The organism is Flavobacterium sp. 140616W15 (assembly GCF_003668995.1).
In the GTDB taxonomy this organism is placed as follows: domain Bacteria; phylum Bacteroidota; class Bacteroidia; order Flavobacteriales; family Flavobacteriaceae; genus Flavobacterium.
The window spans coordinates 2,883,568-2,998,910 of sequence record NZ_CP033068.1 but is presented as its reverse complement, the minus strand read 5'-3'; the positions used below and the strand labels follow the sequence as shown (position 1 = coordinate 2,998,910).

At 32.6% G+C, this 115,343-nt stretch carries 97 protein-coding genes, 5 tRNA genes, 3 rRNA genes and 3 pseudogenes (1 of these 108 running past the window's edge); 57 read left to right on the top strand and 51 right to left on the bottom strand.

Annotated features, from left to right (window positions below; all coding sequences use genetic code 11):
- A pseudogene (locus EAG11_RS12850) lies at positions 1-582 on the bottom strand (polysaccharide deacetylase family protein); it reaches 278 nt to the left of the window's first position.
- Positions 583-806: 224 nt separating this feature from the next.
- Between EAG11_RS12850 and tgt the strand changes: the two are divergent.
- From tgt to dnaB, 5 genes are all read left to right on the top strand, one after another.
- A complete protein-coding gene (gene tgt / locus EAG11_RS12845) occupies positions 807-1,937 on the top strand; it encodes a tRNA guanosine(34) transglycosylase Tgt (protein WP_039116475.1) in 1,131 nt (376 codons plus the stop codon).
- 82 nt (positions 1,938-2,019) lie between these two features.
- Complete coding sequence (locus EAG11_RS12840) at positions 2,020-3,108, top strand: LptF/LptG family permease (RefSeq protein ID WP_129541098.1); 1,089 nt, start codon at positions 2,020-2,022, stop codon at positions 3,106-3,108.
- Positions 3,095-3,982 carry a DMT family transporter gene (locus EAG11_RS12835; RefSeq protein ID WP_129539530.1) on the top strand — a complete coding sequence of 296 codons (888 nt, stop codon included), beginning with the start codon at positions 3,095-3,097 and terminating at the stop codon, positions 3,980-3,982. Before EAG11_RS12840 ends, EAG11_RS12835 begins: the two co-directional genes overlap by 14 nt.
- A 116-nt stretch (positions 3,983-4,098) precedes the next feature.
- On the top strand, positions 4,099-5,052 hold the full coding sequence (locus EAG11_RS12830) for an acetyl-CoA carboxylase carboxyltransferase subunit alpha (RefSeq protein ID WP_129539529.1): 954 nt from the start codon (positions 4,099-4,101) through the stop codon (positions 5,050-5,052).
- Positions 5,053-5,192: 140 nt separating this feature from the next.
- Positions 5,193-6,743, top strand: coding sequence for a replicative DNA helicase (gene dnaB / locus EAG11_RS12825; protein ID WP_129539528.1), 1,551 nt, complete (start codon positions 5,193-5,195; stop codon positions 6,741-6,743).
- Between the two features lie 87 nt (positions 6,744-6,830).
- On the opposite strand, the gene EAG11_RS12820 is transcribed toward dnaB, so the two are convergent.
- The 5 genes from EAG11_RS12820 to EAG11_RS12800 all read right to left on the bottom strand — a co-directional run bounded on the left by EAG11_RS12820 (position 6,831) and on the right by EAG11_RS12800 (position 12,597).
- On the bottom strand, positions 6,831-7,349 hold the full coding sequence (locus EAG11_RS12820; protein WP_129539527.1) for a hypothetical protein: 519 nt from the start codon (positions 7,347-7,349) through the stop codon (positions 6,831-6,833).
- 111 nt (positions 7,350-7,460) lie between these two features.
- Complete coding sequence (locus EAG11_RS12815) at positions 7,461-9,860, bottom strand: T9SS type A sorting domain-containing protein (protein ID WP_129539526.1); 2,400 nt, start codon at positions 9,858-9,860, stop codon at positions 7,461-7,463.
- Between the two features lie 34 nt (positions 9,861-9,894).
- Positions 9,895-10,824, bottom strand: a complete 930-nt coding sequence (locus EAG11_RS12810) for a methionyl-tRNA formyltransferase (protein ID WP_242499154.1) — start codon at positions 10,822-10,824, stop codon at positions 9,895-9,897.
- 2 nt (positions 10,825-10,826) lie between these two features.
- Entirely contained in the window at positions 10,827-11,978 is a 1,152-nt protein-coding gene (locus EAG11_RS12805; RefSeq protein ID WP_129539525.1) for an ABC transporter substrate-binding protein, read from the bottom strand.
- A 61-nt stretch (positions 11,979-12,039) separates the two neighbouring features.
- Positions 12,040-12,597 (bottom strand): phage tail protein, encoded by a 558-nt coding sequence (locus tag EAG11_RS12800; protein WP_129539524.1) that lies wholly within the window; start codon positions 12,595-12,597, stop codon positions 12,040-12,042.
- 386 nt (positions 12,598-12,983) lie between these two features.
- On the opposite strand from EAG11_RS12800, the gene EAG11_RS12795 reads away from it, so the two are divergent.
- The 4 genes from EAG11_RS12795 (at position 12,984) to EAG11_RS12775 (ending at position 17,404) form a co-directional block, all read left to right on the top strand.
- Positions 12,984-13,322 (top strand): hypothetical protein, encoded by a 339-nt coding sequence (locus tag EAG11_RS12795; protein WP_129539523.1) that lies wholly within the window; start codon positions 12,984-12,986, stop codon positions 13,320-13,322.
- A gap of 950 nt (positions 13,323-14,272) precedes the next feature.
- The gene (locus tag EAG11_RS12785; RefSeq protein ID WP_129539521.1) at positions 14,273-15,064 is read left to right on the top strand and encodes a sensor histidine kinase; all 792 of its coding nucleotides are present in this window, start codon (positions 14,273-14,275) and stop codon (positions 15,062-15,064) included.
- Positions 15,065-15,186: 122 nt separating this feature from the next.
- Complete coding sequence (locus tag EAG11_RS12780) at positions 15,187-15,852, top strand: response regulator transcription factor (protein ID WP_129539520.1); 666 nt, start codon at positions 15,187-15,189, stop codon at positions 15,850-15,852.
- A 292-nt stretch (positions 15,853-16,144) separates the two neighbouring features.
- The gene (locus EAG11_RS12775) at positions 16,145-17,404 is read left to right on the top strand and encodes an asparagine synthetase B (RefSeq protein ID WP_129539519.1); all 1,260 of its coding nucleotides are present in this window, start codon (positions 16,145-16,147) and stop codon (positions 17,402-17,404) included.
- On the opposite strand, the gene EAG11_RS12770 is transcribed toward EAG11_RS12775, so the two are convergent.
- The 5 genes from EAG11_RS12770 to EAG11_RS21770 all read right to left on the bottom strand — a co-directional run bounded on the left by EAG11_RS12770 (position 17,401) and on the right by EAG11_RS21770 (position 21,454).
- Positions 17,401-18,204: an endonuclease/exonuclease/phosphatase family protein gene (locus EAG11_RS12770; protein WP_129539518.1), complete on the bottom strand. Its 804-nt coding sequence runs from the start codon at positions 18,202-18,204 to the stop codon at positions 17,401-17,403. The genes EAG11_RS12775 and EAG11_RS12770 overlap by 4 nt on opposite strands.
- 286 nt (positions 18,205-18,490) lie before the next feature.
- A complete protein-coding gene (locus EAG11_RS12765; RefSeq protein ID WP_129539517.1) occupies positions 18,491-18,739 on the bottom strand; it encodes a hypothetical protein in 249 nt (82 codons plus the stop codon).
- A gap of 95 nt (positions 18,740-18,834) precedes the next feature.
- Positions 18,835-19,503 (bottom strand): response regulator transcription factor, encoded by a 669-nt coding sequence (locus EAG11_RS12760; RefSeq protein WP_129539516.1) that lies wholly within the window; start codon positions 19,501-19,503, stop codon positions 18,835-18,837.
- A 9-nt stretch (positions 19,504-19,512) separates the two neighbouring features.
- Positions 19,513-21,183 (bottom strand): tetratricopeptide repeat-containing sensor histidine kinase, encoded by a 1,671-nt coding sequence (locus tag EAG11_RS12755; RefSeq protein WP_164998706.1) that lies wholly within the window; start codon positions 21,181-21,183, stop codon positions 19,513-19,515.
- Between the two features lie 94 nt (positions 21,184-21,277).
- Complete coding sequence (locus tag EAG11_RS21770) at positions 21,278-21,454, bottom strand: hypothetical protein (RefSeq protein WP_164998705.1); 177 nt, start codon at positions 21,452-21,454, stop codon at positions 21,278-21,280.
- Between the two features lie 352 nt (positions 21,455-21,806).
- Here EAG11_RS21770 and EAG11_RS12750 point away from each other — a divergent pair, with 352 nt between their 5' ends.
- From EAG11_RS12750 to EAG11_RS22350, 4 genes are all read left to right on the top strand, one after another.
- Positions 21,807-22,712 carry a hypothetical protein gene (locus EAG11_RS12750; RefSeq protein WP_129539514.1) on the top strand — a complete coding sequence of 302 codons (906 nt, stop codon included), beginning with the start codon at positions 21,807-21,809 and terminating at the stop codon, positions 22,710-22,712.
- A 465-nt stretch (positions 22,713-23,177) separates the two neighbouring features.
- Positions 23,178-24,713, top strand: coding sequence for a sulfatase-like hydrolase/transferase (locus EAG11_RS12745; RefSeq protein WP_129539513.1), 1,536 nt, complete (start codon positions 23,178-23,180; stop codon positions 24,711-24,713).
- A gap of 62 nt (positions 24,714-24,775) precedes the next feature.
- Positions 24,776-25,258, top strand: coding sequence for a hypothetical protein (locus EAG11_RS22355; protein ID WP_242499153.1), 483 nt, complete (start codon positions 24,776-24,778; stop codon positions 25,256-25,258).
- Positions 25,225-25,809: a hypothetical protein gene (locus EAG11_RS22350; protein WP_242499152.1), complete on the top strand. Its 585-nt coding sequence runs from the start codon at positions 25,225-25,227 to the stop codon at positions 25,807-25,809. Before EAG11_RS22355 ends, EAG11_RS22350 begins: the two co-directional genes overlap by 34 nt.
- A gap of 106 nt (positions 25,810-25,915) precedes the next feature.
- Here the strand turns inward: EAG11_RS22350 and rplT are convergent, their stop codons facing one another.
- The 4 genes from rplT to thrS all read right to left on the bottom strand — a co-directional run bounded on the left by rplT (position 25,916) and on the right by thrS (position 29,179).
- The gene (rplT, locus tag EAG11_RS12735; RefSeq protein WP_035633036.1) at positions 25,916-26,260 is read right to left on the bottom strand and encodes a 50S ribosomal protein L20; all 345 of its coding nucleotides are present in this window, start codon (positions 26,258-26,260) and stop codon (positions 25,916-25,918) included.
- Positions 26,261-26,360: 100 nt separating this feature from the next.
- Positions 26,361-26,558 carry a 50S ribosomal protein L35 gene (gene rpmI, locus EAG11_RS12730; RefSeq protein ID WP_007810722.1) on the bottom strand — a complete coding sequence of 66 codons (198 nt, stop codon included), beginning with the start codon at positions 26,556-26,558 and terminating at the stop codon, positions 26,361-26,363.
- 103 nt (positions 26,559-26,661) lie between these two features.
- Positions 26,662-27,156 (bottom strand): translation initiation factor IF-3, encoded by a 495-nt coding sequence (infC, locus tag EAG11_RS12725; RefSeq protein ID WP_229991322.1) that lies wholly within the window; start codon positions 27,154-27,156, stop codon positions 26,662-26,664.
- 76 nt (positions 27,157-27,232) lie between these two features.
- Complete coding sequence (gene thrS / locus EAG11_RS12720; protein WP_129539511.1) at positions 27,233-29,179, bottom strand: threonine--tRNA ligase; 1,947 nt, start codon at positions 29,177-29,179, stop codon at positions 27,233-27,235.
- A 1,026-nt stretch (positions 29,180-30,205) separates the two neighbouring features.
- On the opposite strand from thrS, the gene EAG11_RS12715 reads away from it, so the two are divergent.
- The 5 genes from EAG11_RS12715 to rrf all read left to right on the top strand — a co-directional run bounded on the left by EAG11_RS12715 (position 30,206) and on the right by rrf (position 35,364).
- A 16S ribosomal RNA gene (locus EAG11_RS12715) occupies positions 30,206-31,719 on the top strand.
- A 123-nt stretch (positions 31,720-31,842) separates the two neighbouring features.
- Positions 31,843-31,916: transfer RNA gene (locus tag EAG11_RS12710), tRNA-Ile, on the top strand.
- A gap of 87 nt (positions 31,917-32,003) precedes the next feature.
- Positions 32,004-32,077, top strand: a tRNA-Ala gene (locus tag EAG11_RS12705).
- Positions 32,078-32,210: 133 nt separating this feature from the next.
- A 23S ribosomal RNA gene (locus EAG11_RS12700) occupies positions 32,211-35,095 on the top strand.
- 159 nt (positions 35,096-35,254) lie between these two features.
- Positions 35,255-35,364, top strand: a 5S ribosomal RNA gene (gene rrf / locus EAG11_RS12695).
- The 16S, 23S and 5S rRNA genes sit together here with 2 tRNA genes alongside, the layout of an rRNA operon.
- A gap of 242 nt (positions 35,365-35,606) precedes the next feature.
- Here the strand turns inward: rrf and EAG11_RS12690 are convergent.
- Together EAG11_RS12690 and EAG11_RS12685 are read right to left on the bottom strand one after the other, a co-directional pair.
- Positions 35,607-36,311 carry a LytTR family DNA-binding domain-containing protein gene (locus tag EAG11_RS12690; RefSeq protein ID WP_129539510.1) on the bottom strand — a complete coding sequence of 235 codons (705 nt, stop codon included), beginning with the start codon at positions 36,309-36,311 and terminating at the stop codon, positions 35,607-35,609.
- 3 nt (positions 36,312-36,314) lie between these two features.
- A complete protein-coding gene (locus tag EAG11_RS12685; protein WP_129539509.1) occupies positions 36,315-37,355 on the bottom strand; it encodes a sensor histidine kinase in 1,041 nt (346 codons plus the stop codon).
- A gap of 170 nt (positions 37,356-37,525) precedes the next feature.
- Here EAG11_RS12685 and EAG11_RS22860 point away from each other — a divergent pair.
- Positions 37,526-38,373, top strand: a pseudogene (locus tag EAG11_RS22860) (DUF5694 domain-containing protein).
- Positions 38,374-38,637: 264 nt separating this feature from the next.
- On the opposite strand, the gene sucC reads toward EAG11_RS22860, so the two are convergent.
- On the bottom strand, positions 38,638-39,831 hold the full coding sequence (gene sucC, locus EAG11_RS12675; protein ID WP_129539508.1) for an ADP-forming succinate--CoA ligase subunit beta: 1,194 nt from the start codon (positions 39,829-39,831) through the stop codon (positions 38,638-38,640).
- A 415-nt stretch (positions 39,832-40,246) separates the two neighbouring features.
- Here sucC and gltB point away from each other — a divergent pair, with 415 nt between their 5' ends.
- The 12 genes from gltB (at position 40,247) to EAG11_RS12615 (ending at position 54,205) form a co-directional block, all read left to right on the top strand.
- A complete protein-coding gene (gene gltB, locus EAG11_RS12670; protein WP_129539507.1) occupies positions 40,247-44,764 on the top strand; it encodes a glutamate synthase large subunit in 4,518 nt (1,505 codons plus the stop codon).
- Between the two features lie 83 nt (positions 44,765-44,847).
- Positions 44,848-46,302 (top strand): glutamate synthase subunit beta, encoded by a 1,455-nt coding sequence (locus tag EAG11_RS12665; RefSeq protein WP_129539506.1) that lies wholly within the window; start codon positions 44,848-44,850, stop codon positions 46,300-46,302.
- A gap of 283 nt (positions 46,303-46,585) precedes the next feature.
- Positions 46,586-47,809 carry a diaminopimelate decarboxylase gene (gene lysA, locus EAG11_RS12660; RefSeq protein ID WP_129539505.1) on the top strand — a complete coding sequence of 408 codons (1,224 nt, stop codon included), beginning with the start codon at positions 46,586-46,588 and terminating at the stop codon, positions 47,807-47,809.
- A 357-nt stretch (positions 47,810-48,166) separates the two neighbouring features.
- Complete coding sequence (locus EAG11_RS12655; RefSeq protein WP_129539504.1) at positions 48,167-48,760, top strand: hypothetical protein; 594 nt, start codon at positions 48,167-48,169, stop codon at positions 48,758-48,760.
- Positions 48,761-48,773: 13 nt separating this feature from the next.
- A complete protein-coding gene (locus EAG11_RS12650; protein WP_129539503.1) occupies positions 48,774-49,301 on the top strand; it encodes a hypothetical protein in 528 nt (175 codons plus the stop codon).
- Positions 49,302-49,475: 174 nt separating this feature from the next.
- Complete coding sequence (locus tag EAG11_RS12645) at positions 49,476-49,862, top strand: lipocalin family protein (RefSeq protein ID WP_129539502.1); 387 nt, start codon at positions 49,476-49,478, stop codon at positions 49,860-49,862.
- 288 nt (positions 49,863-50,150) lie between these two features.
- Positions 50,151-50,624 (top strand): hypothetical protein, encoded by a 474-nt coding sequence (locus EAG11_RS12640; protein ID WP_129539501.1) that lies wholly within the window; start codon positions 50,151-50,153, stop codon positions 50,622-50,624.
- A 245-nt stretch (positions 50,625-50,869) separates the two neighbouring features.
- Complete coding sequence (locus EAG11_RS12635) at positions 50,870-51,184, top strand: GIY-YIG nuclease family protein (protein ID WP_129539500.1); 315 nt, start codon at positions 50,870-50,872, stop codon at positions 51,182-51,184.
- A gap of 151 nt (positions 51,185-51,335) precedes the next feature.
- The gene (locus EAG11_RS12630) at positions 51,336-51,740 is read left to right on the top strand and encodes a helix-turn-helix domain-containing protein (protein ID WP_129539499.1); all 405 of its coding nucleotides are present in this window, start codon (positions 51,336-51,338) and stop codon (positions 51,738-51,740) included.
- Positions 51,741-51,980: 240 nt separating this feature from the next.
- Positions 51,981-52,349, top strand: coding sequence for a hypothetical protein (locus EAG11_RS12625; protein WP_129539498.1), 369 nt, complete (start codon positions 51,981-51,983; stop codon positions 52,347-52,349).
- Between the two features lie 133 nt (positions 52,350-52,482).
- On the top strand, positions 52,483-52,851 hold the full coding sequence (locus EAG11_RS12620; RefSeq protein WP_129539497.1) for a hypothetical protein: 369 nt from the start codon (positions 52,483-52,485) through the stop codon (positions 52,849-52,851).
- 166 nt (positions 52,852-53,017) lie between these two features.
- Entirely contained in the window at positions 53,018-54,205 is a 1,188-nt protein-coding gene (locus EAG11_RS12615; RefSeq protein WP_129539496.1) for a hypothetical protein, read from the top strand.
- 324 nt (positions 54,206-54,529) lie between these two features.
- On the opposite strand, the gene pafA is transcribed toward EAG11_RS12615, so the two are convergent.
- From pafA to EAG11_RS12600, 3 genes are all read right to left on the bottom strand, one after another.
- Positions 54,530-56,149, bottom strand: a complete 1,620-nt coding sequence (gene pafA / locus EAG11_RS12610; protein ID WP_129539495.1) for an alkaline phosphatase PafA — start codon at positions 56,147-56,149, stop codon at positions 54,530-54,532.
- A gap of 124 nt (positions 56,150-56,273) precedes the next feature.
- Positions 56,274-56,741, bottom strand: a complete 468-nt coding sequence (locus EAG11_RS12605; protein ID WP_129539494.1) for a DUF1456 family protein — start codon at positions 56,739-56,741, stop codon at positions 56,274-56,276.
- A gap of 70 nt (positions 56,742-56,811) precedes the next feature.
- Positions 56,812-57,822 (bottom strand): dipeptide epimerase, encoded by a 1,011-nt coding sequence (locus EAG11_RS12600; RefSeq protein WP_129539493.1) that lies wholly within the window; start codon positions 57,820-57,822, stop codon positions 56,812-56,814.
- A 58-nt stretch (positions 57,823-57,880) separates the two neighbouring features.
- Here EAG11_RS12600 and EAG11_RS12595 point away from each other — a divergent pair, with 58 nt between their 5' ends.
- Positions 57,881-58,282: an excinuclease ABC subunit B gene (locus tag EAG11_RS12595; RefSeq protein ID WP_129539492.1), complete on the top strand. Its 402-nt coding sequence runs from the start codon at positions 57,881-57,883 to the stop codon at positions 58,280-58,282.
- Here EAG11_RS12595 and uvrB read toward each other — a convergent pair.
- From uvrB to trmD, 14 genes and pseudogenes are all read right to left on the bottom strand, one after another.
- Positions 58,279-60,270 carry an excinuclease ABC subunit UvrB gene (gene uvrB / locus EAG11_RS12590; RefSeq protein ID WP_129539491.1) on the bottom strand — a complete coding sequence of 664 codons (1,992 nt, stop codon included), beginning with the start codon at positions 60,268-60,270 and terminating at the stop codon, positions 58,279-58,281. The two genes, EAG11_RS12595 and uvrB, sit on opposite strands and share 4 nt — an antisense overlap.
- A 227-nt stretch (positions 60,271-60,497) precedes the next feature.
- Positions 60,498-62,667: pseudogene (locus EAG11_RS12585) on the bottom strand (peptidase domain-containing ABC transporter).
- A 42-nt stretch (positions 62,668-62,709) separates the two neighbouring features.
- On the bottom strand, positions 62,710-63,999 hold the full coding sequence (locus tag EAG11_RS12580) for a radical SAM/SPASM domain-containing protein (RefSeq protein WP_129539490.1): 1,290 nt from the start codon (positions 63,997-63,999) through the stop codon (positions 62,710-62,712).
- A 58-nt stretch (positions 64,000-64,057) separates the two neighbouring features.
- The gene (locus EAG11_RS21765; RefSeq protein ID WP_164998704.1) at positions 64,058-64,228 is read right to left on the bottom strand and encodes a hypothetical protein; all 171 of its coding nucleotides are present in this window, start codon (positions 64,226-64,228) and stop codon (positions 64,058-64,060) included.
- Between the two features lie 141 nt (positions 64,229-64,369).
- Entirely contained in the window at positions 64,370-66,754 is a 2,385-nt protein-coding gene (locus EAG11_RS12575; RefSeq protein ID WP_129539489.1) for an outer membrane beta-barrel family protein, read from the bottom strand.
- Positions 66,755-67,118: 364 nt separating this feature from the next.
- Complete coding sequence (gene rlmF, locus EAG11_RS12570; RefSeq protein ID WP_129539488.1) at positions 67,119-68,078, bottom strand: 23S rRNA (adenine(1618)-N(6))-methyltransferase RlmF; 960 nt, start codon at positions 68,076-68,078, stop codon at positions 67,119-67,121.
- A gap of 167 nt (positions 68,079-68,245) precedes the next feature.
- On the bottom strand, positions 68,246-68,908 hold the full coding sequence (locus EAG11_RS12565; protein ID WP_129539487.1) for a thiamine diphosphokinase: 663 nt from the start codon (positions 68,906-68,908) through the stop codon (positions 68,246-68,248).
- Positions 68,909-69,193: 285 nt separating this feature from the next.
- On the bottom strand, positions 69,194-69,652 hold the full coding sequence (locus EAG11_RS12560) for a RidA family protein (RefSeq protein ID WP_129539486.1): 459 nt from the start codon (positions 69,650-69,652) through the stop codon (positions 69,194-69,196).
- Between the two features lie 144 nt (positions 69,653-69,796).
- Positions 69,797-70,279, bottom strand: a complete 483-nt coding sequence (locus tag EAG11_RS12555; RefSeq protein ID WP_129539485.1) for a GyrI-like domain-containing protein — start codon at positions 70,277-70,279, stop codon at positions 69,797-69,799.
- A gap of 8 nt (positions 70,280-70,287) precedes the next feature.
- Positions 70,288-71,109: a DUF4249 domain-containing protein gene (locus tag EAG11_RS12550; protein WP_129539484.1), complete on the bottom strand. Its 822-nt coding sequence runs from the start codon at positions 71,107-71,109 to the stop codon at positions 70,288-70,290.
- Positions 71,110-71,146: 37 nt separating this feature from the next.
- Complete coding sequence (locus tag EAG11_RS12545; protein ID WP_129539483.1) at positions 71,147-73,528, bottom strand: TonB-dependent receptor; 2,382 nt, start codon at positions 73,526-73,528, stop codon at positions 71,147-71,149.
- A 141-nt stretch (positions 73,529-73,669) separates the two neighbouring features.
- Positions 73,670-75,892, bottom strand: coding sequence for an NADP-dependent isocitrate dehydrogenase (locus tag EAG11_RS12540; RefSeq protein WP_129539482.1), 2,223 nt, complete (start codon positions 75,890-75,892; stop codon positions 73,670-73,672).
- A gap of 280 nt (positions 75,893-76,172) precedes the next feature.
- A complete protein-coding gene (rplS, locus tag EAG11_RS12535; RefSeq protein ID WP_129539481.1) occupies positions 76,173-76,523 on the bottom strand; it encodes a 50S ribosomal protein L19 in 351 nt (116 codons plus the stop codon).
- Between the two features lie 276 nt (positions 76,524-76,799).
- The gene (gene trmD / locus EAG11_RS12530) at positions 76,800-77,480 is read right to left on the bottom strand and encodes a tRNA (guanosine(37)-N1)-methyltransferase TrmD (protein WP_129539480.1); all 681 of its coding nucleotides are present in this window, start codon (positions 77,478-77,480) and stop codon (positions 76,800-76,802) included.
- Between the two features lie 381 nt (positions 77,481-77,861).
- Between trmD and EAG11_RS12525 the strand changes: the two genes are divergently transcribed.
- The 14 genes from EAG11_RS12525 to EAG11_RS12460 all read left to right on the top strand — a co-directional run bounded on the left by EAG11_RS12525 (position 77,862) and on the right by EAG11_RS12460 (position 88,066).
- The gene (locus EAG11_RS12525) at positions 77,862-78,167 is read left to right on the top strand and encodes a hypothetical protein (RefSeq protein WP_129539479.1); all 306 of its coding nucleotides are present in this window, start codon (positions 77,862-77,864) and stop codon (positions 78,165-78,167) included.
- 134 nt (positions 78,168-78,301) lie between these two features.
- Positions 78,302-78,856 (top strand): SMI1/KNR4 family protein, encoded by a 555-nt coding sequence (locus tag EAG11_RS12520; RefSeq protein ID WP_207209598.1) that lies wholly within the window; start codon positions 78,302-78,304, stop codon positions 78,854-78,856.
- The gene (locus tag EAG11_RS12515) at positions 78,840-79,568 is read left to right on the top strand and encodes a hypothetical protein (RefSeq protein WP_129539478.1); all 729 of its coding nucleotides are present in this window, start codon (positions 78,840-78,842) and stop codon (positions 79,566-79,568) included. The genes EAG11_RS12520 and EAG11_RS12515 overlap by 17 nt, the downstream gene beginning before the upstream one ends.
- Positions 79,569-79,607: 39 nt before the next feature.
- Complete coding sequence (locus tag EAG11_RS12510; protein ID WP_129539477.1) at positions 79,608-80,474, top strand: archaemetzincin; 867 nt, start codon at positions 79,608-79,610, stop codon at positions 80,472-80,474.
- Positions 80,475-80,628: 154 nt separating this feature from the next.
- Positions 80,629-81,483, top strand: coding sequence for a class D beta-lactamase (gene blaOXA / locus EAG11_RS12505; protein WP_129539476.1), 855 nt, complete (start codon positions 80,629-80,631; stop codon positions 81,481-81,483).
- 136 nt (positions 81,484-81,619) lie between these two features.
- The gene (locus tag EAG11_RS12500; protein ID WP_129539475.1) at positions 81,620-82,300 is read left to right on the top strand and encodes a TIGR02117 family protein; all 681 of its coding nucleotides are present in this window, start codon (positions 81,620-81,622) and stop codon (positions 82,298-82,300) included.
- An 82-nt stretch (positions 82,301-82,382) separates the two neighbouring features.
- Entirely contained in the window at positions 82,383-82,775 is a 393-nt protein-coding gene (gene yiaA / locus EAG11_RS12495; RefSeq protein ID WP_129539474.1) for an inner membrane protein YiaA, read from the top strand.
- Positions 82,776-82,890: 115 nt separating this feature from the next.
- A complete protein-coding gene (locus tag EAG11_RS12490) occupies positions 82,891-83,589 on the top strand; it encodes an aspartate/glutamate racemase family protein (protein ID WP_129539473.1) in 699 nt (232 codons plus the stop codon).
- An 11-nt stretch (positions 83,590-83,600) separates the two neighbouring features.
- A complete protein-coding gene (locus EAG11_RS12485; RefSeq protein ID WP_129539472.1) occupies positions 83,601-84,146 on the top strand; it encodes an NADPH-dependent FMN reductase in 546 nt (181 codons plus the stop codon).
- A gap of 13 nt (positions 84,147-84,159) precedes the next feature.
- Positions 84,160-84,510 (top strand): cupin domain-containing protein, encoded by a 351-nt coding sequence (locus EAG11_RS12480; protein WP_129539471.1) that lies wholly within the window; start codon positions 84,160-84,162, stop codon positions 84,508-84,510.
- Positions 84,511-84,540: 30 nt separating this feature from the next.
- Positions 84,541-85,413 carry a sugar phosphate isomerase/epimerase gene (locus EAG11_RS12475; protein ID WP_129539470.1) on the top strand — a complete coding sequence of 291 codons (873 nt, stop codon included), beginning with the start codon at positions 84,541-84,543 and terminating at the stop codon, positions 85,411-85,413.
- A 131-nt stretch (positions 85,414-85,544) separates the two neighbouring features.
- Positions 85,545-86,675 (top strand): MFS transporter, encoded by a 1,131-nt coding sequence (locus EAG11_RS12470; protein ID WP_230728198.1) that lies wholly within the window; start codon positions 85,545-85,547, stop codon positions 86,673-86,675.
- 61 nt (positions 86,676-86,736) lie between these two features.
- Positions 86,737-87,669: a peptidylprolyl isomerase gene (locus EAG11_RS12465; RefSeq protein WP_129539468.1), complete on the top strand. Its 933-nt coding sequence runs from the start codon at positions 86,737-86,739 to the stop codon at positions 87,667-87,669.
- Between the two features lie 94 nt (positions 87,670-87,763).
- Positions 87,764-88,066, top strand: a complete 303-nt coding sequence (locus EAG11_RS12460; protein ID WP_129539467.1) for a cytochrome c — start codon at positions 87,764-87,766, stop codon at positions 88,064-88,066.
- A 110-nt stretch (positions 88,067-88,176) separates the two neighbouring features.
- Here EAG11_RS12460 and EAG11_RS12455 read toward each other — a convergent pair whose 3' ends face one another.
- The 3 genes from EAG11_RS12455 to EAG11_RS12445 all read right to left on the bottom strand — a co-directional run bounded on the left by EAG11_RS12455 (position 88,177) and on the right by EAG11_RS12445 (position 90,546).
- The gene (locus tag EAG11_RS12455) at positions 88,177-88,575 is read right to left on the bottom strand and encodes a GreA/GreB family elongation factor (protein ID WP_129539466.1); all 399 of its coding nucleotides are present in this window, start codon (positions 88,573-88,575) and stop codon (positions 88,177-88,179) included.
- A 395-nt stretch (positions 88,576-88,970) separates the two neighbouring features.
- A complete protein-coding gene (locus EAG11_RS12450) occupies positions 88,971-89,525 on the bottom strand; it encodes a thioredoxin family protein (RefSeq protein ID WP_129539465.1) in 555 nt (184 codons plus the stop codon).
- Positions 89,526-89,652: 127 nt separating this feature from the next.
- Positions 89,653-90,546, bottom strand: a complete 894-nt coding sequence (locus tag EAG11_RS12445) for an alpha/beta fold hydrolase (RefSeq protein ID WP_129539464.1) — start codon at positions 90,544-90,546, stop codon at positions 89,653-89,655.
- 137 nt (positions 90,547-90,683) lie between these two features.
- Here EAG11_RS12445 and EAG11_RS12440 point away from each other — a divergent pair, with 137 nt between their 5' ends.
- Positions 90,684-91,019, top strand: a complete 336-nt coding sequence (locus EAG11_RS12440; protein WP_129539463.1) for a tRNA-binding protein — start codon at positions 90,684-90,686, stop codon at positions 91,017-91,019.
- 93 nt (positions 91,020-91,112) lie between these two features.
- Here EAG11_RS12440 and EAG11_RS12435 read toward each other — a convergent pair whose 3' ends face one another.
- From EAG11_RS12435 to EAG11_RS12425, 3 genes are all read right to left on the bottom strand, one after another.
- Complete coding sequence (locus tag EAG11_RS12435; RefSeq protein WP_129539462.1) at positions 91,113-91,664, bottom strand: alpha/beta hydrolase; 552 nt, start codon at positions 91,662-91,664, stop codon at positions 91,113-91,115.
- A gap of 87 nt (positions 91,665-91,751) precedes the next feature.
- On the bottom strand, positions 91,752-92,129 hold the full coding sequence (locus tag EAG11_RS12430; protein WP_129539461.1) for a PUR family DNA/RNA-binding protein: 378 nt from the start codon (positions 92,127-92,129) through the stop codon (positions 91,752-91,754).
- Between the two features lie 69 nt (positions 92,130-92,198).
- Positions 92,199-93,977: an ABC transporter ATP-binding protein gene (locus tag EAG11_RS12425; protein ID WP_129539460.1), complete on the bottom strand. Its 1,779-nt coding sequence runs from the start codon at positions 93,975-93,977 to the stop codon at positions 92,199-92,201.
- A gap of 203 nt (positions 93,978-94,180) precedes the next feature.
- Between EAG11_RS12425 and EAG11_RS12420 the strand changes: the two genes are divergently transcribed.
- The 4 genes from EAG11_RS12420 (at position 94,181) to EAG11_RS12405 (ending at position 98,563) form a co-directional block, all read left to right on the top strand.
- The gene (locus tag EAG11_RS12420; protein ID WP_129539459.1) at positions 94,181-95,287 is read left to right on the top strand and encodes a Glu/Leu/Phe/Val dehydrogenase; all 1,107 of its coding nucleotides are present in this window, start codon (positions 94,181-94,183) and stop codon (positions 95,285-95,287) included.
- Between the two features lie 228 nt (positions 95,288-95,515).
- Entirely contained in the window at positions 95,516-96,427 is a 912-nt protein-coding gene (gene nusB / locus EAG11_RS12415) for a transcription antitermination factor NusB (RefSeq protein WP_129539458.1), read from the top strand.
- Positions 96,428-96,457: 30 nt separating this feature from the next.
- The gene (gene yajC / locus EAG11_RS12410) at positions 96,458-96,730 is read left to right on the top strand and encodes a preprotein translocase subunit YajC (protein ID WP_129539457.1); all 273 of its coding nucleotides are present in this window, start codon (positions 96,458-96,460) and stop codon (positions 96,728-96,730) included.
- A 747-nt stretch (positions 96,731-97,477) separates the two neighbouring features.
- Complete coding sequence (locus tag EAG11_RS12405; protein ID WP_129539456.1) at positions 97,478-98,563, top strand: outer membrane beta-barrel protein; 1,086 nt, start codon at positions 97,478-97,480, stop codon at positions 98,561-98,563.
- Between the two features lie 162 nt (positions 98,564-98,725).
- Here EAG11_RS12405 and EAG11_RS12400 read toward each other — a convergent pair whose 3' ends face one another.
- From EAG11_RS12400 to EAG11_RS12380, 5 genes are all read right to left on the bottom strand, one after another.
- The gene (locus EAG11_RS12400; RefSeq protein ID WP_129539455.1) at positions 98,726-99,625 is read right to left on the bottom strand and encodes an N-acetylmuramoyl-L-alanine amidase; all 900 of its coding nucleotides are present in this window, start codon (positions 99,623-99,625) and stop codon (positions 98,726-98,728) included.
- A 33-nt stretch (positions 99,626-99,658) separates the two neighbouring features.
- Entirely contained in the window at positions 99,659-100,183 is a 525-nt protein-coding gene (locus EAG11_RS12395; RefSeq protein ID WP_129539454.1) for a hypothetical protein, read from the bottom strand.
- Between the two features lie 46 nt (positions 100,184-100,229).
- Positions 100,230-101,543, bottom strand: coding sequence for a 30S ribosomal protein S12 methylthiotransferase RimO (rimO, locus tag EAG11_RS12390; RefSeq protein WP_129539453.1), 1,314 nt, complete (start codon positions 101,541-101,543; stop codon positions 100,230-100,232).
- A 239-nt stretch (positions 101,544-101,782) separates the two neighbouring features.
- Positions 101,783-103,363 carry an OmpP1/FadL family transporter gene (locus EAG11_RS12385; RefSeq protein WP_129539452.1) on the bottom strand — a complete coding sequence of 527 codons (1,581 nt, stop codon included), beginning with the start codon at positions 103,361-103,363 and terminating at the stop codon, positions 101,783-101,785.
- A 39-nt stretch (positions 103,364-103,402) separates the two neighbouring features.
- Positions 103,403-104,461 carry a hypothetical protein gene (locus EAG11_RS12380; protein ID WP_129539451.1) on the bottom strand — a complete coding sequence of 353 codons (1,059 nt, stop codon included), beginning with the start codon at positions 104,459-104,461 and terminating at the stop codon, positions 103,403-103,405.
- A 101-nt stretch (positions 104,462-104,562) separates the two neighbouring features.
- Between EAG11_RS12380 and proS the strand changes: the two genes are divergently transcribed.
- The 5 genes from proS to rpsT all read left to right on the top strand — a co-directional run bounded on the left by proS (position 104,563) and on the right by rpsT (position 106,828).
- Positions 104,563-106,041 carry a proline--tRNA ligase gene (gene proS, locus EAG11_RS12375; protein WP_129539450.1) on the top strand — a complete coding sequence of 493 codons (1,479 nt, stop codon included), beginning with the start codon at positions 104,563-104,565 and terminating at the stop codon, positions 106,039-106,041.
- A 76-nt stretch (positions 106,042-106,117) separates the two neighbouring features.
- Positions 106,118-106,189, top strand: a tRNA-Glu gene (locus EAG11_RS12370).
- Positions 106,190-106,237: 48 nt separating this feature from the next.
- Positions 106,238-106,309, top strand: a tRNA-Glu gene (locus tag EAG11_RS12365).
- A 42-nt stretch (positions 106,310-106,351) separates the two neighbouring features.
- Positions 106,352-106,423: transfer RNA gene (locus EAG11_RS12360), tRNA-Glu, on the top strand.
- Between the two features lie 153 nt (positions 106,424-106,576).
- Entirely contained in the window at positions 106,577-106,828 is a 252-nt protein-coding gene (gene rpsT / locus EAG11_RS12355; protein ID WP_035622425.1) for a 30S ribosomal protein S20, read from the top strand.
- A 108-nt stretch (positions 106,829-106,936) separates the two neighbouring features.
- On the opposite strand, the gene EAG11_RS12350 is transcribed toward rpsT, so the two are convergent.
- Positions 106,937-107,308, bottom strand: coding sequence for a response regulator (locus tag EAG11_RS12350; RefSeq protein WP_164998703.1), 372 nt, complete (start codon positions 107,306-107,308; stop codon positions 106,937-106,939).
- Positions 107,309-107,353: 45 nt separating this feature from the next.
- Positions 107,354-109,069, bottom strand: a complete 1,716-nt coding sequence (locus EAG11_RS12345; protein ID WP_129539449.1) for a PAS domain-containing protein — start codon at positions 109,067-109,069, stop codon at positions 107,354-107,356.
- Between the two features lie 172 nt (positions 109,070-109,241).
- On the opposite strand from EAG11_RS12345, the gene typA reads away from it, so the two are divergent.
- A complete protein-coding gene (typA, locus tag EAG11_RS12340) occupies positions 109,242-111,038 on the top strand; it encodes a translational GTPase TypA (RefSeq protein WP_129539448.1) in 1,797 nt (598 codons plus the stop codon).
- A 133-nt stretch (positions 111,039-111,171) separates the two neighbouring features.
- Here typA and EAG11_RS12335 read toward each other — a convergent pair whose 3' ends face one another.
- Genes EAG11_RS12335 through EAG11_RS12325 form a run of 3 tightly spaced genes read right to left on the bottom strand, consistent with a single transcriptional unit; the run spans position 111,172 to position 115,293 of the window.
- Positions 111,172-113,511, bottom strand: coding sequence for a T9SS type B sorting domain-containing protein (locus EAG11_RS12335; protein WP_129539447.1), 2,340 nt, complete (start codon positions 113,509-113,511; stop codon positions 111,172-111,174).
- A 30-nt stretch (positions 113,512-113,541) separates the two neighbouring features.
- Positions 113,542-114,378 carry an ABC transporter permease gene (locus EAG11_RS12330; RefSeq protein WP_129539446.1) on the bottom strand — a complete coding sequence of 279 codons (837 nt, stop codon included), beginning with the start codon at positions 114,376-114,378 and terminating at the stop codon, positions 113,542-113,544.
- 3 nt (positions 114,379-114,381) lie between these two features.
- Positions 114,382-115,293 carry an ABC transporter ATP-binding protein gene (locus EAG11_RS12325; RefSeq protein WP_129539445.1) on the bottom strand — a complete coding sequence of 304 codons (912 nt, stop codon included), beginning with the start codon at positions 115,291-115,293 and terminating at the stop codon, positions 114,382-114,384.
- Between the last annotated feature and the right edge of the window lie 50 nt (positions 115,294-115,343).

Genomic DNA, 115,343 nt, shown 5'->3' with positions numbered 1-115,343 from the left:
TATCTGCTAAAATAGTATGCTCATAGTTGTATTTTTTATTAGATAGGCTTATCGATTCTACAAATTGTTTGTTGATGAAAACAGGTAAATTGTACTCTTTTCCTAACTCTTTATATATTTCCAAAAACTCTGGTGATACGCCTATACTGCACATATGTGAATCAAGATGCGTAGGTTGTAGCCCGAATTGCAATGCTCTTTCGATTTGAGCACGAAGTTCTTTTTTACTTCTTCTGGTTTTGCATTATTGATTAAGTCAAGCCTAGTTTTGTAGAAGTAACCATTTTGGTCTATCAATGTTGGTATTTCATTAACGGGTAATATTGGTCCAAATTTATAATTTTCCCATTCGCAGGTAAGTGTTAAATGGATTCCGTTATCAAATTGTGGATTGTCTTTTGCGAAGTTTGCCATTTCATAAAACCACGGACAAGGTACCATGATACTATAGGAGTTTATCATTCCGTTTTGTAGTGCTTGTATTGTTGCTCTATTTTCTGAATGGGATAATCCAGCATCATCAGCATGTATGATTAATAGTTTACTGTTTTCTGGATATCCTAGTTTTTGTGATAAATTCATTCGGGTTAATCTTTGATTGTTTGTATTCAAATTTAGTAGATTTTTTTTGCATGAGGGATAATAGCGGCATCCTTTTGTGTAAGGAAATGAAACAAAAGATATAGCGAATAGCCCGACCCGAAGGGACATGTCTAAATTAATTCATAAAACATCTTTAATTTTTTGATTTATCTAATTATCTAATTTTCAAATTAGCCTATCTTTGCCGACTGAAAAACGTGTATATGAAGTTTGATTTATTACAAAAAGATCTGCAATCGAAAGCGAGAGCGGGAAGTATTACTACTGATCATGGAGTTATTGAAACTCCTATTTTTATGCCTGTTGGTACTGTAGCATCTGTTAAAGGTGTACACCAAAGAGAATTGAAAAATGATATAAATCCTGATATTATTCTAGGAAATACATACCATTTGTATTTGCGTCCACAGACTGAGATTCTTGAAAAAGCAGGTGGATTGCATAAATTTATGAATTGGGATAGGAATATTTTGACTGATTCTGGTGGATATCAAGTGTATTCATTGTCTGCTAACAGAAAAATTAAGGAGGAAGGTGTAAAGTTTAAATCGCATATTGATGGTTCTTACCATTTCTTTACTCCTGAGAATGTAATGGAAATTCAGCGTACTATTGGTGCTGATATTATTATGGCTTTTGATGAATGTACCCCATATCCTTGTGATTATCGTTATGCGCAGCGTTCGATGCATATGACTCACCGTTGGTTGGATCGTTGTATTAATCATTTAGACAAAGTGCCTTTTAAATACGGATATGAGCAAACATTCTTTCCTATTGTTCAAGGTAGTACTTATAAAGATTTACGCCGCCAGTCGGCAGAATATATAGCAAATGCAGGTCAGCAAGGTAATGCTATCGGTGGATTGTCGGTAGGAGAACCAGCTGAAGAGATGTATGCTATGACTGAAATTGTTTGTGAAATTTTACCAGAAGATAAACCTCGTTATTTAATGGGGGTTGGTACACCAATTAATATCCTGGAAAATATTGCTTTGGGTGTTGATATGTTTGATTGTGTAATGCCTACTCGTAATGCAAGAAACGGAATGTTGTTTACTGCAAATGGGTCAATTAATATCAAGAATAAAAAATGGGAAGCTGATTTCTCTCCAATTGATGAGATGGGAATCACATTTGTTGATACTGAATACACAAAAGCGTATCTGCGTCATTTGTTTGCTGCTAATGAGTATTTGGGGAAACAAATCGCTACGATTCATAATCTTGGTTTTTATATGTGGTTGGTTCGTGAGGCTAGAAAACATATCTTAGCAGGAGATTTTATGCCATGGAAAGAAATGATGGTTAAGAATATGAGTCAAAGACTATAATAAAGTTTAAAGTTTTTTTTGTTTCAAGTTTCATGTTTACGAAAGTTAACACGAAACTTGAAATATGAAACATAAAGGATATATGCTGACAATAATAGACAAATACATCTTAAAGAGATATTTAGCAACTTTTACAGTGATGTTGTTGCTTTTTATCCCAATTGGGATTGTAATTGATGTTTCGGAGAAGATTAATAAAATGCTAGAGAACAAAATTCCTTTTTTGGATATTGTTGTTTACTATTATAATTTTACTATTTATTTTGCTAATTCTCTGTTTCCGATATTTTTATTTTTATCGGTAATTTGGTTTACATCAAAATTGGCTAATAATACTGAGGTTATTGCAATACTTAGCTCAGGGATCTCTTTTTCGCGTTTCATGCGACCTTATATAATTGGTGCTTCGATTGTTTCGGTATTTGTTTTACTAATGGGATTTTATATTGTTCCAGCGGCAAGTGAAGGCTTTAATAATTTTAGGTACACATACCTTAAAGGTGGTGGGAAAGAAGCTATGCATGGTAACAATACAAATGTGTACCGACAAATAAATGATAACGAATTTATTTATGTAAATAGCTTTAATGATGTTTCCAAAACGGCTTTTAATTTTACATTAGAAAAATTTAAAGGAGAAAAGTTAGTTTCTAAAATTACTGCAAGCCGTATTCAGTGGAATCCTAAAGATAGCACATATACGATGTATGATTATACTAAAAGAACTTTGGGAGAATTAGATGATAAAATTGAGAAAGCACCAGAAAAGAAAGCCGTGTTTACTTTTGATTTAGAAGATTTGACTCCTGTGGTTTATATTGCTGAAACTTTGAGTATCGGTAAATTATATGATTTTATAGAAAAAGAGAAAAAAAGAGGTTCTGGAGATATCAATGTTTATTTGGTTGTTTTGTATAAAAAAATAAGTGTTCCAGTTTCAGCTTTTATTTTAACAATTATTGCAGTTGCTGTTTCGTCTATGAAACGCCGTGGAGGAATGGGAACAAATTTAGCTATCGGAATTGCGCTTGCTTTTGCTTTTGTGTTTTTTGATAAAATTTTCGGTACACTAGCGGAAAAATCAACTTTTTCACCATTATTCGCTGTTTGGTTTCCAAATATAGCTTTTGGAATTCTGGCGGTTTATTTATTACGAAATGCAAAACGATAAATTAAAAAGTTACTTAAGTCTTCATTTTATTGTTTTTATTTGGGGATTTACCGCTATTTTAGGAGCATTAATTACTATTAATGCAGAAGCTTTGGTTTGGTATCGAATGCTTTTGGCAGGGATTTTTTTAGGGACATTTATTGTTTTTAAAAGAGAATCATTTCGGGTTCCTGTAAAAGCCTTTTTTAAACTAATTTTTGTCGGGTTACTGATTGCTTTACATTGGATATTTTTTTTCAAAGCAATTCATGTTTCTAATGTTTCGATAACACTTTCTATATTTTCATTGGGTGCTTTTTTTGCTTCTTTATTGGAACCAATTTTTTTTGGAAGAAAAGTGTTATGGTATGAAGTTTTCTTTGGACTAATTATTATTGCTGGTTTAGCATTAATAATGCAAGTTGAAATTCAGTACTTAAACGGAATGTATTATGCTTTAGCTTCTATAATTTTAGGTGTCTTATTTACATTAATGAATGGGAAATTAATAGCAGATCATGAGCCATCGGTTATTACATTTTATGAATTTGGAGCGGGTGTTTTTTTTATATCTATTTACTTTTTATTTCAAGGTAAATTTACTGCTGATTTCTTTGAACTATCATTGAATAACTGGCTATTGATACTGCTTTTGGCTTCGGTATGTACTGCTTATGCATTTACTGCTTCAGTAAAAGTAATGAGAAAACTCACTCCTTATACTGTGATGCTTACAACTAATTTAGAGCCAGTTTACGGAATTATTTTGGCCTATTTTATTTTGGGCGGAAAAGAGAAAATGAGTACCGAATTTTATATTGGTGCAATTATAATTGTGATAACAGTTATATTAAATGGTGTTTTTAAACACTATAAAAAAGATGACAAAGTGTAATGTTTTAACTTTTTCACTCTTTATTTTTTTATACTTTAATACTAAATAAACGCGACAAACAATATAATATTTTTATATTTGCGGTTCGATTTAAAAACAAAAATTCAAAAAATCCTATGGAATATTTAGATTTTGAACTTCCAATCAAAGAATTAGAAGAGCAGTTAGAAAAGTGTGTTATCATTGGAAAAGAATCAGATGTTGATGTAACGCCAACGTGCAAACAAATTAATAAGAAATTAGAAGAAACTAAAAGAAGTATATATAAAAATTTAACAGCTTGGCAACGCGTGCAATTGTCAAGACATCCAAACAGACCATATACCTTAGATTATATTAAGGCAATGTGTGGTGATACTTTCTTAGAACTTCATGGAGACAGAGGTTTTAAAGACGATAAAGCTATGGTTGGTGGTTTAGGTAAGATAGACGGACAGTCATTTATGATTGTTGGTCAGCAAAAAGGATACAATACGAAAACACGTCAATACCGAAATTTTGGTATGGCTAATCCAGAAGGATATCGTAAAGCATTACGATTAATGAAAATGGCAGAGAAATTTGGTATTCCTGTTTTAACTTTAGTAGATACCCCGGGTGCATATCCTGGACTTGAAGCCGAAGAAAGAGGACAGGGAGAAGCTATTGCTAGAAATATATTTGAAATGGTTCGTTTAAAGGTGCCAATTATCACTATTATTGTTGGTGAAGGTGCTTCGGGAGGAGCCTTAGGAATAGGAGTGGGAGATAAAGTATATATGCTTGAGAACACTTGGTATTCAGTAATTTCTCCAGAATCTTGTTCTTCTATCTTATGGAAAAGTTGGGAGTATAAAGAGAAAGCTGCAGAAGCATTAAAATTGACTTCTTCAGATATGAAAAAGCAAAAACTAGTTGATGATGTTATTCCTGAACCATTAGGTGGGGCTCATTATGATAGAGAAACGACATTTGCAACAGTTATACAATATATCACTAAAGGATATAATGAATTGAAAGACTTATCAACAACTGATTTAATTGCCCAAAGAATGGATAAATACAGTAAAATGGGCGAATTCAAAGAATAAATTCTTACAAATTTATAAAAAATCCGAAGCCTTATCGTTTCGGATTTTTTTTTGGTTTTAAACAATATACACTAACTTATAAACAATTATTCGTAACAACTAGATGGATTTTCTCTTCTAAATTTTGTTACATTCGCTATATGGAAAACTTCAAAAATATAAACCCAATTAAGGTCGATAAAACCGCAATTATTAATTTAGAAAAAGGGAAACTTCCCCCACAAGTACTGGAATTAGAAGAGGCTGTACTTGGAGCAATGATGATTGATAAAAAAGGTGTTGATGATGTAATTGATATTTTGCAGGCAGACGCTTTTTATAAGGATGCGCATAAATATATTTTTGAAGCAATAGTACAGCTTTTTACAGAAACACAACCAATCGATTTATTGACTGTTTCGGCACAACTTAAGAAAAATGGGAAGTTAGATTTAGCAGGAGGTGATTTTTACTTAATTCAGCTTACTCAAAAAGTTGCATCTTCTGCGCACATCGAATTTCACTCTCGTATTATACTTCAGAAATTTATTCAGCGTAGTTTGATTCGTATTTCTTCGGAAATTATTGAAGCGTCTTATGACGAAACGACAGACGTTTTTAATTTGCTTGATCAAGCCGAATCAAAATTATATGAAGTAACACAAGGAAATATTAAACGTAGTTCTGAAACTGCACAGAGTTTGGTACTACAGGCAAAAAAGAAAATTGAAGAAATTTCTAAACAAGAAGGATTAAGTGGTGTTGAAACTGGTTTTACTAATCTGGATAAACTGACTTCTGGATGGCAACCAAGTGATTTAATTATTATCGCAGCAAGACCAGCGATGGGAAAAACTGCATTTATTCTTTCGATGGCCAGAAATATTGCAATCGATTTTGGACATCCAGTGGCATTGTTTTCTTTAGAGATGGCTTCTGTTCAATTAATTACCAGATTAATTTCTTCAGAAACAGGATTGTCATCAGAAAAATTACGTACTGGTAAACTAGAGCCTCATGAATGGACAATGTTGAGTACTAAAGTAAAGAACTTAGAGAAAGCTCCGCTATTTATTGATGATACACCATCACTTTCGATTTTCGATTTAAGAGCGAAATGTCGTCGTTTGGCATCTCAACACGGGATTAAAATTATCATTATTGACTATTTGCAGTTAATGACTGCTGGAGGGAATAATAAAGGAGGAGGAAATCGTGAGCAGGAAATCTCGACTATTTCTCGAAACTTAAAAGCTTTGGCAAAAGAACTTAACGTTCCTGTAATTGCACTTTCTCAGTTATCGCGTGCTGTTGAGACGCGTGGATCAAGTAAACGTCCGTTGTTATCCGATCTTCGTGAATCTGGAGCAATTGAGCAGGATGCTGATATTGTTTCGTTTTTATACCGACCGGAATATTATAAAATTGAGGAATGGGATGATGATGAAGCTTCGCCAACAACTGGTCAGGCAGAAATTATGATTGCTAAACACCGTAATGGGGGTATTGAGAATGTTCGTTTGAAATTTATTGGACACCTTGGAAAATTTGATAACTTGGATGATTTTTCAGGCAATTATGATGATTTACCTTCTAAGATGAATGTTGATGACAATAATCCGTTTGTTACTAAAAATCTTCCTTCTGCAAATGAAGCTTTTGGAAGTAATTTTAACGACGACGACGATGATGACAGTGATGTGCCATTTTAATCTATACAATGCTAAAGATGTTCGCATAAAAAAGGAGAAACTATCAATTGATAGTTTCTCCTTTTTTATGCGAATTAATACTATTATTTAAGATGCTTTTACCAAGTAAAAATTGAATGTTGATATAATAGTGCTTTCTTGTTCTTTATTAACAGGTCGATACTCAGGTTTATAACTAGGATTATATTGCCACTGGTCGCTATGGATGTTGCAGCCTTTTTTGGTTATATAAAGATTTCCATTATAGGCTTTGTATCCTGGCGCATTAATCTCAAAATGTAGTTTTTCTGATGTTTTTCCTGAATTCGTGAAACCTGTATAAATTGAATATTCTCCATTTAAAGCATTTAGTGAATTATTCTTTGAATAAAAACGATTTCTTTTTGTACTGATTTTTATATCAGTATTTATGGGAAGATTTGTTTTGGCATCTAAGACTAAACCTTTAATTATTATATTTTTACCTGTTGCAAGTGCTGGTATCAAATTTATGTTAGTAACATTTTTTTGTGCTGTTGAAGTTGTTGCTAAAATTGAATCTGTTGATAAAATTAAAATACCAGAAGTTAACAGACTTGTTTTCTTTACAAATAATCTTCTTTCCATATGGTTTGTTTTTTGGATAGTATAAATAAAATTGGGTCACGATGACATTTACCCTCTTGTATAAGTGGATAATTAATTAAAAGGGGATATTAAAATATCCCCTTTTATAGTTTATTTTTTTAGTATTAGTTTATAAGTAGCTTGTTTATTACCTTTCATTTCACGAATGAAGTATATACCATCACTTAAATTCTCAACATTAATTGTGTTGACAGTATCAGCAGTAACTTTAACTGTTTTAAGAATTTGCCCTGATTGATTGATTATACTTAAATCTGTATCGTGATCAGATTTTACGTTTACAATGCCTTGACTCGGATTAGGGTAAATCATGAATTTAGATTTTTCTTCAAAATCTGTAGTTGCTAATGAAGTTACATTAACACATGGAGCAATAACGGTACAACCGTTTAGTGTTATAGCTACTCCATATGATCCATTGGCTGTTGGTGTAAATGATTGACCAATTTCTCCAGCAATATCCGTATTAGGACAAGTGAACCATTGGTAAGTTGCACCAGGTTGGTCGGCAGTTAATATATTACCAGCACGGCTAATACTTAAAATACTTGCTACAGGTTCAATAATTTCAAATACTTGCTGTTTACTACAGGTGTTAGCATCAGTCACAGTTACTGTATAGATACCAGCAGTAAGTCCAGATGCAGTTGCTGCGGTTCCGCCTGAAGGAGACCAAGAATAAGTGTATGTACCCGTACCACCTGTAGCACCTACAGTTGCCGATCCATTAGAACCACCATTACAGCTTACATTACTTTGTCCTGTTACAGATGTTATAATCTCAGTTGCTGGAAGAATAGTTACAACTTGTTGTTTAGAACAGGTATTTCCATCCGTTACAGTCACGGTATATGTGCCAGCAGTAAGTCCAGAAGCAGTTGCAGCGGTTCCGCCCGAAGGAGACCAAGAATAAGTGTATGTACCTGTACCACCTGTAGCTCCTACAGTTGCCGATCCATTAGAACCACCATTACAGCTTACATTACTTTGTCCTGTTACAGATGTGATAATCTCAGTTGCAGGAAGAATATTGAAAATTTGTTGCTTAGAACAGGCATTTCCATCCGTTACAGTCACGGTATATGTACCAGCAGATAGTCCAGATGCAGATGCAGTTGTTATTAAGTTCGAATGAGACCAAGAATAAGTATATGTACCAAGGCCAGTACCCCCATTAACTACTGCAGTAGCAGTTCCATTAGATCCACCATTGCAAGACACGTTTGTTTGTGATGGTGAAATTAGAATTGGTGTTGCTGTTTCTATGATATTAAAAAGTTGTTGTTTTGTACAATTACTAGCATCAGTAACTGTTACTGTATATGTTCCAGCACTTAAGTTTGTAGCTATACTGCCAGTACCACCAGATGGAGACCATGAGTATGTATAAGGACCATCACCTCCGCTAGGAATTACAGATGCACTACCAGTGCTACCTGCACAAAGGATATTATCTTGTGAGCTAGCAAGGGTTATGTTAGAAACTGAAAGTGTTCCAGGATTTGAGTTTGTAAAACAAGTAGCAATTCCATTAATTGCAACTGCTCTATATTTATAGGTGTTCATTGTTGTAGTTGCACCAGTTATAGTCAATGTATTTGTTGTAACTCCTGAATATGGAGCAACATTTAAAAGATCAGTATAGGTTCCAGTACCTGTTAAATCTACTTGCCATTTGTAAGCTGTTGCGCCAGTTGCAGCAACTGCAAATGTTGTATTGCTTCCTGGACATAAAGTTCTATCAGGAGGGTTGGCAGTAATAACTGGAGCTGTACATGCAGGAGTTTCAAATAAACGAAAGTTATCTACTGCAAATTCTTGTGTAAGTGATCCATTTGCATAAGCATTCAATCTAATTAGTAAAGTAGTTCCAGTACCAGGAATGTTTGCAGAAAACTCACTGAATGCATAGCTTAAAGCAGCTCCATCTCCTATTAAATCTCCATTAGTGTCAAGTTTTAGCGATGGGCTGTCATCAGCCGCACTAGCATAAAAAGCTAATACTTTGGTCCATGGTCCAGCATCAATTTTATACTCTACAATAACATAATCTTGTTGAATACCACTATCAGAGCCTTGCCAGGTATTTTGATCATTTGCAGCAAAAAGACCTTTAAAAGATAATCCACTTTTTCCAGTGATGTTAATGTTTAGCCAAGAAACTTGTTGGTTAGGAGATATATCATTGTTTGTACAGGTTGAGCCTCTATCAAGATCTTCTCCTGCCCATATTTTACTACCTTGGAAACCAGTATAGGTGGTGTTAGGAAGAGGGACACTATTAAGAGCAATTCCTGCTGGTGTAGTTCTAAAAAAATAAGAAGTTGCTGGTGGTCCTCCACAAGAAAATTCCACAGATGGAGTTCTTGTACCGGAACTTGGAGCTCCAGTATCTTCAAAAGTATCGGACCAAAATTGCGTTTGGGCATTACCTCTTGTTGAAAAGAGGCAAAGTAATGTCGCAAAAATAATAGTAAAGTTCTTTTTCATATTCGCATAGTTTTAAATTAATAGTTTAATTATATTAGTTAGATATGGGGTTTGCCACTAATGGCTTTAATAAGGCATATTGATTAGCCGTCATTATACCTTCGTCTGTACTAAGTATTTCGATTGCAATTTGTTTGTTATCTTCACAAGCTACATTTATCGTATTGTTTATAGAAATGATTGTTCCAGGTTTCTCCTGATGTGGTTCATCTAATAGGGTTGCTACTATTATTTTAACCTGTTCATCCATTAAAGTAGCATCAGCTCCAGAATTCCAAGGATTACATGCATTTATTAATGCAATGATTTCAGTAGCATACATTCGCTTCCAATTAATGTAAGTATCCGTTAGTTCAGGTTTTTCATAATAGTAAGCCAATGACTCATCTTGTGGATGATTAGGAATGTTACTAGCAAATTGTAGCATATTTGCCATATTCAATGCTACTTGTGCCATACGGGCACTTAATCTCACCGTTAATTTTCCGTAAGTGTCATTCTCTTGTGTTCTTACAGGATCATTAAAAATAATATTTCCTTGATCAAATTTTTCATTCATATAATGCGCACAAATGGCAGTCTCCTTTTCTTGATTTTTAAGTACTTCAAAAATTGGCATTACGCCGCGGTATTGTGGTAACGGTGCTGGGTGGAAATTGATGAATTTATCATTTCCATAGGACAGAACAGATTCAGGAAGAAGAAATGGGAATGAGATACAAAAGATGTAATCGGGTTTAATAGTATCAATCCAACTTCTCATTTCTTCCATGCTTTTTTTAGAAGGGAATGATTTGAACCCGAAGTTATTGTCTTCTGATTCTCTCTCTAAAGCATCTATTATTGTGTTATTGCTTTTCCCGATACCAATAGCGCATATGAATCTCTCATATGCTAATAATTGCAACGTGTTAAAGGCGAACTTTCCGCCACATAATACCATTATTCTTTTTTGTGCTTCCATAATTAAATACAGACATAGCTATTGTACCAAGCCGATGTGCTTTGATCTAAATCTTGGTTGGTTAGTTTTTTATAATATTTATTTACTTCTGTTACTTCACCTTCCAATTGTAATTCACATTTTCCTTCTGTGTTTGAGACAATGGTTGCTTTATATAAAGGAGAAATAGAGGTGTTGGTTTTTGTATCAAAATAAATTTTCCCTCTTGGACTTACGAATGTTAGCGCTTGTAGATCTTGGCTAATATTTGGGATACTATTTTTATATTCAAGAGTTAGTTCTATTGCTTTTATAGCTATAGTTGCACTTTCCCAACTTAACAAAGAGAATAGATTAGGTGTTTTTCCTAATTCTGTCATTGCATCAATGAAAATTTTATTTTCTGCAGATTCAATTTTTTTAGACCAAGCAGCAATACCTTTTGCTTTATTTCCTGGATATATAGCATTACTTAGCATTGTTTCTTCTAATCCAAATGGAGTTAGATAGATTGGCAGATTTTGATCTTCAAATGTGTTTTTTATTTGTTCAAAATACCATTGTACATAATCGCCACTAAAAATGCTTAACAAGGCACTTTCAGGAAAATTATTTAAATGTTCTTTTAACGGTTCCATCGTAAAGTCTTCTGTTTTATAGCCAGTAGCATGATTAAAAGATATTGTACCCCCATTGTCTTGAAATGCTTTTGAAATACTATAAGTATGTAAATACCCACCATCATAATAACCTGTTACCATGCCAGCACTTTTGTATCCGTCTTTTGTTGCCTCTTTAGCTACAAGCGAAGCAGCTAATGAATTATGAAGCGAATGATAAAAAATATTTGGGCAGGTTGGCCACTCATGAGGCATATTAGCGCCTGCATCTAAAACAATCAATATTCTATTTGTCGCTAGAAAAAGTGGACGAAGTAATTGAGCAGTACGATGACCGATGTATGCAATTACAACAGTTGCATTTTCTTCAAGCAAAAGCTTTTCGGCACTGCGATAACATTGTTGTTTATCAGCACCGAAACCTATATTTTCTGTAACTATTTTGATATCACTCCGTCCCAATTGTTTTAGACTAGAACGGAGACCTTCATATAAATCAAAACCAATTGTTTGATAGTATGTAGAACGTGATAATAAAATCCCTACTACTTCCATATATTTTATGTAAGAAATGAAGAAGAAATTGAACTAAATATCTTCTTTATTTTATTTATAATTAATTTCTACTTGGAAATATTCCCTCTGTAGCAATGGAATAGTTGATTGTTAAATAAGGATTTTGTACACTAATCGGTATACCTGTACCTGATGGGTCAGTATTACCTGTAATTGCTGTTCCTCCAGTAAAAACGTTATTAGTAGCTCCATTTCCTGAATAAGTAGATGCTTTGGTAGTGGCTGGAAAGTTCCCTTCTGCTGCAGATTCATCTGCATTTGCAGTAGAAGCTTTTATCTTTACCGCAACATTGGTTAGGGTGTGAACGTGTGCAGGCATATTTGATGTCAATATAGAAACAGAAGTTACTCCTCCAGTTTGTCCCATCTGATAACTAGCTCCTAAAGCACTTTGTCCTTGACCTACTGGCATGCGACCTTGCAGATTAGGAAGTTGAAATGTTGTTTGGCCATTTCCTCCATAATAAGTCCCTATAAGAGAGAATAATGCGGTGTTTTGTGCAATACCTAGTGTTTGACCTTGACAGGTCGCGTAACCTCTAGGCGCAAAGTTGAATGCTAAAATCTTAATTTCTCCGATAAATGGTTCTGTAGACATAGTTTTTTAGTTTAATTAGTAAAATTCAAAATTAGATTATAATGAAAATATGGATACACGTATTTATACGTGTTTTTTATAATAAACTGTAACTTGTTATTTATCAATAATGTATATGGAGTGCTTTAGAAAGTATACACTAAAATTAGAATTTTAATAGCTATCATTTTGTTAAATAAAAGTTAAAATAAAAAATATTTTTAACTTTTATTTTGGTTATCTTTTTAGGGATATATTTTTTGTTAAAAGAATAAAAAAACAGTAGTTTAGCGAAAATATTAACAAACCTAAGTTGAATTTTAATTAATTAATAAAATCTAAATTATGTCAGAAAACAAAACATTAAGAGAAAAAGACACAGAAATTTCTTTAGAAACGGCCGAAAAATGGACAAAAAATGGAAAGATCCAAAAAATGGAATAGAGGCTAAGAATAAAGTACGTGCCTTTTTAATACCAAAAATAAATTTAGAAATGGTTTTAGCACAAGGTATTGATGCCGCGAGAGCTTACATTGGAATAAATGATGAGGGAGTACAAACATTAATGCTTGTTGGAACTAGACTAAACAAAGATACTCTTATTTACGAAGACATGTTGCCTAAACCTGGAGATAGTAAACCTGGAAATAGTAAAGATGGAAATGAAACAGCTATACCACCAGCTATATATGATTTTAGCCAGCCATGTCCTCCTCAAGGTGATCCATCTAGTCCATTAAATTAGAAGTGATTTATGTATTCATTTCTTGTTAATTTGGGGTATTTCCTTTTACTGATTAATTTTATTGTATTTGCATTTGGTCTTTCTAAGAAACAAAAATCCTATGTGATATTTACAGTCTATCTTTTTTTAATTGTATGTATTCAGATCATTACTCTTGTATTAAGGAAGTTAGGGTTGAATAATCTGTTTTTATCACATTTTTATTTTATAGGGCAGTTTATTATGCTCGGCCTTTTTTATTTTAATTTAATAACAGATAAATTTCAGAAAAAAGTAATCAAGATTACAGTCATTTTAGCACTACTAAGTTTGGCTATTCAATATAGTATTAGACCCGATTTGTTTTTTAAGTTCAATTTATATGAAATATTCATTACTTCATTTTTATTATTAATTTTTGCTACATTTCATTTTTACAATATGTTGAATGGTAAAAAGATGTTTTATTATATCAACATAGGTATTATATTGTATTTATTCGGAAGTACTATTTTATTTTTAGTAGGTAATTTATCGGTAACGTTAAGCTCAAAATATTACAAAGTACCTTCACGGATAAATTATATTTTATATGTAATTTTTCAGTTATTTATTTTAGTTGAATGGAAGAGGAGTTTTTATAAAAAGGATGAGGCTAATTTTCTGAATTAGTTTTAATTGATTCAGAAATGATAACTTGTTTGTTTATGAGTATTAAGACGTTTTTCAAATAAAAGGGAAGTGCTATACAAAAAAAATGTAGCGAAGGAGATACTTCAAATTATATAAAAGATTGATATATTAAAAGTATAGCATTATAAGCTATGAATAAGCTTACAAATAGGAAGTCTTTGTCAAAGTGTATATTTTGTCAAAGATTTTTTTATTTTGAGAGTTTCAATTACCAGATTAAATGCGATACATTTATTCGTAAATTTGCATAAAACTAATAAGAGAAAAACTCAAAATATATGAATTCAAGCCCAATTCCAGAAAGTGAGATTGTAGCTATAATTATTTTTGGATGTTTATCATTCATATTAATGGGAATTGTTTTAGTATTGTTTTTTTATTTTTCAAGAAAGAAAATTATAAAAGAACAATTAGAAAAAAAAGATTTAGAAATCCAATACCAAAAAGATCAGGTTCAAGCTGTTATTATTACACAAGAAGAAGAACGAAAGCGAATCGCACAAGATTTGCATGATGATATTAGTTCCAAACTTAATGTGGTTTCATTAAATAGTTACCTATTACGTACTTCAAATTTAAGCGAAAAAGAAGTAATGGAGATTACTGATAATATTATAGACTTAACTGCTAAGGCACTTGATAATTCTAGAAAAATTGCTCACGGTTTATTTCCTCCAGTTTTAGAAAAATTTGGACTACATGCAGGAATAGAAGAATTATGTTTAGAGTTTGAAAGTAGTAAAGCCGTTAAGGTAGACTATAAAAACAAAATTCAATTCGATGAAAAATACAAAGACAAGCATTTGCATGTTTTTAGAATTTTACAAGAACTGATGAATAATTCTTTACGACATGGTAAGGCAACTCAAATTTCGATTTCTTTTGATGATAAAAATGGTATAAATACAGGATTATATTCTGATAATGGAATTGGTTTTGATAGTAATAATGCAGATAATTTTAAAGGACTTGGTATGAAAAATATAGAAAGTAGAATTTCTTTTTTGAATGGAACTATATCTGTAAATTCATCTGTAAATAACGGTGTTTCAGTAATTTTTACGTTTTAGAATCGATTTTTTATTGTTTAAGTATGCATTTTTTGTATTTTCGCAGGATAAATGCTTTTTCTATGTGTTTTTGACATCTAATTTGTTAAGAATGTGAAAGTTAATTAGTTACATTTGATAAAATGAAAGCCCCGATAAAAATAATTTTAGTTGATGATGAAGTTTTATTTCGTAAAGGAATTATCTTTTTATTGGAACGAGAAGACAATTTTAAAGTTGTTTTTGAAGCGTCAAATGGGAGTGAACTAATATCTTATCTTGATAAAACAACTAGTCAACCTGATATTATTATTATCGATTTAAAAATGCCAGTTTTAAATGGAGTAGAAGCAACCAAAATTATTCATAAAAACTACCCAGATATTAAAATTATTGCTCTAACGAGTTATGATACTAAATCGTTTGTTGCAAATATGTTGCAAGTTGGAGCAGTTTCTTATTTAATAAAGAATACAACACCAAAAGATTTGATATATACAATTAATCAAGTAAGCACAAAGGGATATTATTATAATGAAAATGTTCTTAAAATTATTCAAAGTATTGCCAAAGAGGGTAAAAATACTAGATGTAATTTGGATACCAATTTTCTTTCAGCCCGTGAAATAGAAGTCTTACGTTTGATTTGTTTGCAAAAAAGTACTGCTGAAATAGCAGAAGAACTTTTTATTAGCCCCAGAACTGTAGAAGGGCATCGTAATAATTTATTACTAAAAACAGAGTCTAGAAATACTGCAGGATTAGTTGTTTATGCAATTCAAAACCAAATTGCAGTTCTTGCGAATTGATACTCTTAATTAATTTCACTACTTGCAAGAAATTGAATAGATAAAAAGTAATATAGTATAATTGTTAGTACTAGTAAACAGATGCCTATTTTCCGAAATAAATTTGTATGTTTAGATTTGTTATTTGTTTCATTAAGTTTCATTGCTTGAGTTTTCATATTTAATTATTAGTTGGTTATGTAGAATAACAAATTTAACTAGACTTATTCATGAATTTACGCGTGTTTTTACGTGTTTTTTTGATAATGAAATAAACAATCTTTTAAAATAGTTTCAAATAAAAAAATATAAAATGAAATATTATTTTGCTTACGTTTTCTTCTTTTTATTATCATTTAGTGGCAAGGCTTCGTTTATTTTACTTCCCATGGATGAAACTACACAGCAAAATCATCTAAAGGCATATGGAATTACTTATTGGTGTTTGAGTAAGAATTATAAAGCCAGTTGGTTACTTAATTATAGAGGAGGTTCTTTTTTATTACCAGATGCAGAAGAGATTCGTAAAGAATGTAAAATCCGAGGGGTTAGTTTTGAAATACTTTCTGATAGTGAAGAGAATTCTATTTTAAATGAAATTTCAAGTCCATCTCAAAATATGGAAACTGTTATTCTTGAAAAAGCTCCCAAAATAGCAGTTTATACACCAAAGGGGAAACAACCTTGGGACGATGCAGTAACTTTAGTATTAACATATGCAGAGATTCCATTTACTCCGATTTATGATGAAGAAGTTTTAAGTGATCAGTTATTATTATATGATTGGTTGCATTTGCATCATGAAGATTTTACAGGTCAATATGGTAAATTTTATGCCGCTTATAAAAACACACCATGGTATATTGAGCAAAAGAAAGATACAGAAGCATTGGCAACTAAATTAGGTTATGATAAAGTATCAAAAGAAAAAGGAGCAGTAGCAAAAAAAATTAGAGATTTTGTTATTGGTGGTGGGTTTATGTTTGCAATGTGTTCAGCAACTGATAGTTTTGATATAGCTTTGGCAGCAGATGGAGTTGATATTTGTGAAGCAATGTTTGATGGCGATGCAAGTGAGCCAAACTACCAATCGAAGCTTAATTATGCTAATTCATTTGCTTTTAGAGATTTTACCTTAGAACGTAAACCTGAAGTATATGAGTTTTCAGATATAGATATGACTCCAAAAAGGCGTATTTCAATGGAAAAGGACTATTTTACTTTAATGGAATTTTCAGCAAAATGGGATCCAATTCCGAGTATGTTATGTCAAAATCATACGCAATTAGTAAAAGGATTTATGGGGCAAACGACTTCGTTTGATGCCAATTTTGTTAAATCGAATGCTTTGGTAATGGGAACATGTGAAATTAACGGAGAAGTAAGATATCTTCATGGTGAAAAAGGAAAAGGGATGTTTACTTTTTTTGGAGGTCATGATCCTGAAGATTATCAACATAAAGTAGGTGACCCACCAACAGTTTTAGATTTACATCCAAATTCGCCTGGCTACCGATTAATACTCAATAATGTTCTGTTTCCAGCAGCTAAGAAGAAAAAACTTAAAACTTAATTTAAAGAAAACTCCATCCATATCGGAATGTGATCAGATATCCTTCTTGCTTCTTTCAAAGAATTAAAGTCTTTGTAGAAATGAATTATTCCTTTGTCTATTATTTTAATTTTTGAAGAATGATAAAAAATATTATCATACTCAGAGGCTAAACATTGGTTATTAATACATTTTTGTTTCAAAGAAGTTTTTTGGTTTTCTAAAGTTGGCAAATATCCCATTTTTTTCAATGGATTAAAAACGGTATGTGATTGCGGACAATTAAAATCTCCAACAAAAATTAAGTTTTGATTAGAATATTGCTGAGGTAAAAATTTGAAATATTTAATTTCTGTTTCAGGTTGTTTACTTTTTGTAATTGCATGGAAACTTACAATTGTGAAGTTTTTACCATTCTTTTCAAAAGTAGCAAAGTAAGGCTCTCGATCTATTTGTTTTTCATATTGCTTTTCGAGCCATGGTTTTCCAATTAGTTTCGCCTTGTTAGTTTTCCAGATAAAAGCATACCGTTCTGTTTTGTATGCACTACTACTTGTTGGATTACTTATAGAATAGTCCCATTTAGCTCCTTTGCGATTGAGTTGGTCTACAAGCCTTGCTACAGCTTGAGCACCTCCATAACCAGCTACAACCTCTTGAATTGCAATAATATCATGATTTTTTATAGTGTTGGCTATAAAGTCAATATCTTGTTCTGTTTTTGATTTTCCAAAGTTTTCAATGTTCCACGAGAGTATCTTTGTTTGGGAGTATAGGAGTGTAGTTAATAAAAAAAATAGAACAGTAAATTGGATTTTCATTTATAAGTATTAATTTTCAAATATAAATATTATCCTAGAGTTATTGGGCTTTTCAAGTTGCAAAGTGTCAAGTTATCTTGTTGTATTTGTTTTAAATTAACTTTTGCGCTTTGGTTTTTGCAGAAGCTAAACCACGACAAGACATTTTTTTTGACACCCCGAAATCTACAATATATGCGTTGATTTCTACTAAATTTATTATTTCTTATTTCTTATTGTTGTAGATTAATCTGCGACAAGATTGTATTCGTTTCCGTTTTCATCCGTAGCTTTTCATCTCCCATGATTAATCCATTCTGCTTTTATATTTTTCTTTAACAGCAAGTATTATTAATACTATTTGGAATATTATAATTGCTGGAATGAATAAGAATTTCCAGTCTATATTAATATATCCTGATATACTTCCTAGTACCGTTATCCCATAAGAAAGAAGGAAGCAGAGAAGTATTGTTTTTAGAACAATTATATTTTTAGGAGAGATAATCTTTGCTAAGTACTTTTTTGAAAATAGTATAAAATTATTATTCTTCATTCGATAATGATTTGGGTGTCTCAAAAATATAATTATATAATTGGACATCCTTACGGAAATCCGTAAAGCATAAAAAAGATATTATTATACAAGGCTTATACCAGACCCAAATCTTTGGCAATTGCAACAAGATGAGTGGGATTATTAGCTTTGAAGTAAATTTTAAGTTTATTGAGACGCTTTTCTATTGTGCTTTTACTATTTGGAGTAATTCCCATTTCTTTAAATTTGCCTTCCATGTTTTCTTGAGATATGCCTATTGAAAGATATTTAATAAGTTGAATGTCATAATTGTCTATCTCATTTGCAGTTTTGTCTCTAAGAATGTAGTTTAGCTCTTGAGAAAGATATTTTTCGTCAGTATTGAAGGCATTTTGTATTGCTTTTTTTAATTCAGGAATACTATTACGACCTTTCATTACAAAACCATTGATGTTGTATTGGTTAAACAATGACCTTATACGGTACGTTTTATCTTCAATAGAAAATGCAATTATTTTGATTTCAGGAAATGATTCTTTAACAGTAGCAATAAGTTCTTCACCAGATTTTAAAACATTTTCTCGATAATCAGGTTTAAAGGACAAATCAGTAATTAATAATTGATAAGGATTGTTATCGAAGTGTGCTTTTTTCATTTTAAGAAAGGCATCATCACAATATTTAGCATATTCTATTTCGGGAACATTTAGTTCACGAAGTACTTGTACAACTGCAATATCGTTAAAATCTATATCTTCTGCTATTAAAACTTTTTTAAACATATACTTAAATTATTTTGGAAATGAAATTTTTACTTTTAATCCTTTATTAGGTTCCGATTCAAAAGTAAGAGTTCCCTTTATGTTTTGAATACGGTTTTCCGCATTTTTAAGACCATTTCTTAAATTCATTTTTTCGCTGAAACCAATTCCATTATCAGAGTATTGTATCTTAATATGTTTGTCATTCTCCTCAAAACCAATAACAACAAAGGTACATCGGCTGTGTTTTTTCATGTTAACTAGTAATTCTTGTAGGACACGATATATAGCAATTTTCTTTTCAGCTTGAATTTTTGACCAGTTAATATTGTTACTATTGTTTATAATAACGTTTGTTTCATTACCATTGTAACTAGACAATATTTCCTTCAATTCATTCTCGAAATTTTCTCCAGTATCAATAGTACTATTTTGTCTTGAAATGTTTCTGGTGCCAGAGTATATTGTGTCTAAATTTGAAAGAAGAATTTCTTTATTTTCAAAGGTAGATAGGTCTTTGGTCTCTGCCAACACAATAGTATGATATACATCATTGGCAAGTTCATCATGGAGCTTTTTAGAAATTCTAATTTCAGATTCATATATTGCAGCAGTTTTTTCTCGTCTTCCTTTTGTCGTTAAATAATAATAAAGAAAAAAAACAGATCCTAAAACGAGTCCAATTATAATGTATAAGGTTAAATTTCTATTTTTAACCTTTTCCAACTGTAATGCATTCTCTGCTTTTTGGTTTTTTAGTTTTAGATTTTCTTCACGATCCAGTTTAGAATCGTATTTAATTTTTGCAAATTGATTTTTAGCTTTTTGCCTTGATTTATTTATACTGTCATTTACTTTTAAGTAGAGTAACGTGTTATTTTTTAATTCTCTGCCTGTAGAGTTCTTGATTATTAGTTTTAGTGAGGTCAAACGATCATCTACATTGTTAGTTTCAGTAGCTTTTTGGTAGGCAATATTTGCGTATTTATTTGCAAGTTTATTATTTAAATTAGAATATAATTCTGCAAGATGCATGTAACTAGTAGTTAATCCGAAGTCATCATTTATTTTTTCTCTTATTTTTATCGATTTGTTGATATATTCTATAGCTTTTGGATTGCCATTTTTATAATAAGAATAGCCTAAATTGTCAAGTATTCGAGCTTGATTCTCTGGGTCATTTATAATACTTTTTTTTTGACTTAGGGCGTAAAGAATTTCTTCAGCTTGTTTGTGCTCGTCTTTGCCTTGGTAAACTACAGCGATATTATTTTTTAATATATCCTTTTGCAAATCTATTTCTGCAAATGTTATTGCTTTGTTATAATTATAAATTGCGTCATCATATTCATCTAATCTTTCATAGTTTATCCCTAAATTGTTATAGACGGCACATTTATAATAAGGATTAGTAGTTTTTGTAAAAAAAGGGATTGCTTCTGTTACACTTGTTTCACTGCCAAAATAGTCACCTTGTATTTGCTGAATAGAAGCCATTTTTAATAATGAGTAAATTTTTTTCTCATTTTCATTAGTATTACATACCTGTTTAGATTTATTGTAATAATAGAATGCACTATCATATGTTTGATTTTCAGTATGTTTGTCTGCTAAGGATAAAAAAGTACTATATAAAGAGTTTTTTTTTGGAGTCACATTTAGATTAGATTCTTTTTTGCAAGAAGCAATTATTAGAATCATCGTTAAAATAAAAATCGGGAAATGGACTTTTTGAAGTTTCATTTCCCGAAAATATGAAAATTATTTACAATATTCTAGTTGAATTGTAATTGAATTATTTTGGTGGTGGGATTGGGGTTTGACCATTAGCTCCTCCGCCTGTTTCGCCCATAGAAGCATTGGTTACTACTGATTTATTATTTTTTATTGTGTCCTCAACATCATCATTAGTGCAAGATACGAAAGCCAAATTGGATGCTATAAAAAACGCTAGTATAAAAATTCTTTTCATCTTCTTAAGTTTAAAATTTAGACATAGACCAGCCTGTTCGATTTCAAATTGAAATTTTGGCTGATTTACAAACCACACTCTGTGGATTGTTTTTTTAGATTTTTTCTTGGGAAGTGAAGTGTGTAGAAGCAGTATGATTTTATTTATACTTCCCGGATAAACTCGGTCTTACGGATTCACGCACTTTTTAAAAGAAGTAGTTTTGTACATTTGCCTTAACCTGCAGATTAAGCCGGTAACTAATTCTGAGGCAAAGAAATATCAGTTTTAGTGGGGTGTTGAGATAGAATTCCAGTAATGCTGATAATTCTATTGATTGCTTTAAAATGTTTAATAATTCCGATTAATACTTATGTGTAGAATTACTTTTGAAGAATATAAAAGTGCTATAAAATCAAAATACCAATCTTATAAATTAGAAGACCCAACGGGTATTTTGTTAAATCCATCTCCAGCACAATTACGTAATTTATGCTTAATGCTTTTTGATAATTCATTATCTATAAATGATGAAAATTCACTAAGGGTATTTTTGAATGTGAAAGAAGGAGAGGACTTAAGAAGAGCTATTGCAAAATTTGAAATTGCAAAATTTAGACCTATTATCTCCTTTTTAATTGGAGATAAAGATTCAGATAATACTGCAAGAATTGAGTTGGCAGCAATTTTAGTTGATTTTGAAAAGAGGCCATATAATAAATTTTTAAAAGAAGAAGCGATTGTTAAGAAGCCCAAAAACATTTTGGAAGTTCCTGTACAATCTGCAATAAAAGAAGAAACTGTTGTAGATCTTACAACAGAGATTCAGCAAAAAGCATTTGTTGGTAATTCAACAAATTATACCGTTAGGGGAAAACCCAAGCCTAGGATTGTTTATTTAGTTTCGGCTTTTAGTTTGATTATTTTTATGGCTGGTTTAGTAGTGTGGAATCTTTATAATGTACGGGATTGTATGGTTTGGAATGAAGATCATTATGAGGCTGTGTCTTGTGATGAGGTACCAAATTCAATGTCACTATTAGAACCGATAGTACTTAAAAAGGAGGACGGGATAATTTTAAACTTCAAAAAAATTAAAGTTTGTGATACAACAAGTTTTTTCAAAATGGGAAAACCTTGTGTTTGGTATGGTAAGTGTTTTGATGGGAACTATGAATATTTTACAGCTCCAGGATTGCATCCCGAAACAGAAAAAACATTAAAGCCTATTACGCAGTATATTATTGATAGGCACATTTTAAAAAAAAAGGAGAATTAGTTTCTTACATATAATTCTTACATTGATTTAGTTAGTGAAACTAATTCAGAGATTGTTTTTTGTCTGTATAAATAAAACATCTTTTATAGTAAATGTGCTTTGTTTTTATTTGTTTGTAAAACAGGTGTTTATACTCTTTGAGGTGTAGTTTTATTAGTGTTACTTTATTTTAATTATTTCAGCTATATTGATTTATGGACTAATTTGGAACTAGTTTTATTTTAGTTATTGATTAGATTCATCAGTAGGTCTAGTTTTTAGATAGACAGGATTAGATTGTAACATAGAATGCCTTAGTGATAGTTTAGTCTCAGAGGAATACCACACATAATAACTATATCTTCTTAAAATTTTATAAGTTCCAAAAACAACTATTTTTTAGATTCTCCAAATTTATTAATAGTATGTGTTTTTGCAGACACATAGATAATTGCATTTTTTATTTAATAATTTAAACAAGAAGCAATGGACTTAAAAGAAAAACTTAACCAAAAAATTGGCAAACAGCCTGACATTATTCTTATCATCACTGATGAACAAAGAGCTACACAACATTTTCCACCAGGATGGGAGGAGAATAATCTTCCAACTCTAACTTTTCTTAAAGAAAACGGATTTAGTTTTGATAGAGCATTTTGTAATACATGTATGTGCTCTCCAAGTCGAGCAACACTATTTACAGGGACTTATCCTGCAAAACATGGAGTAAGTCAGACGTTAACCGAAGGAGGGCTTTTATCACCGCAAGAACCAACATTAGATAATACTTTGCCAAATATCATGAATGTACTTTGGGCAGATGGATACGATGTACAATACAGGGGTAAATGGCATATGAGTAAAGGAGTAGCACCTAATGGTACAAAGACGAATTACGAGAATTTAACAGCCGCAGATATTTCATTATTTGGTGCAATGGGCTGGATTGCTCCAGATGCAGGTGAAGATGTTAATCCTCTTAATTTTGGTGGGGGATATGCTAATCATGATGCCAGATATACAGCTGAGGCAATACAGTATTTGAAAGAAGTAAAGATAAAAAGAGCTGCTGGGAATTATAAACCATACTGTTTGGTCCTTTCATTAGTTAATCCTCATGATGTTTTGGCATATCCTAAATCAGCAGCTACTTCAGGATATCATCCAGATAGTTGGTCAGGTAGAGAGATTGAGCTTCCTGCTACAGTAAATGAAAATTTACTTGAAAACAAAAAGCCAATGGCACAAGAGCAAATTTTAATTAATATGGCTCTAAGTTTGGGAGCTGTAGCTACATCTGAAGAAAAACTGAATTATATCAATTTTTATGGAAATCTGTTAAGTCATGTCGATAAAGAAATTGGATATCTTATAGAAGAATTATACAAAGAAGATGAAAATGGAAAGAAATTAGCAGACTCAACAATTGTTACCCTGACATCAGATCATGGAGAGATGGGGCTTGCTCATGGAGGATTACGTCAGAAAACGTTTGTTGCATATGAAGAAGCATTACGTGTCCCACTAGTAATTTCAAATCCTATTTTGTTTAAAAATCATAATATTAGGCAATCGATGGCATTAGCTACATTGGCAGATATTATGCCTACTTTTATTGATATTGCTAATGTGTCAAATCCGCCTATAGGACTTGCAGGAACCAGTTTGTTGCCAATTATGGATACTGGTACAGCTGTTCAGCACAGTATTTTGTTTACTTACGATGATATTAAAGCTGGTTCAAATAGCAATTGGGCGGTTGTAAAAGCCGCTAATCGCATTCGCTGTATAAGAACAGAAAAATGGAAATTCGATTATTACTTTGATGCATCAAGTGCTTATTTCAAACAATACGAGCTATATGATTTAGTAAATGATCCACTAGAAATTAATAATCTAGCTTATGATCCTGGGTATAGTGAAATAAGAATGGAGTTAGAAGAGCAATTACATCAGCTAGAGGTAGACAAACTCTGGGTAAATACTCCGACAGATGTCTTTAACACAGTAAAATTCAACTAAAGATTATTGATGATATAGTAATGTAAAAGGGTAAACTAATTAATAATCTAAAAAAAAACATTATGGAACAAAATCTAAATCTAGAAGTTAGTGCAGTAAGTTATATGGATTTTAATAATCCAGATGGACAAACAACAATACAAGGAATAAGAGGAGTTTCTAACTCAGAAAATGTATATATCACGGCTAGTTTACTCGGAGAAAATAATATCGTTCAAGGATTAATTTACGAAGGAAAGTTAATTGGAAATGGTAACAATGGAAAATGGCATGTCGTTAATTTTCCAAGTACAGCATCAGAGATAGTCACTAATACTTCATGTTATGGACCCAATAACGGACCAGACAGATCTATACAAATTGTAGGGGCATATAAAATAACAACAGCTACAGGGGATTACCAAGTGGGAATCTTGGATTTTATTATGAAGGACCTTTGGATGGATCAGGAACTTGGATTAGAATTTCGCCAAACAATGGAAATACTAACAATGTCTTTGTCCACAGTATTATGGGGGGAATTGCAGTTGGAAATTATGATGTAGAGAATGATAAAAACGGGTATGCATTTCTATGCGATATAACAACTAAAGAATATACAGAATTTAAGTTGCCAGATTCAATAACTAATACTCTTTATGGGATTTGGTATAATGGCGAAGATAGTTATACATTGGCAGGTGGTTATTCAAGCCATAAATTAGGAAAGCTTAGTCAAGCATTTCTTGTAGATTATAATGGTAAAACTAAAAAGATAAGTAATTTAAAAACATTTAGTTATAAAAACGAAACAGTTTTGTCAATAATCACTCATTTTGAAGGAATTACAGATTCTAAAGACAACGGTTATAATATGCCTGCTGATTGGATAACTTTAAATGGTGAGGGTAATGGAGCATCTTTCGTTTCAGTTAGTCGAAATTCAGATGGATCATTTGGAGAAGCAAATTGGATAGATATTGAGTTTCCAGGTTCAAGTGTTACAAGTGCCAACACAGTATATAAAAATAATGTATTAGGGATATATGTAGTCAAGGAAGACACAGATACAAAAGAAATATCTTCTTTTGTGGCAAAAGTAGTCACAGATAAATAGCAAGATCAGAAGGAACCTTTTTATCCATGTATTAAAAAACAAAAAACCCAATCGAAAGATTGGGTTTTTATATAAGTAAGTAATATAAATTGAGTTTATAAAACGTTTATTTTACTTTATTAAGTACTGCTTTGAAAGCTTCAGGGTGATTCATTGCTAAATCTGCAAGAACTTTACGGTTCAATTCGATTCCGTTAGCTTTTACTTTCCCCATGAATTGTGAATAAGACATTCCTTCCAATCTAGCTCCAGCGTTGATACGTTGAATCCATAATGCACGGAAATTTCTTTTATTCACTTTTCTATCACGGTAAGCGTAGCACATTGCTTTCTCTACCGCATTTTTAGCAACTGTCCAAACGTTTTTACGTCTACCAAAGAAACCTTTGGCTTGCTTCATTATCTTTTTTCTTCTTGCTCTTTTAGCAACTGAATTTACTGATCTTGGCATAATTTTTATGTGTTTTTGTAGCTGGCGTCCCGAATTTAATCAAGGGAACTTATCGGCCATACTCCAAGGTTATTTTTAAATGTTTTAACCTAAAGAATTATTAGATAATTCTTAATTGTTGTTTGATGCTTTTCATATCTGTTGAGTGAACTAACGCTGAATGTGTCAAAGCTAATTTACGTTTTTTAGATTTTTTAGTCAAGATGTGACTTTTAAAAGCATGCTTTCTTTTAATCTTTCCAGAACCAGTAACTTTAAAACGTTTCTTGGCGCTAGATTTTGTTTTCATTTTAGGCATTTTTCCTAGTGTTTTAATTTATTCTTACTTACTTATCTTGTTTTCAAGTTTAAGGTTTCAAGTTTCAAGTTGTAAAACTGAATACTGAAACTGTAAACTGAATTTACTTTTTCTTCTTCGGAGCAATGAACATAATCATTCTCTTTCCTTCCAGAACTGGCATAGCTTCTACTTTACCATATTCTTCAAGATCTGTAGCTAGTCTCAATAATAAAATCTGACCTTGATCTTTGTAGATGATAGAACGTCCTTTAAAGAATACAAATGCTTTTAATTTAGCACCTTCTTTAAGAAATTTTTCAGCGTTCTTTCTCTTAAACTCATAATCATGCTCATCAGTCTGAGGACCAAAGCGAATTTCTTTCACTACAACTTGAGTCGATTTTGCTTTCAGGACTTTATCACGTTTCTTTTGTTCGTAAACAAATTTCTTGTAATCCATGATCTTACAAACCGGTGGCTCTGCATTTGGCGAAATTTCAACTAGATCCAATTCAAATTGATCAGCTAGTCGTAGAGCTTCGGCTATTTTATAAACGCCTGGCTCAATGTTTTCGCCTACAAGGCGTACTTCAGGAACACGAATAAGATTGTTTATTCTGTGTGCATCTTTTTTTTCTACGCGAGGTTGGTAACCTCTGTTGCTTCTTATTGCTATGACTTTATAATTTAAGTTAAACTGTAAATACTTTTAATGTCTTTTTTATTTCTTCGTCCACAATTGCGACAAATTCTTCAATTGTAACTGTAATGTTTCCTTTTCCTTCTTGACCATGACGGCGAATAGAAATAGTACCGTTTTTCTCTTCTTCCTCACCTACAATCAGCATAAACGGTAATTTTTGCATTTCTGCATCTCTAATTTTCTTACCTATGGTCTCACTTCTGTTGTCAATTAGGGCGCGAATTTCGTGATTTTCTAGCAAATCTAAAACTTTTTTAGCATATATTTCATATTTCTCGCTCAAAGACAAGATTATAGCCTGTTCTGGCATTAACCAGAGTGGGAAATTTCCTGCAGTGTGTTCTAGTAAAATTGCGATAAAGCGTTCCATCGAACCAAATGGAGCACGGTGAATCATTACAGGTCTATGTAATTCATTGTCAGCTCCTTTATAAGTAAGTTCAAAACGCTCAGGTAAGTTATAGTCAACTTGGATAGTTCCTAATTGCCATTGTCTTCCCAAGGCATCTTTCACCATGAAATCAAGTTTTGGACCGTAAAAAGCGGCTTCACCATATTCAACCACAGTATTTAAGCCTTTGTCAGCTGCTGCATTGATAATAGCATTTTCTGCTTTTTCCCAGTTTTCATCACTACCGATATATTTGTCTCTGTTTTCTTTATCACGCAAAGAAATTTGAGCAGTAAAGTTTTCAAAACCTAAAGAACCAAATACGTAAAGTACTAAGTCGATTACTTTTTTGAATTCCTCGTCTAATTGTTCAGGAGTACAAAAAATATGAGCATCATCTTGAGTAAAGCCACGTACACGAGTTAAACCATGTAATTCCCCACTTTGTTCATATCTATAAACAGTACCAAATTCAGCATAACGCTTAGGTAGATCTTTGTATGACCAAGGTCTCACATTGTAAATTTCACAGTGATGAGGGCAGTTCATAGGTTTCAATAAAAATTCTTCTCCTTCAGCAGGAGTATGAATTGGTTGAAAGCTATCAGCACCATATTTAGCATAGTGACCAGAAGTTACGTATAACTCTTTTTGACCAATATGAGGAGTAACCACTTGTTCGTAACCAGCTTTCTTCTGAGCTTTCTTCAAGAACTGTTCTAATCTATCACGTAAAGCAGCACCTTTAGGTAGCCATAAAGGTAAACCTTGTCCAACTTTTTGAGAGAAAGCAAATAACTCAAGTTCCTTCCCAAGCTTACGGTGATCACGACGTTTTGCCTCTTCAAGAAGTTCTAAATATTCAGTTAAGTCTTTTTGTTTAGGGAAAGAAGTTCCGTAAACACGAGTTAATTGTTTGTTTTTTTCATCACCTCTCCAGTAAGCACCAGCAACACTCATTACTTTCATCGCTTTGATGATTCCAGTATTAGGAATATGGCCACCACGACATAAGTCAGTAAAAGTAGCATGATCGCAGAAAGTGATGGTTCCGTCTTCAAGGTTAGAGATTAATTCAGTTTTGTATTCATTGTCCTTGTATAGTTCTAAAGCTTCAGCTTTGCTTACAGGGCGCATTTTGAATTCATGTTTACCTCTTGAAATTTCAAGAACGCGGTCTTCAATCTTTTTGAAATCAGCATCAGTTATTTTTTGGTCACCAAAATCAACATCGTAATAAAAACCATTTGAGATAGCAGGTCCTAGAGTTAGTTTAATTCCAGGAAAAAGCTCCTCAAGAGCTTGAGCCATTACGTGTGAAGTCGAATGCCAAAAGGCTTTTTTACCTTCAGTGTCATTCCATGTATATAAAATAAGACTACCATCGGTCGTCAGTGGAGTTTCGGTTTCAATAGTTGTACCATTAAAAGAAGCCGAAATCACGTTTCGGGCAAATCCTTCACTAATGCTTTTCGCAACCTCCATAGGAGTTACGCCAGAAGCATACTCTCTAACTGACCCATCGGGTAAAGTAATCTTAATCATTGTTTATAATTTTATGAATGCAAATATAGTGGATTACAAAAATACATACAATATATATGTAGAAGTTTATACTATATATAAGAGTAAAATTTATTAGGAGCTCAATCCCACTATACATTTCAATCTTTTATGCCGAACCCCGTCATAAAAGGATTTCCATTTCTATTGGGGCTAGGGTAGTAGGTTTTATATTATATAAGGGTGTCTAGAGAAGTAAGAGTTGAATAGTATATATATATAGGAAGGATTGTTGTTTCTTATTGTATATAAGGAATAGAATTTACTTTGGTTGTTGTTTTAAGGTATTGAGATGAGGTTTAGTTAAGAAAGCGTATCAAAAAAGAGTTCTTCTTAATAAGAATCACGTAATAATTGCACTAAGAACTTAGAGGTTTTTATCAAAAACGCATTCTGATTGCGATAATACTCACAAAACCCCAAAACAGCCAAGCAGTAAGGTATGAGTTATCAATGCGTTAAGAAATAAACGCAAAATAAACGCAAAATAAGCGCAAAAATGCGATCGAAAAGTATTGTTTATCTATAAAAAGGTGGTAGTTTTGCACCCGCAACAAACAAGACGTTCACTGACACACTGGTAAGCAAAACAATCGGATTTGGAAGCGAAAGTTTCTAAAAAAAAGATTAAAAAAAGCTTGTGAGTTTGGAAAACGAAAGTTACATTTGCACCCCGCAAACGAAGTTCATCGAACACTTCTTTAGATAAGAGTTAAGTGAGATAAAACAACGGAAGTTCCTTGAAATACTGCTAAGAAAAACGAAGAAAACGAGAAATAAAATTTCTTAAAAAAAACTTCAAAAAAATCTTGCCAGTTAAAAAGGAGTTCATTACTTTTGCACCCGCTTTGAGAAACAAGCGATACAAAATAAGTAGACAAGTTCTTAGACATATTGAATTGACAGCCGTTTCGAAAGAGATTTCGAAACAAAGAATAAAGAGTAATAGAATCGCAAGATTTGAATATAACCGATAGAATCTTAGTCGCAATATAATATAAAAAATATACGATGAAGAGTTTGATCCTGGCTCAGGATGAACGCTAGCGGCAGGCTTAACACATGCAAGTCGAGGGGTATGCTTCTTCGGAAGTAGAGACCGGCGCACGGGTGCGTAACGCGTATGCAATCTACCTTTTACAGAGGGATAGCCCAGAGAAATTTGGATTAATACCTCATAGTATTATAGAATGGCATCATTTTATAATTAAAGTCACAACGGTAAAAGATGAGCATGCGTCCCATTAGCTAGTTGGTAAGGTAACGGCTTACCAAGGCTACGATGGGTAGGGGTCCTGAGAGGGAGATCCCCCACACTGGTACTGAGACACGGACCAGACTCCTACGGGAGGCAGCAGTGAGGAATATTGGACAATGGGCGCAAGCCTGATCCAGCCATGCCGCGTGCAGGATGACGGTCCTATGGATTGTAAACTGCTTTTATACAGGAAGAAACCCTGGTTCGTGAACCAGCTTGACGGTACTGTAAGAATAAGGATCGGCTAACTCCGTGCCAGCAGCCGCGGTAATACGGAGGATCCAAGCGTTATCCGGAATCATTGGGTTTAAAGGGTCCGTAGGCGGTTTAATAAGTCAGTGGTGAAAGCCCATCGCTCAACGGTGGAACGGCCATTGATACTGTTAAACTTGAATTATTAGGAAGTAACTAGAATATGTAGTGTAGCGGTGAAATGCTTAGAGATTACATGGAATACCAATTGCGAAGGCAGGTTACTACTAATTGATTGACGCTGATGGACGAAAGCGTGGGTAGCGAACAGGATTAGATACCCTGGTAGTCCACGCCGTAAACGATGGATACTAGCTGTTGGGAGCAATCTCAGTGGCTAAGCGAAAGTGATAAGTATCCCACCTGGGGAGTACGTTCGCAAGAATGAAACTCAAAGGAATTGACGGGGGCCCGCACAAGCGGTGGAGCATGTGGTTTAATTCGATGATACGCGAGGAACCTTACCAAGGCTTAAATGTAGTTTGACCGATTTGGAAACAGATTTTTCGCAAGACAAATTACAAGGTGCTGCATGGTTGTCGTCAGCTCGTGCCGTGAGGTGTCAGGTTAAGTCCTATAACGAGCGCAACCCCTGTTGTTAGTTGCCAGCGAGTCATGTCGGGAACTCTAACAAGACTGCCAGTGCAAACTGTGAGGAAGGTGGGGATGACGTCAAATCATCACGGCCCTTACGCCTTGGGCTACACACGTGCTACAATGGCCGGTACAGAGAGCAGCCACTGGGCGACCAGGAGCGAATCTATAAAACCGGTCACAGTTCGGATCGGAGTCTGCAACTCGACTCCGTGAAGCTGGAATCGCTAGTAATCGGATATCAGCCATGATCCGGTGAATACGTTCCCGGGCCTTGTACACACCGCCCGTCAAGCCATGGAAGCTGGGGGTGCCTGAAGTCGGTGACCGCAAGGAGCTGCCTAGGGTAAAACTGGTAACTAGGGCTAAGTCGTAACAAGGTAGCCGTACCGGAAGGTGCGGCTGGAACACCTCCTTTCTAGAGCCCTATATGTTAGCAGTAATGCACGTTAGGGAAAGAAGACGAAAGAATTTAAAGGTTCATCTCTAAAGATTATATTACTCTGCTGTTAGTTCAAATAATAAATTTAAGTAAAAACAGAGTCTCGTAGCTCAGCTGGTTAGAGTACTACACTGATAATGTAGGGGTCGGCAGTTCGAGTCTGCCCGGGACTACTATTTAAACTTAAATAAAAGGAAATTTTAGAAGTTGAGCATTTATGAGCGAATTCATAACTCATAATTCATCATCATTTTAAAAATGGGGGATTAGCTCAGCTGGCTAGAGCGCCTGCCTTGCACGCAGGAGGTCAACGGTTCGACTCCGTTATTCTCCACAGATCAATCCCTTAGTTGGGAGCGATAAAAGTTCATTGACATATTGAGATAAGAAAATAATAAAAGTAGAAAGCGTTTTTATTAGCGATAATAAAAACAAAAAAAAACGGTCATATTAATTTATGATTGGTACAATAAGCAAAATAAGGGCGTATGGGGGATGCCTTGGCTCTCAGAGGCGATGAAAGGCGTGATAAGCTGCGAAAAGTTACGGGGATCGGCACACACGAATTGATCCGTAAATACCTGAATGGGGCAACCCACTATGTTGAAGACATAGTACACCGATAGGTGGGCAAACCCGCTGAACTGAAACATCTAAGTAGGCGGAGGAGAAGAAAACAAAAGTGATTCCGTAAGTAGTGGCGAGCGAACGCGGATTAGCCCAAACCAATGTTGTTACGGCAATGTTGGGGTTGTAGGACCACGATATTTGTTGCACAAAGAATTAGAATCTACTGGAAAGTAGAACCACAGAGGGTGATAGTCCCGTATAGGTAATGAGTGTAAATGATAGTGGTATCCTGAGTAGGGCGGGGCACGTGAAACCCTGTCTGAATTTGGCGGGACCATCCGCTAAGGCTAAATACTCCTGAGAGACCGATAGTGAACCAGTACCGTGAGGGAAAGGTGAAAAGAACCGTGAATAACGGAGTGAAATAGATCCTGAAACCATACGCTTACAAGCGGTCGGAGCCCTTTCGTGGGGTGACGGCGTGCCTTTTGCATAATGAGCCTACGAGTTAACGTTGCTGGCAAGGATAAGTGGTTAAGCCACGGATCCGTAGCGAAAGCGAGTCTGAATAGGGCGCTTTAGTCAGTAGTGTTAGACGCGAAACCGTGTGATCTACCCATGGGCAGGTTGAAGCTGTGGTAACACACAGTGGAGGACCGAACCGGTTGACGTTGAAAAGTCTTCGGATGACCTGTGGGTAGGGGTGAAAGGCCAATCAAACTCGGAAATAGCTCGTACTCCCCGAAATGCATTTAGGTGCAGCGTTGTGCATAAAGTTATATAGAGGTAGAGCTACTGATTGGATGCGGGGGCTTCACCGCCTACCAATTCCTGACAAACTCCGAATGCTATATAATGTTTCACAACAGTGAGGGCTTGGGTGCTAAGGTCCAAGTCCGAGAGGGAAAGAACCCAGACCATCAGCTAAGGTCCCCAAATATATGTTAAGTTGAAAGAACGAGGTTTGTCTGCCCAGACAGCTAGGATGTTGGCTTGGAAGCAGCCATTCATTTAAAGAGTGCGTAACAGCTCACTAGTCGAGCGGACGAGCATGGATAATAATCGGGCATAAACATATTACCGAAGCTATGGATTTACAATTAATTGTAAGTGGTAGGGGAGCATTCTAACAGGGTTGAAGGTGTGTCGTAAGGCATGCTGGACTGGTTAGAAAAGAAAATGTAGGCATAAGTAACGATAATGCGGGCGAGAAACCCGCACACCGAAAAACTAAGGTTTCCACAGCTATGCTAATCAGCTGTGGGTTAGTCTGGTCCTAAGGCGAACCCGAAAGGGACAGTCGATGGCTAACGGGTTAATATTCCCGTACTACTAATTACTGTGATGGGGTGACGGAGTGATGAAAGCGCCGCGAACTGACGGAATAGTTCGTTGAAGTACCTACCTATAAGATCTGCAGGCAAATCCACAGATTTTGGGGAAATACGATAGTACTCGGAGACTTCGGTTGAAGAGATAGTGCGCCTAAGGGCTTCCAAGAAAAACCTCTAAACTTCAGGTAATTAGTACCAGTACCGTAAACCGACACAGGTAGTTGAGGAGAGAATCCTAAGGTGCTCGAGAGATTCATGGCTAAGGAATTAGGCAAAATAGACCTGTAACTTCGGGAGAAAGGTCGCCAGCAGCAATGCTGGCCGCAGTGAAGAGGTCCAGGCGACTGTTTATCAAAAACACAGGGCTCTGCAAAATCGTAAGATGAAGTATAGGGCCTGACACCTGCCCGGTGCTGGAAGGTTAAGAGGAGATGTTATCTTCGGAGAAGCATTGAATTGAAGCCCCAGTAAACGGCGGCCGTAACTATAACGGTCCTAAGGTAGCGAAATTCCTTGTCGGGTAAGTTCCGACCTGCACGAATGGTGTAACGATCTGGACACTGTCTCAGCCATGAGCTCGGTGAAATTGTAGTAGCGGTGAAGATGCCGCTTACCCGCAGTGGGACGAAAAGACCCTGTGCACCTTTACTATAGCTTAGTATTGACCTTGGATAAATGATGTGTAGGATAGGTTGGAGACTGTGAAGTGGCGTCGCTAGGCGTTGTGGAGTCATTGTTGAAATACAACCCTTTGTTTATCTGAGGCCTAACCCCGTTATTGCGGGGGACATTGCTTGGTGGGTAGTTTGACTGGGGTGGTCGCCTCCAAAAGAGTAACGGAGGCTTCTAAAGGTTCCCTCAGTACGCTTGGTAACCGTGCGTAGAGTGCAATGGCATAAGGGAGCTTGACTGAGAGACATACAGGTCGATCAGGTACGAAAGTAGAGCATAGTGATCCGGTGGTTCCGCATGGAAGGGCCATCGCTCAAAGGATAAAAGGTACGCCGGGGATAACAGGCTGATCTCCCCCAAGAGCTCATATCGACGGGGGGGTTTGGCACCTCGATGTCGGCTCGTCACATCCTGGGGCTGGAGAAGGTCCCAAGGGTTGGGCTGTTCGCCCATTAAAGTGGCACGCGAGCTGGGTTCAGAACGTCGTGAGACAGTTCGGTCTCTATCTACTGTGGGCGCAAGAAATTTGAGTGGATCTGATTCTAGTACGAGAGGACCGAATTGGACAAACCTCTAGTGTATCTGTTGTTCCGCCAGGAGCACCGCAGAGTAGCTACGTTTGGAAGGGATAAGCGCTGAAAGCATATAAGCGCGAAACCCACCACAAGATGAGATTTCTTTTAAGGATCGTGGGAGATGACCACGTTGATAGGCTATAGATGTAAAGGCAGTAATGTCATAGTCGAGTAGTACTAATAATCCGTAAGCTTATGTACGCCTTTTCCCCCGACGCAAGTCGGGGGGAGAAACTTTCTAAAAAATTATTTTTTCTTTATCTCAGTGTGTTAAGATATTATTGTAATTATTAATTATTAATTATCAATTGTTAATTTTTAATTTTTATTACAAAAGTTGCCTAAAGCAACTAACGACCTTAAGGTGGTTATTGCGGCGGGGCTCACCTCTTCCCATCCCGAACAGAGTAGTTAAGCCCGCCTGCGCAGATGGTACTGCAGTTATGTGGGAGAGTATGTCGTCGCCTTTCTTTAGAATCCTCATCATGAATTTGATGAGGATTTTTTTTTGTTTGAAACTTTTTGGTTGACAAAAAAAATACCGCAAAGAGCGCAAAGGATTGCGCAAAGTTTAATGGCTTTGCGAACCTTTGCGGTTTTTTATCTTTGCGCTCTTTGCGGTAAAATTATGGTTGTTTTGTGTTTGAAAAGGCTTTTGTATCTCTGCAACTTCTTGAGAACGAAAGATTAATACCAAAGGCTATGGGGAGTATTAGACTCTATTTTTATCAATTTGTTCAAAAAACGAATCCTTATAAGTAGCTCCAATGGGTAATTCTTTTGCATTGATGAAAACTGAAAAGCTATCTGTTGATTCGATTTGTTTAAGAGAAATTACATATGATTTATGTATCTGGATAAAATTATTTCCTGGCAGTGATTCTATTATATTTTTTAAAGATGAATGCGTGATAAGTTGTTGTTTTGCGGTATGAATGCAAACATAGTTCTGTAGACTTTCTATATATAAAACATCATCTAAAAATAACTTATGAAATTTATTTTTACCGTCAGTTTTTATAAAAATAAAATCAGAAGAGTTATTGTTTGGGGTTTCTGTTTTCGAATTAGAATTTAATTTAGAAACTGCTTGATAAAAACGTTCAAAAGCAATAGGTTTCAATAAGTAATCAACTGCATTCAGTTCAAATCCTTCTAAAGCAAAATCTGGATATGCAGTTGTGAAAATAACTTTTATATCTTTTGAAATTATTTTTGAAATCTGTAAGCCGGTTAATTGAGGCATTTGTATGTCTAAAAAAATAACATCAACTGCTTGTGTGTTTAAAAATTCTAATGCTTTTAATGAGTCATTAAAAACAGCAGTTTTTTCAAGAAAATGAACTTTACTAATGTAATTTTCCAGAATACGTGTTGCTGGTGGTTCATCATCAACAATTATGCATTTAAAAGCCATAAATTATTTTTTTAGAGGTATTTTTAAGTAGGTTTTAAAGGTATTATTTTCTTCAGTTTTTTCAAGTATAAATTTACTTTTATACATGTATTCTAATCTTTTTGTTAAGTTATCAAAACCTATTCCGGTAGAAGAATAATTCTCGCCTTCAACGATATGATTAAAAGTTAATATCTCTAAAAAGTCTTCTTTTATTTTGATCGTAATAGCGGCTTTTTCTTGTTCGGTATTGAATTTTCCATGTTTGAAAACATTCTCTACAAAATGAATCAAGGCTGATGAAAGAATTTTTTCATTTGAGTAATTTCCTTCAATAGTAAAATCTAAATACAGTTGATCTTCAAATCTTTTTTTCTGTAAATGTATATAGTTCTGAATGAATTGAATTTCTTTGGATAGTATTGCTTCATCTTTGTCAGTTTCTGTAATAACATAGCGAAGTAAATCGGAAAGTACTAAAACATCTGAAGCCATTTCGTCATCTTTTAAAATCAGCTGACTGTAAAAAGAATTCAACGTATTAAATAAAAAATGAGGACTCACCTGAGCTTTTAATATTTGAAATTCTGCTTTTTTGTTTTCCAGAAGTAGTTCTTGATTTTGCTGTTGTGCACTTTGGAACTGCCAAAATGAATAGCTTAAGGCGCTAAAGATAACAGCAGGTAATCCAAAAAAGAAATTATCACGTATATAAAAACTCCATTCTAAATCCCCAATAGCATAGTTATGCACTCCAATAATATTAAACATAATTACTTCTTGAAAAATATATCTGACTCCAGCAAAAAGGGTTAGTGAAAACGGAATGCTTAAAAAATAAAAATGGATTTTCCTTTTATTCAAAAACCAATCACAAACCGTATAAAAATTGACTATATAAACTACAAAAACAGAAAGAAAAAAAGTCGATGTAATCCAGAGATAAAGTTTGGTTCGCTCAACCATTATAACTTTATTATTAATTCCATAATCCCAAAGACAATAGGTTAGGAACAATCCAAAGAAAAGAATTACATGGTAGTAAAAGGGTATTTTAAGTTTCATAAATGATAGTTATAAGTTCAAAAATACAATTATGAATTTTAATGGAAATGATGTTTATATGAAATATTGTTTTTTAATGACGAACCTTGAAAAACTTTATATGAACATTTTTAAAGCAGAATATCGGCTGTTGGTCAAGTGGAACTTAGTGTTCATCAAAACCAATAAAAATGCTTCAAACCTGCTTGTACATTTGCAAGGAATTTAAACACAAAATCATCATGAAAAAAATTATTTTATTACTAGCTCTTATTACGTTTAACCTATCTTCTGCTCAAGCAAAAAAGAAACAAATATTACTGATTGGAACTTTTCATTTTGCAAATCCTGGAAATGACATTGCTAAAACAAAAACGTTTAATGTTATGTCTGAAAAAAGTCAAAAAGAGCTTGAAACTATTAGTGACAAAATCAAGAAATTTGGACCAGATAAAATTTTTGTTGAATGGAAATTTACCAAACAAACCGAATTAGATAAGTTTTACAATAAGAACACAGATAGTCTTTTTAAAAAAGACGCAAACGAAATTACGCAACTAGCACTTCGTACTGCTAAAAAACTAAATCATAAAAAATATACGGAATTGATTATCGTAACCGCTTTTCTTATGACAGTTTAATGATAAGTATGGATAAAGCTAATCAAAAGAATTTAAAGGAAAGGACTGCGGAATTGATGATAAAATTTGAGAATGATCAAAATGAAAGAATCTCAAGAAGTACTTTAACTGAACTTATATTATACTACAATGAAAATGAAGCTGATAAAGATAATTTACAATGGTATTTTGAAGTAGCAAATAGAACTGGAAATTCAGATGATTTTACAGGTGCTTCTTTAGTCGCAAACTGGTATAAACGAAACTTGTATATGTATTCTTTAGTCCAAAAGCTAACTGAAAGCAAAGATGATAAAATAATGGTTTTAGTAGGTGCTGGTCATGCTGCAATGTTCAGACAGTTTATTGAAAAGGATCCGACATTTGAGCTTGTTGAATTATCAACTGTTCTGAAATAATTAATTTAATCTATAAGTTGTAATGACTCTATAATAAACGTAAAGTTTGCAAGGCCATGGTTTTGTGAATTTTGCGTTTTAATCATAAAGCTAGATTAAAGTTTTAGTGCATCTTGCGATTGAAAAAAAAACATTTCAATATGGATTTTACGCAACGTTAGTTGTTGCAGTGAGTCTCTATGATGTATGTGACTTTATTTATAAAACAAAAAATCCTTCCAATATTATCGGAAGGATTTTCTATATAATTGATTTCTTATTTGATTAAGAAAGTGCAGCTTTAACTTGGTCAGCAGCTTCTTGAAATTCTACAGCTGATAAAATTGGCATTCCAGAGTTATCAATTAATTCTTTTGCAATAGCAGCATTTGTACCTTGTAGACGAACAATGATTGGCACTTTAATAGCGTCTCCCATGTTTTTGTAAGCGTCTACAACTCCTTGAGCAACACGGTCACAACGAACGATTCCTCCGAAGATGTTGATTAGTATAGCTTTTACATTTGGATCTTTTAAAATGATACGGAAAGCAGTTTCAACACGTTTAGCGTCAGCAGTACCACCTACGTCAAGGAAGTTTGCAGGTTCGAAACCAGCATACTTAATTAAATCCATAGTTGCCATTGCTAATCCTGCTCCATTTACCATACATCCTACAGTACCGTCAAGATCTACGTAGTTTAAACCTACTTCTTTTGCTTCAACTTCGATTGGGTTCTCCTCACGAATATCACGCATTTCAGCATATTTTGGTTGTCTGTATAGTGCATTATCATCGATGTTAACTTTAGCATCAACTGCTAAAATTTTATTATCTGAAGTTTTTAATACTGGGTTGATTTCAAACATAGAAGCATCAGAACCAATATATGCATTGTATAATGAGTCAATGAATTTAACCATTTCTTTAAAAGCATTTCCAGAAAGACCTAAGTTAAAGGCAATTCTTCTTGCTTGAAAACCTTGTAATCCTACAGATGGATCAACTTCTTCCGTAAAGATTAAGTGTGGAGTGTGTTCAGCAACTTCTTCGATGTCCATACCACCTTCAGTAGAATACATGATCATGTTACGACCTGTACCTCTATTCAATAAAACAGAAACGTAAAATTCAGAAGTTTCACTTTCACCAGGATAGTAAACATCTTCAGCAACTAAAATTTTATTTACTTTTTTACCCTCAGCAGAAGTTTGAGGAGTAATCAATTGCATTCCGATGATTTGTTCAGCTATTTCTTCAACTTGTTGTAAGTTTTTAGCCAACTTAACTCCACCACCTTTTCCACGTCCACCTGCGTGAATTTGTGCTTTAATAACGTGCCATCCTGTACCAGTCTCAGCAGTTAATTGTTTTGCAGCAGCCACAGCTTCAACCGCATTATTAGCCACAATTCCGCGTTGAATGCGTACTCCGTAACTAGCTAAAATTTCTTTTCCTTGATATTCGTGTATGTTCATAATATAGAATTTGTCTGGTTCTGAATTAATTTCAGAATAAAAGTGGGACAAAAATAGCAAAAATCAACTTTAAAAAGAAATCTTTTTGGAATAAAAAGCAAGACTTATTTTGCTTTACGATTTCTTTAAAATTAATTAGAATTTTGAGTTAAATAATTGTGTAAGGAATGTTAATTTAAAGACACTATATCGTTTGAGATTTAACATAAAATAGTGCGTATTTTGAAGTATAATTGGGATTTTGCTTCTAAAAACGAAATCTGAATTATGATTTTGGCAATTCGGGGTGGGTTAAATAATGTTATTGACAATTTAGGATTGTTTTTCTAATATTACTATAAAAATGTAAGCGATACGCTTTATTCGATACATTATGTTTAATGGAATCTTTATTTTTGTAAAAAAAATATCAAGAATGAAAGTTAAAGAACAAGGGCTATATCTGCCCGAATTTGAACACGACAATTGTGGTGCAGGATTTATTTGTAATTTGAATGGTATTAAGTCTAACGACATCATTCATAAAGCATTGGATATCTTAATAAAATTGGAACATCGTGGTGCAGTTAGTTCTGATGGAAGAACTGGAGACGGTGCTGGAATTTTATTTGATATCCCACATGATTTTTTTAAGAAAGTTTGTGATTTTGAAATCCCTGAAACACGAGAGTATGGAGTAGGAATGGTTTTTTTACCTAAAAGTAAAAACCAAGTTGCATTTTGTATTAATGCATTCGAAACAACCATAAAAGAACAGAACCTTACTATTCTTGGCTGGAGAGACGTCCCAGTTGATGTAAATAGTTTAGGTGAAATTGCAGCAGAAAAAGAACCGACTGTTAAGCAGGTTTTTGTTGGCAAAAACGGACAGAATCTAACAGAACAACAATTTAACGCTAAGTTATTTGCAGCAAGAAAAATAGCAGAACATGCTGTCAGAAATTCTAAAACTTCTGAGAGTCATATGTTTTATTTCTCTAGTTTATCTACAACAACAATTATATATAAAGGTTTGTTGATGCCAGAAGATATTAGTGGTTATTTTATCGATTTAAAAGATACTGATTTAGTAACACGTCTGGCGTTAGTACATCAACGTTTCTCTACAAATACATTCCCTTCTTGGGAGTTGGCTCAGCCATTTAGATATATGTGTCACAATGGAGAAATCAATACACTTCGCGGTAACATTAGCAGAATGAGAGCTCGTGAAGAATTGATGCAAAGTGATATTTTTGGGGATGATATTAAAAGGTTATTCCCTATTATATTAGAAGGAAAATCAGATTCTGCTTCTATGGATATGGTGGTCGAATTACTGTTAATGACAGGAAGATCACTGCCGGAAGCAATGATGATGGTTGTGCCAGAAGCTTGGGAGAAACACCAAACAATGTCAGAAGATAAAAAAGCATTTTATGAATATAATGCTTGCATCATGGAGCCTTGGGATGGACCAGCTTCAATTCCGTTTACGGATGGAAATGTAATTGGTGCTTTACTTGATAGAAATGGATTACGACCTTCTCGTTATACATTAACAAAAAGTGGTTTCGTGATCATGTCATCAGAGATTGGAGTTCTTGATGTTAACCCTGAAGATGTAATACAACACGGTCGTTTAGAGCCAGGAAAAATGTTCTTGGTAGATATGAATGAAGGACGTATTATTGAAGATGATGAGATTAAAAATTCTATTGCAACAAAAAGACCTTATAAAGAATGGCTTAATGAAAATTTATTGCCATTAGCAAAGGTGCCATATACTAATAATCCAACTCCTGTAGAGAGTATTGATTTTGAAACAAGACAACGATTATTTGGTTATACAATCGAAGATTTAAAAACAATAATTAACCCAATGGGATCTCAGGGTGCCGAAGCGATTAGTTCAATGGGTAATGATACACCATTGGCTGTATTGTCAGAGCAACCACAATTATTGTATAATTATTTTAAACAATTATTTGCACAGGTAACTAATCCACCTTTAGATGGTATACGTGAAGAAATTATCACAGATATTAGTTTAGCGGTAGGGGGAGATTTTAATATTTTTGAAATTGAATCAAAACAATGCAAAAAATTAAAAATCCAAAATCCAGTTATCTCTAAAGAGGATTTAGATAAAATTAAAAATATAGATCACGCAGATTTCAAAACAGCAACTATTTCTACTTTATATAAAATAGAGAAAGGGGTAAATGGATTAGAGCGTGCTTTAGAAAAATGTGTTCAGGCAACTTACAAAGCCGTAAACGAAGGACATAATATCATTATACTTTCAGATAGAGGAGTAAGCAAAGAATTAGCACCAATACCAATGTTGTTGGCTTGTTCGTATGTTCATCATTCATTGAATATTTTGCAGGTTCGTTCTAAATTCGGAATTATAATCGAATCGGCAGAACCTCGAGAGCCACATCATTTTGCATTATTATTTGGTTACGGCGCTAGTGCTATTAATCCTTATATGGTAAATGAAATTATTCATAATCAGGTTGAGCAAGGTTTTATTACTGGAGTAAAAGCCGATTATGCCATTGCAAATTATAATAAAGCTATTGCAAAAGGTATTCTTAAGATTATGAATAAAATTGGTATCTCTACATTACATTCGTATAGAGCAGCACAAATTTTTGAAATCTTAGGATTAAACAAAACTTTTTCAACTAAATATTTTCCATACACACCGTCTCGAATTGAAGGAATCGGTTTGATGGAAATTGAAAAAGAAGTTAAGAAAAGATACCAAAAAGCATTTCCAAATTCTAAGATTGCCAATTTATTGCCATTAGAAATTGGAGGTATTTACAGATGGAGAAGATCAGGTGAAAAACACATGTTCAATCCAACTACAATTGCCAAGTTACAACAAGCAGTTCGTCTAAACAGCCCAGAGAGTTATAAAGAGTACTCTAATATGGTCAATGAGCAAAGCTCAAACCTTATGACAATTAGAGGGTTGTTTGAATTCAATAATTTAGATCCGATTTCTATTGATGAAGTAGAACCTTGGACTGAGATTGTGAAAAAATTCAAAACAGGAGCAATGTCTTATGGATCTATCAGTAGAGAAGCACATGAGAATTTAGCAATTGCTATGAATAGAATTGGAGGAAAAAGTAATTCAGGAGAAGGGGGAGAAGATCCTAAACGTTTCCAGAAAGAAATTAATGGAGATTCTAGAAATAGTGCTATCAAGCAAGTTGCTTCAGGAAGATTTGGCGTTTCGATTAATTACTTGACAAATGCCAAAGAGATTCAAATAAAAATGGCTCAAGGTGCAAAACCTGGAGAAGGAGGACAATTACCAGGTGAAAAAGTTGTGCCTTGGATTGCTGAAACTAGAAATTCAACACCATATGTAGGGCTTATTTCTCCACCCCCTCACCATGATATTTATTCTATTGAAGATTTATCACAATTAATTTTCGATTTAAAAAATGCCAATCGTGAAGCGCGTGTAAATGTAAAATTAGTTTCAGAAGTTGGAGTAGGGACAATCGCCGCTGGTGTTGCCAAAGCAAAAGCAGATGTGATTTTGATTTCTGGTTATGATGGAGGAACAGGAGCTGCACCACTAACATCATTGCAACATACAGGTATTCCTTGGGAACTTGGTTTGGCCGAAGCACAACAAACTTTAATCTTAAATGATTTAAGAAGCCGTGTGGTTTTAGAATGTGATGGTCAGTTAAAAACAGGTCGTGATGTCGCTATAGCAGCTTTATTAGGAGCAGAAGAATTTGGTTTTGCAACTGCGCCGCTTGTAGCTTCAGGTTGTATCATGATGAGAGCTTGTCACTTAAATACATGTCCAGTTGGTATTGCTACACAGGATCCGGAACTAAGAAAAAATTTCAAAGGAACACCAGAGCATGTAATCAACTTCATGTACTTTATTGCAGAGGAGTTAAGAGAAATCATGGCACAATTAGGATTCAGAACTTTAAAAGAAATGGTAGGACAATCACAGAAATTAAATGTGAACAAAGCTATCAAACATTATAAAGCAAATGGATTAGACTTGTCTTCGATTCTTTACAAACCAGAAAAAGCAAAAACAGTTCCGAATCACAATACAACTACACAAGATCACGCTTTAGAAAACGTATTGGATTTTGCAATTATAAAAGAAGCAATTCCTTCTATTTATAGAAAAGAAAAAACAAGAGTTAATTTCAAAATTAAGAATACAGACCGTTCAGTGGGTGCAATTTTAAGTAATGAAATTTCAAAAATATATGGTGCACAAGGATTACCAGAGGATACAATATTAGTTGATTTTGAAGGTTCAGCAGGACAAAGTTTTGGAGCATTTGCTACAAATGGATTGTCATTTAAAATTCACGGAAACTGTAATGACTATTTAGGAAAAGGGCTTTCAGGAGGAAAACTGATTATTAAAGTTCCACCAACAGCAACTTTCAAGCCTGAGGAGAATATTATTATTGGTAACGTTGCTCTCTATGGAGCTATTACTGGTGAAGCATACATTAATGGTATGGCGGGAGAACGTTTCTGTGTGAGAAATTCTGGAGCAACAGCCGTTGTAGAGGGAATTGGGGATCACGGTTGCGAATATATGACCGGAGGGACTGTTGTTATTTTAGGTAAAACCGGAAGAAATTTTGCTGCGGGTATGAGCGGTGGTGTTGCTTACGTTTATGACAAGAATAGAAAATTCGATTCTACATTATGCAATATGGAAATGGTTGCATTCGATCCATTAGAAGAAGATGATTTTATCAAGCTAAGACGTTTAATCAAGAACCATTCGTTATACACAAATAGCCCATTGGCAAAAAGACTTTTGGCAGACTGGGAAAACGAACAGGAACATTTCATCAAAGTAATGCCAACAGATTATAAAAAGGCATTACAAAGAATAGCAGAGGAAAAGCAAATCGAAGAATTAATAGCTGATTAAAAGGTTCTGAGTTACAAAGGTGCAGAGGTACTAAGTTTGAGTTTTTCAACTCACTTCTCACAACTAAATTTAATAAAAATATCATGGGTAAGATAGGTGGATTTAAAGAATATAATAGAGCAGACGAAAGTAATATTGCTGTTAAGGAGCGTATATCAAACTATAATGAGTTTACGATAACCTTAGAAAAAGATAAGATTAAAGAACAAGGTTCAAGATGTATGGATTGTGGTATTCCGTTTTGTCACAGTGCATGTCCGTTAGGAAATTTAATTCCAGATTTTAACGACATGGTACATCAGGAAGAGTGGGAGAGTGCATTAAAAATTTTGCAATCAACAAATAACTTTCCAGAATTTACAGGTCGTTTATGCCCGGCACCATGTGAGAAATCATGCGTGTTAGGAATTATCAAAGAACCAGTTGCGATTGAAAATATCGAAAAAAATATTATCGAAAGAGGTTTTGCAGAAGGTTGGATTAAGCCTCAACTTCCAAAAAAGAGAACAGGAAAAACTGTTGCTGTTATTGGTTCAGGTCCTGCAGGTTTGGCAGCGGCACAACAATTAAACAGAGCAGGACATACGGTTACTGTTTTTGAAAGAGACAATGCAATAGGCGGATTATTGCGTTATGGAATTCCTAATTTTAAATTAGAAAAAGGAATTATCGACAGACGTGTAGTAATATTAGAAGCTGAAGGAATTGTTTTTAAAACCAATGTAAATGTTGGAGTAAATTACAGTATCGAAGAACTAAATGCATTTGATTCGATTGTTTTATGTGGAGGAGCAACAGAAAGAAGAAGCTTGCCAACAAAAGGAATCGAAAGCAAAGGAGTTGTTCAGGCAATGGATTTCTTAACGCAACAAACAAAGGTTTTATTTGGAGAAGAAATTCCAAACCAAATAAAAGCTACAGGCAAAGATGTTATTGTTATTGGAGGGGGAGATACAGGATCAGATTGTATCGGGACTTCAAACAGACACGGAGCAAAATCGGTTACTAATTTTGAGATTTTACCTAAACCGCCAGTTGGAAGAAGCGAATCTACGCCTTGGCCATTTTGGCCGTTGCAACTTAAAACATCGTCTTCTCATGAAGAAGGTTGTGATAGAAACTGGTTAATTAATACCAAAGAGTTTCTTGCAAACGAAAAAGGAGAATTAGTAGGTTTGAAAACTGTTGAAGTAGCTTGGAAAATGACAGCAGGACAACGACCAGAACTTATAGAAAAAGAAGGTTCAGAGAAAATATGGCCTTGTGATCTTGCATTATTAGCGCTTGGATTTACAGGACCAGAAAAAACATTAAGCGATCAATTAGGTTTACAGTTGGATATGAGAAGCAATTACAAAGCGACAAATTATCAAACAAATGTACCACATATTTTTACAGCTGGTGATATGCGCAGAGGACAATCCTTAATTGTTTGGGCAATTTCAGAAGGCCGTGAGGCAGCAAGAGAAGTAGATTTATATTTAATGGGATCTACAAATTTACCAACAAAAGGAAGCGGGGACTTACCAAGTCTATAAACCAACAAACAACACAACGAAAAGAAACCCTTGAATAATTGCATTCAAGGGTTTCTGCTTTTAGTTTATAAGGCACTAATTCACTACTATTTGAGGGGTTTTTTTATGAAAAAAAGATAGTAACTTAGTATCTTAGAACCTTAGCAAGTAAAAGGGGTTTAAATAAATTTAAAATAACGCATAAATTGTTTGATTTTAAACAAATTGTTATAATTTGTTATTATTTTGCATTTTATTGGTGGATATACAAAAGAGTAATAAATTTGTCAAAAATAGTTTAACAATGCAATCAAAAGATTTACTGCAATTAGCAGACCAATTTGGAAGTCCATTATATGTGTATGATGCTGAAAAAATCCAATCACAATACAACAGGTTAACTAAAGCGTTCTCTAAAGTAGAACATCTTAGAATTAACTATGCCATGAAGGCTTTGTCTAATGTTGCCATACTTCAGTTGTTAAAGGATATGGGGTCTGGATTAGACACAGTATCTATTCAAGAAGTATTACTAGGACTTCACGCTGGATATGAGCCTGAAAGAATTTTTTATACACCAAATGGAGTTTCTTTAGAAGAAATTGAAGAAGTTGCTGCAATGGGTGTACAAATAAACATTGACAATTTATCTATTCTGGAGCAATTCGGAACTAAATATCCAAATACACCAGTTTGTATTCGTATTAATCCGCATGTAATGGCAGGAGGAAATGCAAATATTTCTGTAGGACATATTGATAGCAAATTCGGAATTTCGGTACATCAAATACCACATTTATTGCGAATTGTTGAAAATACAAAAATGAGCATTGTGGGAATTCACATGCACACAGGATCTGATATTTTGGATATTGAAGTATTCTTGTATGCTGCTGAAATCTTATTTGATACAGCTAAAAACTTCAAAAACTTAGAGTTTTTAGATTTTGGAAGTGGTTTTAAAGTACCATACAAAAAAGATGATATCGAAACTGATATCGAAGAATTAGGTAAAAAATTATCAAAAAGATTCAATTCTTTCTGTGCAGAATATGGTAAAGATTTAACCTTGATTTTCGAACCAGGTAAATTTTTAGTGAGTGAAGCAGGATTCTTTTTGGCAAAAGTAAATGTTGTAAAACAAACAACATCAACTGTTTTTGCTGGAATCGATAGTGGTTTTAATCACTTAATTCGTCCAATGTTATATGGTTCTTCTCACCATATCGAAAACATCTCAAACCCAAAAGGGAAAGAGCGTTTTTACTCTGTAGTAGGATACATTTGCGAAACTGATACATTTGCGAATAACCGTAGAATTGCACAAATTACCGAAGGTGATATTTTATCTTTCAGAAATGCAGGTGCATATTGTTTCTCAATGGCCTCAAACTACAATTCAAGATACAAACCAGCCGAAGTTTTATGGATGAATGGTCAAGGAATATTAATTCGCCAAGCCGAAACATTCGAAGACCTTCTTAAAAATCAAATTCCGTTGCCACAAGAAGTTGCGGCAGCAGTTTAAAATAAAAAAAAATGTCAGTTGCAGAAATCCCATTCCCGAAAGGTGAATGGGATTTTTTGTTTTATATTGACTCCAACTGTCAGGCAGAGCGGAGTCGAAGCCTCAGCGCAATCTTATCTTTACAGAAAAGATATAATTGGTGTGTAATCTTTAATCAATTAGTTTAATTCTGAAGCTCACTGAACTCATCTAAAAATAAATGTATTGTGAAGTAATCCTTCATGCGTAATAGAAAACTAATTAATGATTTGTGTGTATTATTTTATATTTTAGCTATAAACTGATATGTAAATATTAAATAATTTATTGATATGGTTTTACTATAAAGTTAGATGCCTCAAGAAAACAGATGAAATTATGATAGATAAATTAAAAGAGTTTAACATAAGTAAAGATGAAATAGAAAAATTAAAAAATTTTAGATCAAGAGATGGTTTTATAATACTAGAGGATAATGAGTTTAATAATATGCAAAGTTATTTTGACCAATTTCCAGTTTATAAAAACATTACGGCGATATTGACTGATGGAAATTCAAACTATTGGTGTGTATATGTTGATACTACTATGAAAGGAATGGTTTGTTATTTGAGTCATGATGAATTAAATTTAGAGCCAAAGTTTAGAAGCATTTCAAATTTTATTGATACAATTGAAAATAATTTAGATGTATTCGATTTTGATGATTTTAATGAAAACCATTTTGAGTTTCCTGCGACAAAAGAGATTGCGGAGTTTCCTGAGCGAAGTGAACTTATTGAGAAACTTTTTACCAAACTAAAAGCAGAAGCTGACGAGGATTGTATACAACAATTAGCATTTATGATTATGGCTTTAAGTTTGAATCATGAAATTGAGACCAACATCTATCCCTTTTTAGATGATGAAAATATGTACATTCAAGAGCGGGCGATAGAGCTTTTAGGTTTTCACAGATACAAGCCAGTATGAGAAAAATTACAAAATGAAAAAGTTGAAAACTATGAACTCCTTTGAAATAATTTATGATTTTTCATCTGGAGATGGAATCAAAAAAATCTGGATATTATTTATGCCAATTGGTATTTTTCTATTTTTAAAATTTATTTTATTCTTGATTGAAAACGATGAAGAAGAAAACTTATTTAAAGATCCTGAACACCAAAAAGTCAAGATAAAAATATTCCAGTATGTATCGATATTCTTTTTTTTACTATTCTCAGTTTTATTTGGCTACGAGTATTACAAAACAAATGATTTATACAATAATGCCAAACTACAAACTGAAGGATTTGTTACAAAATTTCATCCAATGCCATCTGGCGGTCATGATAGTGAAAGATTTATTGTTAATGGAGTAGAATTTGAATATTCAGATTTTGATATATCTGGGTTTGGATACAATAATGCTAAGTCGCATGGAGGAGCAATAGACGAAAATAAATATGTAAGGATAGATTATATTAAAGAAAAGAAAGGAAATCAAATTCTGAAATTAGAAGTAAGAAAGTAAAGGATAGCCGAGGTCTCCCTACTTCGTAGAGACCACAATGAAACATAGCAAAAATTAAAAAGAATATAGGAATGAGTACGAAGTTGGGATACCCTGCACAATAAGAGAATAACAGATATAATCTATGAACATAATTAAACTATTTATAAAGATATAATCGAAGTAAAAACAGAAATGAAACAATCAAATCACATGATCAAAACAATTGTAATATTTGTTCTTTTTTTATCAAGCATAACTATAAATGCTCAAAACTCTGATCTTTTAAAGGGAAAATGGGTTTTTAAAAAGGCGCTAAATAAAGAAGTTGATAAACTTGGAAAAAAAACTTTAAATTCAGACATAATTAATAAAATGACTTTTGAATTTAAAAGTAATGATGAATTTGTTGCGTTTTTAATGGGGCAAAATGCGAATGGAAAATGGACGTTGTCTAAAAATTCAAAAGTGATAATTCTAAATTCAATAGATGGGAAATTTGAGTTGTCTATTCTTAAACTAACTAAAACTGAGTTGATATTAAAATTAGGATTGGGTGAATTCTTAATGAACAAAGTTTGAGATGACTATTATGGTTAAAAAAAATATTACACTTTTTCTATTATGTTTTGCAGGAATGTATTTTGGTCAAGAATTTCCCGAAAAAGAGAAAAAATATGATGTCGACATATTTGAATTTTTAATGAAATCTGTCGAAAAAGATTCTATCTCCGCTCTGCGAAGTCTCCCGACTTCGTAACGACAACAGCAAGGCATTATAAAGATTAAAAAGAGCATTAGGAACGTGTATGAAGTTGGGAGACTTTACTATCACTGAAACGTTGAATATAAATATAAAACCAAAAAAATATGAATAAAGTAAATTTAGTGTTCGTGTTATTTTTTCTCTTGCCAAATCTTATTTTTTGTCAAGATATTGTAGATTACTCTAATGTAAAAACGAAATCTGGTGAAGTAAAAATACCTGGGAATTGGGAAGAATTGAATAGAGTGGATGATTCAGGTCAAACTTATTTAAAAAATAAAGATGGAGTAATTATTGCAATTGCCCAAAACCCTAAAAATTCGTATTCCTTTTTCAAAAGTAATAAATCAGATTTTGAAAATGTAAAGTTATTTTATGTTTGGGATTCGGATTATTTGAAAAAAAATAAATTCAAAATCCAAAAGATTAAGGAAGATTCTAAATTAGAATATATAATTTGGAAATATAATGATAAGAAACTCGATAATGTATTTCTATTCGGTTCGATTAAAGATAATTTTCTAAATCTACTTGTTTATACAAATAATTGGAGCGAAGATGAAAAGATATTTTTTTAGAAAATCTATATAAATTGAATAAATAACTACAAACAACGATTACTACAATGGATTTAGTTTAACCGTTTGGAAATAACATATTCTTAATTGACTTATTTCTCGTTTTTAAAATTGAAGTTTTGCACACAATCTTGTCATTTCGACGTAAGGAGAAATCTTCGCAAGAAACTCCATAAAGTACATTAAATATATTGTAAGTAAAATCTTTAATAAAAATGATTTAACTTTAGCGAAAAATAAATTTAATGGAATTACAAGGAGGCTATCATACTTACTATATATACATAATAACAAATATATCTAAAACAGTTTTTTATACTGGGGTTACAAATAATTTGAGAATTCGGTTAAGTCAACACGAAGAAAACAACGCAAATGAAAATAAAACTTTTGCATCAAAGTATAATGTTACATACTTACTATATTATGAAAAGTTTACTTGGATTCAAGAAGCAATTGCTCGTGAAAAAGAAGTAAAAGGCTGGCGCAGGGAAAAGAAAATTGAATTGATAAAAACAATGAATCCAAATTTGGGCTTTTTGAATTATTTATTTGCATAATTTGTAAGCAAATTTTATATGAATTTTTCAATCTTTGTAGAGTTTCTTGTGAAGATTTCTCCTTACGTCGAAATGACAAGATTGCGGATATTGGGACTTGAAATTTTCACTAACCACTATTTATCTAAAGAATTTTAAATATCTTTGAATTATGAGCACAGCAACTAAACCAAAACATATTGGCAGAAATATAAGCCGAATCAGAGAGCTTAAAGGCATGAAACAAGAAATACTTGCGAATGCTATTGGAGTGAGTCAACAATCAGTTTCTAATATTGAAGCAAGCGAAACTATTGACAAAGATAAACTTATTGAAATTGCAAAAGCACTTGGAGTGACTGTAGAAGCGATTGAAAATTTTTCAGAAGAATCAGTTTTTAATTATTTTAATACTTATTACGATACAAAAGATAGCGTAATTAATGCAGGCAATTTGTGCTCAGCTAATAATTGTACATTTAATCCTTTAGATAAAGTTGTTGAACTTTACGAACGTTTAGTTCAAGCTGAAAAAGAAAAGGTAGAGTATTTGGAAAAATTACTAAAAGGAAAATAATAGTCTCTAAATAGAGTTTTTTATAAAGAAAAATGCGCAAATGTCTTTTTGATTTTGCGCATTTTTTTGTCCATATTATAGCCAACCTAATCAAAGCTTCATTTTTAATTTGTATTTTCGGGAAACTAAAAAATTAAAAAACAAAATAACAAATGGGATTTGGTTCTAATGTTAGTTTTTATGATGTCTTAGATTTAAGTAAGAATATTTTAGCTTTTTGTAGACAAAATAAAATCAATAATGGATATTAAAAAAACAGGGAGAATATTCTTTTATCTTCATACTACGGGAAATGATTCATTAAAAGTAACTCAAGGACTTTCAAGTATTCAGGCTTTTTTTGTGTTGGCAGTTCTTGCCATTTTTAAAAAAGTTTTATTTCCCAGTTTACATATTACTATACTTTTTTTATTTCCTTTTTTTGTTATAATTAGTTTGACTATTAATTATTTCAACTATAAAATATATAAAAAGCATATAAAAGATTTTACTATAGAATGGAATAGCGAAACAAAAAAGAATAAAATAATATATAACATCAGCAATGTAGTATTTGTAATTTTTATTTTTTCAATTTGTATCTGTATTTTAAAATACTTGGATGACTAATTTAGAATATCTCTTATAGAGTAAATTTGACAATCCATGCCTGCAAACAAATTTTTAACCATCATTTATCAAACTTAAATTAATCAAAGCTTCATTTTTAATTTGTATTTTCGGCAAACTAAAAAATTAAAAAATGAAATTACAAATCCGTATTCTAATCTATTCAATATTATTTTTCACTTATAGTTTTTCAACTTCATATTTGCTGGCATTGGGCGAAAAATTAAAAGATCATAGATTTATAACTTTAGGTTGTGGTTTTCTTCTTATCAATCTAATTTTCTCTTTTTTGGTATTAAAATGGAAACCTTTATTAAATATAGTGTACTCTGCTATAATTGCATTTTTAGCTTTATACTTAGCACTGAAGTTTGGAGATTTGCATCTATTTCCAAAATATGATGCTCACGGAATCAAAACTGCATTAATGACGAATGCTGTTTTATCTATACTGTTTTGGGAAATTGCTTATCAAATAAGAAGTAGAAAAAAATTAAAATAGTAACTATTTGTTAGACCTACAGCAGTGCATCTCCATTTTTATGTCAGTTAGATTTTATTAGCAAGGTAAATTCAGTTGAAAGTTTTTACTTCTTAAATTTAAAATTGAGTTACTACTTATCTGAATCAATCTAAAACTGATATATTTGCACTTTAAAATTTATAAAATGAAAAAGATTACTCTACTTTTTTCAATATTGTTCTTAGCACTTTCTTCATGTGGTGTAAAAAGCACTCAATCAATGCTAAGTGATGGTAATTATGATGGAGCTATTGATCGGGCGGTTGAAGGATTAAGAACCAAAAAAGATTCTAAAGGAAAACAAGATTATGTTTACTTGTTGGAAGAAGCTTTTGCTAAAGCTAAAGACAGAGATTTACGCAGTCTAGATTTGATGGCAAAAGAGGCTAATCCAGCTAACATTGAGCGTGTTTACAATACGTACATGCAATTAAATAACCGTCAGGAAAAAATACGACCATTGTTGCCATTGCAATTAATGAAACAAGGAAAGAATGCCTATTTTCCGTTTGATAATTATTCTTCGCAAATTGTAAGCAGCAAAAATGCATTGTCAAAATATTTATATGAAAATGCTTCGGCACTTTTAAAATCCAAAAACAAGCTTGATTTTAGAAAGGCATACGATGATTTTGCTTATCTGGAAAGTATCAATCCGGGATATAAAAACACAAAAAAATTAATGGATGAAGCTCTTTTTAAAGGTACCGATTTTGTGGATGTTTATGCTAAAAACGAAACGAATATGGTTATTCCAAAACAGCTTCAAAATGATTTGTTAGATTTCAGCACGTACGGATTAAATGATAAATGGACTGTTTATCATAGTGTCAGACAAAAAAGTGTTGTTTACGACTATAGTTTAATTTTGAATTTTAGAGAGATATTTATTTCGCCAGAGCAAATTAAAGAGAAAGAGTTTATTAAAGAAAAGCAGGTGAAAGATGGAGTGAGAACTCTTTTGGATGGTAGAGGTAAGCCTGTAAAAGATAGCTTAGGACGGGAAATTAAGGTTGATAATTACAGAACGCTTCGAGCAAATATTTATGAGTTCAGACAATTTAAATCTTGTCAGGTAACTGCAAAGGTAGATTATGTTGATTTAAGGACCAATCAGTTAATGCAATCGTTTCCAGTAACCAGCGAATTCATCTTTGATTATGTTTATGCAACCTACAAAGGAGATAAAAGTGCTTGCGAGGATAGTTATATGACTTATTTTAATAAACGTGCAGTGCCATTTCCTAATAACGAACAAATGGTTTATGACACAGGGGAAGATTTAAAAGCAAAGCTGAAAGATATTATTGTAAGAAATAGATTTAGAGGATAAACTCAATATTAGGATATTTTAAAAATAGACTGTTCGAAAAGTATTTTTCAAACAGTCTATTTTGTTTTTGGACAGTTTTAGAAAATAGAATAAATAATTACTACAGCGTAGCGATATTTTGGTTTTTCTTGAGATTGCTATAAATATATCACATCTCTGGTAGTATCAACTTGATGTCTGATTATTGGAATGGAGTGCAGGTACAGAAATAATTTCGCACCATTATAGATATATTCAAGCAATTTAAATAAGATAGTTTTAAATAAAAAGAGGATGTCCGAAAGTAATTTTCAGGCATCCTCTTTTTTATGCGTTAAGAAGAAATTATTTTTTGTCTAAGACTTCTTCAAGAACATTTGCTTCTGTTCCGTTCGGGAATGTTACTTTTATTTTTTGTGCAATTGTTGGAGCAATTTGAGTAATCGTTTTCTTACTGTATGATTCTCCTTTTTTAATATGCCAACCGTAAAAAATTGCAGGTACATGTGTGTCATAAGTATATGGGGTTCCGTGAGAAGTTCCTGTTCCTTGATATTCGATATAACCTGGTTTGTCTAATATAATTAAATCTCCGTTTTGAGTTACGTCATATCCTTTTACAATAAAGTTTAAGTAGTAATCATTACCTGTAGCGCCTAAAATTTCTTCTTCGGTATATACTCTTTTTACGTAATCCTGAGCCATCAAATAATCTTTGAAAGCTTGTTTAACTTTAACTAATTCCAGTTTTTTAGTTTTGATGACTTCTTTATTCAAAAATAAATTGAAGCTAGAATAGTTTAAAACTAAATCAGCACCAAAAGTTTTTACTGAAAAATCTTTTAAGTTTTTACGGATATCTTTTGGACTAATACTGTTTACATTGTATTTATTGTCTTTAAGATAATTTACATTTTCAGCTCCAGCATGATCAGCAGTTAAGAAAAGTAAGTAATTATCTTTACCAACAGTTTTATCTAAGTAAGTTAAAAAATCTGCAATAGTTTGGTCTAAACGCAAATAAGTATCTTGTAACTCCATAGAACGTGGTCCTAATAAATGCCCTACGTAATCTGTAGATGAGAAACTAACCGTTAAGAAGTCTGTAATGTTATCTTTTCCTAATTCTTCTTTTTCGATTGCTTTCATAGCAAATTCAGCTAATAAGTCGTTTCCAAATGGAGTAGAACGGATAATTCCTGCATCATTTTTATCATACATATCTTTTAAGTTGTATGGAAAAACGGGTGCTGCACTATTGTACAATTTCCCTTCGTATGGATTGTTATCTGGTAAGCTTTTACTAGTATAAACAGAAAGAGGTTTGTAAAGATCCCAGCCTTTGTTTATATATGATAAATAACGTTTTTCACCATTAAATTCAGTTACCCAATCAGGTAATTTATCTCCGTAAAAAGTACTAGAAATAAAAGATCCTGTTTTGCTATACCAGAAAGCCCAATTAGCAAAGTGCCCTGCTGGTAAAATTGCTCCACGATCTTTAAGACTCACACCAATTACTTTTCCTTGGAAATTGGTACCCATTCTTAACTCGTCAGTGATAGTTGTGCTTAATAAGTTTTTTGGAGACATTTCGCCTTCCTCTTTTGTACCATCGCCTATTGTTACTACTCCAGCATCATCGGTACAATACATTTGTTTTCCTAATTTTCGGCTAAACCATTCGTTACTTACAATTCCATGTGTTGCAGGAGTTGTTCCTGTATAAATGGATGCATGACCTGGTGCAGTGTAGGTAGGCATGTAATTGTAATGCATGTTTTGAAACGTGTAGCCGTTATTCATAAGTCTTTTGAAACCATTTGCTGTAAAATCATCTGAGAAACGATAGAGATACTCCATCTTCATTTGATCCACAACAATTCCAACCACTAGTTTTGGACGTTCTTGTGCATTTATTTGAGTAACGAATACAAGTGCTAAAAATAAAATAATTTTTTTCATGTTATAAAATCTAATTTTACACAAAAATACAGATTCAAATTCAAAAAGAATTCAGAATTGAGATTGAAAACACAAAAACGGTTTTACTTTAACATATCTGATAAAAAAAATCCTAAGTGTGAGCTTAGGATTTTTTGTTTTTACCGAAGTTGAATTTTACTTTTTCAACTACTTGTATTTTTGGAGTAGATTTACTGTTGTTCTTTTTGAAAGGTTTTTTTGTAGCAGTTCCAGATTTAGATGGAGCTTGATCTCCTCTAGATCTTTCCTCATCTTTAGATTTGGCTTTAAACTCTGGCCTTTCTTTAGTACTTCCTTTAGCAGGTATTTCAGCTTTGTGTTTCGCTAAAACATCATTAGGATTTTTAGGATTTTCTTTTGTTCCTCTTAAATGAATTACTAATCCGTTTAAGAAGTTACGCAATACCTGATCCCCACATTCCATATAGTTTTCATGGTCTTCGGCTCTGAAAAAAGCACCCAACTCTGATTTTGAAATTCTAAAATCTACCAATTCTAATATTTCAACTATTTGGTCGTCACGGAGCATTAAGGCTACGCGTAGTTTTTTTAGGATATCGTTATTTGTCATCGTTTAATTTTTTACAAAGGTACGTTTTAAAAGTAATTGAATTGCCACTTTCCTTATATTGAAATTGTGATTAATACAAGATAACTCCAGTTCCGTTACCTTCGGCATATTTTACGGCTCCATTTTGTATGATAACGCCACTAGCAATATCTTTTTCTAATAGCAAAGGGCCATCCATATCAACATAATCGAGTTCGGGTAATAAATGGGCAATTGCAGAAATTCCAACCGTAGATTCTGTCATGCAGCCTATCATTGTTTTTAATCCCAATTGCTTTGCTTCCTGTAGCATTCGTCGTCCTGGAGTTATACCGCCACATTTCATCAATTTTATATTTACACCATGAAAATGGTTGTGGCATTTAGCAATATCACTTTCTATAATACAACTTTCGTCAGCTACAATAGGTAAGACGGAATGATTAAAAACTTCTCGATGTCCGTCCCAATCATCTGCTTTGAGCGGTTGTTCTAGAAATTCGACTCCAAGTTTTTTTAGCTCAATAGCATTTTTAATTGTCTCATCAACACCCCATCCGCAATTGGCATCAATTCTAAATATAGCGTTACTGTGTTTTCTTAACTCAGTTACAATGGCAATGTCTTCAGGAGTTCCTAATTTTATTTTATAAATAGGCCATGGTAATTCTTCCATTTTAGAAACCATTTTTTCGATAGAATCAATTCCAATGGTGTAATTTGTCAATGGATTATTTTGAATAGAGTAATTCCATAGCTGATATAGTTTTATATTTTTTTTTCTTGCATACCAATCATTGTATGCATTATCTAAGGCGCATAACGCAAATTTATTTTCTTGTAATAATGGATTTATTTTTGCCCAAAATTCTTCAGGAGTTTCATCCTCAATTGTTTCTATTATTGGACGAATTTTTTCGATATCATTTTCTAGTATCGGTATGGTAATATTATAATATGGATTGGATGTTGCTTCACCAAAACCCGAATATCCATCTTTTTTTAATTCGACAATTACCGTAGGTTGAAAATCAATTGTTTTTCTTGAAATCCTAAAAGTGTGTTTTAATTTTAGATTGTATGCTCTGATGATTAATTGCATAGCCGCCGTTTTGTATTTTAAATTTAAAAGCAATATTTTAGCTAAAAATATGAATTTGATGAATACTAATGCAGAAAAAATAAGTTTACTTTTAGAGCTAATATCTTTCTCAACTGTTGATGGAGAATTGCATAAAAGGGAGTATGATTTTTTGTCATTGGTTGCTAATGAATTGCGTATTGACAAAGTAACTTTTCAGGATTTATTTCATCAAGAAACTCCTTCGTTAGTTATTAAATCTGAGTTTCAGCGTATTCAGCAATTTTATAGATTGGCTTTAATTATGCATTGCGATGGTATATTACATATTAGAGAAGCGGCAGCAATACAGCAAATAGCTATTGATATGGGATTAAATCCTATAGCTACTAAGCGTATTCTTAATTTAATGAAGAATGCTCCAAATGCAATGATTGATCCTGAGGTATTATTGAAGATTTTTCAGGAGCAACATAATTAAGTTAACTGTTCCTGTAGCTTTTTAATATCATCACGTAATTTTGCCGCCTGAAGGAAGTCTAGTTCTTTTGCTGCTTTTTCCATTGATTTGCGTTTCTCACGAATCATTTTCTCTAATTCAGTTTTAGAAAGGTAAGCTGTATCTGGTTCGGCAGCTTCAGTTAAAGTATGACCTAATTCGTATTCTACCAATGGATTTTTGGTAAATGCGCTGTCGATTTTTTTGTTTAATGCTTGTGGAACCTGATTGTGTTCTAGATTGAAATTAATTTGTTTTGTACGGCGATAATTGGTTTCGTCAATAGTTTTTTGCATGCTTGCTGTGATTTTGTCAGCATACATAATTGCTTTTCCGTTGAGGTTTCTCGCTGCACGACCAATAGTTTGGGTTAATGATCTATGACTACGCAAAAATCCTTCTTTATCAGCATCAAGAATTGCTACTAGTGAAACTTCAGGTAAATCCAAACCTTCACGAAGTAAGTTTACTCCAATTAAAACATCAAAAATTCCTTTTCGTAAATCCTGCATAATTTCGATACGTTCTAGCGTATCTACATCAGAGTGAATATAGCGGCAACGAATATTAACTTTGGTTAAATATTTGGCTAATTCCTCGGCCATTCTTTTGGTTAAAGTGGTTACCAAAACACGTTCGTCTAATTCGCAGCGTATTTGAATTTCTTCGATTAAATCATCAATTTGATTTAAACTTGGACGTACTTCGATAATTGGATCTAATAATCCTGTTGGACGAATTACCTGCTCTACATACACACCATCTGTTTTTTGCAATTCATAATCTGCTGGAGTAGCCGATACATAAATTACTTGGTTTTGCATGGCTTCAAATTCTTCAAATTTTAAAGGACGGTTATCCATTGCAGCAGGTAAGCGGAAACCATATTCAACAAGGTTTTCTTTACGGCTTCTATCTCCTCCATACATAGCATGCACTTGCGATAATGTTACGTGACTTTCATCGACTACCATTAAATAATCATCAGGGAAATAATCAAGTAAACAGAATGGTCTTGTTCCAGCTTCTCTTCCGTCAAGGTAGCGAGAATAGTTTTCGATACCTGAGCAATAACCTAGTTCGCGAATCATTTCTAAATCAAAATTGGTACGTTCTTCTAGTCGTTTGGCTTCAAGATGTTTTCCTATTTCTTTAAAATAGTCTACTTGCTTTACCAAATCTTGTTGTATTTGCCATATTGCGCCTTGCAGTACATCTGGTGATGTAACAAACATATTGGCGGGATAAATTGTAAGTTTATTAAATTTCTCGATTACCTGAGAAGTTTTTATATCAAAAGATTCAATTTCTTCGATTTCATCTCCAAAAAAATGAATTCGGTATCCATCATCTGCATAACTAGGATATACCTCAACAGTATCGCCTTTTATTCTGAAACTTCCAGGATTAAAATCAGCTTCGGTTCTAGAATATAAACTTTGTACCAGACTATGTAATAATTTGGTTCTCGAAATAACCTGATCTTTTTCTATAGCAATAACATTCTTCTGGAATTCTACAGGGTTTCCGATACCGTATAAACAAGAAACGGAGGCAACCACCAATATGTCGCGTCGTCCTGAAAGTAGGGAAGATGTTGTGCTTAAACGCATTTTCTCCAACTCTTCGTTAATAGATAAATCTTTCTCTATAAATACTCCAGTTACTGGCATAAAAGCTTCTGGCTGATAGTAATCATAGTACGAAACGAAATATTCTACGGCGTTGTTTGGGAAAAATTGTTTGAATTCTGAATATAATTGTGCTGCTAATGTTTTATTGTGTGCCAAAACCAATGTTGGTCTCTGCACTTCCTGTATTACATTGGCTACTGTAAATGTTTTTCCTGAACCAGTTACCCCAAGTAGCGTTTGGTATTTTTCGCCATCGATTATACCTTGGGTTAATTTTTCAATTGCTTGCGGTTGATCTCCTTTTGGACTATAATCTGAGACTACTTGAAAATTCATTTATTTATATTAGAATTGTTGGGACTGTAAAGTTACAAAGTAAAATTCTAAAAATTAAATTCTTGTTTTGAACTTCTGATTTTATTGTAAAAAAACAGATGTAAATATTTTATTAGTATTGCAAAAGTGCTAACAGAAGTAATCTTGCAAGGATTGTCTTATGATTAGTCTGAACAAAATTAATTACTGTGATGTTTTTTATAAAGAGAATTCTAAACGAGATACTTTTAATTACCTAATTCTAATTGATTTTTAACCAAATTATAATAATCAGCTTTATTTCGGACTAGTTGATAATGATTCCCTACTTCTGCTACTTTACCTTTTTTTAGGACTATGATATTATCTGCATTTTTAACAGTACTTAAGCGGTGAGCTATTATGATTACTGTTTTTTCTTTAAAAAAACTTGTAAATTATCGTGAATTATTTTTTCGTTTTCTGAATCTAGTGCCGATGTTGCTTCATCAAAAAAAATATAATGTGGATTTTTATACACAGCTCTCGAAATTAAAATCCTTTGTTTCTCTCCACCTGATAAACCATTACCTGAAGAGCCTATTCTTGTATTGTATTTTAATGGTAAAGATTCTATAAGTTCTTTAATGTTAGCTGTGTCAACTGCTTTTTTGAGTTGATTCTTATTTGTTTTATTGTCTTTAGTTACAATGTTTCGTTCTATAGTATCCGAAAAAATAAATCCATCTTGCATAACTACACCTGTATTTTTTCTAATACTTTTTGGAGAGATATTAATGATGTTATCTTGATTGTAATAAATTTCACCCTGGATTGGATCGTAAAATTTTAATAATAATTTTATTAAAGTAGTTTTTCCACTTCCGCTTGCTCCAACAATGGCTGTTATCTTGCCTTCGGGGATGAAAAGATTTATATCTTTTAGTACATAAGGAGATTTTGGACCTTCGTATTGAAATGATAAATTATTAATGTGAATTCCATTTTCGGATTTTTTCTCCCAATTTTTAAGTAATTGTATTTGTTTTTTGTTTTCTTCTGGAGTATGATTCTGCACCTCGTTAAGTCTTTCTAAGCTTAATTTGGCATCTTGCAAGGAACGAAAAAAGGTAATTAGTTGGTCGACAGGTGCGTTCATCTGTCCTATGATGTAAGAAACAGAAAGTAGCATACCTAGTGTCATAGTGCCTTGAACGACATAAGTTGCAGTTAAAAAAGTGACTACAATATTTTTAAGTTGATTTATGAAGTCAAAACCAGAAAGTTGTAATTGATCAATTTTTAAAATTTTTGAATTTAGAATGAAAAGTTTTTGTTGTATTTTCTCCCATTCTTGTATTTTATATCCTTCAAATTGGTTGAGCTTCATTTCAGTAATTCCATTGAGCATTTCATAAATTGACTCTTGATTATCGCTTCTCTGCTGAAAACGGAAATAATCTAGGATCTTTCTTTTTTTAAGCCAGTACAATGACCAAATGATAGATAAAAAAGTCAATGTTAGATATACTAAAAGAATTTTTAAATCATAATACCATAGAACGGCAAAAAATACAGAAAAAGTTATGATAGAAAAAAAAGTGGTTAAACTCTGAGATGTTAGAAATTCTTCTATACGGTCATTGTCTTGAATACGTTGTTGAAAGTCTCCCATTAATTTAGTGTCAAAAAATTTTATTGGGAGCCTAAGAAATTTTTTTAAAAAATCAGAAACAATTGTAATGCTTAAATGTGTACCTATATAAAGTAAAAACCAATTACGGAAAATATTGATTGTTATAGAACCAATGAATAAACTTAACTGTGCTAAAAGTATTGTAAAAATGAAATTGTGGTCTTTTTTATTAACACCTCTGTCAATTAATGCTTCAGTTAAAAATGGAAAGATTAAGGTTAATCCACTGCCTAATATTAGTAAAAAAAACATAATACTTAGCTTCTTTTTGTATGGTTTTAGATACTTGAAAAGATAGCTTACTTTTATTTTTTTTGTTCTTGAGGTTGTTGTTTGTGGAATCTATCAGTTGGACTCAATAAAAGTGCTACTCCTTCATTTCTGTTAGTAAGCCATGATTTTTCTAGTTTTTCTTGAGTAAGTTTTATTTTTCCATGTTTAGGATCTGCTATATGAAAAATAGGTTGTCTTGTAAATAGAGATTTTGATATTTTGTAAAGAACAACAAAATGACGTTGATTCCAATATAATATGAACGGAGTTATTTCTTTGTTATTTATAAGTTTTTCAGTTGTAATTTTAATAGAGAGAGTTTCTAGGCCAATTTGTTCACATGCTTCACTTATTCCTAATAATGAGACGCCTTCTCTCGTAATGTAAGCATTTTTGCGTAGGTATTCTAAAGGATAATTTTTACCATAGATATTTGCGACCATTTTTATGCATGCTGGACCACAGTCCATTTGGTCATATTGTGGAGTGAATTTCATAGTAGAACTCTTGTTTTAGTTTAATGCATTTAAAAACATGTTTTTTACAAGTGTTGTTTTTTTATCTTCATCAAAATCATGGACACAGTATTCCTCATTTTTATTTTCTAGCGCAAGTTGTGAACATGAACCATTACAAATAGGTAATATTTTGCAGTTTAGGCACGGTTTATTTTTAAATTTTATGTTCATTCTTTCATAATATTTTTCATTCCATAAAACGGAACCATCATTTTGCAAAATCCCCTCTCTATTCTCGGATTTAAAATCTCTAGCGGTACATTTAAATACTTCTCCATTATAATTTATTGTAGCTTGATTTTTCTTATCCGCATAACATGGATTTCTGACATGATCTATTTCATCAATTGTTTGGGTTGATAATTTATGCGTTTTGAACTTATCAATTAATTTGGACATTTCTTTTTCAATGTTTTTTTCTTCTTGCCAAACTTTATGGAAGGAAAATATTAAAAATTTTCTATTTTCAAGTGACAAATCTGAAAAATCGTTAATGATTTCAGTTACTTTATCATTCAAGGTTTCTTCAGAAATATTTATTCTTACAGTAACGTTTATTCGGCTTTTTAATGTTAATTTAATATTATTAACTATTTCATCGTATGAGCCTCTTTCTTTATTAATAAACCTAACTTTATTATGACGCTCCCTATGTCCATCTAAAGTTATTTGAAAATGGTCTATTCCAAATAGAGTACAATCTGCTAAAATATTTTCATTTATAAGTAATCCATTAGTAGTGAAATTCGATGAAAATTCGATGTTTTTGAGTTTAAATAATGGATGGATTTTTTGTAATATTGGTAATATTGTTTTATCATAATATAATAATGGCTCACCACCAAACCAACTTAAATGGAATTTTTTTAAATTCTTGTTTTCTAAAATTTTATTTATAAATGATATGATTTTATCTATTGTAATTGAAGACATTTTGGAGTCTTTTATATGGGTTTCATAACAATACCAGCATTTAAAATTACAGTTCATTGTAGGATTAATAATTAATTGATAAGCCTCATCATCTTCGTCAATTGTGGTTACCATCTCTTTTATGGATTTAATTTCATCTACATTTTTATCTATTATAAATCCTCTATCTTTTATATGGTTAAAAAAACTGGGATGTATTTCCTCAAGCCCGGAAATATTTTTTTCATTAACGGCTGCTTTATAAAGTTCAAATAATTCTTTATCTATAATGATAAATTCATTTGATAAAGCATTGTATCCTACCATTAAATCTTCATGATAGAAAAAAGTATTAAATTTACTCGTTATCATAATGTTTTTTATTTAAACAGTTGGGTAGAAATATAATCTACCCAACTGTTATTTTAAATTATCTAGATAATTCTAGTTCATCTTTAACTTTACATTTTCTTGAATTGGAGCAGTCGCAATTATCTGCTCCTCCTCTTAATTTTGCTTGTTGTTCTGGTGTAAGTGTGGTAAAACCACCTGTTAATACTCCTTTTAATTCAATTAATTTTGACAAGGTTAATTTTTTCATAATAAAATTTATTTGTTAATTAATGTTTGAGTTGTCTTTTTACTACATAAAACTCTTTGTTGGTAGCAGTTTGCAAACAATTTATATTGAGTTTCTTTCTTTTGTATTTGCAACTACAAATTACTTGAAAAGTCAATTCTTTTAATCGGCTCTATTTTGTTCCTCTTGGTTCGTATTCTCTCGTTTATTCATGTTTATTTTTTTTCCAAAATTGTAAATTATCCCTAACCTGTAATATTGCTCATCATAATAATTTTTGAATGTATTTCTAATTCCATTAGAGTACGAAGTATATTTGATGGCTTTTGGATTTACAATATCTTGTATATTTAAACTAATAATCAGTTTTTTATCTAATAAGAGATATTTTATAGAAGTATCTAGTTGAAAATCATTTGAATTATGGTCTAAGTAGTATACCCCTTTTGTAACGGCCCAGATTTCTGTATTGAAGAATAAAGTTTTATTATTATTCATAGTTATGTCATTTGAAATGCTAATTTCTCCATTCCATCCGCTTAAAGATTGTAATGTTATAGGTATTTTGGAATCAGTTTTACTGTGATAAAAGTCTATTGATGCATTTATATTCCACCATTTTGATAGTTTGTAAATAAAAGATTGGTTAATCCCAAATACCTTATTTACGATATAATTTAAAGGAATAATTTGTTCTATGTTTGTTGTTTTATCGAGTATTGTCAGTTGGTCAAAATTATCATTCGTGTAAGAATAATAGATTTTAGTTATTAAGTTGTCTTTATATGTGTATCCGAATTCGTAATTATTGGTAAAAGCGGGTTGTAAAAAAGGATTTCCTTCCGAGTAGGAGTAAGGATTAGAAACATGGCGAAAGGGATTAAGATAACTATAGCTTGGTCTTTTAATTCTTTTACCATAGTTTGCGCTAAAGGAATGATTGTTGTTTAAAGCATAAGATAAGAAGAAAGTAGGGAATAGTCTAGAGTAATTATTAATATTATTTTGGTTGAGTGTATTTGAAAAGCCTTCGGTTTTTGTAAATTCATATCTTAAGCCTAATTTAGACTTCCATTTATCTGAAAAGTTTTTATTTGCGCTTATATATAAGGCTTGAGTATTTTCTTTATAATCGAATTGGTTACTGAAATCTAGATCTATGGTTTCTATATTATTTATTATGTCAAAGTAATTAAAATCATTAATAGTTTTTATAAATGATACTCGTCCACCGTAATTAAACTCTAAGAATTTATTCGGGTGCATCATATCTAAATTGAAACCGATATTTTGAATTTCTTGTGTACCATTATTTTTTGCTTCAAGGGGGGTGTCAATGCTAGGTTGATAGTTAGATAAAAATGATTCTGTTTTGAATACTCGTTTGGTTGTATTTTTAAAGTTAAAATAATCAAAATCTAAAGTAAGTTTTCTACCAGTTGTATCGATGTCGTAGGAAATGTGATAATTCAAAGTATTTATTTTTTTAGTGTAATTTTCTTTACCTATAGTTTTAATTATAGAATCTAAAACAGTGGTAGTAGGATTGAATAAATTAATTTGATTAGTTTCTTTTATGGAAGGTTTACTACTAGTGAAATTGTAATTAAATCCTGTTGAAAATTTATTGTTGATTGCGTATTCCATTCGTATTTTTGTAGATAAAATATCTGTATAATTTCGGCGTTTGTTTGTTTCTTCCCATGTAAGATTTGGATAAAAGATTAGATGTTTTTCTCGTGGGGCATTTGAACCATTTACATAGTTTATATTAGAAATTAATTGTAATTTCCCTTTTTGTATATTAAATGCTCCTCCAATATTTTTTTTTGCATAAGTAGCTTGTTGATAAGTGCTCCTTAACGAAGCATTCCATGCATTTTTTTTTGCTTTTTTTGTTACAATATTTATAAGCCCACTATTTCCTTCTGCGCTATATTTTGCTGGAGGGTTTGATATAACTTCTATTTTTTTTAAATCATCGGAGTTAATAGACTTAAGATAATTTGCTAATTCTTCATCTGAAAATTGGATTAGTTTATCATCAATCATAACTGACATATTGCTTTTGCCAATCATCGAAATTTTGTCATTTTGGACTTTTATTCTTGGAGTTCTTTTTAGTGCATCTAAAGCATTTCCGCCTATTGACGCAACAGAATTTTCTACATTAAAAATTAACCTGTCTGCTTTATTTTCAATTAAAGGTTTTTTATTCTCAATTGTTACGTTATTTAAAGATAAGTACATATTTATTACTATATTTTTTAAATCTAAATCAGAATTAATTGTAATAAGTTGAGAATAGATCTCCTCTGAGAAATAATTTATAGTAAGTTGATAATTCCCTTTTTGTACTTCATTAATGGTAAATTCTCCATTTTTATTGGTGAAAGATGAGTTTAATTGACTGGAATTCAGTGTTTTGATTATTATTTCCGTGTGTTCTATAGGAAAATTGTTTTCATCTTTTACTTTTCCAGATATTTTATGCTGTGCATATCCAAAGAAAGGTATTAAAAATAGTGTTATTAATGTTTTTCTCATTTTTCATCCCATTGGTTAATATTTGCAGAAAGCTTAACCAAACATTTGGAGGATTTAATGTTTTTGGTTTAAAGTATGGGATGATTTAGCAATCTTAAAAATAAATGAAGCTAAATTTTTAATAGTTGTGCTTATTTCAGTATTAATTGAATAAGTGTATTAAAAGAGTTTATATTTAAATAAACATAGTAAAACAATAGATAAGTAATTCTTGATTAGATAATTATCTTAAATTCAAATATAAGTAAAAAAACATTAAAAGTAATATTTTTAAAGAAAAATATTACTTTTAATATAATTGATTTATTGTTTTGTGAAAAAACTAGTCTTTTTAAGAAGAAGACTGCTATGCGTGAAGTTTAAATTATGATTCTGAAAGTTTCCATTTGCCCTGTTGTGCTTCAGTAAGGAAAGACCATGCTACAATGCGGCTTGTTTTCTGACCTTGCGCCATATCGATTGTTTTTACGATTGAAGCATTTACTTTATTTAATGTTTTATAGATACTTGATAAGTTTTCTCTTTTGGATACTAATGTAGTAAACCATAAACATTGCATTGGGTATTTGGCACTTTCATAAATCATTTGCGTTATAAACCCAATTTCTCCACCATCGCACCATAGTTCGGCATTATGACCTCCGAAGTTTAAAACGGGTGCTGCTTTTCTATTTGCTTTTGGATTTAAGCTTGTTACTTTTCGAACAGCACTTTTATTAGCTTCTTCTGAGGAAGAATGAAAAGGCGGATTACAAATCGTGAATGTAAATTTATCTTCGGGTGTAATTATATTTTTGAATATAAAACGTGATTCTGTTTGTTGTTGTAAACTAATAGCATCAATTAGTTTAGGATTGGCTTCGATGATTTTACTACAGTTTTCAATAGCTTTTTCATCGATATCTGTTCCCACGAAACTCCATCCATAGACTGCATTTCCTAATATTGGATAAATACAATTGGCACCTACACCAATGTCTAAACCTAATACAGCTTCGCCTTCTGGAATAGCACCATTGTTTGTTGTGGCTAATAAATCGGCTAGGTAATGAATATAGTCGGCTCTTCCTGGAATTGGAGGGCAAAGATAATTTTTAGGGATGTCCCAGTTTTGTATGTCGTAATAATGAATTAATAAGGCTTTATTAAGTGCCTTTACTGCTTCGGGATTACTAAAATCAATCGTTTCGATTCCATGTTCGTTTATCGCCACGTATTTCTTTAATTCGGAACAAGCTGCAATTAGTTGTTCAAAATCGTAGCGGGAACGATGCGGGTTTCTAGGATGTAGACTTGTTTTCTCGGCGTTATTTGTAGCTTTCATTATTCTTAATTTCCGTGCAAAGGTACACATTCCTAATTTGGTAATAAGTTATATTACTATTATGAAATTATTTGGTTTAGCCCTGATTGAGTTGGTATCCTTTTTGGGCTTTTTTTTGCCCTAAAAGATTGAGGCGAAAGCGGGAATTAGCTCCTGAAAAAAAAGAATTAATCGAAGCATTCCATCAACAATAAATCACCATCAGTATGTGTAATTGTAACGATTCCATCTTTGGAAACAGCATTGCTACTACTAGTTCTGTAGCCTATTGTGAGTGTATCGTTATGCAAAGGATATACTAAATTATCCGAAAAAATACCATTTACGACTCCAATTGGGATTAGTGAAATCGGGGTGTTGGCGGTGTACCATTTTTCGAATTTATTTGGTAATAAAAATATTTTAGAATGATCGTCGAGGATGACAATCTTTAACAAATTTCGATAGCGAACAATGTTGGTAAGGTTTGTAATGGTGTGATCGGCTCTTTTTCCTGTTGCCCAAATTACATTTACAGCAGGTATTTTTCGTTCGATTAAGTAATCGAATGCTTTTTCTAAATCGGTTTTGTCCTGATCTGGAGTATGTACAATTTCGATTGGGTATTGTGTCGTTTTATATATTTCCGGGTCGAATCCACGATCGAAATCACCAAGTAGGACATCGACTTTTATACCTAAATCGACTACGCGCTCAATTGCTGAATCTAATACGATTACTAAAGGAGACCATTCTAATAATTGTCCTAATAATTCAGGATTACAGGCTGCTCCGTTGGCTATGATTAATGCAGGTTCTTGGTCGTCGCGTACGATATGATGTGAGGACATTTATTGTTAAGATTTAAAATGTGCTGTAAATGTACGAAAGTAAAAAGTAAATGTTTTTCTACGATTAAGTAATTAAGTTTTTTTCAGCCACAGATTATAAAGATTAAAAGGATTATTTGTGTTGTCTAAAAGTTGCAACGATATTTTTACCATATAAGTTATTTAAGAAAATATAAGTTTGGACTGTTTTACTTAAATGAGCTTAGATAACCTATATGATTGGTTTTTTTTGTCAAAGATTCTTAATTAAACATAATTTCTTAATGGTTTAAAAATCTTAAAAAGTTATTTTTTTGCTTTGTAAGCAACTGCATCGACTTCAATTAACATTCCGTCTATGGCTAATTTTGGAACTGGAATTAATGTACTGGCTGGGAATGGCTTGTTTTTCCATACTTTATTAATTTCCTCATTCCATATTTTTAGTTTTTCTTGGGAATGATCTACTATTAGAATAGTAATTTTTATAACATTCTGTGGTTTTAAGTTGTAGCTGTCCAGTACTGTTACAATATTTTGTAATGCTACTTGTGTTTGTTCTCGAAAGCTATTACTTAAAAGATGTTCTTTGCCCAAGCCACCACTTTGCCCAGATATGTAAATCAATTCCCCAGTTGCAGAAACCGATGACGCATGACTAAAACCATAGGGCGTAGGATCAAATAAAGATTCTGGATTTTTGAAAGTTTGTGCTTTTGTATTAAATGCAAATAGCGAACATAGAGAAAGAAGTAAGTGTCTCATGATTTTAATTTTTGAATTAATTATTCGCAAAGGTTGCCTAATTCTAATTCTTAAACATTTACATATGTTGAGACTTGATAGCTTTGTGTTTTAAAAGTAAAGTAAAAAAAATGCTCTCAGTTGGGAGAGCATTTTTTATGAATTTTATTTTTTATATCTAATCGGAATCCAAATTTCCTCTTCAGATGTTGGATCTTCATGTTTGTATTTTTCACCCATTACGGCAAAATGAGGTCTGTTCTCAAGTGAGTATTCCGACTTAGGCAACCAATCAGTGAAAATATATTGATATGTTTTATGTCCGTTGCTTGCAGGGCCTTTATGTATAAAAACTGCGTATAGTCCGTTTGGAATTACAATGGTTTCCATACCAACAGGAACCGAAAGAAAATCTGTTACTTCTATGCCAGCCCATTTTTCAAATTGATTGTTTGGACTAAAATTAGCAAAATGAGATTCTGGATACACTTCAATAGAATATAGCTCTGAACCGATATTGTTTTGTATTTCTTTTCGGTTAGGCATAAAACCTTGCCAAAGTTCTTTTGTCCTATTGGCAGAAAAAGATGTTGTAATTCGTTTTCCAACAATTTTCTTTTCGGTTAAAATTTCTACTCTGTGTTCCATATTCAGAATTACTCGATTGTGTATTTTTTAGTGTCTATTTCTCCAAGTGAAAAATAACCTAAAGGATAGTCGCTTGCATTTGTTGTGTTTATAACATTACCTTTTACTGTTGCTGGAGGAGATTGAAATGGTCCACCACTATTATCACCAGCAATACTTATTAAGATATTCATGTAATTGTAATAACTCTTAGAGATACCGATATGACTTATCTCAACTTGATCACCAGTTTTTAAATCATCATTATTCGAGGAACTGAAGAATTCATTTCCGTTAAAGAATCTATCTTCTACAGCCGAATAACTTGACAGTATTTTATTAGAGTAGGTGTAGTGGTATAAATAATAATTTGTTTCATTAGCAGGATCGTTAAAATATGCTTTTACTTCAATCTCATCTTTCATAATGCCACCATCGTTTTTTTGTTCTATTCTAGTAATAGACGCGACTGATTTTAAAGTTTCGGTTGCAGTATAGGTATTTCCTCCACTAATAATGGTTAAGACATAAGTTTCGTTAATAACAGGTTCAAAATTTGTACAAACGTATTGACCAGTTTTAGGAATTTCTATAAAAGTAAATACTTTATTAGTGCTATTTTTTATAGATACAGTAGCTCCTGATACAACTGGAATTTGGGGATTGTAATAATCGGCTGTTGTAGTTAATTTTATCATTTGTTGGTTTCCCGTTGTACCTTTTGTCCAATTAATGACAGCTTCTACTACTAATTTGGGTGGTTCTGTTTTTAGATCAACATCTACAACTTCTTCACAACTTGTAAAAAAGAGCGCTGTAAAAAATAGAATTAATAGGTTTATTTTTTTCATGTGAATATATTTTTATTTCTCTTTTTGGAGAAGTGAATTAAAATTTAAAATTATAGCTTACTGCAGGAACCATTCCGAAAATAGATGTTTTTACAGCTTCATTGTATCCAGTATCTTCATTTTGTCTAAAATTAATTGAAGCTGCATTGCGTCTATTATAAAGATTGTAAATGCTAAAAACCCATTCGCCTTTCCAGTTTCTGTCCTTGTTTGATCTAGGAGTTAATGTTGCCGAAATATCTAAGTGATGATAAGCTGGTAATCTATTTTCATTTCGTAAACCATAATGAGGAACCTTAACACCAAGATATTCATAGTATCCAGTCGGATAAGTTACTGGTTGTCCTGATTGTAAAGCGAAATTAGCCCCAAATGACCATTTTTCGTTTAGGGTATATGCAGTTGTTACAGCCAAATTATGTAGTTTGTCATAAACAGAATTATACCATTGTCCGTTGTTAATTCCTGTTTCTTCTGGAGTTCTTCCTGGTGTTTGTTGTTCTGATTTAGATAATGTATAAGAAACCCATCCAGTTAGTTTTCCAGTATTCTTTTTAAACATTAGCTCTATACCATAAGAACGCATACGACCATTTAGAAGTACTTGCTCAATAGCGTTATTTGCTATTAAATCGGCACCATCAATATAATCAAGTCTATTTTTGATTTTCTTATAATACGTTTCAGCTTCAAGAGAGTAATCTCCATCTTGAAAATTTCTGAAATAACCTAAAGCCACCTGATCTGCAAGTTGAGGTTTAATAAACTGATCACTTGGCATCCATACATCGAGTGGAGTAGGAGAAGAGGTATTTGATATTAATTGTAAGTACTGTGCCATTCTGTTATAACTAGCTTTAACAGCTTGGTCTTCGTTAATTTGATATCCAATAGAAAAACGAGGTTCTAAATTTTTATAATCATAAATAGATTTGTTTTTGCTATAATATTGAGTTCCTATTGGAGTTGCTTTTTCATAAATCTGACGGACAGGATCAAAAATAACAGGATTGTTATTCTCATATAGGTTAACTGTCGAAGAGCCTAAACGGGAAAACATGCTCAAACGAAGTCCGTAAGAGAGTGTTAACTTTTTAGCGATTTGATTTTCTGCTTCAATATAAATTGCAGGTTCAAATGCATATTTTTTGTCTAGTTGTTCTGGGTTGATTCTAATTTCGTCGCCTGTAGGTTTAATAGTTCCTGGGTTGAAATCATAGTAAATAGCATTTATACCGTAATTTAACTTGAATTTGTCTGAAATGTAATTCTTGAAATCGTATTTGATATTATAATTCTTGATGCCAGAATCCCATTTGAATCCTACTAAATCTAAATCTAGACCGTAATAATAATCACTATAAATTAAAGATAGATTAGTGAAAAGCTTGTCGGAAAATAAATGATTCCAACGCAAGTTTAAAGTTGTATTTCCATAAGTATTTGCGAAACTTTTGGCAATACTAAATACATCACGCCCAAAATAACCTGATAGGTACAAGCTGTTGTTGTCATTTAGTTTGTAACTGAATTTAGCATTTAAGTCATAAAAATAAACAGAGTTATCTTTCATGTCTTCAGTTAGTTTTAGGAATAAATGTCCGTAAGAAGCTCTTCCTCCAATTAAGAACGATCCTTTATCTTTTACTAATGGACCTTCTGCAAGAAGTCGGCTAGAAATTAAACCAATTCCGCCATTCATATGGAAATCTTTGCTATTTCCATCTTTTTGATAAATATCTAAAACTGAAGAGGCTCTACCGCCGTAACGAGCAGGAATTCCCCCTTTGTATAGTTTTAGATCTTTAATTGCATCTGGATTAAATACAGAGAAGAATCCAAAAACGTGTGAAGAGTTAAAAATAGTAGCTTCATCAAGAAGTATTAAATTTTGATCTGCTCCACCACCGCGTACGTTAAAACCAGATGCTCCTTCACCAGCATTGGTAACACCAGGGAGCAGTAAAATTGATTTCAAAACATCAACTTCTCCCATAACAACAGGCATTTTCTTTATGGATGTTATAGAAAGTTTGTTTACACTCATTTCGGGAGTACGAGTATTGGCTTTTCCTCTATTATCAGTAATGACTACTTCTTTAAGTTCTTCGCCACCTTCTTTAAGTGAGAAATTGTTTTTAATATTTTTTGTCAAAGAAATGGTTTGTTCAAAAGATTGATATCCGACATAACTTATTTCTATCTGATATTCTCCTTTTGGAGCTGTAATGGAGTAAAAACCATATTCGTTGGTTGTTGTGCCTATCTTTAGTGAAGGGATGTAAATATTAACTCCAATTAAGGTTTCATTATTTTTTGAGTCGGAGATGGTACCACTGAGAGTAAATTTTTCTTGTGCTATTGAAGAAAAAGTAGCAAAAAATACAATAAGTAATAAACTAACTTTTTTTGAAATCATTGTTTAAATTTTGAATTACTTTATAAGACGTTAGAAGGGAAGAAATATTACAAAACCAATGTTAAATATGCGTTAAAAAAAGACAACCATTTCTGGTTGTCTTTTAATATGTATTTGTAGAAATGTAATTAAATACATTGTTTAAGCTATTTTAGCTAAGATTGAATTAAATGTTGGGCTTGGACGCATTGCTTTGCTAGTTAATTCAGGATTTGGTTGGTAATAGCCACCAATATCTTGAGGTTTTCCTTGAGCAGCAATTAATTCAGCATTTATTTTAGATTCGTTTTCAGCAAACTCAGCAGCGATAGGAGTGAAGATCGCTTTTAATTCAGCATCTTTATTTTGAGCAGCCAAAGCTTGAGCCCAGTAGAACGCTAAATAAAAGTGAGAACCACGGTTATCGATTTGTCCAATCTTACGAGCTGGAGATTTATCGTTTGCAAGGAATTTGTCATTTGCCTCATCTAGAGTTTCAGCAAGAACAATTGCTTTAGAGTTGTTTAAAGTTTGACCTAAATGCTCTAAAGAAGCACCAAGAGCTAAGAATTCACCTAATGAATCCCAACGTAAATATCCTTCTTGTGTAAATTGTTCAACGTGTTTAGGTGCAGAACCTCCAGCACCAGTTTCAAATAATCCACCACCATTCATTAAAGGAACGATAGAAAGCATTTTAGCAGAAGTTCCAACTTCAAGAATTGGGAATAAATCTGTAAGGTAATCACGCAATACGTTACCAGTTACAGAGATAGTGTCTAATCCTTTAATTATTCTTTCAAGAGTGAAGTTTGTAGCATCGATTGGATTCATGATACGAATATCTAAACCTGTAGTGTCATAATCTTTAAGGTAAGTTTTTACTTTTTCGATTAATTCTCTATCGTGTGCTCTGTTTTCGTCTAGCCAGAAAACTGCAGGAGTATTAGATAAACGAGCTCTGTTTACAGCTAGTTTTACCCAGTCCTGAATAGGAGCGTCTTTTGCCTGACACATTCTGAAGATGTCTTTATCTTCAACAGTTTGTTCCATTAATACAGTTCCATTAGTATCAACAACACGAACAACACCATCACCTTTAACTTGGAAAGTTTTGTCATGAGATCCGTATTCTTCTGCTTTTTGAGCCATTAAGCCCACGTTTGGTACGCTTCCCATTGTAGTTGGGTCAAAAGCACCATGTTTTTTGCAAAAATCGATAGTTGCAGTATAAACACCAGCATAAGAACGGTCTGGAATAATAGCAACAGTATCTTGTTGTTTTCCTTCTTTATTGTACATCTGTCCAGAAGTACGGATCATTGCAGGCATAGAAGCATCAACAATTACATCCGATGGAACGTGTAAGTTCGTAATCCCTTTATCAGAGTTTACCATAGCAAGTGCCGGACCGTTAGCGATAGCTGCATCTAATGCTGCTTCAACTTCGGCTTGTTGAGGTGTTCCTGCAATTTTAGCATAAACATCACCCAATCCATTTCTTGTGTCAATATTTAGTTCGCTAAATAAAGTAGCGTATTTTTCGAATACATCTTTAAAGTAAACCTCTACAATAGCACCAAAAATAATTGGATCTGAAACTTTCATCATTGTAGCTTTCAGGTGAACTGAAAGTAATATATTTTCTTTTCTTGCTTCTTCGATAGTTGTAGCAACAAAGCTTTTTAAAGCATTTAAGTTTAATACAGCAGAATCAATAATTTCTCCTGCTTTAAGAGGAGTACTTTCTTTTAAAACAGTAGTAGTTCCGTCTTTAGCAACGAATTCAATTTTTACATCAGTAGGGTTAGGAACAGTAAGTGATTTTTCACTTCCGTAAAAGTCACCATTTGGCATAGATGCAACATGAGTTTTTGAGTCTGCTGACCAAGCTCCCATAGAGTGTGGATTTGCTTTTGCAAAATTCTTCACAGCTCTTGGTGCTCTACGATCAGAGTTTCCTTCACGTAAAACTGGGTTTACAGCAGAACCTAATACTTTAGCATATTTAGCTTTAATTTCTTTTTCGGTATCGTTTTGTGGATCTTCAGGGAAATTTGGAATTTTATATCCATGAGATTGTAATTCGGCAATGGCAGCTTTTAATTGAGGAACCGATGCAGAGATGTTTGGTAACTTAATGATGTTTGCTTCCGGTTTAGTAGCAAGTTGTCCTAGCTCAGCCAAGGCGTCCCCTGTTTTTTGAGAATCGGTCAAGTACTCCGGGAAATTAGATAAAATTCGAGACACTAACGAAATGTCTCTAGTTTCAATAGCAATACCCGCTGTAGCAGTAAATTCTTGTACAATAGGCAAGAAAGAATAAGTCGCTAATAATGGCGCCTCATCAGTTAAGGTGTAAACAATTTTTGAATTCTGTGTCATTTTTTTTTCTTTTTTAATATAATCGTATCGTCAAAAAAATGACGATGTAAAGGAATGGTCGGCTCAAAATGAGCGAAGCAAATATAAGTAAAACAGTCCGAAAACGGTTGCGTTTTTTACAGAATTCCTTAAATTAACAGATTGCCATTTTAAGCAGGTATAATTGACAAATCGATGGTTTTCAAGCCAAAGAATTACTGTTTTGATATTTTGTTTAGAACAAAAAAAATCCCGATTCATAAATAATGAATCGGGATCTTTATGGTAAAGAGATAAAAAATTATCTTCTTTTGTCTCTAATCTTAGCTTTTTTACCAGTAAGTTCTCTGAAGTAGAAAATTCTAGCTCTACGTACAGCTCCTCTTTTGTTAACTTCAACTTTTTGTAAAGCTGGTAAGTTAACTGGGAAGATACGCTCTACACCAATAGCACCAGACATTTTACGAATAGTAAAAGTCTCTGTGTTACCAGAACCTCTTCTTTGAATAACAACTCCTTTAAAAAACTGAGTTCTTGTTTTTTCACCCTCTCTAATTTCGTAGAAAACTGTGATAGTATCTCCAGCTCCGAAAACTGGGAAATCTTTTTTAGTAACAAATTCGTCTTTAACGAATTTCATTAAATCTGCCATGATATCTTTAATTATGGTTTTGTAATAAAGCAACATACACGGATTTCGCCAGAGGTTGGTCTAATTTGGGTGCAAAGATAGAAAAAATGTTTAAAGTTTAAAGTTTTTATTGTTTAAAGTTTTTTGTCTTAATATTTAGTTATAATCCTAAGAATCAGACTGCAGTAAATCAGCTGTGTTATTGAGTCACGACTTTAAGCTTATAGTCTTTACTCTCAATTTTTAATACGCCAGTTTGTAAACTGTAACTGTAAATTGAGGCCGAATACTAAAAACTTACTTCTCTTCAAGAAGATCAGGGCGTCTGTTTTTAGTATGTTCATAAGCCATATCTTCTCTCCATTTGTCAATTTTAGCAAAGTGGCCACTGGTTAAAACATCAGGAACTTTCCATCCCTTATAATCTGCAGGGCGTGTGTATATAGGGCCAGATAATAAATTATCTTGAAAACTATCAGTTAGGGCTGAAGTTTCGTCACTTAAAACACCAGGAATCAAACGAATTAAAGCGTCCGATAAAACCAAAGCACCTAATTCGCCACCAGATAAAACATAATCACCAATCGAAATTTCTTTGGTAATAAAATGATCGCGAACCCTTTGATCAACACCTTTATAGTGTCCACACAAAATGATAATGTTTTCATACATTGACATCGTGTTAGCCATTTTTTGGTTTAGCGTTTCTCCGTCAGGTGACATATATATAATCTCGTCATACTCTCTTTCGCTTTTTAAATGCGTGATGCAAGCATCAATAGGCTGAACCGTCATAACCATTCCAGCACCACCGCCAAAAGGATAATCATCAACACTCTTCTGTTTATTGGTTGTATAATCGCGTAAATTATGAAAATGAACCTCGACAATACCCTTGTCAATAGCACGTTTCATAATCGAAGCTTCAAATGGACTTCGCAATAACTCAGGTAAAACAGTAATAATATCTATGCGCATTTTTTATTTTCAAAAGGTTCTAGGCTGCAAAGATACAAAGTAAATATTTGAGAAATTTATAGATTAAAGAATATAGATTAAAGAATATAGATTAAAGAGTATAGAATATAGAGTATAGAATATAGAATTAAGATTTAGAAAAAATAGAGAAGAGATTTAAAAATTAAGCAAAAACACATAATATGTATCTTGTATGATATATTTTACGTTCTCATATTTTTAGCATATAAGAGGTTCTTTTTTTGGTTGGATATGATTTGGAAAATTTAAGCATTAACAAATCTTACAAAATAATATTTAGGGAGAGAGGTTTTTTGAATACATTAGCAAATAAAGTTAGAGCTTATTTATTATTAAGTAAGAATTTAAAAAAAGAAAGTAATGGCATTAGATTTTCATAGATTCGATAACAAGGAATTATTATTCCAAATAGATGACAAGAAGTTTGGAATTTTATCTGAAATTTTTGAATTATTTACCCAATGGACAGGGATCATGATTGATCAATATGGAGATTTAAAACTTACTATAGGAGATCAATTGACAATAGTAAAAATTATAGATAAATATATTGAAACAACAGATTTGAATAAAAACAAATTGAAGACTACTGCTATTATTGAATTTAAAGGAGTTTTGATTTTTCTAATAAATAAAAAAATTGAACTAGAGTTGTTAGGAGATTAAATGTTATAAAGAATAGAAAATTAATTTAAGTATTTTGTGTTAATTATGAGAATTTGTTATTGTTTGTAAAAGATAATGACTGCTATTTTCATAGGTATTATGTTTTTTATTAGATAGTGTTTTAAAAGTGATGTATGATGAATAAAGAGAAAATAACAAGTATAATTGATTTTTATTTGAAAAAGTTTGTTGAGGTTAATGGTAACACACTACCAAATAAAATTGAAGCTGAAATGGCTGATCCCAATCAAAATCAAGACGAAGAGTGGAGAATATGGTTTCCTATTGCTAGTAAAGTAACTGATAATGAAATTAAAGAATTTGAAAATCGACTTGGTTGTGAATTCCCCGAAGATTATAAAATATTTTTAAAACACAAACACTTTTATGAGCTTTATATTTTAGAGGCTTCATTTTTTAAACATCCAGTAAATAGTTGGAAAGAATCTCTGGGAGAAATGATTTTCCATGAAAATCTAAAGGATGATTTAATTGAAAAAGGATATATTCCCTTTGCTAATTGGAGTGATTGGGGACTGCTCTGTTTTGATAGCAATAGAAATAAAGAGGATAACAATTACCCAATTGTGTTATGGGATCATGAAAAAGCAGATGAGATGGAAGATGTATTTAATGATTTTTATAATTTAATAAGTGAAGATGATATTGAAAATGAACAGCCATTATAAAAAAAATTATGTAGAGCTATCTACGGCGTTTAGAAAAACGAATGCATCAACAGAAAGTGTCGAGAAGCTTTATAATTTACTTTATGAATTAGAAAATGCTAACAGAACAAAACAAGATGATTTAGTACTTTCAAATGTTTATAGCCTGTTGGGGTTTCATAAATCAGCATTCGAAGTTTTCAAGGAAGTTGCTGATTTAAACAATAGAAAAGAGGCAACAAAGTTGTATGTAATGGAAGAGAAATCCAAATCACACAGAAATAACTTCATCATAAAAGATATTAGAAAATATAGAGAAAAGAAAGAGCAACCTAAACTAGAGTTAAGCGATTTTGTTAAATCAAAGAGTAACGACAATAAGTTTAAAATCACGAATAAGAATAGTATAGTGTTTAATAAATTAGCAGATAAAGTTTCCGTTTATCTGCCTAACGGGCATATTGAGAATTATTTAGATGAAATCATTAATTATATTAACTGGTTAGGGAATTGTAAGAAGGAATTAATCGATTTTTATAATAAGGAAAATGATGAAGACAGAGCAAATGATGATTGGTATGATACTTTAGTAGTATATAGAACTCAAATAGTAATTGAAGAATCAGGAGCTGTTTTTTGTTCCATTTCAGGAGGAGATGATTTTTATCAAGATCATTTGTTAGATATTGAGATAATAAACCATACAATAATGTCAATGAATTATAACGGGTAAAAGAATTTATAATTCCAGTAAAAAATAGCATAAACCTTTATGAAAAAACTAATACTCTTATTATTTCTGACTTTCTGTTCTTGTAATCAGAACAAGGGAAATCAATACTTTGATGATATAGCAGATAATGATGTGAAACTATCGAAACCTGTTGAAGGAGAATGGCTTTATACTCTTAAAGAGAAGGGGCAAAGTTTCGAGCAATTTATAAATTCCAGACATGTAGTTCCAACAAATAATTCTAATATTATTTATATTAGACCTATTGGGAATTTTACTACTCTGCAAAAGAAGCAAATCGAATTAGTTAGAGAATATCTTGAGATTTTCTTTCAATTAAAAACCAAAACTTTGGAGAAATTCTCTAACGATATAATTCCTAGTTCAGCCAGACGAATTGGATACGAAGATAACGAACAGTTTTTAGCAGGTTATATCTTAGATAGTGTACTTAAAAAAGAAAAACCATTAAATAGAGTTGCTTTAATGGCATTAACAGAAAAGGATTTATTTCCTAAACCCGAATGGAATTACGTTTTTGGATTAGCATCTTACAGAGATAAAATAGGAGTGAGTTCCATTTATAGATTACAAGATGAGGTGCTAACACCTGCTAATTTTGATTTATGTTTATCGCGATTATTAAAAACTTGTTCCCATGAAATAGGGCATATGTTCGGATTGTATCATTGTATAGTGGCAGATTGCGTAATGAATGGAACAATTAGTTTGGCAGAAACAGATAACAGTGCCATTAGATTATGTTCAGCTTGTCAGAGAAAATTAAATTCGGGTATAAAGTATGATAATAAGAAAAGGTTAGTCGAATTAGAAAAATATTTTGAGAAAGTCAAACTCAACGATGCAACTCAATTAATGAAGAAAGATTTAGAAAAGATTCAATAAAAACTAAATAATAAGAGCCTATGCTACGATGTAAACTTAGTGAGTTGGCAGTTTTGTATGAGGTTTATTTAGTACTAATTTAATATTAAAGACGTTCTTCTTAAGCTTAATGTATTGCATCCTAAAATAAAATCACCATCAAAAAAAACAAAAAATGAAAACTCCAGCACTAATTCTATCTCTCTTTTTATTGATGAACCTAAATGTAAGTTGTCAATCTAAAAACAAAGAAACTAAGACTGAAACTAAAAAAGAAACAGGAAAAGACAAAGAAATTGTTGTTGCCGAGTTTGGTAAAATACTCGACAGTTTAAAAGTAAAAGGTTCAATATTGGTTTACGATAGCAATAAAAAGGCCTATTATTCTAATGATTTTACTTGGGCAAAAAGAGGAAATATTCCAGCATCAACATTCAAAATTCCTAATTCGATTATTGCCCTTGAGACAGGAGTAGTAAAAAGTGATTCGACAGTTTTTAAATGGAATGGAGAAAAACGATGGATGAAAGCTTGGGAACAAGATTTAACACTTAAGCAAGCGTTTAAAGTTTCGTGTGTTCCTTGCTATCAGGAAATCGCAAGAAAAGTAGGTGTGAAACGAATGAAAGAATATCTAAAAAAATTAGATTACAATACAATGGTTTTTGATACCCTAACGATTGATAATTTTTGGTTAGAAGGAAAATCTAGAATTTCTCAATTCCAACAGATTGATTTCTTAAAAAGATTGTATTTCTCCGAATTGCCTATTTCTAAAAGAACTGAATTGATAATGAAAGATATCATGATAGTTGAAAAGCAGGACGATTATGTTCTAAGAGGGAAGACTGGTTTGTCTGTAGATGGAGTTAAACGCAACGGGTGGTTTGTAGGTTACCTTGAAAATAAGGATGGCGTTTACTTTTTTGCAACAAACATAGAACCAACTAAAGAAACGAGTCAAGATGATTTTATAGCAGTGCGACTTAATGCAACCAAAGCGGCATTAAAAAATATTCAAAAAAGATAAGTTTTTGGTCTTCTTTTTGCTAAGTATTCAGAATTGACAAGTATATTTAGAAGTATTTATTATTTAAAAATATTTTTGTTTTATTAAATAAAATACTACTATTTTAGCGAAAAATTAACTAACCATCTTAACCACATTGAAAAAAGCCTTTAAAATTATTGGTAAAATACTACTTGCATTCGTAGCATTTATTTTACTGTACGTCGTTCTCGCATATTCTATTTCGAGAATTACAGTCGAAAGAGAACCAGATACTAAAGAAGAAGTTATGATTTATATCATGACAAATGGTGTTCACACCGATATTGTAGTTCCTACTCGTAACGAATTTATGGACTGGAGTAAAGAGGTAAAGTATGAAAATACAATCTCTAAAGATACAACTTACCAATACCTGGCAATGGGATGGGGAGATAAAGGGTTTTATCTTGAAACTCCAAACTGGTCAGATTTAAAAGCTTCGACTGCACTTAAAGCAGCATCTGGATTAAGTAATACAGCAATACATGCAACCTATTTTTCGAATATAAAAGAAAATGAAAGCTGTAAAAAAATTATAATCAGTAAGGAACAATATGTTCGCCTAGTTGATTATATAAAAAAAAGTTTCAAGAAAGACGAAAACGGGCGGTTGATGCACATCAAAACAGATCAGAATTATGGTAAAAGAGATGCTTTTTATGAAGGAACAGGAAGTTATAGCTTGCTTCATACTTGCAATACCTGGGCAAATAATGCGCTAAAAGCAAGTGGACAAAAGTGTTGTTTTTGGACACCAATAGACTCCGCTATTTTTGCAAAATATGAAACTAAATAATTAGGAACCAACCGCCGAGAAGTATTTGCAAATAGCAATATTTCTAAAAATAAATTAACTCAACTATAAATTAAATTTAAAAATGGTACAAAAAACGTCGAATGCATTTGTTGCAGCATCTTGGATTGCTATGGGAGCAGGAATTATTGGTTATTTAGTAGGACTTGCTAGAGCTGAAATGTTATTAAATGAAAAAGGATATTACTTTACAGTTTTGATGTTTGGGTTGTTCGCGGTAATTTCGCTGCAAAAAAGTGTAAGAGATAGATTAGAAGGATTTCCTGTAACTGATATTTATTATGGAATTTGCTGGTTTGGAACAATTCTGGCAATCGCTTTATTAACGATCGGACTTTGGAATGCCACGATTTTGCCTAGCGAAAAAGGATTTTATGCTTTTGCATTTTTATTAGGGATATTTGGAGCAATTGCAGTTCAAAAAAATACCAGAGATAACTTAGCTATTAAAGAATAAAAAAATACTTTTACAATAACGGTTTCAAACGATTTGAGTCACAGGCTTATTTTATAATCGTTTGAAACCGTTTTGCTTTGGCGTAAGCTTGAAATCAGTAAAAAAAAAACTAGTTATGAAAAAAATTGGGCTTGTTGGAGGTATTAGTTGGGTTTCGACAATAGACTATTATCGGTTTATAAATGAAGGAATAAATGAAAAATTAGGAGGACTTAATTTTGCAGAGTGTATTATCTACTCTTTGAATTTTGATGATTTTCAAAGAAATAATACAGCCAATAACTGGGATGTAACATTCGAATTGATAACTAATGCATGTAAAAGTTTAGAGAAAAGCGGAGCTGAAGCAATTGTTTTATGTGCCAATACAGCACATGCAGTGGTAGAAAGAGTCGAAAAAGAAATCTCACTGCCTATTATTCATGTTGCAACAGCTACAGCAAAAGAAATAAATAAAAAAGGATTGAAAAAAGTAGGTTTGTTGGGCACAAAATTTACTATGGAAATGGATTTTTATAAAGACAAACTTGCCGAACATAATATTGAGACAATTGTTCCTTTTCTTCAAGATGAGCGTGATTACATTCAGAAAACATTAAAAGAAGAATTAGGAAGAGGAATAATCAATGAGCAGACCAAAAGAGCTTATATTATGGTAATTAATAAATTGATAGAAAATGGTGCGGAAGGAATTATTCTTGGTTGTACCGAAATACCAATGATTATAAGTCAGAATGATGTTTCAGTTCCAGTGTTTGACACAACAAAAATCCATTCAGATGCAGCAGTAAAATTTGCTTTGTCACTAGATTAAAGAATTAAAAGATGGATGATAAAAAGAAAAAAATATTTGCTATATCCGGAAGTACAAGAAGGAATTCAAGTAATTTTAAAATTCTGAAATTTATTTCGGAGCATATTAATGACCAATTTGAAGTTGAGATATTTGAAGATTTAGAGAGCATTCCCCATTTTAATCCTGATTTGGATAATGAGAATCCTCCAGAGATTGTAACTGTTTTTAGAAATAAAATCGCTGCTGCAGCTGGAGTATTAATTTGTACGCCAGAATATGTTTTTAGTTTACCAGGTAGTTTAAAGAATGTATTAGAATGGTGTGTTTCGACAACTGTTTTCTCAAATAAAAAAGTAGGGTTAATAACGGCTTCTGCATCTGGAGAGAAGGGACAGGAACAATTAAGCTTGATTATGAGAACTATCGAAGCCAAGTTTGATAATGAAACCCAATTTTTAATCCAGGGGATTCGGGGAAAATTAGATTCAGATGGAAATATTACTGATGAAAATACATTGATAAGCCTTCTAGTATTTATTAAAAGTTTTGAAAAACAAGTAGGAGAGTTGAACTGAAAATATAAATATCATGCAAAGTTTCGGAACAAGTAAAAAATTCCTTTTTAATGATGAAATAGAATGGGAAGTGGTTGGAGAAGGCATCAAGCGCAAGATAATGGCATACGATGACAAGATTATGTTGGTTAATGTACATTTTGAAAAAGGAGGTGTTGGAGTTTTGCACGAACATTATCATTCGCAAGTTACATATCTAGCCAGTGGAAAATTTGAAGTAACAATAGATAATGAAACAAAAATATTAAAAGAAGGTGATAGCTTTTATATTCCGCCACATGCAATACATGGAGTAGTTTGTTTAGAAAGTGGACTTTTGACAGATGTTTTTAGTCCAATTCGAGAAGACTTTATGAAAGGTTAAAGAGTCACAATTCAAAAAAATATCTAACATATGGTGACAAGAAGAAACTTTATAATCAATACTAGTATGGCAACTGCCACAGTTTGTTTAATTCCATCATTTGCATTTTCTTCTAATAAAAAGACAATTGGATTACAGTTGTACACTTTAAGGGATGAATTGCCAAAAGATGTGAAAGGAACCCTAGAAAAGGTGGCGCAAGCTGGATATACTGAAGTTGAATTATATGGATTCTCTATTAAAGATCAATTTTGGGGATTGTCACCTCAAGAGTTAAAGCAATTGCTAGATACAAATGGATTGAGGGCAGTGAGTGGTCATTATGGATTAGGGACCTATTTGTTTGATGGAAATACTACAGAACTTGAAGCAGCAATAAAAGCGGCTAAAGTTTTAGAAAGTGAGTATATAACAGTTCCTTGGCTGGATGAAACGTTAAGAAAAAGTGACGATGATTATATAGAGATAGCTTTGTTACTAAACAAAGCTGGAGAAATCTGTAAAGAATCAGGATTAAAATTAGCTTATCATAATCATGATTTCGAGTTTAAGAAATATGGAGATACAACAGCTTATGAAATTCTATTGAAAGAGACTGATAGAGATTTAGTCTATTTTGAAATGGATTTATATTGGATGACGTATTCTAAAATTGACCCCATAGAAATGTTCAAGCAAAATCAGGGACGTTTTACGATGTGGCATGTAAAAGACATGGATAAAAATAATGAAGCTTTAAATGCAGAGATCGGTTCAGGAAGAATAGATTTTAAATCTATTTTCGCAGAAGCAAAAGGATCAGGGATGAAACATTTCTTCGTAGAGCAAGAAACTAATTATAAACCCAACGAAATTCAGTCAATAAAAACAAGTTATGAATTCATAGCAAAAGAACTAATCTAGGCTTCAGAATTACAGAAGCTTAAGCCTTGGTAGAATTGCTTTTGGGGAATTTTATGTTTTTTTTTAAGTTTTGTTAAAGATTAGAGTAGTATTTTTGCAAAATGAATTTATCCAAAACTAGTGTCATGTTTATGGCAGTTTGCACTGGACTTATAGTTGCAAACCTTTATTATTGTCAGCCTTTAATTGTTTTAATTGCCAATGAATTTAAAATCCCTGAAGCTGATGCGGGAACAATAACTTATCTTACTCAAGCAGGCTATGCCATCGGTCTTTTCTTTATGGTACCGCTTGGTGATAAAATAGAGCGTAAAAAACAAATTTTGATAACCACACTTGCAACAGTAGTTGCCTTGGTTATAGCGGCTACAGCCCAAAGTTTTTTAGTTTTAGAAATTGCATCGCTTCTTATCGGAATCACCTCCATAGTTCCTCAGTTAATTTTGCCTTTGGCAGCTTCTTTAAGTGAACCTAGCCAGCGAGGTAAAGTTGTGGGAACGATTATGAGTGGTTTGCTTGTCGGAATTTTATTATCTAGAACTTTAAGTGGAATTATAGGTGATCTTTGGGGTTGGCGATCTATGTTCTGGATTGCAGCTGGAATATGTTTACTAATGTTTTTTGTTATGCAAAGACAATTCCCATACAATAAACCAGTGTTTCATGGTTCATACGGACAATTATTGCAATCGCTTTTTACACTTATAAAAACACAACCTTTATTACGAGAAGCAACAATAATCAATGCATTTTGTTTTGCACAGTTTGGGGCTTTCTGGACAACAATGGTATTGTTGTTATCAGACGCTCCGTTTCATTTTAGCAGTTCAACGATAGGTCTTTTTGGTATTGTTGGAGCATCGGGCGCTTTGGCAGCTCCATTAGTCGGAAGATTAGGAGATAAAGGAAACTCAAGAATAGCTGTAGGATATGGTTGTTTATTGATGTTAATTAGTTTTATTATTTTTTACTTTTCAGGAAGTAGCATTGTAGGAATCATTATAGGAATAGTTTGTATCGATATAGGAATTCAAGGAGTTCATATTTCTAACCAAACCAGAGTTTATTCGTTATTGCCAGAAGCTAGAAATAGATTAAATACAGTATTTATGTCGTTTAGCTTTTTAGGAACAGCGGCAGGTTCAGCTTACGGATTGTTTTTGTGGAAATTAGGAGGATGGCATGCTGTAGCTATAGGATGTGCTGTTTTAGCATTATTGGCATTAACGGTTTATGGATTAACATATAAATCTAAAAAATAGAAAGGATAAACGAATATCAAATTAATTCGTAAATTTGCTCATCAAATAAAAAAAATATAAAATGGAAAACGGAATATACGCTAAATTCAACACTAGTAAAGGTTCGATTTTAGTAAAATTAGCTCACGATTTAACACCTGGAACAGTTGGTAACTTCGTAGGTTTAGCTGAAGGAAATTTAGAAAATAAGAGTAAACCACAAGGAAATAAGTTTTACGATGGATTAAAATTTCACAGAGTAATTCCTGATTTCATGATTCAAGGTGGTTGTCCACAAGGAACTGGAACTGGTGGCCCTGGATATAAATTTGATGATGAATTTCACCCAAGTTTAAAACATGATCGTCCAGGAGTTTTGGCAATGGCAAATTCAGGACCTGGAACTAATGGTTCTCAATTTTATATTACTCACGTTCCAACAAGCTGGTTAGACGGAAAACATACTGTTTTTGGTCACGTAGTAGAAGGACAGGATATTGTTGATGCAATTGCTCAAGGAGATGAATTAACTAGTGTTGAAATTGTAAGAGTAGGAGAAGAAGCTGAAAAATGGAATGCTATCGAAGCTTTTATTGCTTTTAAAGGAGAACGTAACAAACGTGATGCTGCTATGAAAGCAGAAGCAGAAGCTGCAATAGAAAAATTGGCAGCAGGTTTTGAAAAAACGGAAAGTGGTTTACGTTACCAATTTATCCAAAGAGGTGATGGTAAAAAAGCTGAAAACGGAAAAACAGTTGCAGTTCACTACGAAGGTTCATTAGATAACGGTAAGGTGTTTGATTCTTCTTACCCAAGAAAAAAACCAATCGAATTTAGATTAGGTCAAGGTCAGGTTATCGAAGGTTGGGATGAAGGAATTGCTTTATTGAAAGTTGGAGATAAAGCACGTTTTGTAATTCCATCTCACTTAGGATACGGTCCATCTGGAGCAGGAGGAGTTATTCCACCAAACGCAAATTTAATTTTCGACGTAGAATTAATGGATGTTAAATAATAAAAAATAAGCAAAATTATATTTTGCAGTATTTGAATCCCAAAATGAGAGTTTTGGGATTTTTTTTATATTTACACGAAAAAAAACTAAAAGAATGAAATCAAGAATCCTAACCATAGCAGCATTAGCAGTGATTGTTTTTTCGTGTGCAGTTAAAAAAGAAACTGTAAAAGTTGTAGAAACTACAGAGCCAGTTAAAACAGCAGATGTTACTCCAACAGTAGCTGGAGGGCAAAATTTATATGATAATAATTGTGGCAAATGCCATAAATTATTTAAAGCAACAGATTTTTCGAAAGAAGACTGGAAACCTATCTTGGTACGTATGCAAAAGAAAGCACATCTCGATGATGCACAAATGGCTTCGATTTCAGATTATATTACTTCACAGTTGTAAAAGCATTTATATAATCAGTATTATAAAACTATTCGGTGAGATATCTGGATAGTTTTTTTGTTTTGAATCAGACATAAAAAAACACCTTCACAAGTGAGGTGTTTAAAAAATTATTGATTGCTTACAGGTAGTACGTTAGATACAGCAATTATTTTTAAAGTTTTTATTCCAGCAGGTAATTCCCAATCTACTTCGTCATTTTCTTTAAAGCCAATTATAGCAACACTTAAAGGAGCTAGAATAGAAATTCTTCCTTCTTTTACGTCAGCATTTGAAGGTAAGACAATTTGAATTTTCATTTGCTTTTTAGCCTTAACATCTTCAATGGTAACGTGCGAATTGATTCTTACGATTGATTCGTCTAAGGTATCTCCTTTGCTAATAATAGCTCGGTCTAATTCTTGAGCAAGTTGACCAGCTTCTTTAGAGTTTGTTGAGTTTTTACTCTTTAAAATTAATTCCCTTAAGAGTTGATAATCTGTTGTACAGAAAGTGGGTGTTGGTTTCATATCTATTGTGTGTTTTTATTTGAATGAGATTTTTGTTTTAGGCAATCTCAAAATCCTTGTATTTGTTTTTAAATTAAAATACAGATTAATGTTTATTTGTAAATGCGAAATTTATGAAATTGTAAAATGCGTAGAAATTTTAATGCAAAGAAAGAAGTCTTTGTAAATAGAATAAAATAACTAAATTTTAAAATGTAATCCTCCGCCTGAAAGAAGAAATTGAAATAGACGGAGGCCTAATTAACGAAGGCCTTGGTGTGCGAATTTAATACAACGACACGTGGTTTTCTTGTAAAAGAAAACAACAACGAAATAACCGTCAATTGTATAATGCTCAACATGAGATGATTTATTATGATTTGCAAAGTTAATCAAACTTATTTAATGATTAGCTTTTATTTCCATTTAATATTACAACCCATACTTGGTTTCTGTGGATTTTTAATATTTCGGTTGTAAATTAAGGAATCTATAGCGTTTCTTAAATCGCTTCCGCTAAGAGTAATTCCGTTTCCAGGTCTTGAATCATCCAGCTGTCCGCGATAAAATAATTTATCCTGATTGTCAAATAAGTAAAAGTCAGGTGTACATGCTGCATCATAAGCTTTGGCTACTTCCTGGCTTTCATCATATAGATATGGAAAATCTATTTTATGTGTAAAGGCAAATTCGGTCATTAGTTCGGGACCATCCTCAGGGTATTTAGTCACATCATTACTGGAAATGGCTACAATGCCAATTCCTTGTACACGATAATCGTTGGCAATCATAACAATTTCTTCTATTACATGCAGTACATACGGACAATGATTGCATATAAACATAACAAGAGTTCCTTTAGAACCTTTTATGTCGCTATAAGAATATTCAAAATTAGAATTAGTATCTTTTAGTTTAAATTGTGGAGCCAAAGTACCAAGAGGTAACATGTTTGAAAGAGTCTTAGCCATTTTTATAGAAAAATTAATTATTCAAATTTAGCTTTAAAAATCTGCATAAGAGACTATAAGTGTAAAAAAAATACCCCAAGAAGCTTTTATTTAAAAGGAAATAGTGCTTGGGGTATTTATAAGTGATCTATGAATTTAAAAAATTTAGTAAATCTGAATTTAGCCTGTCTCTTTCAGTATAAAATAATCCATGTGGTTCGCCCTCATAAATGATATAAGTATTGTTCTGAATTGATTCAGCAGCTTTTTTTGAAGTAAGGTCAATTGGAACTATTTTGTCAGCATCACCATGAATAATTAAGGTTGGCACATTTATGCTATCAAGTTCATCTCTAAAATCAGTTGTCGAAAATGATTCTGCACATTTTAATGTAGCACGAGGAGAAGCAAATGTGCATAACATTTTATAATACTCCAATAACGAAGTACTTAATGGACGGTTGATGATTGTAACTCCAAAAAAAGTTTTTCCGAAATTATCTAAAAATTCTATTCTATCCTCTTTAATAGCGGTTGCAGTAGCTTCACTTTTCTCTTTTGGATGGCCATCAGGGTTGTCATCAGTTTTTAATAAAAAGGGAATAATCGAAGAAATTAGAGCGACTTTGGTAACTCTTTTTCCGCCATGACGGCTAAAGTAGCGCACTACTTCACCACCGCCCATCGAGAAACCTACGAGAGTAGCGTCTTCTAGCTCTAATTGCTCTATAATTTCGTTTAGATCATCGGTTAAACTATCGTAATCATATCCGTCCCAAGGTTGAGAAGATTTACCAAATCCGCGACGGTCATAGGCAATTACTCTATAATTATTTTGAACAAGGAAGTCTATTTGGTATTCCCACATTTCATTAGAAAGTGGCCAGCCATGGATAAGAATAACAGGTTTTCCTTGACCATAATCTTTTACATACAGCTTTACATTTGGGGCAGTTTCTATATATTTGTCTGTAGATGGTTGAGTTAAGTTAAACTGTGAATCTCTTAGAGATTCGCTAGGGTTAGTTTGAATATTTTCCATTTTTATATTTTTAAAATTAGAGCTGATTATTAGATTTTTGTAAAAGTAAAAGCTATAAAAAAAATATACGTTATAGAATTAGTCGTAATCCTTACAATATTAATAGATTGCGGAATAATAATTTAGTAAAATAAAACATGGATTTAACTTGGTCAGAATTTGAAAGAGTAGAAATGAGAGTGGGAACAATCATGCAAGTGGATGATTTTCCAGAGGCTCGTAAACCGGCTTATCAGCTTACAATTGATTTTGGAACAGAGATCGGAATTCGTAAATCATCGGCGCAAATTACCAAACGATATTCAAAAGAAGATTTAATAGCTAGACAAATCGTGGGTGTGGTTAATTTTCCTAGAAAACAAATAGGGAAATTTATGAGCGAATGTTTAGTAATTGGAGCAGTAGGAGAGGATGGAGATGTTGTTTTGTTAGCACCGGATTTTAAAATCGAAAACGGGTTAAGAATAGGTTAATTAGTTTACAGTCGCCGTTTCGGTTTGCGATAACTCAAGCTGAGATTGTAGACCTAGAGTGTAAACTGAGACTGAGTACTGCGGCTAAAATTTTTATCTTAAGTCAATTTTCACAATTAATTGTTCTAATATTAATTGACCTTCTTCCCAGTATTTTAAATCTGAATCGGAGTTGATGTGTCCTTTTCTTCCAACATTTACAAAGTCACTGCCCCACATCTTAGCGAAATATTCTTTTCTTTCAAAGGATGCATAAGGATCATTTTCACTGGCTACAACTATAGAGGGAAATGGTAATTTGATAATTGGCATAGGAGAAAAATTCCGTATGCATTCAGGAGTGTGTTGAGGGGAGTCTACATCGGCAGGAGCAACAAGTAATGCACCTACAATATGAGGATTATTATTCGTTTTTGCCCAATGCATAACAAGAGAAACGGCTAGGCTATGGGCAACTAAGATAGTTGGTTTGTCAAGTTTAGAAATTTCTTCGTTTAGTCTTTTAATCCATTCCTCACGGATAGGTTCGTCCCAATTGTCGTGAACTAAACGAATTGAGTTTTTGAATTTATTATGCCAATAAGTTTGCCAGTGTTTATCACCAGAATTTCCTAAGCCAGGTAATATTAATAAATTTACTTCCATTGTTGGAATTTTTGAAATTTAAGAGATATAAAAAAAGCCCAAAAATTGACTAGATTTTGGACTTTCTACTTCTTAACAGTAAATTGATTAGATGTCATCAAAATCAATATCTGTAAAACTCGACCTATGTGATAATACTGGTTCTTCTTTGTCAGAACTGTATTCTTTCTTGAAATCTTTCTGATGTCTTTCAGAGATTACTTCCTCTCCTTTGTGGTTTAAAACATAAGAAGTCATTTCTCCTAAAATTTCTGCAAAAGCACTAAAATCTTCTTTGTACAAGTAAATTTTATGTTTCTTAAAATGGAACGATCCATCTTCTTCTGTGAATTTCTTGCTTTCGGTAATCGTGATATAGTAATCGTCTGCTTTTGTAGCTCTTACATCAAAGAAATAGGTCCTTCTTCCTGCTCGTAGTACTTTAGAAAAAATCTCTTCTTTTTCTAACATGTCATTTTCTCTCATAATCCGTTCTATCGATTTTTTTATTTAATAGCAATCAAAAATCATAAAAATTTATTTATTATACAACAATTAAAGTGATTCTTTTTCGGAAAGTTGTTTTAAATATAATGCTGAATAATACCCTTCTTGATTTATCAATTGATTATGAGAACCTTGTTGGATGATTTTTCCTTCTTCAAGTATAATAATTCGATCAGCGTTTTTGGCAGATGACACTCGATGGCTAACAATTATGGTAGTTTTGTCTTTGCAAATTTCAAATAAGTTGTTTAAAATGGTTTCTTCAGTCTCAGTATCTACAGCAGATAAACAGTCATCGAAAAGTAAAATAGCAGGATTTTTTATGATTGCTCTGGCAATAGAAACACGCTGTTTTTGTCCGCCAGAAAGAGTGATTCCTCTTTCGCCTAAGATAGTGTCGTACTGCTTGTTAAAGTTAATAATGTTGTCATGAACAACAGCGTTTTTTGCAGCTTCGATAACTTCTTCATCAGTTGCATTTTGATTACCAAACTTAATATTGTTTTTAATGCTGTCAGAAAATAAAAAAGCATCTTGAGGTACAATACCAATATTGTTACGTAAATCGTTGAGGTTTAATTTACTTATTTCAATTCCATCTATGGTAATTTGTCCTTGTGAGACATCGTACAAGCGAGATATCAAAGATAATATAGTTGATTTTCCAGAACCAGTTTTACCTAAAATAGCCAAAGTTTCACCTTTTTTTACTGTAAAAGTAACATCATTAAGAGCGGTTATATTGGTGTCTTCATAAGTATAGGTTACATTCTCAAAAGAAATTGTCCCTTCGATAGTAGAGTGGTTTGGATTATTGTTTTTAATTTCAGGTTCAATTTTTAAGAACTCATTAAGTCTTTTTTGAGATGCTTCGGCTTCTTGTACCATTGAAGAAACCCATCCAAGTGAAGCAACTGGCCACGTAAGCATATTTACATATAAAATGAACTCAGCTATTGTTCCAAGACTTTTAATACTTCCGTTAATGTACATTACACCACCAAAATAAATTACTACAAGGTTGCTTATTCCGATTAAAGCAATCATCAGTGGGCCAAATAAAGATTGTACTTTAGCAAGATTCAAACTTTTACTTTTGCTTTCATTTGCTAGATCAATCATATTATTCTGATGTTGATTTTCTAATGAATAGGCTTTTATAACTCGGATTCCTGAAAAAATTTCTTGTGTGAAGCTCGATACTTTTGATAAATATTGCTGAAAAACAGTGCTTCGTTTATTTATTTCGGTGCTTAATTTAAAAATGCAATAGGATAATATAGGTAATGGTAATATAGTATATAAAGTTAAAAGCGGCGAAACGCTATACATGTATATGATTACGATTGCAAAGCGGATAAAAGTATTGATGGTGTACATTACTGCTGGGCCTACATACATTCGAACCTTAGAAACGTCTTCGCTAATACGATTCATTAAATCACCTGTACGATTTTGTTTGTAAAAGTTTTGAGAGAGTCTTTCGTATTGCTGAAAAACCTCATTTTTTAAGTCAAATTCAATGTGACGAGACATTACAATTAAGGTTTGGCGCATTAAAAAAGTAAGGAACCCGGCAACGATTGTTGTGGCGATAATTAATAAAACATTGTGTATTAGTCCTTCTCTGTAAAAAGATAAAACTGCCTCTGATGCTTTCTGGGATTCAGGGAGTTTGTCAAACGTTTCAATAGCACTTAATGACTTACTTATTAGTTTAGGAGTAAATAGCGAGAATATTTGTGCGATTATTGTGATAAAAATCCCTAAGGAAAAACTATATTTATATTTAATAAAATATTTGTTTAAATAACGTAATTCTTTCATTTTTTTAAGATATTCTGTGTTGAAATGATTTTGTTTTATTGGAAAACATCTGTTTTGGATAATTTTCAATGTGCTTATTAAAGACTGTTCAATTGTTGGATTGCTATTTTTTAATTAAAAAAATGATGTATGTATATTTTTTGTATAAATTTGAAATGTCTTTTTGACAAATTCATAATTTTAACTAACAAAAATTATTTGCTATGAATGCAGCTTTTGCAACTGGAAAGGAACTTCAAAAAATGGATCCCGTTTTTGGTCAACTATCGTTTGATGATCACGAACAAATTGTATTTTGTAATGACAAAGATACAGGTTTAAAAGCAATTATTGGTATTCATAATTCAGTTATGGGGCCTGCTTTGGGAGGGACAAGGATGTTTAATTATGCAAACGAATGGGAAGCATTAAACGATGTTTTACGTCTTTCTAGAGGTATGACATATAAATCTGCTATCACAGGATTGAATATTGGTGGAGGTAAAGCCGTTATTATTGGAGATGCCAAAACTCAAAAAACACCTGAATTGATGCGTAAGTTTGGAGAATTTGTACATTCTTTAAGCGGAAGATATATTACTGCTGAAGATGTTGGAATGGAAACTAAGGATATGGACATTGTAAGAGATGTTACTCCTTATGTTACAGGGATTTCTGAAGAAAGAGGGGGGTCTGGTAATCCATCTCCAGTTACTGCTTACGGTGTGTTTTTAGGAATGAAAGCGGCTGTAAAACAACAATTTGGATCAGATAATTTAGATGGTAAAAAAGTATTAGTACAAGGAATTGGTCACGTAGGTGAAGCTTTGGTTGAGTATTTAACTAAAGAAGGTGCAATAGTTACTATTACAGATATCAACGAAGAAAGATTATATGAAGTAGCTAAAAAATATGGTGCTACTATTTTTGCAGGTGATGATTTGTACAGTGCAGATGTTGATGTTTATGCGCCTTGCGCAATGGGAGCAGTGTTAAATGATGCGACTGTAAGTAAGATAAAAGCTAAGGTTATTGCTGGTGCAGCTAATAATCAATTGGCAAACGAAAATGTTCATGGTGCTATATTGCAAGAAAGAGGGATTTTATATGCTCCGGATTTCTTGATTAATGCAGGTGGAATCATTAATGTTTATGCAGAATTAGAGCATTATGGTAAAGCGGAAATCATGCGTAAGACTGAAAATATCTACAATACTACGCTTGAGATTTTTGATTTTGCTGTTAAAAACGGTATGACTACACATCATGCAGCTTTAACGATTGCTCAAAATCGTATCGATTTAAGAAGAATCGAGAATAGTAAAAAGTAAAAAACGAGCTTGATTTTGTCTCAGTTTTCTATCTCAGCTCTTAAGTGTTTGTTGAGATTGAGAACTGAGATTTTTTTATGCATAAAAAGCAATGATTATAAGCTTGAAATTATTCTTAAATAAACTAAGTATAAATTTCATTATAAGGTATGAAATACTTATTTTTGCAAATTAATTTTTAAATGTTCTTACAAGGTGGTAAATAGAAGACACATACGCGTTAAAGTAATGCAGTCCATTTATGCAATGCATCAAAACGGTTCTGATAATCTTGAAAAAGAAGAGAAGTTTCTTTTTTATAGTATTGATAATATTCAGGATTTATATCTTGTAATGGTTTCTTCGTTAATCGAAATTTGTAAAAAAGAGACAATTTTTTTACACTTATCAAGTAAAAAACATCTTGCGACTCCTGAAGAGCGTAATCCAAACGAAAAATTTATTAAGAATGCTATTTTTCAAATCCTAGCTGAGAATAATTCTCTTAGTATAGCTTTGGAGAATCGTAAAATCACTAATTGGTCATTAAATGATGATTATATTATATTACTTCTTAATGATATTAAGGCAAGTAAGCAGTATGCAAAATACATGAGTAATTCAGTAAACACGTTTGAAGAAGACAAACAGTTTATTGTTGATTTATTCACAGAAGTAATCGTTCCTAATGAAAAATTATACGAGTACTTAGAAGATGATAAGCTTACATGGGTAGATGATATTCCTGTGGTAAATACACATATCATCAAACAATTAAAAGGTATTACTGCTGGAGAGGACGATAATTTTAGAGTTCCTAAATTGTATAAAGATAATGAGGATCGAGATTTTGTAAAAGACTTGTTTAGAAAAACAGTTTTAAATGAATCTGAATTTGCGAAAGAATATGTAGATAAAACTCCAAACTGGGATAGTGATCGTATTGCAGAAATAGATACTATTATCTTAAAAATGGCAATTTGTGAATTTTTAAAATTCCCATCAATTCCAGTAAAAGTAACTCTTAACGAATATTTAGAAATTGCAAAAGAGTATTCTACGCCAAAAAGTAGTATTTTTATCAACGGGATTTTAGATAATCTTGTAAAAGAACTGGAGGCTAGCAAGAAATTAATTAAAGCTGGTCGTGGTTTAATGTAATAATTATTAAATAAAAACAGAATTTAAATTATGGAACAATTAACTCAATTTGCACCGTTTCTATTAATGTTTGTAGTGATCTATTTCTTTATGATTAGACCGCAACAAAAACGTGCGAAAAATGAAAAAGAATTTGAAAATAGCCTAAAAGTAGGTGATAAAATTATAACAAAAAGTGGTCTTCATGGAAAAGTTTCAGAGCTTGCAGAAACAACTGTAGTTATCGAAACAATGTCTGGAAAATTAAAAATGGAGCGTTCTGCAATTTCTATGGAAATGAGTGCGGCTTTGGCTAAGAAATAGTCTGCTTTAAGTAATATACTAAGTCCCAATCCGAAATAACGGATTGGGATTTTTTTTGTCTATAATTTAAGGAAACTTTCTTCTTGTCTTAGTAGTTGTCCTTTTTTAATGGTTTTAGTGCTTCCTCTTAGGTTAATTGATTTTGAGTCTTTGTTTGGTTGTTTGGTTTTGCAGTTGTTTTATTAGTGATTTTAGCCTTTTTTGATGTCTATGACTTTCGGACTTTTTACGATGTGTACGAACTTGTTTTGGCTGTTTGTTTTGTAGGACTGTAATTGTTAGTTTCTTTTCTGTTCTGATTGCGTTTTATGATGTTGTTTGTTTTTTGTTATTTTGTATGTAAAATTAATCTACCCTATTTTTTAGTGGGGTTATGTGTTCTTTTTAGCATTTTTAAGTTTATTTTATTATTTTTTGATGGGGTATGTGGTTTTGTTTTGTGTTTTTAGTTCAGTTTTTCTATTTTATAGGTTATTGATTTTTTTAAAAACATACCTCTAAAATGTATAATAGTGATAATTAGGTGTCGTAATTTTTGTAATCCGTAAATCTTTCTGAAACAGATCAAAAAAATAAATTTTTTAAGATTATCTAATCTAAAAGTTAATAAATTCGCCTCAGAAACATGTTTTACCAAGGCTATTTATTAGTATAAATCAGTACTGCAGTTCTTTGATATTATATAGAATATAAATGGCATTCATAAAAAAATAACCAAACCAATTATTAACCAAAACCATTTAAAACATGAAAAGAGTAATACATATTTTAGCTTTAATGTTAACGAGTTCTTTTGCTCTTGCCCAGGAAGATAAAGAAACGGTTGCTCCAGTGACAGTATTTGGAGGGTCGGCAGATGTTTATTACAAATATGATTTTTCTAAACAACAAAACGGTTTAACTAGTTTTACAAATTCACAGGACTCATTCGAATTAGGAATGGCTTCTATAGAAGCTTCACATAAATTTGGAAAAGCTTCTGCTTTTGTAGATTTAGGATTTGGTACAAGAGCAACAGAGTTCTCTTATAATGAGTACAATAATAATAAGGCTTCTTTTTTGATAAAACAATTATTTCTTAAGTATGATTTATCCGATAGTTTTTCTGTAACTGCAGGTAGTTTTGGTACTCATATTGGGTATGAATTATTGGATGCTGTTGATAATAAGAATTATAGTATGTCATATGCATTTTCCTATGGGCCTTTTTTTAATACAGGAGTGAAGGTGCAATACGTAACTGGTGAGTTTAGTTTTATGTTAGGTGTTACTAATCCTACTGATTTTAAATCAGTGATGGAAGCTGGTTCTAGTCAAAAAACATACCTAGGACAATTGGCTTACATTGCCGATACAGGTAGTGCTTATTTGAATTTCACTTCAGGAAGTACGAATTCTACTCCTGGTACTGCGGTTGTGCCAACAGGAGAAAATAAAACACAATTTGATTTTGTGGGGACAAAGGCTCTTAGTGATGCTTTTTCTTTAGGACTCAATGCAACGTATGCTAAAACTACTAATGATTATGATAGTGATCTTGATGGAGAATGGTTTTCATTAGTTGGATATGCTTATTATAAGTTTAAAGAGAATCTTGGATTAGCCTATAGAATGGAATATTTTAATGCAAAAGATGCTGTAGCAAGTTTAGGAACAGTTGCAGGTTCAAATGTTTTTGCAAATACCGTATCACTTAATTATAAAGTTGGAAATATGACGATAATTCCAGAGATAAGACTAGATAATGCTTCTGAGGATGTTTTTCTTAACAGTAATTCTGCTCCAACAGGAAAGATGGCCTTTGCATTAGTTGCAGCTACCTATTCTTTTTAAAATATTAAGATTGATATTTTTTTTTTTTTTTTATTTTTTTGAACTGTCAAAACATAATAATGTTTTGGCAGTTTTTTTTATTTACAGTTATTGCTATAAAAAATAAAACACGCTTTAGAGTTGTCTAAAGCGTGTTTTTATGTAATATGAATTTATGTCTTTTTATTGTTTTTTATAAATAGAATAAATTGTATTTATTGTTTTTCTGTCTAATACATTATCAACTTCGGTTTGGATATAATGTAGTTTAAAAGCTGTTATTGCAGCTGTAAGGTTTTTAGTATTGTAGCCAATAATTCGCAAGGCAGGTTCAATTCTAAAATCGAAAGGAGCTTCTTCTAGTATCTCATCTTGCCAGATTCCAAATCCTAGTCCAGCTAGTGTTTTCCAGGGAAACAATTTACTTGGGTCTTGTTTTCTGCCTGGAGCAATATCGGCATGGCCTAAAATATTTTGTGTTGGTACGTTGTATTCCTTTTTTAGCCTTGTCAAAAGGGCAATTAAGCTATTCATCTGTGTTTCCGAAAAAGGTTCAACTCCGTTGTTATCAAGTTCAATACCTAGTGAAGAGGAGTTAAGATCGGTGTTTTTTCCCCATGTAGCATTACCAGCATGCCACGCACGTAAATAATCATTTAACATTTGGACCACTTTACCGTCTCTCGAGATAATGTAATGAGCACTTACTTGTGTTTTTGTTTTAGTAAATGTATTTATGGTTTGTTGTAAAGAATCCTGAGCTGTATGATGGATAATGATAAAGTTAGGTTTACGTAAATTAAAGTTTACAGTACCTATCCATTGTGTATTAATGCCATTTTGTAGCGAAGTAGATCCAGTTTGCGAAAGCGAGTCCTTATAAATGTGTAACTGATTTGCATATGACGTGTCTATGCTTATAGTTGCAACAGGAGGAGGTATAGGATGCGCTTCTTTGTTTGTAATTTTATCTTCAAGAGACTTAAGTTGCTGATCGTATACTTTTTCACTTGTTTTATATGGATTCGTAGAGCAAGAAGTAATTGCAATTGCTATGGTCAAACAGTAAAAATACTTTTTCATGTCTTAAAAATTGTTTTATGTTTTTACTAACAATTACTGTTCTTTTTCTTTTTTCTTCTTCTTTTTTGATTTTTTAGAACTACTTTGATCTTTTAGTTGTTCCATATAAAGAGTGTATTTTTCCTTTTGATCTTTGCTTAAAAAATCGGATACTCTTTTATCTGTAGCATCAGAAAGCGCTTGAATTTGTTTTATTTTTTCGTCTTGACTACTGCTTTCATTTTTCAAAAGTATGCCCTGTTCTTTAATGCTTTCGATAAGAACATTCGATACTGCAATTTCTTGAAGAGCATCAAGATTTAGTTCAGGCTTCATGTTTTCCATTATTTTAGCAACAGTTACTTCAACAGGAATTTCTTTTGGCTTAGAAGTGTTTGCAGATGGTCCCATGCCACCCATGCCTTGACTCATTCCGCCGTTCATTCCTCCTCCGTAGCCACCTCGGCCACCATATCCATTACCGTAGCCATTTCCATATCCATTTCCGTATTGTGCAGAAACTGAATTAGCAAAAAATAAAATAAATGCAAAAACTATTGCAGCTTGAATTGTTTTCATGTTTTATATCTTTAAAATCAAAAAATCAAAAAAATGTATTGTAAATTTAAACAGGTTCGCCGTATAAATCAAATTCTGTAGCTTCTATTATTTTAATATTAACAAATTCTCCTGTTTTTACATAATGTTTAGAGGCATCGATTAATACTTCGTTGTCAACATCAGGGCTGTCAAATTCAGTTCTTCCAACAAAATGAGCGCCTTCTTTTCTGTCAATAATACATTTGAAGGTTTGTCCAACTTTTTCTTGGTTTAAATCCCATGAAATCTGAGATTGTAATTCCATGATTTCGTTAGCACGATCTTGTTTTACTTGATCTGGGACATCGTCTTCTAGTAAATAAGCATGTGTGTTTTCTTCATGCGAATAGGCGAAACATCCCATTCTGTCAAATTTCATTTCCTGAACAAAGTCCTTAAGAATATTGAAATCTTCTTGAGTTTCTCCCGGGTATCCTACAATTAGCGTAGTTCTGATAGCCATTCCAGGAACAGCTTTGCGGAAATCTTTTAATAATTGGGTTGTTTTTTCTTGAGTTGTGCCACGTCGCATTGATTTTAAAACTGAATCCGAAATGTGTTGTAACGGAATGTCAATATAGTTACAAATCTTAGGCTCGCGTTTCATAACCTCTAGTACATCCATTGGGAAACCAGTAGGGAAGGCGTAATGTAAACGAATCCATTCAATGCCTTCTACTTTTACTAACGCTTCAAGTAACTCAGCTAAATTTCTTTTCTTATATATATCAAGACCGTAATAAGTTAAATCTTGGGCAATCAAAATCAATTCTTTTACACCATTTTTAGCTAATCCTTCAGTTTCTTTAACTAATTTTTCAATGGTTTGAGATACGTGTTTCCCACGCATAAGAGGAATCGCACAAAAACTACAAGGTCTATCGCAACCTTCTGCAATTTTTAAATAAGCGTAATTTTTTGGAGTAGTTGTTAAACGCTCACCTAATAATTCATGTTTATAATCGGCACCCAATGCTTTTAATAATTGAGGTAACTCAGTAGTTCCGAAAAATTGATCTACATTTGGGATTTCTTTTTCTAAATCAGGTCTGTAACGTTCAGATAAGCATCCTGTTACAAAAACTTTATCGACTAGTCCTTTTTCTTTTTTGTCTGCATACTCTAAAATCATGTTTACTGACTCCGCTTTAGCGTTATCAATAAAACCGCAAGTATTTATAACAATAATATTGCCTTCTTCGGCAGCAGGAGCTTCATGTGTTACTTCTTTTCCGTTAGCGCGAAGTTGACCCATAAGTACTTCACTATCATATACATTTTTCGAACACCCAAGAGTGATTACGTTGATTTTATTCTTTTTTAAAGACTTGGTTCTCATACTTTTATAAATTGGAGTGCAAAATTACATTTTTTATTCCTAGAAACACCATGATTCCTTGTTTTTTCTGAAGTTGGTATTGTTGGTTTTAGGTGCTTTCCGATAGTTATTGGGATTAAGTGTTTGCTTTATCTTTTCTATTTCCTTGATGAACAGAAAAAAGGTTTTGTTTTTATCAGAGCTAAAAAAAATCCGTCTGATAAAGATCAGACGGATTTTATACGTGTGTCAATGGTTTGTTATAGTTCAAATAACATTGTTAATGAAACATTGTTGAATTTTGAATTGATATTAGCGGTATCTGTAAATCCTTGATTAAAGAATGCTTGTTGAGAATTTCTTTTTGCGTAAGAATAAGCTAAATCTACTTTAGTTGCGCCAAAATTATATCCTAAACCTCCAGAATAGCTGTTTAAATCACCAATTGTAGTGCTATTTTTGTATGGGCTTTGTTCGTATCTATAACCAGCTCTTAAGCTAAGTAGTTTGATTTTGTATTCAGCACCAACTCGTACTTCGCTACTGTTGGTTAATTCATTGCTCATTGTGTTATTTACGCCTCTAAAATGGATATCGTTAGTAGGTTTGAATTTAGTGTTGCCGTAATCTTTTATAGCATAATCTACGCTTAATAATCCAGTTTTTCCAAAAACGTATGCAAAACTGGCAGTCCATTTTCCAGGAGTCTGCAGTTTGTATGCCTCATATACATTAATGATTTGTGGATCAACTATAGTAGGGCCTAATTCTCCAGTGTTGTTGCTTCTTACGCTGACTAATTTTTGTGTGGTTTCGTCGTACAATTTATACCAAGTATTTGATTCGTATGCAAGTCCTAGTCTTACTTGGTTAGTTACTTTTGCAATAGCACCTACTTGAAAAGAAAAGCCATTCCCGTAAGTGTACAGTTGGTTGTCAAAACGCAATCTGTTTATTTGGTCAACTGTACTGTTATTATTGGTGTTGTCCTCATAAAAGCTTGTGTTTCTTGTGTAGTCAGCGAAATGAGAATTCAAGTTTATTCCAATAAATAATTTGTCTTTATATGAAGTTGCTGCATTAAATGATAATTTACCATTGTAACCGTTGGTATGAATTTCATTTTCCTGATAATAATTTCCTCCGGCAGGAACAAGCGAGTAGTATGGACTATTTGGATTATTTTCATTTGTTGGTTCGACTATAAAGCCTTGGTATCCTAACATTGCTTGTTGAGCAGAATAACCTGTTAATCCAGGGTATTGAAGGTTTGGGAAATTACTGCCAAGGAAGCGGTATAAGCGACTTATAGATTCTCCATTTTTTGTAATAACATATTCTTGTGGTACTGGTGCACCGTTATTGCCTTCATTGGCATAGCTTAGAAAATATTTATCTATAGAGTTTGTTGGGTTTACACCTGAAGAAAAAATGTTATTATTGTAGTTGTTGGTGTTTTCGTAATTAACAGCTATAGATAGTTTTTTCCAATTGCTACTTGGGCGAGGATCTTTAAATACCATAACTCCACCAGCCTGATTCAGTATGAATGAATTTTCGCTATCCTTAGTTTTTGTTCCAAAATAATTAGAGTTATTTTTAGTGTTGTAATTACTTAATGTTACTCCAAATTGATTGTTTGCAAATATTGCAGAACCAGCAGGGTTAATGTTCAAAGAAGATAAGTCACCACCAAGTGCTCCAAATGCACCTCCCATAGCGCGGAAACGAGCAGTTCCGTTTAAGTTGTCTTGTGAATAGCGCATTGCATCAGATATATCTTGTGAATGTACTGCGCTTATAGATAGTCCAGTAAGGACTAGGAATATATACTTTTTCATAATTCAGGTAAATTTTAGTTCATTTAAAGGAGAAGTAAATTATCTTCTTCCTCCGCCAGAAGATCTTCCGCCACCGCCAGAAGTTCTTCCTCCGCCACCGCCATCGTATGAACGACCTGATGAACTTGGAGTATAAGATCTCGATGGAGTATTGTTAGAGCTCGGGCTATATGTTCTACTAGGTGCACTACTACTGTTGTCTCTGCGGGTTGGTGCGTAGCTGTTGTTTTGTGAGCCTGAAGCTGGATTTCTACGAGTTGGTGCGTAAGTGCTGTTTGAAGATTGATCTCTTCTAGTATAATTAGAATTACCATTGTTTCTACTAGTTGTATTGTAAGAGTCGTTTCTTCTGTAATCTGTATAATTAGTACTGCTACTTCCTCTTCTGTTAGTGAAGTTTGAGTTTTGAGAATTGCCTCTTCTGTCAGTGTAGTTGCTGTTGCTACTGCCTCTTCTGTTTACAGAGTAATCAGAGTTTCTGTTAGAGTAACTTCTGTTTGAGTAATAATTATTTCTATTTATGCTATTGTTATAAATAGCACCTCTTCGGCCAGCGTTGTATGAGTAGTTGTAGTTGTTGCGGTATCCGTAATAAGGTCTGTATCCGTAGTAAGGATAGTATGAAGGGTAGCCCCATCCAAATCCTCCACCATAATAAGGATAGCCCCATCCGCCATATCCGTATCCGAAACCTCCGTAGTATGGGTATCCAAATCCTAGACCAAATGATAATCCCCAAGTGTTAGGGTATATGTTTACAGAAACATCTTGAACATTGCTTCCCCAAGCAGGATAACTTATGCTTGAACTTGTTATGCTGTCGTCGGCTTCATTGTATGAACCATAATTGTCAACATTTGTGAAGATTTCTGTAGGTTCATCATTGTTTTGTAGGGAACTAAAATATTCTTTGTATTGATTATTAGTGCCTGTTGTAGTAACTCTTTCAGTGTAATTATTAGAAGATGCTCCGTATATTCCGTCATTGTCGTAATAAGAGCTATTTTGATAAGAACCACACGAAGTTACTAGTAAACACAGTACGCCTATAGTTGAAAAAAGGGCTGTGTTTTTTTTGAGAAAAATATTAGTTTTCATATCTGTGGGTTTTTTTATTGTTGGACATTACAAAAATAGTTAGTTTTGTGGAACTATTTAGTTAAAATAAGTTAAACAAAATTTGTGCCAAACTATTCATTATGAGTAAGAACCTTACTACAAGATCAGAAGATTATTCGAAATGGTATAACGAGCTGGTTGTAAAAGCGGATTTAGCCGAGAATTCAGGAGTTAGAGGATGTATGGTTATTAAGCCGTACGGATATGCTATTTGGGAAAAAATGCAAGCTGAATTAGATCGAAAATTTAAAGAAACAGGACATCAAAATGCCTATTTCCCTTTATTTGTTCCTAAGAGCATGTTTGAAGCGGAAGAGAAAAATGCCGAAGGATTTGCAAAAGAGTGTGCTATTGTTACACATTATAGATTAAAAAATGATCCGGATAAACCCGGAAAATTAATGGTTGATCCTAATGCTAAGTTAGAGGAAGAATTAATTGTTCGTCCAACTAGTGAAGCTATTATATGGTCTACTTATAAAGGATGGGTGCAATCATACCGTGATTTACCTTTGTTGATCAATCAATGGGCAAATGTTGTTCGTTGGGAAATGAGAACTCGACTATTTTTGAGAACGGCTGAATTTTTATGGCAAGAAGGGCATACTGCTCATGCTACAAGAAGTGAAGCTATTGAGGAGTCTGAGAAAATGATGAATGTATACGCAGAGTTTGCTGAGGGTTTTATGGCAATTCCGGTTGTGAAAGGTCTTAAAACAGAATCAGAGCGATTTGCAGGAGCAGAAGAAACTTATTGTATTGAAGCGCTAATGCAGGATGGGAAAGCGTTACAAGCAGGAACGTCACATTTCTTAGGTCAGAACTTTGCTAAAGCATTTGATGTGAAGTTTGCTAATGCAGAAGGAAAGCAGGAATATGTTTGGGGAACTTCTTGGGGAGTATCTACTCGATTAATGGGTGCTTTGGTAATGACACATTCTGATGATAAAGGATTAGTTCTGCCTCCAAATTTAGCTCCTATACAAGTGGTGATTGTTCCTATTCATAAAACAGATGAGCAGTTGGATGAAATTTCGGTTGTGGTTAATGAGTTGGTTTCTCAATTGAGAAAGCTTAACGTTGCTGTGAAATATGATGATAGAACAACACAGAAGCCAGGGTTTAAGTTTAATGAATATGAATTAAAAGGAGTGCCAATTAGAATTGCGGTAGGTCCTAAGGATTTAGAAAATGGAACTTTTGAGGTTGCAAGAAGAGATACTTTGACAAAAGAAATAGTTTCGAAAGATGGAATTGTTACTTATGTGAATGATTTATTAGCTCAGATTCAAGTTGATTTATTTAATAAAGCATTAGATTACCGTAATTCACATATTACTGAAGTAAGTAATTTTGATGAATTTAAAGATGTCTTGGAGAATAAAGGTGGTTTTGTATCAGCACATTGGGACGGAACTATAGCTACAGAAGAGAAAATTAAAGACTTGACAAAGGCAACTATTAGATGTGTTCCTTTGGATGGTGTAGAAGAGGCTGGAAGCTGTGTGTTTACTGGTAGTCCTTCTTCTAGAAGAGTGCTTTTTGCTAAGGCATATTAAAAAAAAATATTTTTTTTGCATTAGCTATTGTAGAACTCAAAAATAGGTGTATCTTTGCATCCGCATTAGGGAAGCAGGCCCGTTCGTCTATCGGTTAGGACGCATGGTTTTCATCCATGTAAGAGCGGTTCGATTCCGCTACGGGCTACTACTTTTTTTGCGTGTTAAAAGTTATTTGAAGATTGAATAATAAAATGGCCCGTTCGTCTATCGGTTAGGACGCATGGTTTTCATCCATGTAAGAGCGGTTCGATTCCGCTACGGGCTACAAATTCAATTTTTATTAAATTGAAAAACTTAGAAGAATACTGGTCCGTTCGTCTAGGGGTTAGGACTTCAGGATTTCGTCCTGGTAACAGGGGTTCGATTCCCTTACGGACTACTAAAATTAGTTGTGAATAAGTTTTGTAAAATAAGAGCTGGTGTCTCGGTTTTTGTTTTATTAGTTAAAGCTAAAGTGATTGTTTTACAATTGTGGGAGGCTTTTCTTTTTTAACTAGTATTTATAATTATTACATCTAAAATTAAAAGAAAAATGGCAAATCATAAGTCAGCATTAAAAAGAATCAGAAGTAACGAAAAAAGAAGAGTTCTTAACAGATATCAACACAAAACTACTCGTAATGCTATTAAAGCGTTAAGAATAGCTACTGATAAACAAGATGCTACTTCAAAATTATCAACTGTAATTTCTATGATTGATAAATTAGCGAAAAAGAATATCATTCATGATAACAAAGCGTCTAATTTAAAATCTAAATTAACGAAACATGTAGCTAAATTGTAATCATACAATTTGCTTAAAATATATAAAAAAGTTCTCTTTTAGAGGGCTTTTTTTATGCTTTAAAAAAACTCCTTAAGTAATTGTTTTAATTATTTAAGGAGTTTTCTGTTAAATGCTCATTTTGTTTTTTATGTATTCAAGCATTTGCAGTGTGATTGGTTTTGAGAGAAAGTCAAGTATCATTGGGTAGTTTTTTGCTTTTTCTAGGTCTTCTGGATCAATTGTAGAGGATAGTATGATTATGTTGGTGGTGTTGAAGTCGGAGTAGTTAGGTGTAGAGAAGTGGTCTAAAAATTCCCAGCCTCCCATTACAGGCATGTTTAAGTCTAGGAAAATAAGTCGTGGTTTTTTAGTGTTAAGATCGGTAGGCTTAGTATTGTATTTAAGAGAGTTGAAGTATGATAAGGCTTCTTCTCCGTTTTGTGCGGTTATTATTTCTTTAGAAAATTCAGCTTTTGTGATTACTTTTTTACATAACATTAGCGCTATGGGTCGTCGTCTATGCATAAAATTTGATCAAACATTTTATTTGTTTTTAAATATTAGAGTAAATGAGGTTCCTTTGTTAACCTCGCTGTCTATACTGATTGTTCCTCCCATTGTTTCTACTTGAGATTTTACCAGGTATAATCCAAGTCCTTTGCTATCGGGGTAATTGTGAAATCTTTGATAAAGCCCAAAAACTTTATCTCTGTTTCTTTCAAGGTCGATTCCGATTCCGTTGTCTTTAAAGGTTAGTATTATTATGTTGTCTTCAGTTTGATTGGCTGAAATGGTGATTTTTAATTTACGGTCTTTTGATCTGTATTTAATTGAATTGGTTAATAGGTTTAATAATATACTTTCCAAATAGGCTTTGTTGATATTTAATACTGTTACTTTTTCAAAATTTAGTTTTATTATTGGTTTGTGTAATTCAATTTGAAAACTTAGCTGATTGAATACATTTTCAAAAACTTCGTTTAGTAAAACTTCTTCTTTTTGGATTGATGGGTTGTCTTTAATTATGATAACTTTCACTAAATCATTGATGGTTTCGTTTAGTAAATGAGTTGATTTGTTGAAACCGTTTAATATTTCTTTTAGTTCTTCATTTTCTATTGGAATGTCTTCTATAAGGTTTAATAGTCCAGTTAGGTTTGATAAGGGTGATCTGAGATTGTGAGAAGTTATATAGGAGAATTGTTTTAAGTCTTTGTTGTTTTGGGTTAATTCTCTGATAAGGTGCTCTTTTTCTTTTTCTAATTTTTTTTCTTCAGTAGTGTCTCTTTGTATTGATATCCAGTGAGAAACTTCGTTTTCGGCATTGAAAATAGGAATCATTGAGTAGCGAACCCAGTACTCTTCTTTGTTCTTGGTGTAGCTAATAGTTTCTATTGAGCACTCTTCTTTGTTTTTTATTGCTTTTATTAGTTTTCGGAGCTCGCTGGAATCAGATTTTGGACCTTTAAAAATATTAGGTGATTTTCCTACTATCTCTTCAGATTGGTATCCTGACATTTTTGAAAAAGATGGATTTACGTATACGATTTTAGGTATTTTGCCATCATGTGAGTCGGCTTCGGTAATCAGGATGGAATCTCGAGATTGAGTAATTACAGTTTCAAGTAGTTTTAATCGTTGTTCTTCTTCTTTTTGTTTTGTGATATCTTGTATGGCACCAATCATTCTGATCGCTCTTCCATTTTCGTCTTTTAAAAGGAAACTGCGATGAAGGATATATTTATAAGTAGCATCAGCGCATCTAAATCGATATTGATCTTGCCATTTTTCTGTTTTTTGTTCTATAAATGAATATAGTTTTACTGACATTCTGATGCTGTCCTCAGGGTGGATTTTGTCAAACCACCATCTCGAGCTATCGCCAACTTCTTCTGGTTTGTATCCGAAAACATTTTCAATTCCTTTGTTCCAGGTAATGTTGTCTTCTTGAATTTTCCAGTCCCAAATTGTGTCACTGGTCGCTTTAGCAACTATGTTATATTTTTCGTTTGATTCTTTAATTTCGTCATTCGATTTTTTTAGTTTTTCGAATACTGTAATGTTTCTGGCGTCGTTTTTCGATAGTATATACCTGTAGAGTAGGCCTGTTAAAATAATGAAAATAAGATCTTTTATGAAACTGAAATAGTAGTATTGAGTATTTGAGATATTGTTAAGCAGGTATTTGTGGCAAATGATTGCCAGAAATAGAGAAATGACAAAGTAAATTAATGTAATTTGATTGGTTTTGTTTTTCATTACTCAAATATAATTAATAATTACCAAATTATTAAACATCGATTATAAGATATTTAAAAGCCTTGAAATAAAACTAATTTTTGTACGTAATCAGTTAAGAATATGTAAACTATTCCCGAAATAGTTTTTATATTAAAAAAAAGTGTACCTTTGCACCCATTAAAAATCTCAGATGGAATCTATTAGAAATATTGCAATTATTGCCCACGTCGATCACGGTAAAACCACTTTGGTTGATAAAATTATGTATCACTGTCAGTTATTTCGTGACAACGAAAACACAGGTGATTTAATTCTTGATAATAATGATTTAGAGCGTGAGAGAGGTATTACTATTACTTCTAAGAACGTTTCGGTTCAATACAAAGGAACTAAAATCAATATTATCGATACTCCTGGTCACGCCGATTTTGGTGGTGAAGTAGAACGTGTACTAAACATGGCCGATGGTGTATGTTTACTAGTAGATGCTTTTGAAGGACCAATGCCACAAACTCGTTTTGTATTACAAAAGGCAATTGACTTAGGATTGAAGCCATGTGTGGTTATCAATAAAGTTGATAAAGAAAACTGTACTCCAGAAGAAGTACATGAAAAAGTTTTTGACTTAATGTTTGAATTAGGTGCTTCAGAAGAACAATTGGATTTTCCAACTGTTTATGGATCAGCTAAAAATAACTGGATGTCTGATGATTACAAAAATCAAACAGAAAACATTGAGCCTTTACTAGATATGGTAATTGCTAATGTTCCAGCTCCTAAAGTTTCTGAAGGAACTCCACAAATGTTAATTACATCTTTAGATTTCTCTGCATTTACAGGTCGTATCGCTATTGGTCGTCTTGAAAGAGGAATTTTAAAAGAAGGTATGGCTATTTCTTTGGTAAAAAGAGATGGTAAAGTTATAAAATCAAGAATCAAAGAATTACACACTTTTGAAGGACTTGGTCGTAAAAAAGTTGAGCAAGTAATTGCAGGTGATATCTGTGCGATTATTGGAGTAGAGGGTTTTGAAATTGGTGATACTATTGCTGATAACGAAAATCCAGAAGCTTTACAAACAATTGCTATTGATGAGCCTACAATGAGTATGTTGTTTACAATTAATGATTCTCCTTTCTTTGGTAAAGAGGGTAAATTTGTAACTTCTCGTCATATTAGAGAAAGATTGACAAAAGAATTAGAGAAAAACTTAGCTATGAAGTTAGGTGAAACTGATTCTGCTGATAAATTCATGGTTTTTGGTCGTGGTGTACTTCACTTATCTGTTCTTATTGAAACAATGAGAAGAGAAGGTTACGAATTACAAATCGGTCAACCACAAGTTATCATCAAAGAAATTGATGGTAAAAAATGTGAGCCAATTGAGGAATTAACAATCGATTTACCAGAAAATCTTTCAGGTAGAGCAGTTGAGTTCGTAACAGTTCGTAAAGGCGAAATGTTAAGTATGGAAACTAAGGGTGAGCGTATGATTATTAAATTTAATATTCCTTCACGTGGAATTATTGGTTTAAGAAATCAATTGCTTACTGCTACAGCTGGTGAGGCTATTATGTCACACCGTTTTATTGGATACGAGCCTTACAAAGGTGAAATTTCTGGACGTAACAAAGGTTCATTGATTTCTATGGAAAAAGGAAAAGCTATTCCTTATTCTATCGATAAATTACAAGATCGTGGTAAGTTCTTCGTTGAACCAAATGCTGAAATTTACGAAGGTCAGGTAATTGGAGAAAACTCTCGTGCTGATGATATGTGTGTAAACGTAACTAAGGAGAAAAAACAATCTAACGTTCGTTCTTCTGGAAATGATGAAAAAGCAAGAATCATCCCTCCAATTATTTTCTCATTAGAGGAAGCTTTAGAGTACATTCAAAAAGATGAATATGTAGAGGTAACTCCAAAATCTATTCGTTTGAGAAAAATCTATTTGACTGAAACTGATAGAAAAAGATTTAAAATCTAATCAGATATATATAATACTAAAAAAGCCATTCACATGTGAATGGCTTTTTTTATGCTCGTAATTTTTAGATAAATATTATTCTATGATATTTTGAATAACGACAAGCTTCAAAAAATAATGATTTTATAGATGGTTATCTTTTTAAACTAAAATGTCCTTTGATTTCTTTTCCGTTTTCAAACATCAAAGTAAACCAATAATCATCAGAGGGGAGTTCGCGACCTGTATAATTTCCATCCCATCCTGCGTTTGTAGAATTCATTTGTTTTATTAATTTTCCATAACGATCAAAAATTGAGATAGTGTAATCTGGCATCTGATCTAAATTTTTAATTCGCCAGGTATCATTATAGCCATCTCCGTTAGGGGTAAAGAATCTTGGATAATCAAGAACGTAGAATACTGACGATATAGTCGTTCCACATTTATTCTTATCTCTTGCATATGCTTTGTAAATTCCAGCTAATATGCCTTTAAATAATGGGCTATCTTGATAATCTATTCCGTCTAACGAAAATTCATAATTACCAATCCCATTATATTCTATTAAAACTGAATTTTCATTTGCAGAAAAATCTTTAATTTTAGTTCCTGTAATTATAGCGACATCAGAGGCAACAACATTGAATTTCTTCGTTTTTTCGCAACCATTTATATCGGATACTGTAACAGAATAATTTCCAGCGTTATTTACAGAAATAGTATTTGAGGTTGACCCTGTGTTCCAGTTGTAACTTTCAAACCCTGTGGCAACAGTTAGATCAATTATTGCATCTTTACATAAAAAGAAGGTTTCAGTATCAAAATTAGGAGGGTTAAATACATTGATTATTAGCTTAATTGGAGTCACAGCGTAACAGTCTGGGCCATTAATAATACGGGCATATAAGGTTTGATTAAATGCAATTGTATTTTTGAAGTTATTAGGCAAAGGATTTGTCTCTGTGATGGCATTGTTTTCAGTTAGATAATAATTTGCTAACAATCCTGGAGGTAGCCCATTTATAAGCTGTGGAGTAACTTGAGTGTTTAGATTAAATTCATACAATCCATCCGTGTCTTCATCACAAACTGCAATAGGATTTTGTGGGAGTATGATGTTGTTTGATATTTTTAATTGGAGGGTTGCATATTTTGCACAGCCATATTTATTTTCAACTCTTGCATTAATAATTTCTGTAGGTAAACTATTAGTGTAGTTTTTAGGATCAGTAATTGGATTCAATTTTGCTTGAGCATCTGCTAATGATTTGTAATATACAATGCTTAAATTTGGGTCATTGTTCTTTATTATTGCATCAACTTTGGTCAGATCAAATGTAGTACTGTTATCTGAGTCTATGTCGCATTGAATTAAGGTCGTATTTGTTGTTGTAATTTCTGAGGCGTATTCAATTTTTATTTCATCAGTAGCAGAACATGACGAAGGAGCCATTAGAACATTTACTTTGTATGTGCCAGCTTCCTTAACTGTAAATGTGGGGCCTTTTTCTGTATTGTCTTTTATGCCATCTTTATACCATTCATAAATGTAATTAGAGCCTGCAGGAGAATTTAGTTTTGTGTCTAGGACTAATTCATCTCCATAACATAATGGATTATTGCTGCTTGATTCTCGGTCTTCTCCTAAATCTATTTCAGAAGTAAAGCTCCCTGCTTCAAGAAAAATAGCCGAATCATAATATGCATTTCTATCGTCGGCTATTACTAATTTTATATGGTATGTTTTGCCAGCAATTACATTAGTTTCAGATTTCATTACAATAGTTTGTCCAGTGTAATTTGTTGCGCCCGTTCCTACAGTGTTTAATCCGTTAAAGTAAATTTCATTTACGGCTTCACATCCAGGAATTAAATTGCCTTTATTGTCAAGAACGGATTCGATTTTTGGACGAACGGTCCTAGATGAAACAGGCGTGTTCGTGTTTGGTAATACTGCTAAATTTTTATAGGGTTCAGTACTGTTTTTTTCTTTTATGAGGAAAGCAAAACCATCAGAATAATAACATGGATATACATTTTGGTATTCATTAGAAGCAAAAATATAATTGAAACTTATGAAATTTGTTAATGGTGAAAAATCAAATTCTAAAACGGTAGCGTTTATAGAATTTATACCTAATATTTGATCTAAATCAGAATCGCCTAACCAGAAGTCGCTTCCACCACCACCATCATCTTTTATTACTGGGCCAATCGAATTACGACTGCTCCCAGTAGTAAGTACTACCCCTTCTTTAAATGGGAAATTACTCGTTCCAGCATTAAAATAAGCAAAACTTTTACTCCCAGGAGTATATTCATCTCCAGTTGCTTCTGGGTTTGTTACTGTGGCACAGGAACTATTGACTAATACTTTTTCTATTAATTCTTGAGTGCTTTTTGTCTCATCAATGATAATAGATTGTGCATTGGCTTTTATCCCAAGCCAAAAGATGAAAATTATTGATATAATTATTTTTACTGCCTTCATTAGTAACTAAAAAAAGTAAAAACAAATATACTATAGATCTCGGCTTTTTAGTAATTTATAAGAGAAGAAAATGAAAAGGAATGTCCAAATCAAAACAATCACAACTGAAATGTAATCAACATTATAGTTTTTTGTGTTTTCAACTCCCATTTGTATCCCAATATTCTTTATTACCGATAATCTAGTAAATGGTTCGACAATTAAGTTAGACATGGCTTCAAGAGGAAGTAATCGAATGAAATAATCTGCAATTTTGCTTTCAGGGAAAATTATAAAAGTTAGAACAGTTTTTATAATGCCTTCAAGAATACTCCATACAAGTAGGAATCCCAATGCGAATGCAGAACGTTTTACTAATATTCCTAAAAATAAACAAAATGAAAAGAATCCTGTTAGTTTTATGAAAAAAGCAAAAAGGTATTCCATGCCAGAAAAAATAATTCCAATTTCGGTATAAGAAGAAAAACATAATCCTAATAGTAAGCTCATTATGAATACGAAAACAGTAGAGCAAAAAGAAAATAAGATTACGGTGTAGAACTTTGATAAAACAAACTCTTTTTTACTTAAACCATCAATAAGGTTTTGCTTTAAAGTCCCATAACTATATTCATTAGCCATCATAGAGACAATTACAATTGCTAAGAAAAATTTTAACCAAGCAGCGATATAAGTGTTGAAATGCCAAATGAAAGGAAAATTAAAAATTCCCATTTCAGCCAAATGAAATTTAAAGGCACCTAAGTCGAATTTTATAGATGCAATTAATGCAATAAAAGTAAGAAGAATAAAATAGGCTAATGTTAATATACGGCTGGCTTTATTTTTCCAAATTTTTTGTAGTTCTATAGAGAGAAGTCTGTTCATGGCTTATTTATTTTTTATAGAAGCGTTATTGGTTAGTTCAAGAAATTGTTCTTCTAAACTGTTTTTACGTTTTACTAAATGGTTTAAGGTGATGTTTTGTGAAAATAAAAAGCGGTTTAAATCTGCGGCATTTAAATCGTTTTTTAAATAAACCAGAATCATTTCTTTTTCTTTTATTATACGGTCAACAGCAGGATGAGTCTCTGTCACTGCAATTAATTTTTCAGTATCATCAGCTTGTATTTCAAAGAAGCCTTCATTTGCAGACATGCCGCCAACTGGACCAGAATATAAAATTTCGCCTTTTCTTAAAACCACGACATCAGTACATACTTTTTCAACTTCATCTAATAAATGTGAGGCAAGTAATATCGTTGTTCCTTGAGAGGCAATTTTTTTTATGATATCACGAATCTGATGAATTCCTTGTGGGTCTAAGCCATTTGTTGGTTCATCAAGAATTAATATTTCGGGGTCGTTTAATAAAGCTGATGCAATGGCTAAACGCTGTTTCATCCCCAATGAAAAAGTACTAAACTTGCTGTTTTTTCTCTCGTTTAAACCTACTAATTCTAACTTTTCATTTATTTTAGAATAATCGATGTTTTTGATTTTACAAACCAATTTTAGATTTTCTTCAGCAGTCATGTAGGGATAAAAGTTAGGTCTTTCGATAATTGCACCTACTTTTTTTAATGCGTCATGTGTTTGTATTTTACCACCAAACCAGCTGTATTGCCCAGAAGTTTTGTTTACTACATTTAAAACGATTCCTAATGTTGTAGATTTTCCGCTTCCGTTTGGGCCTAGAATTCCATAAACGCGACCTTTTTCTATTTCGAATGAAATATCTTTCAGAGCCTGAACCCGCCCATATCTTTTGTGTAGGTTCTGTATTGTGAGTATTGTTTCCAAATTTATTAGTAGTTTTAGTTTTTAGTAAGACGTTTCAGTTTGGTTTTTGT

Bases quoted from the DNA above. Each gene is read 5' to 3' on its own strand.
- tgt (WP_039116475.1), top strand. From the start codon at position 807: ATGAAGTTTGATTTATTACAAAAAGATCTGCAATCGAAAGCGAGAGCG.
- EAG11_RS12840 (WP_129541098.1), top strand. From the start codon at position 2,020: ATGCTGACAATAATAGACAAATACATCTTAAAGAGATATTTAGCAACT.
- EAG11_RS12835 (WP_129539530.1), top strand. From the start codon at position 3,095: ATGCAAAACGATAAATTAAAAAGTTACTTAAGTCTTCATTTTATTGTT.
- EAG11_RS12830 (WP_129539529.1), top strand. From the start codon at position 4,099: ATGGAATATTTAGATTTTGAACTTCCAATCAAAGAATTAGAAGAGCAG.
- dnaB (WP_129539528.1), top strand. From the start codon at position 5,193: ATGGAAAACTTCAAAAATATAAACCCAATTAAGGTCGATAAAACCGCA.
- EAG11_RS12820 (WP_129539527.1), bottom strand. From the start codon at position 7,349: ATGGAAAGAAGATTATTTGTAAAGAAAACAAGTCTGTTAACTTCTGGT.
- EAG11_RS12815 (WP_129539526.1), bottom strand. From the start codon at position 9,860: ATGAAAAAGAACTTTACTATTATTTTTGCGACATTACTTTGCCTCTTT.
- EAG11_RS12810 (WP_242499154.1), bottom strand. From the start codon at position 10,824: ATGGAAGCACAAAAAAGAATAATGGTATTATGTGGCGGAAAGTTCGCC.
- EAG11_RS12805 (WP_129539525.1), bottom strand. From the start codon at position 11,978: ATGGAAGTAGTAGGGATTTTATTATCACGTTCTACATACTATCAAACA.
- EAG11_RS12800 (WP_129539524.1), bottom strand. From the start codon at position 12,597: ATGTCTACAGAACCATTTATCGGAGAAATTAAGATTTTAGCATTCAAC.
- EAG11_RS12795 (WP_129539523.1), top strand. From the start codon at position 12,984: ATGGACAAAAAATGGAAAGATCCAAAAAATGGAATAGAGGCTAAGAAT.
- EAG11_RS12785 (WP_129539521.1), top strand. From the start codon at position 14,273: ATGAATTCAAGCCCAATTCCAGAAAGTGAGATTGTAGCTATAATTATT.
- EAG11_RS12780 (WP_129539520.1), top strand. From the start codon at position 15,187: ATGAAAGCCCCGATAAAAATAATTTTAGTTGATGATGAAGTTTTATTT.
- EAG11_RS12775 (WP_129539519.1), top strand. From the start codon at position 16,145: ATGAAATATTATTTTGCTTACGTTTTCTTCTTTTTATTATCATTTAGT.
- EAG11_RS12770 (WP_129539518.1), bottom strand. From the start codon at position 18,204: ATGAAAATCCAATTTACTGTTCTATTTTTTTTATTAACTACACTCCTA.
- EAG11_RS12765 (WP_129539517.1), bottom strand. From the start codon at position 18,739: ATGAAGAATAATAATTTTATACTATTTTCAAAAAAGTACTTAGCAAAG.
- EAG11_RS12760 (WP_129539516.1), bottom strand. From the start codon at position 19,503: ATGTTTAAAAAAGTTTTAATAGCAGAAGATATAGATTTTAACGATATT.
- EAG11_RS12755 (WP_164998706.1), bottom strand. From the start codon at position 21,183: ATGATTCTAATAATTGCTTCTTGCAAAAAAGAATCTAATCTAAATGTG.
- EAG11_RS21770 (WP_164998705.1), bottom strand. From the start codon at position 21,454: ATGAAAAGAATTTTTATACTAGCGTTTTTTATAGCATCCAATTTGGCT.
- EAG11_RS12750 (WP_129539514.1), top strand. From the start codon at position 21,807: ATGTGTAGAATTACTTTTGAAGAATATAAAAGTGCTATAAAATCAAAA.
- EAG11_RS12745 (WP_129539513.1), top strand. From the start codon at position 23,178: ATGGACTTAAAAGAAAAACTTAACCAAAAAATTGGCAAACAGCCTGAC.
- EAG11_RS22355 (WP_242499153.1), top strand. From the start codon at position 24,776: ATGGAACAAAATCTAAATCTAGAAGTTAGTGCAGTAAGTTATATGGAT.
- EAG11_RS22350 (WP_242499152.1), top strand. From the start codon at position 25,225: ATGGGGGGAATTGCAGTTGGAAATTATGATGTAGAGAATGATAAAAAC.
- rplT (WP_035633036.1), bottom strand. From the start codon at position 26,260: ATGCCAAGATCAGTAAATTCAGTTGCTAAAAGAGCAAGAAGAAAAAAG.
- rpmI (WP_007810722.1), bottom strand. From the start codon at position 26,558: ATGCCTAAAATGAAAACAAAATCTAGCGCCAAGAAACGTTTTAAAGTT.
- thrS (WP_129539511.1), bottom strand. From the start codon at position 29,179: ATGATTAAGATTACTTTACCCGATGGGTCAGTTAGAGAGTATGCTTCT.
- EAG11_RS12690 (WP_129539510.1), bottom strand. From the start codon at position 36,311: ATGGCTTTTAAATGCATAATTGTTGATGATGAACCACCAGCAACACGT.
- EAG11_RS12685 (WP_129539509.1), bottom strand. From the start codon at position 37,355: ATGAAACTTAAAATACCCTTTTACTACCATGTAATTCTTTTCTTTGGA.
- sucC (WP_129539508.1), bottom strand. From the start codon at position 39,831: ATGAACATACACGAATATCAAGGAAAAGAAATTTTAGCTAGTTACGGA.
- gltB (WP_129539507.1), top strand. From the start codon at position 40,247: ATGAAAGTTAAAGAACAAGGGCTATATCTGCCCGAATTTGAACACGAC.
- EAG11_RS12665 (WP_129539506.1), top strand. From the start codon at position 44,848: ATGGGTAAGATAGGTGGATTTAAAGAATATAATAGAGCAGACGAAAGT.
- lysA (WP_129539505.1), top strand. From the start codon at position 46,586: ATGCAATCAAAAGATTTACTGCAATTAGCAGACCAATTTGGAAGTCCA.
- EAG11_RS12655 (WP_129539504.1), top strand. From the start codon at position 48,167: ATGATAGATAAATTAAAAGAGTTTAACATAAGTAAAGATGAAATAGAA.
- EAG11_RS12650 (WP_129539503.1), top strand. From the start codon at position 48,774: ATGAAAAAGTTGAAAACTATGAACTCCTTTGAAATAATTTATGATTTT.
- EAG11_RS12645 (WP_129539502.1), top strand. From the start codon at position 49,476: ATGAAACAATCAAATCACATGATCAAAACAATTGTAATATTTGTTCTT.
- EAG11_RS12640 (WP_129539501.1), top strand. From the start codon at position 50,151: ATGAATAAAGTAAATTTAGTGTTCGTGTTATTTTTTCTCTTGCCAAAT.
- EAG11_RS12635 (WP_129539500.1), top strand. From the start codon at position 50,870: ATGGAATTACAAGGAGGCTATCATACTTACTATATATACATAATAACA.
- EAG11_RS12630 (WP_129539499.1), top strand. From the start codon at position 51,336: ATGAGCACAGCAACTAAACCAAAACATATTGGCAGAAATATAAGCCGA.
- EAG11_RS12625 (WP_129539498.1), top strand. From the start codon at position 51,981: ATGGATATTAAAAAAACAGGGAGAATATTCTTTTATCTTCATACTACG.
- EAG11_RS12620 (WP_129539497.1), top strand. From the start codon at position 52,483: ATGAAATTACAAATCCGTATTCTAATCTATTCAATATTATTTTTCACT.
- EAG11_RS12615 (WP_129539496.1), top strand. From the start codon at position 53,018: ATGAAAAAGATTACTCTACTTTTTTCAATATTGTTCTTAGCACTTTCT.
- pafA (WP_129539495.1), bottom strand. From the start codon at position 56,149: ATGAAAAAAATTATTTTATTTTTAGCACTTGTATTCGTTACTCAAATA.
- EAG11_RS12605 (WP_129539494.1), bottom strand. From the start codon at position 56,741: ATGACAAATAACGATATCCTAAAAAAACTACGCGTAGCCTTAATGCTC.
- EAG11_RS12600 (WP_129539493.1), bottom strand. From the start codon at position 57,822: ATGCAATTAATCATCAGAGCATACAATCTAAAATTAAAACACACTTTT.
- EAG11_RS12595 (WP_129539492.1), top strand. From the start codon at position 57,881: ATGAATACTAATGCAGAAAAAATAAGTTTACTTTTAGAGCTAATATCT.
- uvrB (WP_129539491.1), bottom strand. From the start codon at position 60,270: ATGAATTTTCAAGTAGTCTCAGATTATAGTCCAAAAGGAGATCAACCG.
- EAG11_RS12580 (WP_129539490.1), bottom strand. From the start codon at position 63,999: ATGATAACGAGTAAATTTAATACTTTTTTCTATCATGAAGATTTAATG.
- EAG11_RS21765 (WP_164998704.1), bottom strand. From the start codon at position 64,228: ATGAAAAAATTAACCTTGTCAAAATTAATTGAATTAAAAGGAGTATTA.
- EAG11_RS12575 (WP_129539489.1), bottom strand. From the start codon at position 66,754: ATGAGAAAAACATTAATAACACTATTTTTAATACCTTTCTTTGGATAT.
- rlmF (WP_129539488.1), bottom strand. From the start codon at position 68,078: ATGAAAGCTACAAATAACGCCGAGAAAACAAGTCTACATCCTAGAAAC.
- EAG11_RS12565 (WP_129539487.1), bottom strand. From the start codon at position 68,908: ATGTCCTCACATCATATCGTACGCGACGACCAAGAACCTGCATTAATC.
- EAG11_RS12560 (WP_129539486.1), bottom strand. From the start codon at position 69,652: ATGAGACACTTACTTCTTTCTCTATGTTCGCTATTTGCATTTAATACA.
- EAG11_RS12555 (WP_129539485.1), bottom strand. From the start codon at position 70,279: ATGGAACACAGAGTAGAAATTTTAACCGAAAAGAAAATTGTTGGAAAA.
- EAG11_RS12550 (WP_129539484.1), bottom strand. From the start codon at position 71,109: ATGAAAAAAATAAACCTATTAATTCTATTTTTTACAGCGCTCTTTTTT.
- EAG11_RS12545 (WP_129539483.1), bottom strand. From the start codon at position 73,528: ATGATTTCAAAAAAAGTTAGTTTATTACTTATTGTATTTTTTGCTACT.
- EAG11_RS12540 (WP_129539482.1), bottom strand. From the start codon at position 75,892: ATGACACAGAATTCAAAAATTGTTTACACCTTAACTGATGAGGCGCCA.
- rplS (WP_129539481.1), bottom strand. From the start codon at position 76,523: ATGGCAGATTTAATGAAATTCGTTAAAGACGAATTTGTTACTAAAAAA.
- trmD (WP_129539480.1), bottom strand. From the start codon at position 77,480: ATGCGCATAGATATTATTACTGTTTTACCTGAGTTATTGCGAAGTCCA.
- EAG11_RS12525 (WP_129539479.1), top strand. From the start codon at position 77,862: ATGGCATTAGATTTTCATAGATTCGATAACAAGGAATTATTATTCCAA.
- EAG11_RS12520 (WP_207209598.1), top strand. From the start codon at position 78,302: ATGATGAATAAAGAGAAAATAACAAGTATAATTGATTTTTATTTGAAA.
- EAG11_RS12515 (WP_129539478.1), top strand. From the start codon at position 78,840: ATGAACAGCCATTATAAAAAAAATTATGTAGAGCTATCTACGGCGTTT.
- EAG11_RS12510 (WP_129539477.1), top strand. From the start codon at position 79,608: ATGAAAAAACTAATACTCTTATTATTTCTGACTTTCTGTTCTTGTAAT.
- blaOXA (WP_129539476.1), top strand. From the start codon at position 80,629: ATGAAAACTCCAGCACTAATTCTATCTCTCTTTTTATTGATGAACCTA.
- yiaA (WP_129539474.1), top strand. From the start codon at position 82,383: ATGGTACAAAAAACGTCGAATGCATTTGTTGCAGCATCTTGGATTGCT.
- EAG11_RS12490 (WP_129539473.1), top strand. From the start codon at position 82,891: ATGAAAAAAATTGGGCTTGTTGGAGGTATTAGTTGGGTTTCGACAATA.
- EAG11_RS12485 (WP_129539472.1), top strand. From the start codon at position 83,601: ATGGATGATAAAAAGAAAAAAATATTTGCTATATCCGGAAGTACAAGA.
- EAG11_RS12480 (WP_129539471.1), top strand. From the start codon at position 84,160: ATGCAAAGTTTCGGAACAAGTAAAAAATTCCTTTTTAATGATGAAATA.
- EAG11_RS12475 (WP_129539470.1), top strand. From the start codon at position 84,541: ATGGTGACAAGAAGAAACTTTATAATCAATACTAGTATGGCAACTGCC.
- EAG11_RS12470 (WP_230728198.1), top strand. From the start codon at position 85,545: ATGGCAGTTTGCACTGGACTTATAGTTGCAAACCTTTATTATTGTCAG.
- EAG11_RS12465 (WP_129539468.1), top strand. From the start codon at position 86,737: ATGGAAAACGGAATATACGCTAAATTCAACACTAGTAAAGGTTCGATT.
- EAG11_RS12460 (WP_129539467.1), top strand. From the start codon at position 87,764: ATGAAATCAAGAATCCTAACCATAGCAGCATTAGCAGTGATTGTTTTT.
- EAG11_RS12455 (WP_129539466.1), bottom strand. From the start codon at position 88,575: ATGAAACCAACACCCACTTTCTGTACAACAGATTATCAACTCTTAAGG.
- EAG11_RS12450 (WP_129539465.1), bottom strand. From the start codon at position 89,525: ATGGCTAAGACTCTTTCAAACATGTTACCTCTTGGTACTTTGGCTCCA.
- EAG11_RS12445 (WP_129539464.1), bottom strand. From the start codon at position 90,546: ATGGAAAATATTCAAACTAACCCTAGCGAATCTCTAAGAGATTCACAG.
- EAG11_RS12440 (WP_129539463.1), top strand. From the start codon at position 90,684: ATGGATTTAACTTGGTCAGAATTTGAAAGAGTAGAAATGAGAGTGGGA.
- EAG11_RS12435 (WP_129539462.1), bottom strand. From the start codon at position 91,664: ATGGAAGTAAATTTATTAATATTACCTGGCTTAGGAAATTCTGGTGAT.
- EAG11_RS12430 (WP_129539461.1), bottom strand. From the start codon at position 92,129: ATGAGAGAAAATGACATGTTAGAAAAAGAAGAGATTTTTTCTAAAGTA.
- EAG11_RS12425 (WP_129539460.1), bottom strand. From the start codon at position 93,977: ATGAAAGAATTACGTTATTTAAACAAATATTTTATTAAATATAAATAT.
- EAG11_RS12420 (WP_129539459.1), top strand. From the start codon at position 94,181: ATGAATGCAGCTTTTGCAACTGGAAAGGAACTTCAAAAAATGGATCCC.
- nusB (WP_129539458.1), top strand. From the start codon at position 95,516: ATGCAGTCCATTTATGCAATGCATCAAAACGGTTCTGATAATCTTGAA.
- yajC (WP_129539457.1), top strand. From the start codon at position 96,458: ATGGAACAATTAACTCAATTTGCACCGTTTCTATTAATGTTTGTAGTG.
- EAG11_RS12405 (WP_129539456.1), top strand. From the start codon at position 97,478: ATGAAAAGAGTAATACATATTTTAGCTTTAATGTTAACGAGTTCTTTT.
- EAG11_RS12400 (WP_129539455.1), bottom strand. From the start codon at position 99,625: ATGAAAAAGTATTTTTACTGTTTGACCATAGCAATTGCAATTACTTCT.
- EAG11_RS12395 (WP_129539454.1), bottom strand. From the start codon at position 100,183: ATGAAAACAATTCAAGCTGCAATAGTTTTTGCATTTATTTTATTTTTT.
- rimO (WP_129539453.1), bottom strand. From the start codon at position 101,543: ATGAGAACCAAGTCTTTAAAAAAGAATAAAATCAACGTAATCACTCTT.
- EAG11_RS12385 (WP_129539452.1), bottom strand. From the start codon at position 103,363: ATGAAAAAGTATATATTCCTAGTCCTTACTGGACTATCTATAAGCGCA.
- EAG11_RS12380 (WP_129539451.1), bottom strand. From the start codon at position 104,461: ATGAAAACTAATATTTTTCTCAAAAAAAACACAGCCCTTTTTTCAACT.
- proS (WP_129539450.1), top strand. From the start codon at position 104,563: ATGAGTAAGAACCTTACTACAAGATCAGAAGATTATTCGAAATGGTAT.
- rpsT (WP_035622425.1), top strand. From the start codon at position 106,577: ATGGCAAATCATAAGTCAGCATTAAAAAGAATCAGAAGTAACGAAAAA.
- EAG11_RS12350 (WP_164998703.1), bottom strand. From the start codon at position 107,308: ATGTTATGTAAAAAAGTAATCACAAAAGCTGAATTTTCTAAAGAAATA.
- EAG11_RS12345 (WP_129539449.1), bottom strand. From the start codon at position 109,069: ATGAAAAACAAAACCAATCAAATTACATTAATTTACTTTGTCATTTCT.
- typA (WP_129539448.1), top strand. From the start codon at position 109,242: ATGGAATCTATTAGAAATATTGCAATTATTGCCCACGTCGATCACGGT.
- EAG11_RS12335 (WP_129539447.1), bottom strand. From the start codon at position 113,511: ATGAAGGCAGTAAAAATAATTATATCAATAATTTTCATCTTTTGGCTT.
- EAG11_RS12330 (WP_129539446.1), bottom strand. From the start codon at position 114,378: ATGAACAGACTTCTCTCTATAGAACTACAAAAAATTTGGAAAAATAAA.